At 37.6% G+C, this 115,343-nt stretch carries 115 protein-coding genes, 1 tRNA gene and 1 other RNA gene (2 of these 117 cut by a window edge); 98 read left to right on the forward strand and 19 right to left on the reverse strand.

Features of this window, described 5'->3' with window-relative positions:
• The 4 genes from BM012_RS11255 to hpf form a co-directional block, all read left to right on the forward strand.
• Positions 1–89 carry the 3' end of a flagellar hook-associated protein 2 gene (locus BM012_RS11255; protein WP_235606168.1) on the forward strand. The gene continues 1,399 nt to the left of window position 1, outside the view, so only the last 89 of its 1,488 coding nucleotides appear in the window; its start codon lies beyond the left edge, outside the window; the stop codon is at positions 87–89.
• 7 nt (positions 90–96) lie between these two features.
• Positions 97–492, forward strand: coding sequence for a flagellar export chaperone FliS (gene fliS / locus BM012_RS11260; RefSeq protein WP_061804926.1), 396 nt, complete (start codon positions 97–99; stop codon positions 490–492).
• Positions 489–833, forward strand: a complete 345-nt coding sequence (locus tag BM012_RS11265) for a flagellar protein FliT (protein ID WP_061804726.1) — start codon at positions 489–491, stop codon at positions 831–833. Before fliS ends, BM012_RS11265 begins: the two co-directional genes overlap by 4 nt.
• 199 nt (positions 834–1,032) lie before the next feature.
• Entirely contained in the window at positions 1,033–1,596 is a 564-nt protein-coding gene (gene hpf, locus BM012_RS11270) for a ribosome hibernation-promoting factor, HPF/YfiA family (protein ID WP_061804725.1), read from the forward strand.
• A 43-nt stretch (positions 1,597–1,639) separates the two neighbouring features.
• Here hpf and BM012_RS11275 read toward each other — a convergent pair whose 3' ends face one another.
• Positions 1,640–2,509, reverse strand: coding sequence for a LysR family transcriptional regulator (locus BM012_RS11275; protein ID WP_061804724.1), 870 nt, complete (start codon positions 2,507–2,509; stop codon positions 1,640–1,642).
• Between the two features lie 168 nt (positions 2,510–2,677).
• Here BM012_RS11275 and BM012_RS11280 point away from each other — a divergent pair, with 168 nt between their 5' ends.
• The gene (locus BM012_RS11280) at positions 2,678–3,811 is read left to right on the forward strand and encodes an AbrB family transcriptional regulator (RefSeq protein ID WP_061804723.1); all 1,134 of its coding nucleotides are present in this window, start codon (positions 2,678–2,680) and stop codon (positions 3,809–3,811) included.
• 31 nt (positions 3,812–3,842) lie between these two features.
• On the opposite strand, the gene BM012_RS11285 is transcribed toward BM012_RS11280, so the two are convergent.
• The gene (locus BM012_RS11285; RefSeq protein ID WP_061804722.1) at positions 3,843–4,061 is read right to left on the reverse strand and encodes a hypothetical protein; all 219 of its coding nucleotides are present in this window, start codon (positions 4,059–4,061) and stop codon (positions 3,843–3,845) included.
• Positions 4,062–4,305: 244 nt separating this feature from the next.
• On the opposite strand from BM012_RS11285, the gene BM012_RS11290 reads away from it, so the two are divergent.
• The 10 genes from BM012_RS11290 to BM012_RS11335 all read left to right on the forward strand — a co-directional run bounded on the left by BM012_RS11290 (position 4,306) and on the right by BM012_RS11335 (position 16,095).
• Positions 4,306–4,872 carry a chromate transporter gene (locus BM012_RS11290; protein WP_061804721.1) on the forward strand — a complete coding sequence of 189 codons (567 nt, stop codon included), beginning with the start codon at positions 4,306–4,308 and terminating at the stop codon, positions 4,870–4,872.
• Positions 4,869–5,399, forward strand: a complete 531-nt coding sequence (locus BM012_RS11295) for a chromate transporter (protein ID WP_061804720.1) — start codon at positions 4,869–4,871, stop codon at positions 5,397–5,399. The genes BM012_RS11290 and BM012_RS11295 overlap by 4 nt, the downstream gene beginning before the upstream one ends.
• A gap of 198 nt (positions 5,400–5,597) precedes the next feature.
• Complete coding sequence (gene secA, locus BM012_RS11300) at positions 5,598–8,114, forward strand: preprotein translocase subunit SecA (protein ID WP_061804719.1); 2,517 nt, start codon at positions 5,598–5,600, stop codon at positions 8,112–8,114.
• A 76-nt stretch (positions 8,115–8,190) separates the two neighbouring features.
• Positions 8,191–9,292, forward strand: a protein-coding gene (gene prfB / locus BM012_RS11305; protein WP_111924038.1) for a peptide chain release factor 2 whose coding sequence is annotated in 2 segments (ribosomal slippage) — positions 8,191–8,262 and positions 8,264–9,292 — 1,101 coding nt in all. Because the reading frame shifts where the segments join, the coding sequence is not laid out codon by codon here.
• A gap of 271 nt (positions 9,293–9,563) precedes the next feature.
• Entirely contained in the window at positions 9,564–9,893 is a 330-nt protein-coding gene (gene cccB, locus BM012_RS11310) for a cytochrome c551 (RefSeq protein WP_061804717.1), read from the forward strand.
• Between the two features lie 307 nt (positions 9,894–10,200).
• Positions 10,201–10,887: a cell division ATP-binding protein FtsE gene (ftsE, locus tag BM012_RS11315; RefSeq protein ID WP_061804716.1), complete on the forward strand. Its 687-nt coding sequence runs from the start codon at positions 10,201–10,203 to the stop codon at positions 10,885–10,887.
• Positions 10,877–11,776: a permease-like cell division protein FtsX gene (gene ftsX, locus BM012_RS11320; RefSeq protein ID WP_061804715.1), complete on the forward strand. Its 900-nt coding sequence runs from the start codon at positions 10,877–10,879 to the stop codon at positions 11,774–11,776. Before ftsE ends, ftsX begins: the two co-directional genes overlap by 11 nt.
• 136 nt (positions 11,777–11,912) lie before the next feature.
• Positions 11,913–13,163: a murein hydrolase activator EnvC family protein gene (locus BM012_RS11325; RefSeq protein ID WP_061804714.1), complete on the forward strand. Its 1,251-nt coding sequence runs from the start codon at positions 11,913–11,915 to the stop codon at positions 13,161–13,163.
• A gap of 188 nt (positions 13,164–13,351) precedes the next feature.
• Positions 13,352–14,770 (forward strand): S41 family peptidase, encoded by a 1,419-nt coding sequence (locus BM012_RS11330; RefSeq protein WP_061804925.1) that lies wholly within the window; start codon positions 13,352–13,354, stop codon positions 14,768–14,770.
• A 149-nt stretch (positions 14,771–14,919) separates the two neighbouring features.
• Positions 14,920–16,095, forward strand: a complete 1,176-nt coding sequence (locus tag BM012_RS11335; protein WP_061804713.1) for a PDZ domain-containing protein — start codon at positions 14,920–14,922, stop codon at positions 16,093–16,095.
• Positions 16,096–16,127: 32 nt separating this feature from the next.
• Here BM012_RS11335 and BM012_RS11340 read toward each other — a convergent pair whose 3' ends face one another.
• Complete coding sequence (locus BM012_RS11340) at positions 16,128–17,006, reverse strand: TetR/AcrR family transcriptional regulator (RefSeq protein WP_061804712.1); 879 nt, start codon at positions 17,004–17,006, stop codon at positions 16,128–16,130.
• A 257-nt stretch (positions 17,007–17,263) separates the two neighbouring features.
• Here BM012_RS11340 and BM012_RS11345 point away from each other — a divergent pair, with 257 nt between their 5' ends.
• The 3 genes from BM012_RS11345 (at position 17,264) to BM012_RS11355 (ending at position 22,165) form a co-directional block, all read left to right on the forward strand.
• A complete protein-coding gene (locus BM012_RS11345; RefSeq protein WP_061804711.1) occupies positions 17,264–20,338 on the forward strand; it encodes an efflux RND transporter permease subunit in 3,075 nt (1,024 codons plus the stop codon).
• Positions 20,339–20,489: 151 nt separating this feature from the next.
• On the forward strand, positions 20,490–21,788 hold the full coding sequence (locus BM012_RS11350; protein WP_061804710.1) for an MFS transporter: 1,299 nt from the start codon (positions 20,490–20,492) through the stop codon (positions 21,786–21,788).
• A gap of 56 nt (positions 21,789–21,844) precedes the next feature.
• Positions 21,845–22,165 carry a four-helix bundle copper-binding protein gene (locus BM012_RS11355; RefSeq protein WP_061804709.1) on the forward strand — a complete coding sequence of 107 codons (321 nt, stop codon included), beginning with the start codon at positions 21,845–21,847 and terminating at the stop codon, positions 22,163–22,165.
• Positions 22,166–22,199: 34 nt separating this feature from the next.
• Here BM012_RS11355 and BM012_RS11360 read toward each other — a convergent pair whose 3' ends face one another.
• Positions 22,200–22,385: a PspC domain-containing protein gene (locus BM012_RS11360; protein WP_019394906.1), complete on the reverse strand. Its 186-nt coding sequence runs from the start codon at positions 22,383–22,385 to the stop codon at positions 22,200–22,202.
• Positions 22,386–22,611: 226 nt separating this feature from the next.
• On the opposite strand from BM012_RS11360, the gene BM012_RS11365 reads away from it, so the two are divergent.
• The 30 genes from BM012_RS11365 (at position 22,612) to BM012_RS11510 (ending at position 52,021) form a co-directional block, all read left to right on the forward strand.
• On the forward strand, positions 22,612–24,210 hold the full coding sequence (locus BM012_RS11365; protein ID WP_061804708.1) for a sensor histidine kinase: 1,599 nt from the start codon (positions 22,612–22,614) through the stop codon (positions 24,208–24,210).
• 14 nt (positions 24,211–24,224) lie between these two features.
• Positions 24,225–24,911 carry a response regulator gene (locus BM012_RS11370; RefSeq protein WP_061804707.1) on the forward strand — a complete coding sequence of 229 codons (687 nt, stop codon included), beginning with the start codon at positions 24,225–24,227 and terminating at the stop codon, positions 24,909–24,911.
• A 13-nt stretch (positions 24,912–24,924) separates the two neighbouring features.
• The gene (locus BM012_RS11375) at positions 24,925–25,890 is read left to right on the forward strand and encodes a tripartite tricarboxylate transporter substrate binding protein (protein WP_061804706.1); all 966 of its coding nucleotides are present in this window, start codon (positions 24,925–24,927) and stop codon (positions 25,888–25,890) included.
• Positions 25,891–26,089: 199 nt separating this feature from the next.
• Entirely contained in the window at positions 26,090–28,069 is a 1,980-nt protein-coding gene (gene uvrB, locus BM012_RS11380) for an excinuclease ABC subunit UvrB (protein WP_061804705.1), read from the forward strand.
• A gap of 7 nt (positions 28,070–28,076) precedes the next feature.
• Entirely contained in the window at positions 28,077–30,953 is a 2,877-nt protein-coding gene (gene uvrA / locus BM012_RS11385; protein WP_061804704.1) for an excinuclease ABC subunit UvrA, read from the forward strand.
• A gap of 128 nt (positions 30,954–31,081) precedes the next feature.
• Entirely contained in the window at positions 31,082–31,396 is a 315-nt protein-coding gene (locus BM012_RS11390) for a magnetosome magnetite crystal formation protein family (protein ID WP_061804703.1), read from the forward strand.
• A 15-nt stretch (positions 31,397–31,411) separates the two neighbouring features.
• Positions 31,412–32,506 (forward strand): DUF4097 family beta strand repeat-containing protein, encoded by a 1,095-nt coding sequence (locus BM012_RS11395; protein ID WP_061804702.1) that lies wholly within the window; start codon positions 31,412–31,414, stop codon positions 32,504–32,506.
• A gap of 3 nt (positions 32,507–32,509) precedes the next feature.
• Positions 32,510–32,701: a PspC domain-containing protein gene (locus BM012_RS11400; RefSeq protein ID WP_061804701.1), complete on the forward strand. Its 192-nt coding sequence runs from the start codon at positions 32,510–32,512 to the stop codon at positions 32,699–32,701.
• A 3-nt stretch (positions 32,702–32,704) separates the two neighbouring features.
• The gene (locus tag BM012_RS11405) at positions 32,705–33,064 is read left to right on the forward strand and encodes a phage holin family protein (RefSeq protein ID WP_061804700.1); all 360 of its coding nucleotides are present in this window, start codon (positions 32,705–32,707) and stop codon (positions 33,062–33,064) included.
• 155 nt (positions 33,065–33,219) lie between these two features.
• Entirely contained in the window at positions 33,220–34,167 is a 948-nt protein-coding gene (gene hprK / locus BM012_RS11410) for an HPr(Ser) kinase/phosphatase (RefSeq protein ID WP_061804699.1), read from the forward strand.
• Between the two features lie 32 nt (positions 34,168–34,199).
• Positions 34,200–35,009 carry a prolipoprotein diacylglyceryl transferase gene (gene lgt / locus BM012_RS11415; protein WP_061804698.1) on the forward strand — a complete coding sequence of 270 codons (810 nt, stop codon included), beginning with the start codon at positions 34,200–34,202 and terminating at the stop codon, positions 35,007–35,009.
• A gap of 34 nt (positions 35,010–35,043) precedes the next feature.
• Positions 35,044–35,991 carry a nucleoside recognition domain-containing protein gene (locus tag BM012_RS11420; RefSeq protein WP_061804697.1) on the forward strand — a complete coding sequence of 316 codons (948 nt, stop codon included), beginning with the start codon at positions 35,044–35,046 and terminating at the stop codon, positions 35,989–35,991.
• Positions 35,981–36,622 (forward strand): pyrophosphatase PpaX, encoded by a 642-nt coding sequence (ppaX, locus tag BM012_RS11425; protein ID WP_061804696.1) that lies wholly within the window; start codon positions 35,981–35,983, stop codon positions 36,620–36,622. Before BM012_RS11420 ends, ppaX begins: the two co-directional genes overlap by 11 nt.
• A gap of 53 nt (positions 36,623–36,675) precedes the next feature.
• Positions 36,676–37,146, forward strand: a complete 471-nt coding sequence (locus tag BM012_RS11430; protein ID WP_113714263.1) for an acyltransferase — start codon at positions 36,676–36,678, stop codon at positions 37,144–37,146.
• Between the two features lie 150 nt (positions 37,147–37,296).
• Positions 37,297–38,646, forward strand: a complete 1,350-nt coding sequence (locus BM012_RS11435) for an L-cystine transporter (protein WP_206765079.1) — start codon at positions 37,297–37,299, stop codon at positions 38,644–38,646.
• A gap of 230 nt (positions 38,647–38,876) precedes the next feature.
• Entirely contained in the window at positions 38,877–40,055 is a 1,179-nt protein-coding gene (locus BM012_RS11440; protein ID WP_061804693.1) for an ATP phosphoribosyltransferase regulatory subunit, read from the forward strand.
• Positions 40,052–40,681, forward strand: a complete 630-nt coding sequence (gene hisG / locus BM012_RS11445; RefSeq protein WP_061804692.1) for an ATP phosphoribosyltransferase — start codon at positions 40,052–40,054, stop codon at positions 40,679–40,681. The genes BM012_RS11440 and hisG overlap by 4 nt, the downstream gene beginning before the upstream one ends.
• A 6-nt stretch (positions 40,682–40,687) precedes the next feature.
• Complete coding sequence (gene hisD, locus BM012_RS11450) at positions 40,688–41,968, forward strand: histidinol dehydrogenase (RefSeq protein ID WP_061804691.1); 1,281 nt, start codon at positions 40,688–40,690, stop codon at positions 41,966–41,968.
• A complete protein-coding gene (gene hisB, locus BM012_RS11455; protein WP_061804690.1) occupies positions 41,922–42,554 on the forward strand; it encodes an imidazoleglycerol-phosphate dehydratase HisB in 633 nt (210 codons plus the stop codon). The genes hisD and hisB overlap by 47 nt, the downstream gene beginning before the upstream one ends.
• A 1-nt stretch (position 42,555) precedes the next feature.
• Positions 42,556–43,197 (forward strand): imidazole glycerol phosphate synthase subunit HisH, encoded by a 642-nt coding sequence (gene hisH / locus BM012_RS11460; RefSeq protein WP_061804689.1) that lies wholly within the window; start codon positions 42,556–42,558, stop codon positions 43,195–43,197.
• Positions 43,190–43,924 carry a 1-(5-phosphoribosyl)-5-[(5-phosphoribosylamino)methylideneamino]imidazole-4-carboxamide isomerase gene (hisA, locus tag BM012_RS11465; RefSeq protein ID WP_061804688.1) on the forward strand — a complete coding sequence of 245 codons (735 nt, stop codon included), beginning with the start codon at positions 43,190–43,192 and terminating at the stop codon, positions 43,922–43,924. The genes hisH and hisA overlap by 8 nt, the downstream gene beginning before the upstream one ends.
• On the forward strand, positions 43,921–44,679 hold the full coding sequence (gene hisF / locus BM012_RS11470) for an imidazole glycerol phosphate synthase subunit HisF (RefSeq protein ID WP_061804687.1): 759 nt from the start codon (positions 43,921–43,923) through the stop codon (positions 44,677–44,679). Before hisA ends, hisF begins: the two co-directional genes overlap by 4 nt.
• A complete protein-coding gene (gene hisIE, locus BM012_RS11475) occupies positions 44,676–45,302 on the forward strand; it encodes a bifunctional phosphoribosyl-AMP cyclohydrolase/phosphoribosyl-ATP diphosphatase HisIE (RefSeq protein WP_061804686.1) in 627 nt (208 codons plus the stop codon). The genes hisF and hisIE overlap by 4 nt, the downstream gene beginning before the upstream one ends.
• A 268-nt stretch (positions 45,303–45,570) precedes the next feature.
• Positions 45,571–47,043, forward strand: coding sequence for a tetratricopeptide repeat protein (locus BM012_RS11480; protein WP_064505010.1), 1,473 nt, complete (start codon positions 45,571–45,573; stop codon positions 47,041–47,043).
• 47 nt (positions 47,044–47,090) lie between these two features.
• The gene (trxB, locus tag BM012_RS11485; RefSeq protein ID WP_111924062.1) at positions 47,091–48,104 is read left to right on the forward strand and encodes a thioredoxin-disulfide reductase; all 1,014 of its coding nucleotides are present in this window, start codon (positions 47,091–47,093) and stop codon (positions 48,102–48,104) included.
• A gap of 287 nt (positions 48,105–48,391) precedes the next feature.
• Positions 48,392–48,850 carry an NUDIX domain-containing protein gene (locus tag BM012_RS11490; protein WP_019394932.1) on the forward strand — a complete coding sequence of 153 codons (459 nt, stop codon included), beginning with the start codon at positions 48,392–48,394 and terminating at the stop codon, positions 48,848–48,850.
• 46 nt (positions 48,851–48,896) lie between these two features.
• A complete protein-coding gene (gene rapZ / locus BM012_RS11495) occupies positions 48,897–49,784 on the forward strand; it encodes an RNase adapter RapZ (RefSeq protein WP_061804683.1) in 888 nt (295 codons plus the stop codon).
• On the forward strand, positions 49,785–50,744 hold the full coding sequence (locus BM012_RS11500; RefSeq protein ID WP_019394934.1) for a gluconeogenesis factor YvcK family protein: 960 nt from the start codon (positions 49,785–49,787) through the stop codon (positions 50,742–50,744). It abuts the gene before it with no gap.
• A gap of 44 nt (positions 50,745–50,788) precedes the next feature.
• On the forward strand, positions 50,789–51,745 hold the full coding sequence (gene whiA, locus BM012_RS11505) for a DNA-binding protein WhiA (RefSeq protein ID WP_061804682.1): 957 nt from the start codon (positions 50,789–50,791) through the stop codon (positions 51,743–51,745).
• 18 nt (positions 51,746–51,763) lie between these two features.
• Complete coding sequence (locus BM012_RS11510; RefSeq protein ID WP_061804681.1) at positions 51,764–52,021, forward strand: HPr family phosphocarrier protein; 258 nt, start codon at positions 51,764–51,766, stop codon at positions 52,019–52,021.
• A gap of 54 nt (positions 52,022–52,075) precedes the next feature.
• Here the strand turns inward: BM012_RS11510 and clpP are convergent, their stop codons facing one another.
• Positions 52,076–52,669 carry an ATP-dependent Clp endopeptidase proteolytic subunit ClpP gene (gene clpP / locus BM012_RS11515; RefSeq protein WP_019394937.1) on the reverse strand — a complete coding sequence of 198 codons (594 nt, stop codon included), beginning with the start codon at positions 52,667–52,669 and terminating at the stop codon, positions 52,076–52,078.
• A 382-nt stretch (positions 52,670–53,051) separates the two neighbouring features.
• On the opposite strand from clpP, the gene BM012_RS11520 reads away from it, so the two are divergent.
• The 17 genes from BM012_RS11520 to BM012_RS11600 all read left to right on the forward strand — a co-directional run bounded on the left by BM012_RS11520 (position 53,052) and on the right by BM012_RS11600 (position 69,630).
• Positions 53,052–53,123, forward strand: a tRNA-Arg gene (locus BM012_RS11520).
• Between the two features lie 146 nt (positions 53,124–53,269).
• Positions 53,270–54,154 (forward strand): midas domain-containing protein, encoded by an 885-nt coding sequence (locus tag BM012_RS11525; RefSeq protein WP_061804680.1) that lies wholly within the window; start codon positions 53,270–53,272, stop codon positions 54,152–54,154.
• Between the two features lie 143 nt (positions 54,155–54,297).
• Positions 54,298–55,587: an RNA polymerase factor sigma-54 gene (rpoN, locus tag BM012_RS11530; RefSeq protein WP_061804679.1), complete on the forward strand. Its 1,290-nt coding sequence runs from the start codon at positions 54,298–54,300 to the stop codon at positions 55,585–55,587.
• A 10-nt stretch (positions 55,588–55,597) separates the two neighbouring features.
• A complete protein-coding gene (locus BM012_RS11535; protein ID WP_061804678.1) occupies positions 55,598–55,831 on the forward strand; it encodes a glutaredoxin family protein in 234 nt (77 codons plus the stop codon).
• 208 nt (positions 55,832–56,039) lie between these two features.
• On the forward strand, positions 56,040–57,071 hold the full coding sequence (locus tag BM012_RS11540; protein WP_061804677.1) for a sugar-binding transcriptional regulator: 1,032 nt from the start codon (positions 56,040–56,042) through the stop codon (positions 57,069–57,071).
• Positions 57,072–57,121: 50 nt separating this feature from the next.
• The gene (gene gap / locus BM012_RS11545; RefSeq protein WP_061804676.1) at positions 57,122–58,129 is read left to right on the forward strand and encodes a type I glyceraldehyde-3-phosphate dehydrogenase; all 1,008 of its coding nucleotides are present in this window, start codon (positions 57,122–57,124) and stop codon (positions 58,127–58,129) included.
• A gap of 188 nt (positions 58,130–58,317) precedes the next feature.
• Entirely contained in the window at positions 58,318–59,502 is a 1,185-nt protein-coding gene (locus tag BM012_RS11550; protein ID WP_061804675.1) for a phosphoglycerate kinase, read from the forward strand.
• Between the two features lie 73 nt (positions 59,503–59,575).
• On the forward strand, positions 59,576–60,328 hold the full coding sequence (tpiA, locus tag BM012_RS11555) for a triose-phosphate isomerase (RefSeq protein WP_019394944.1): 753 nt from the start codon (positions 59,576–59,578) through the stop codon (positions 60,326–60,328).
• 2 nt (positions 60,329–60,330) lie between these two features.
• On the forward strand, positions 60,331–61,863 hold the full coding sequence (gene gpmI, locus BM012_RS11560) for a 2,3-bisphosphoglycerate-independent phosphoglycerate mutase (RefSeq protein ID WP_061804674.1): 1,533 nt from the start codon (positions 60,331–60,333) through the stop codon (positions 61,861–61,863).
• A gap of 16 nt (positions 61,864–61,879) precedes the next feature.
• Positions 61,880–63,172 carry a phosphopyruvate hydratase gene (eno, locus tag BM012_RS11565; RefSeq protein ID WP_019394946.1) on the forward strand — a complete coding sequence of 431 codons (1,293 nt, stop codon included), beginning with the start codon at positions 61,880–61,882 and terminating at the stop codon, positions 63,170–63,172.
• Between the two features lie 169 nt (positions 63,173–63,341).
• Complete coding sequence (gene secG / locus BM012_RS11570) at positions 63,342–63,578, forward strand: preprotein translocase subunit SecG (protein WP_019394947.1); 237 nt, start codon at positions 63,342–63,344, stop codon at positions 63,576–63,578.
• A gap of 141 nt (positions 63,579–63,719) precedes the next feature.
• Complete coding sequence (locus BM012_RS11575; protein WP_061804673.1) at positions 63,720–64,460, forward strand: alpha/beta hydrolase; 741 nt, start codon at positions 63,720–63,722, stop codon at positions 64,458–64,460.
• Positions 64,461–64,489: 29 nt separating this feature from the next.
• Positions 64,490–66,826 carry a ribonuclease R gene (gene rnr / locus BM012_RS11580; protein ID WP_061804672.1) on the forward strand — a complete coding sequence of 779 codons (2,337 nt, stop codon included), beginning with the start codon at positions 64,490–64,492 and terminating at the stop codon, positions 66,824–66,826.
• Positions 66,827–66,933: 107 nt separating this feature from the next.
• Positions 66,934–67,401, forward strand: coding sequence for an SsrA-binding protein SmpB (gene smpB / locus BM012_RS11585; protein WP_061804671.1), 468 nt, complete (start codon positions 66,934–66,936; stop codon positions 67,399–67,401).
• 124 nt (positions 67,402–67,525) lie between these two features.
• Positions 67,526–67,882: a transfer-messenger RNA gene (ssrA, locus tag BM012_RS11590) on the forward strand.
• Positions 67,883–68,027: 145 nt separating this feature from the next.
• Complete coding sequence (locus BM012_RS11595; RefSeq protein WP_061804670.1) at positions 68,028–68,219, forward strand: DUF4177 domain-containing protein; 192 nt, start codon at positions 68,028–68,030, stop codon at positions 68,217–68,219.
• Positions 68,220–68,631: 412 nt separating this feature from the next.
• The gene (locus BM012_RS11600) at positions 68,632–69,630 is read left to right on the forward strand and encodes an inorganic phosphate transporter (RefSeq protein WP_061804669.1); all 999 of its coding nucleotides are present in this window, start codon (positions 68,632–68,634) and stop codon (positions 69,628–69,630) included.
• A gap of 75 nt (positions 69,631–69,705) precedes the next feature.
• Here the strand turns inward: BM012_RS11600 and BM012_RS11605 are convergent, their stop codons facing one another.
• Entirely contained in the window at positions 69,706–71,274 is a 1,569-nt protein-coding gene (locus BM012_RS11605) for a catalase (protein ID WP_061804924.1), read from the reverse strand.
• A gap of 279 nt (positions 71,275–71,553) precedes the next feature.
• A complete protein-coding gene (locus BM012_RS11610; RefSeq protein WP_061804668.1) occupies positions 71,554–71,883 on the reverse strand; it encodes a helix-turn-helix domain-containing protein in 330 nt (109 codons plus the stop codon).
• 190 nt (positions 71,884–72,073) lie between these two features.
• Here BM012_RS11610 and BM012_RS11615 point away from each other — a divergent pair, with 190 nt between their 5' ends.
• The 11 genes from BM012_RS11615 to BM012_RS11665 all read left to right on the forward strand — a co-directional run bounded on the left by BM012_RS11615 (position 72,074) and on the right by BM012_RS11665 (position 83,293).
• The gene (locus BM012_RS11615; protein ID WP_061804667.1) at positions 72,074–73,060 is read left to right on the forward strand and encodes a type I asparaginase; all 987 of its coding nucleotides are present in this window, start codon (positions 72,074–72,076) and stop codon (positions 73,058–73,060) included.
• Positions 73,061–73,099: 39 nt separating this feature from the next.
• Entirely contained in the window at positions 73,100–74,527 is a 1,428-nt protein-coding gene (aspA, locus tag BM012_RS11620; protein ID WP_061804666.1) for an aspartate ammonia-lyase, read from the forward strand.
• Positions 74,528–74,671: 144 nt separating this feature from the next.
• The gene (nhaC, locus tag BM012_RS11625; RefSeq protein WP_061804665.1) at positions 74,672–76,105 is read left to right on the forward strand and encodes a Na+/H+ antiporter NhaC; all 1,434 of its coding nucleotides are present in this window, start codon (positions 74,672–74,674) and stop codon (positions 76,103–76,105) included.
• Positions 76,095–77,420: an NAD-dependent malic enzyme gene (locus BM012_RS11630; protein ID WP_061804664.1), complete on the forward strand. Its 1,326-nt coding sequence runs from the start codon at positions 76,095–76,097 to the stop codon at positions 77,418–77,420. The genes nhaC and BM012_RS11630 overlap by 11 nt, the downstream gene beginning before the upstream one ends.
• 126 nt (positions 77,421–77,546) lie before the next feature.
• Positions 77,547–77,891: an ArsR/SmtB family transcription factor gene (locus tag BM012_RS11635; protein WP_061804663.1), complete on the forward strand. Its 345-nt coding sequence runs from the start codon at positions 77,547–77,549 to the stop codon at positions 77,889–77,891.
• 15 nt (positions 77,892–77,906) lie between these two features.
• Positions 77,907–79,205, forward strand: a complete 1,299-nt coding sequence (locus BM012_RS11640; RefSeq protein ID WP_061804662.1) for an arsenical efflux pump membrane protein ArsB — start codon at positions 77,907–77,909, stop codon at positions 79,203–79,205.
• A gap of 15 nt (positions 79,206–79,220) precedes the next feature.
• Positions 79,221–79,640 carry an arsenate reductase (thioredoxin) gene (gene arsC, locus BM012_RS11645; protein WP_061804661.1) on the forward strand — a complete coding sequence of 140 codons (420 nt, stop codon included), beginning with the start codon at positions 79,221–79,223 and terminating at the stop codon, positions 79,638–79,640.
• Between the two features lie 131 nt (positions 79,641–79,771).
• A complete protein-coding gene (locus tag BM012_RS11650; RefSeq protein WP_061804660.1) occupies positions 79,772–80,386 on the forward strand; it encodes a PH domain-containing protein in 615 nt (204 codons plus the stop codon).
• A gap of 115 nt (positions 80,387–80,501) precedes the next feature.
• The gene (locus BM012_RS11655) at positions 80,502–81,554 is read left to right on the forward strand and encodes a response regulator transcription factor (RefSeq protein ID WP_061804659.1); all 1,053 of its coding nucleotides are present in this window, start codon (positions 80,502–80,504) and stop codon (positions 81,552–81,554) included.
• Positions 81,555–81,743: 189 nt separating this feature from the next.
• Entirely contained in the window at positions 81,744–82,589 is an 846-nt protein-coding gene (locus BM012_RS11660) for an ABC transporter ATP-binding protein (RefSeq protein ID WP_061804658.1), read from the forward strand.
• Entirely contained in the window at positions 82,589–83,293 is a 705-nt protein-coding gene (locus tag BM012_RS11665) for an ABC transporter permease (protein WP_061804657.1), read from the forward strand. The genes BM012_RS11660 and BM012_RS11665 overlap by 1 nt, the downstream gene beginning before the upstream one ends.
• A gap of 43 nt (positions 83,294–83,336) precedes the next feature.
• Here BM012_RS11665 and BM012_RS11670 read toward each other — a convergent pair whose 3' ends face one another.
• The 3 genes from BM012_RS11670 to BM012_RS11680 form a co-directional block, all read right to left on the reverse strand.
• Complete coding sequence (locus BM012_RS11670) at positions 83,337–84,269, reverse strand: aldo/keto reductase (protein ID WP_061804656.1); 933 nt, start codon at positions 84,267–84,269, stop codon at positions 83,337–83,339.
• A 36-nt stretch (positions 84,270–84,305) separates the two neighbouring features.
• Entirely contained in the window at positions 84,306–85,100 is a 795-nt protein-coding gene (locus BM012_RS11675) for an SDR family oxidoreductase (RefSeq protein WP_061804655.1), read from the reverse strand.
• An 85-nt stretch (positions 85,101–85,185) separates the two neighbouring features.
• Positions 85,186–86,694 carry a UDP-N-acetylmuramoyl-L-alanyl-D-glutamate--2,6-diaminopimelate ligase gene (locus BM012_RS11680; protein WP_061804654.1) on the reverse strand — a complete coding sequence of 503 codons (1,509 nt, stop codon included), beginning with the start codon at positions 86,692–86,694 and terminating at the stop codon, positions 85,186–85,188.
• Positions 86,695–86,871: 177 nt separating this feature from the next.
• On the opposite strand from BM012_RS11680, the gene BM012_RS11685 reads away from it, so the two are divergent.
• From BM012_RS11685 to BM012_RS11695, 3 genes are all read left to right on the forward strand, one after another.
• Complete coding sequence (locus BM012_RS11685) at positions 86,872–87,909, forward strand: Delta(5) desaturase DesA (protein ID WP_113714230.1); 1,038 nt, start codon at positions 86,872–86,874, stop codon at positions 87,907–87,909.
• A 94-nt stretch (positions 87,910–88,003) separates the two neighbouring features.
• The gene (locus BM012_RS11690) at positions 88,004–89,152 is read left to right on the forward strand and encodes a sensor histidine kinase (RefSeq protein WP_061804652.1); all 1,149 of its coding nucleotides are present in this window, start codon (positions 88,004–88,006) and stop codon (positions 89,150–89,152) included.
• Positions 89,149–89,748, forward strand: a complete 600-nt coding sequence (locus BM012_RS11695; protein ID WP_061804651.1) for a response regulator transcription factor — start codon at positions 89,149–89,151, stop codon at positions 89,746–89,748. Before BM012_RS11690 ends, BM012_RS11695 begins: the two co-directional genes overlap by 4 nt.
• Before the next feature lie 34 nt (positions 89,749–89,782).
• Here the strand turns inward: BM012_RS11695 and BM012_RS11700 are convergent, their stop codons facing one another.
• From BM012_RS11700 to BM012_RS11715, 4 genes are all read right to left on the reverse strand, one after another.
• Positions 89,783–90,256 (reverse strand): hypothetical protein, encoded by a 474-nt coding sequence (locus BM012_RS11700; protein ID WP_061804650.1) that lies wholly within the window; start codon positions 90,254–90,256, stop codon positions 89,783–89,785.
• Between the two features lie 73 nt (positions 90,257–90,329).
• Positions 90,330–91,064, reverse strand: coding sequence for an ABC transporter permease (locus BM012_RS11705; RefSeq protein WP_061804649.1), 735 nt, complete (start codon positions 91,062–91,064; stop codon positions 90,330–90,332).
• Positions 91,064–91,771, reverse strand: coding sequence for an ABC transporter permease (locus tag BM012_RS11710; RefSeq protein WP_061804648.1), 708 nt, complete (start codon positions 91,769–91,771; stop codon positions 91,064–91,066). Before BM012_RS11710 ends, BM012_RS11705 begins: the two co-directional genes overlap by 1 nt.
• Positions 91,737–92,675, reverse strand: a complete 939-nt coding sequence (locus tag BM012_RS11715; RefSeq protein ID WP_061804647.1) for an ABC transporter ATP-binding protein — start codon at positions 92,673–92,675, stop codon at positions 91,737–91,739. Before BM012_RS11715 ends, BM012_RS11710 begins: the two co-directional genes overlap by 35 nt.
• Before the next feature lie 149 nt (positions 92,676–92,824).
• Between BM012_RS11715 and BM012_RS11720 the strand changes: the two genes are divergently transcribed.
• Both BM012_RS11720 and BM012_RS11725 read left to right on the forward strand, forming a co-directional pair.
• Positions 92,825–93,496: a response regulator transcription factor gene (locus tag BM012_RS11720; RefSeq protein WP_061804646.1), complete on the forward strand. Its 672-nt coding sequence runs from the start codon at positions 92,825–92,827 to the stop codon at positions 93,494–93,496.
• Positions 93,493–94,851 (forward strand): HAMP domain-containing sensor histidine kinase, encoded by a 1,359-nt coding sequence (locus BM012_RS11725; RefSeq protein WP_061804645.1) that lies wholly within the window; start codon positions 93,493–93,495, stop codon positions 94,849–94,851. The genes BM012_RS11720 and BM012_RS11725 overlap by 4 nt, the downstream gene beginning before the upstream one ends.
• Before the next feature lie 54 nt (positions 94,852–94,905).
• On the opposite strand, the gene BM012_RS11730 is transcribed toward BM012_RS11725, so the two are convergent.
• Positions 94,906–96,105, reverse strand: a complete 1,200-nt coding sequence (locus BM012_RS11730) for an MFS transporter (RefSeq protein WP_061804644.1) — start codon at positions 96,103–96,105, stop codon at positions 94,906–94,908.
• Between the two features lie 200 nt (positions 96,106–96,305).
• Here BM012_RS11730 and BM012_RS11735 point away from each other — a divergent pair, with 200 nt between their 5' ends.
• The 11 genes from BM012_RS11735 to BM012_RS11785 all read left to right on the forward strand — a co-directional run bounded on the left by BM012_RS11735 (position 96,306) and on the right by BM012_RS11785 (position 106,397).
• Positions 96,306–96,638 carry a DUF485 domain-containing protein gene (locus BM012_RS11735; protein ID WP_082802592.1) on the forward strand — a complete coding sequence of 111 codons (333 nt, stop codon included), beginning with the start codon at positions 96,306–96,308 and terminating at the stop codon, positions 96,636–96,638.
• Between the two features lie 15 nt (positions 96,639–96,653).
• Entirely contained in the window at positions 96,654–98,186 is a 1,533-nt protein-coding gene (locus BM012_RS11740) for a solute symporter family protein (RefSeq protein WP_061804643.1), read from the forward strand.
• Between the two features lie 170 nt (positions 98,187–98,356).
• Complete coding sequence (gene dcuS, locus BM012_RS11745) at positions 98,357–99,958, forward strand: DcuS/MalK family sensor histidine kinase (protein WP_061804642.1); 1,602 nt, start codon at positions 98,357–98,359, stop codon at positions 99,956–99,958.
• On the forward strand, positions 99,955–100,662 hold the full coding sequence (locus tag BM012_RS11750) for a response regulator (protein ID WP_061804641.1): 708 nt from the start codon (positions 99,955–99,957) through the stop codon (positions 100,660–100,662). Before dcuS ends, BM012_RS11750 begins: the two co-directional genes overlap by 4 nt.
• Before the next feature lie 199 nt (positions 100,663–100,861).
• The gene (locus BM012_RS11755) at positions 100,862–101,257 is read left to right on the forward strand and encodes a LiaF transmembrane domain-containing protein (protein ID WP_061804640.1); all 396 of its coding nucleotides are present in this window, start codon (positions 100,862–100,864) and stop codon (positions 101,255–101,257) included.
• Positions 101,258–101,284: 27 nt separating this feature from the next.
• Entirely contained in the window at positions 101,285–101,941 is a 657-nt protein-coding gene (locus BM012_RS11760) for a PspA/IM30 family protein (RefSeq protein ID WP_061804639.1), read from the forward strand.
• A 76-nt stretch (positions 101,942–102,017) separates the two neighbouring features.
• Positions 102,018–102,881 carry a LiaG family protein gene (liaG, locus tag BM012_RS11765; protein WP_061804638.1) on the forward strand — a complete coding sequence of 288 codons (864 nt, stop codon included), beginning with the start codon at positions 102,018–102,020 and terminating at the stop codon, positions 102,879–102,881.
• Positions 102,882–102,901: 20 nt separating this feature from the next.
• Entirely contained in the window at positions 102,902–103,678 is a 777-nt protein-coding gene (gene liaF, locus BM012_RS11770) for a cell wall-active antibiotics response protein LiaF (RefSeq protein WP_061804637.1), read from the forward strand.
• Complete coding sequence (locus BM012_RS11775) at positions 103,675–104,727, forward strand: sensor histidine kinase (protein ID WP_061804636.1); 1,053 nt, start codon at positions 103,675–103,677, stop codon at positions 104,725–104,727. The genes liaF and BM012_RS11775 overlap by 4 nt, the downstream gene beginning before the upstream one ends.
• Positions 104,727–105,359 carry a response regulator gene (locus BM012_RS11780; protein WP_061804635.1) on the forward strand — a complete coding sequence of 211 codons (633 nt, stop codon included), beginning with the start codon at positions 104,727–104,729 and terminating at the stop codon, positions 105,357–105,359. Before BM012_RS11775 ends, BM012_RS11780 begins: the two co-directional genes overlap by 1 nt.
• Positions 105,360–105,422: 63 nt before the next feature.
• Positions 105,423–106,397, forward strand: coding sequence for a LacI family DNA-binding transcriptional regulator (locus BM012_RS11785; RefSeq protein WP_061804634.1), 975 nt, complete (start codon positions 105,423–105,425; stop codon positions 106,395–106,397).
• A 29-nt stretch (positions 106,398–106,426) separates the two neighbouring features.
• On the opposite strand, the gene BM012_RS11790 is transcribed toward BM012_RS11785, so the two are convergent.
• On the reverse strand, positions 106,427–107,392 hold the full coding sequence (locus tag BM012_RS11790) for an ABC transporter substrate-binding protein (protein ID WP_061804633.1): 966 nt from the start codon (positions 107,390–107,392) through the stop codon (positions 106,427–106,429).
• A gap of 182 nt (positions 107,393–107,574) precedes the next feature.
• Between BM012_RS11790 and BM012_RS11795 the strand changes: the two genes are divergently transcribed.
• The 4 genes from BM012_RS11795 to BM012_RS11810 all read left to right on the forward strand — a co-directional run bounded on the left by BM012_RS11795 (position 107,575) and on the right by BM012_RS11810 (position 110,830).
• On the forward strand, positions 107,575–108,579 hold the full coding sequence (locus tag BM012_RS11795) for a FecCD family ABC transporter permease (protein ID WP_061804632.1): 1,005 nt from the start codon (positions 107,575–107,577) through the stop codon (positions 108,577–108,579).
• Entirely contained in the window at positions 108,576–109,631 is a 1,056-nt protein-coding gene (locus BM012_RS11800) for a FecCD family ABC transporter permease (RefSeq protein WP_061804631.1), read from the forward strand. The genes BM012_RS11795 and BM012_RS11800 overlap by 4 nt, the downstream gene beginning before the upstream one ends.
• Before the next feature lie 67 nt (positions 109,632–109,698).
• On the forward strand, positions 109,699–110,529 hold the full coding sequence (locus BM012_RS11805) for an ABC transporter ATP-binding protein (protein WP_061804630.1): 831 nt from the start codon (positions 109,699–109,701) through the stop codon (positions 110,527–110,529).
• A 46-nt stretch (positions 110,530–110,575) separates the two neighbouring features.
• Positions 110,576–110,830, forward strand: a complete 255-nt coding sequence (locus BM012_RS11810) for a DUF2573 family protein (protein WP_019394995.1) — start codon at positions 110,576–110,578, stop codon at positions 110,828–110,830.
• 22 nt (positions 110,831–110,852) lie between these two features.
• Here the strand turns inward: BM012_RS11810 and BM012_RS11815 are convergent, their stop codons facing one another.
• Positions 110,853–111,173 carry a spore coat protein gene (locus BM012_RS11815; protein ID WP_061804629.1) on the reverse strand — a complete coding sequence of 107 codons (321 nt, stop codon included), beginning with the start codon at positions 111,171–111,173 and terminating at the stop codon, positions 110,853–110,855.
• A gap of 14 nt (positions 111,174–111,187) precedes the next feature.
• Positions 111,188–111,460: a hypothetical protein gene (locus BM012_RS11820; RefSeq protein ID WP_061804628.1), complete on the reverse strand. Its 273-nt coding sequence runs from the start codon at positions 111,458–111,460 to the stop codon at positions 111,188–111,190.
• Between the two features lie 314 nt (positions 111,461–111,774).
• On the opposite strand from BM012_RS11820, the gene BM012_RS11825 reads away from it, so the two are divergent.
• Positions 111,775–112,692: a proline dehydrogenase family protein gene (locus tag BM012_RS11825; protein WP_061804627.1), complete on the forward strand. Its 918-nt coding sequence runs from the start codon at positions 111,775–111,777 to the stop codon at positions 112,690–112,692.
• A 38-nt stretch (positions 112,693–112,730) separates the two neighbouring features.
• Here BM012_RS11825 and BM012_RS11830 read toward each other — a convergent pair whose 3' ends face one another.
• Positions 112,731–112,877, reverse strand: a complete 147-nt coding sequence (locus BM012_RS11830) for a YuzL family protein (protein ID WP_019394999.1) — start codon at positions 112,875–112,877, stop codon at positions 112,731–112,733.
• Positions 112,878–113,045: 168 nt separating this feature from the next.
• On the opposite strand from BM012_RS11830, the gene BM012_RS11835 reads away from it, so the two are divergent.
• Positions 113,046–115,343, forward strand: the 5' portion of a protein-coding gene (locus tag BM012_RS11835; RefSeq protein WP_061804626.1) for a 3-hydroxyacyl-CoA dehydrogenase/enoyl-CoA hydratase family protein. Its footprint extends 60 nt past the window's final position; only the first 2,298 of its 2,358 coding nucleotides appear in the window; its start codon is at positions 113,046–113,048; its stop codon lies off the right edge, out of view.

Consider the following 115,343-nt stretch of genomic DNA (forward strand, 5'->3'; position numbering starts at 1 on the left):
GTTATTGGAGTCAGTTTACAGCGATGGAGCAAGCTATCCAAAAAGCAAACTCTCAGTCTTCTTATTTATCACAATACTTCATGCAGTAAAGGAGAAATAACTATGAACAATGCTTATCAAGCTTATCAGCAAGGCTCTGTTAATACAGCAACTCCTGGAGAGTTGACACTTATGCTTTATAATGGTTGCTTAAAGTTTATTCGTAGAGCAAAGACGGCAATTGAAAATGGAGAAGTAGAGGAAAAAAACAAAAACTTAATTAAAGCTCAAAATATTATTACAGAACTGAGGGTTACGTTGCGAACAGGAAGTGAATTATCAGATCAGATGAGAGCGATGTATGATTATATGAATCAACGTCTAATGAAGGCCAATATTGAAAGCAATGTAAACATTTTAGAAGAAGTTGAATCTTATGTTGTGGAATTTAGAGATACATGGAAAGAAGTTATTCAAAAGACAAAATTATTAAAAGGATATGATCATGAATGAATGCTGTAAAAGAAGCATATAAGTTAACACTAAAGCTGCAGCAAGAACTTTCACAAAAAGGACATGATCGTGATAAGCATATTCAGAATATTGAACAGCTGTTAAACGATAGAGATATCGCTATAAAACTTATTAAACCGCCATTTTCAGCGGAAGAGAAGGAGCTTGGAAGAGAGATGGTTAAGCTCAATGACTCTATTGATGAAAAACTGCGTGAGATTCGCTTTAATATTTCAAAGGATATTAAAGCATTGAAAAATCGGGAACGTGGACAGAATCGTTATGTTAATCCATACGGCATAGAAAGCCATGATGGTACATTTTATGATAAGAGAAAATGAAGGGGTTTCTTTAAGGCCCGCTTCATTTTCTTTATGAATTTTTTGTGTCTCCCGTCCTTTTCTTTTGCAAAGGGAGAAGAGGTATGATAATCTATATAACAAGAAAACAAAATTTTCAAACTATTTTGTAGGTTTAAGAAACAATTTGTCGGGAAAAGAAGTAGTAGAGGCATACCTTGGATCAAAAGGAGGAATTCCCATGATTTACAACATTAGAGGGGAAAACATTGAAGTCACTCCAGCACTACGAGAATATGTGGAAAAGAAAATTAGCAAACTTGAGCGCTATTTTGAAGAAGTGCCAAATTCCGAAGCTAATGTGAACTTAAAAGTTTACAGCGATGGCCAAAGAATAGAGGTTACTATTCCGCTTCATTCTCTTGTCTTAAGAGCCGAGGAAACAAACGATGATATGTATGCAGCTATCGATCTTGTTGTAAGCAAGCTTGAGCGTCAAATTCGCAAGCATAAAACAAGAGTGAATCGAAAATCACGTGAGAAGGGCGGAGCAAAATATGCTTTCGCTGAAATGGAAGGCACAACTTCCACAACGATTCTCGAAGAACAAGAAGATGATGATGAATTCGAAGTTGTCCGCACAAAGAGTTTTGATCTTAAACCAATGGATAGTGAAGAAGCCATTTTGCAAATGAATATGCTAGGACATAGTTTCTTCGTTTATACGAATGCTGAAACAGATGCGACAAATGTAGTTTATCGAAGAAAAGATGGAAGATATGGATTAATTGAGCCGCAAGCTTAAAATAAGAAAGGACATAGCCTACTAGGCTATGTCCTTTTTAAATTTATGAAGCTTTAAATGTCATTTTTTCTACAAAATTCACGAAAGCTTTAACCATATTAAGTTGCATAGACTCCTCATGATAAAACATCCACGTGTTTCTTAAAATAAGTTCTCCTTGTTTATTTTGAAGAGGTATTTTATGAATTATTGGAGCATCATTCAGCGTCATTGTAGGCAAAATTGCGTAACCAAGGCCATTTATAATCATTTTCTTTGCAGTGTCTGCCTTATCAACTTCAATACTTACATTAGGAGGCTGAGGATAATTTTCAACCCACCAGTTTTCGACAAGGGTTCTTAGTAATGGGTCTGCTCTGTAATCAATCCGAGGCATCCTTGGTAAATTCTCCAACTCTATTTTCTCTTTTGATGCAATACATACTTCTTCTTGAAATAACAGGTGTTTTCTATCATTCCAGCTATAGTCCCCTTTAACAAATCCAACATGTACGCTGCCATTATGAACAAGATGTGTAATAGAACTGCTTTGATCTGTTGTTACTTTAAATTCAATTTTAGGATATTGATCTTTGAACATTTTGAGTAAGTCAGGAAGCAAATACTGTGCAAAAAGGTTTGAAACCCCAAGCTTAAGTGTTCCTGTGAAGTCATCTTCCATATTAAGAACATTTTCTTTTATGCTTTGAATTCGTAACAGCATATCTTCACTACAATGAGCCAAATACTCGCCTTGTGGCGTGAATTGGACGCCGCGTCTTCCTCTTATAACAACTTGAACTCCAAATTCTTTTTCGATTTGCTGTAGGCGATTTGTCAGTGCAGGCTGTGAGATGTACAAACTCTTAGCTGCTTTGGTAATATTTTGTTGGATGTAAAGCGTACGTAAAATAAGCCAATCTCTTTCATCCATATCATCACCTCAATATAAGTCATAGATATTAGTTATGGTTAAATATAAAAATATAATATTTTATTTATATCTCTTATTATACTATAGTTTGATATAACATCTCTTATTAAATGTACGGTACTCTTGGAGGTTATAAGGGATAGTGATGTGTAGAAAGAAGGAGTAGCTATGAGAAATGAGAGATTCTTTTATAGCATAGTATTTATTCTAATAAGTGGAGTAGGGGGACTGCTCCTTTCATTAACAGGTCTTTCTATCGGTTGGATGCTTGGTACACTCATTTTAGCAGCTGTACTTTCTCTTTTTCGACCGAAATTTTTGAAATTACAAGAAGGGAAAGGGATTGCTCCATACTGGCTTAGAATTGGCCAATGTATTTTAGCTATTGAGCTTGGTCAAAAAATCAACTTATCTATCATTGAAATTTTCACCGAGAATTGGTTCACTATTATTGTTGTTCTTGTTTTATCCATCTTCTTTGCTCTTCTTTCTGGATTTATATTATGGAAATGTAGTAGCACAGATATGTTAACAAGCTTTTTTGGGACGGCACCTGGTGGATTGAGTGCAATGCCTGGGATTGCGGAAGAAGTTGGAGCAAATACTGGCGTTGTAAGCATCATTCAAACAATGCGGGTTTTTCTTGTTGTCTTGACTATACCAATGATTGTTTCCTCTTGGTTTTCTTCTTATTCAGAGCCTGTTTCACATTTAACCGAAACAGCTTCAGCAGGAGGAAGTTTTACACTTCCACATATCATTTGGTCTTTAGTTCTTGTTTTAGCAGCGTGGGGAGGATACTATATCGGTAAAATTCTTAGATTTCCGGCTCCATGGCTCGTTGGGGGAATGGTAACGGTAGCTCTTGTTCAAGCTCTTTCCTCTATGTATGCGGGCTATGACCTTGTTGCTTATTGGCCGCATAGCATGATGATTTTGTCTCAACTCGCTATAGCAGGAAGTATTGGCTCTCGTTTTCATAAAAGAATGTTCCGAGGATTAAAAAGAACGATATTTGTTGCTTTTGTAAGCACTATTGGACTGATTGTAGCCATGCTTGTTTGTGCATTTTTTGTTTCTGAACTAACAGGTATTTCCCTTGTGACGGCTGCACTCGCTTTTGCTCCAGGAGGAATTGCAGAAATGGCTACAACATCTGTTGTACTCCATGCTGATTCTACCCTTGTTGTAGCTGTTCAAGTGCTTCGCATCATTATTGTTTGTATTATGCTTCCGCCTATCTTTAGACTTCTAAACCATTGGGATGTAAGAAAAGCAAAAAGTTCACATGCATCAGCCTAAAAAGCTAGGATTTCCCTAGCTTTTTTTGTTCTTAAAACCAAAATAGTCCGATAAGTGCGATGGCTCCTAATACAAGCCCGCCGATTTGTCCAACTAATGGAGATGAGGCACGAGGAGTATTTGCAGGTACGGAAGTTTGGAGAGTTTGAATTTCTTCATAAAGTGTTTGTGTAACATTTTCTAGTTCTTTTACTTTTCCTCTAAGTTCTTCTATTTCTGATTGAACATCCTCTTCTTTTTTTAATTTCATCTTGCATCCCTTCTTCCTGACAAATTGTTCTTTATTTTTATATACGAGAGCATAGAGGGAAAGTTCCTTCTTATTTTGTAAAAGTATTATAAAAAGAAGGGGAAAATAAAAAGAGTTTGAGAAAGTTGATAGGATAGTGTATGTTCAAAGCGTTTCTTACTTTATAAAATGAAACAAGCAGCCTTCTAAGTTCGTTAATAAGCTGTGATAAATATAAGGTTTTAGCCAGAAAGGAGAGAGAATTATGAAGCAGCGAGATATTTTCATAGCTTTCTTTCGTTCAAGCATTTTAGGATATGGTGGTGGACCATCATCAATTCCCCTTGTCCATGATGAAGTAGTAAAAAGATATAAATGGATGTCTGACGAAGAATTCTCAGATGTATTAGCACTTGGAAATGCGCTTCCAGGGCCAATCAATACAAAGATGGCAGGATATATAGGATATCGAATTGGTGGCGTATTTGGGATGATTAACGCAGTAATTGCTACTTCAGTTCCAACTGTTATTTTAATGATACTTTTTCTTAATCTTTTATATGCTTATAAAGACCAGCCGTGGGTAAAAGGATTATCAAATGCGGTGCTTCCTGTTGTAGGAGTTATGATGTTAACTTTAACATGGAGCTTTTGGAAAAAATCAAAAGAATCGCTTGGTTTATTAAGCGGTGGTTTTCTTATTATTGCAAGTTTTATTGCAACAGAACTTCTTCATATTCATCCGGCTATCGTTATTGTAATCCTACTAATAGCTGCTTTTACTAAGAAAGGTGGTAAAAAAGAAGGTGAAGAGAAGGAGCGTTCAAGATGATTTATGTTAAGCTTTTTTTAGCTTTTTTTATTCCAGGTATTCTTGGTTATGGTGGTGGTCCTGCATCAATTCCTCTCATCCAAAATGAAGTTGTTGATCGCTATAAATGGGTTACGAATCAAGAGTTTAGTGAAGCACTAGCATTTGGAAATGCGCTTCCAGGACCGATTGCCACTAAAATAGCAGGATATATTGGCTATGAAGTTGGAGGAGTTTTGGGATCTATTGTTGGTCTTTTTGCAACAGTTGCACCTTCCTTATTGCTTATGCTTATTCTTTTAAAGATTTTAATGAAATATAAGGAATCACCAAAAGTGAAACGTTTAACAAGTTATGTACGTCCTACAATTGCGGTTCTTCTTGGAGTGATGGCATACGACTTTTTCTTTTCTTCATATGAAGCAAATGGTTCATTTCAAACAATAGGCCTTGCAATTGTAAGTTTTTTGCTTTTAGAAAAATTTAAAGTAAGTGCTCCTTATGTGATTATATTAGCTTTAGCGTATGGAGCTGTCTTTTTACGTTAATACAGAGTAAAAACAATCTATTTGCGGTTCATTGGCACTTTTCAATAGTGAATGTTACAATTTGAGGTAGAATCGTTTATAATAATGAAGAAGTATGGGGCTTGTTTTCCTAGGATGGAAAGGACAAGCACGATTTTATAATAGAAGAAATAAAACTTTTAACAATCGATTATATTTTAATATAGAGGAGCGTTTTACATGCTTGGACTGTTTAAAAAAGTATTTGATGGAAGTGGGCGCCAAGTTAGTAAGTTAGAAAAAGTAGCGAATCAAGTAGAGCAGCTTGCAGACGAGATGGCTGCCTTAAGTGATGAAAAATTGCGAGCTAAAACAGCTGAATTCAGAACACGCTACAGCAAGGGAGAAACGCTTGATGATTTGCTTGTAGAAGCATTTGCTGTTGTTCGTGAAGCAGCTAAGCGTGTACTTGGTCTTTACCCTTATAAAGTACAAATTATGGGGGCAATCTCACTTCATGAGGGAAACATTTCCGAAATGAAGACAGGGGAAGGTAAAACATTAACAGCAACAATGCCTGTTTACCTTAACTCCCTTTCTGGAAAGGGTGTTCATGTTGTAACGGTCAATGAATACTTAGCAAGTCGTGATGCTGAGGAAATGGGTGAACTTTATCGATTTCTAGACTTAACCGTTGGTTTAAACGTAAATAGTCTTTCTCGTGAAGAGAAAATTGAAGCATACAATGCGGATATCACCTATAGTACAAATAATGAGCTTGGATTTGACTACTTGCGTGATAACATGGTGCTTTATCGCAATCAACGAGTACAGCGTCCGCTTAACTATGCCATTATTGATGAAGTTGATTCCATTCTTGTTGATGAAGCACGTACACCGCTTATCATCTCAGGGACGGCTCAAAAATCAACTTCTCTTTATGTACAAACAAACGCTTTTGTGCGTACGTTGGAACAAGAAAGAGATTATACGTATGATGTGAAAACAAAAGGAGTGCAGCTCACAGAAGAAGGAATGAGCAAAGCTGAGCGTGCTTTCCATATTGAAAACTTATTTGATATTCAACACGTAACATTAAATCACCATATTAATCAAGCATTAAAAGCCCATGTTGCGATGCAAAATGATGTGGATTATGTTGTAGATGACGGTAAAATTGTGATTGTTGACCAATTTACTGGACGTCTTATGAAAGGGCGCCGCTTCAGTGATGGCCTTCACCAAGCAATTGAAGCAAAAGAAGGCGTTGAAATTCAAAATGAAAGCATGACACTTGCAACGATTACGTTCCAAAACTATTTCCGTATGTATGAAAAACTTTCAGGTATGACAGGTACAGCGAAAACAGAGGAAGAAGAATTCCGCAATATTTATAACATGCAAGTAGTTGTGATTCCAACGAACAAACCGGTTGCTCGTGATGACCGTGCTGATTTGATTTATAAATCAATTGAAGGAAAATTCCGTGCTGTTGCAGATGATATTGCAGAGCGTTATAAAAAGAAACAGCCAGTTCTAGTCGGAACAGTTGCCATCGAAACATCTGAGCATTTAAGTCAGCTTCTAAAGAAACGAAATGTACCACATAGCGTCTTAAATGCAAAGCAGCATGAACGCGAAGCAGATATTATTAAACATGCTGGTGAACAGGGTGCTGTGACAATTGCAACAAACATGGCTGGACGTGGTACAGATATTAAACTTGGTGAAGGTGTACGAGAACTTGGTGGCCTTGCAGTAATTGGAACAGAGCGTCACGAGTCACGTCGGATTGATAACCAGCTGCGTGGTCGTTCTGGACGTCAAGGTGATCCAGGGGTAACTCAATTTTATCTTTCAATGGAAGATGAACTTATGCGTCGTTTCGGTTCTGAAGGAATGCGTAGTATGATGGATCGTCTTGGAATGGATGACTCACAGCCAATTCAAAGTAAAATGGTTACTCGAGCAGTTGAATCAGCTCAAAAACGAGTAGAAGGAAATAACTTTGACTCTCGTAAACAGCTTCTTCAATATGATGATGTTCTTCGTCAGCAACGTGAAGTTATTTATAAACAAAGAAACGAAGTGTTAGACTCTGAAAGTTTACGTGATATTGTAGAAGGTATGATTCGTTCTACAATCGAACGAGTTGTGACAACACATACGCCAAAAGCAGAGCTTGAAGAAGATTGGGACTTAAAAGCAATTGTTGATTATATGAACAGCAATGTTTTATCAGAAGGTCAGCTTGATGTGAAAGAACTGAAAATGAAAGACCCAGAAGAGATGATTGACCTTATCTTTGAAAAAGTAAAAATGCTTTACAATGAAAAAGAAGCACAGTTAGCCGAAGATCAAATGCGTGAGTTCGAGAAAGTTATCGTTCTTCGTGCAGTAGATTCTAAATGGATGGATCATATTGATGCGATGGATCAGCTTCGTCAAGGTATTCATCTACGTGCATATGGTCAGAATGATCCGCTTCGTGAGTATCAAATGGAAGGTTTCTCAATGTTTGAAAGCATGATTGCTGCAATTGAAGAAGATGTAACAAAATACATCATGAAAGCAGAAATCCGTAACAATCTTGAACGTCAAGAAGTAGCTCAAGGTCAAAGTGCTGTTCATCCAAAAGAGGAATCTGATGGGAAAGATGTAAAGAAAAAGCCCAAAACAAACGTTGTTGATATTGGCCGTAATGCACCTTGCCCGTGCGGAAGCGGTAAAAAGTATAAGCAATGTTGTGGAAGATAAAATAAACAAAACAGTGCTTGGTGGCTTTGTCACCAAGCACTCTTATGTAACAATATAAATGATGAGGTGTAGAATAATGGAATTAGTAGAAATGAAACAAGAGTTAGATAAAACAGCCAATCGCTTGGCGGACTTTAGGGGGTCTCTTTGACCTTGATCAAAAGGAAGCACGCATTGCTGAGCTAGATGAAATCATGGCAGACCCAAACTTTTGGAATGATCAGCAAAGTGCCCAAACGGTCATCAATGAAGCAAATTCATTAAAAGAGACAGTCACAACTTTTAATAACTTAAATGAATCATATGAAAATTTACAAGTATCTTATGAACTGTTAAAAGAAGAGTTTGATGAAGATTTAGCAGGCGAAGTAGAACCAGAATTGAAAGAGTTAACAGAGTCTCTAAACAAGTTTGAACTGCAGCTTCTTTTAAATGGACCTTACGACAAAAACAATGCTATCTTAGAACTTCATCCAGGTGCAGGAGGAACAGAGTCACAAGACTGGGGCTCAATGCTTCTTCGCATGTATACACGCTGGGCAGAAGCTAAAGGATTTAAAGTAGAAACACTAGACTATCTTCCAGGTGATGAAGCTGGGATTAAAAGCGTAACACTTTCAATTAAAGGTCATAACGCATATGGTTACTTAAGAGCAGAAAAAGGCGTACATCGTTTAGTGCGTATTTCACCTTTCGACTCATCAGGTCGTCGCCATACCTCATTTGTATCATGCGAAATTATGCCGGAACTTAGTGATGATATTGAAATCGATATTCGTACTGAAGATTTAAAAGTGGATACGTATCGAGCAAGTGGAGCTGGTGGTCAGCACGTTAATACAACAGATTCGGCTATCCGGATTACTCATATTCCAACAAATATTGTTGTTACATGTCAAACGGAGCGTTCTCAAATTAAAAACCGCGAGCGTGCTATGAAAATGCTGAAATCAAAACTCTTGCAGCGTAAGATTGAAGAACAGCAAGCAGAGTTAGATGAAATTCGCGGAGAGCAAAAAGACATTGGATGGGGAAGTCAAATTCGCTCATATGTGTTCCATCCATATTCAATGGTAAAAGATCATCGTACAAATACGGAAATTGGAAATGTCCAAGGCGTCATGGATGGAGATCTTGATCCGTTTATTGATTCATATCTTCGTTCGCTTATGAATTAAAGATGAAAATGCCCGCTTTCTTTTTGAAGAATGCGGGCATTTTGTATAGAAACGTAAAGGAAAGGTGAAATATTACATAGGAATAACAACCCTGTAACAAAACGATCTTGTTTAAAAGGCTGAAGAAAGAACCATTTTATCTTCGAGTTTATTTTTGCTATTATGTGGAGAAGAAACAAGTTTCTGCATAAATCGTCATAAATATATGATTTAATAGCAAACAGAACGAGTATAATAGTAGAGAATATATAAAGGCAAAGAGGTGAAGACAGTGAAAAAAGCAGCGTGGGCACTTATCATTGGAGCAACTCTTATTATGAGCGGATGTGGGAACAGTGAAGAGAAATCTTCTTCAAAGGAAGAGAAGATTAACGTTGATGAAGCAGGAGAAGCAGGAAAACTTTATAAGCAAAGTTGTCTTGGTTGCCATGGCGATAATCTTCAAGGAAACAATGGCCCGAACTTACAGCAGGTAGGGAAGAAATATTCCAAAGAGGAACTTAGTGAGATTATTGTGAATGGTAGAGGAGCAATGCCAAAAGGGCTTCTTGAGAAAGAAGAGGCAGATAAAGTAGCCGAATGGCTTTCGACAATGAAATAAATATTCTTTCCACACTATCTGATGTGAATTCAGATAGTTTTTTTATGTCGAAAAACGAGAAATGAATTAGGTCTAAAGAATTGGTTTAATTACTATTTTTTACATAGTTTTATCGTACCTTTGACATATTTGAAAAGAAAATGTAATATTTTTGAGTCTTATCAGATGAATTTTTGGTGTTATAATGAGGGGGCACGTGTCTAGAGCGAATTTATGTTGAAATCCCTTGTATTTTGACAAAACTCCTCATATTTTGTAGATTTACATAGGCTTTCGACAAAATACGGAATGCAGGTGGTATAAATATATGATCGAAATGAAGGATGTATATAAAACATACCCTAATGGTGTTAAAGCTATTGATGGGTTAACAGTTAAGGTTAATAAAGGTGAATTTGTATATGTTGTTGGCCCAAGTGGTGCAGGAAAATCTACTTTTATTAAGATGATGTATAGGGAAGAAAAAGCATCATCAGGATACATTATGGTGAATGGACAGAACGTAGGAGAGCTAAAAAATAGAGAAGTCCCTGTTTTTAGACGTAATATTGGCGTTGTGTTCCAAGACTTTAAGCTTCTTCCAAAGCTAACAGCATTTGAAAATGTAGCATTTGCGTTAGAAGTAATTGAAGCAGAGAAAGATGTTATTAAGCAACGTGTAAAAGAAGTACTTGAATTAGTAGGAATCCAAGGTCGCGAAGATGCTCTTCCAGCTGAGCTATCAGGGGGAGAACAACAGCGACTTTCAATTGCGCGTGCAATTATAAACAATCCAAAAGTCTTAATTGCGGATGAACCGACGGGAAATCTTGACCCTGAGACATCTTGGGGGATTATGGACGTTCTTGAGAAAATTAATAAGAGCGGAACAACCATTGTCATGGCTACACATAATAGAGACATTGTAAACACTATGAAAAAACGAGTAATTGCAGTTGAAGATGGTAAGATTATTCGTGATGAAGTGCGGGGGGATTACGGTTATGAAGGGTAGGACACTTTCCCGTCATTTTCGTGAAGGATTCCGCAACATTGGGCGAAACGGGTGGATGACATTTGCATCTGTAAGTGCTGTAACGGTTACGTTACTGCTTGTTGGTGTGTTTTTAGTTGTAATGTTAAACCTTAACCATTTTGCGAAATCAGTCGAAAACGATGTGGAGATTAACGCATATATCGAACGTACAGCAACAGCAGATAATATTAAAGACCTAGAAAAACAGCTTAATAATGTGCCGAAGGTTGGTACTGTCGAATTTTCTTCTAAGGAAGAAGAGTTGAGAAAGCTTATTGATGGATTAGGAGAAGAAGGTAAGGTTTTCGAACCTTTTGAACAGCAAAATCCATTAAATGCCGCCTATATTATTAAGCCTAACTCGCCTAAAGATGTAGAAGCTGTTGCAAAAAAAGTTGAAAAATTAGATTACATTGAGAAAGTAGAATATGGACAAGAATACGTTGATAAATTGTTCGACGTTGTGAGCGTAGCACGTAACATTGGAATTGTCCTTATTGTTGGGCTTGTGTTTACAGCAATGTTCCTTATCTCAAATACAATCAAAATTACAATTATCGCTCGAAGATCTGAAATAGAGATTATGAGACTTGTAGGAGCTACCAACTCATTTATTCGATGGCCATTCTTCTTAGAAGGATTGTTCCTTGGTGTACTTGGTTCTATTATCCCAATTGCTATCGTTGTAAGCACGTATGCTTTACTGTTTGACTCAGTACAGCCAGATTTAGCAAAAACGTATAAAACGTTTGAATTGCTACCAGTGTTCCCATTCACATTACAACTTTCACTTCTGCTTGTCTTAATTGGGGCTTGTATTGGGGTTTGGGGAAGTATGATTTCAATGCGTAAGTTTCTTAAAAAATAGTTTTTCTCGTCCAAAGGGGCTTTTTCCTACGTCTCTTTGGATTTTTTTTAGAACAAAAGGGAAATAGACTGCTCGTAGAACTTGTTCCCTGTCCTACATAGATTAAATGTTTAGGAGAATAGAGGAGGAAACGGAAGTGAAGAAAAAAGTACTATCATGGTCAACTGCTGCAATGCTTAGTGTATTCTTTATAGGGTTCTCTTTTCAACAAGGGACTGCAAAAGCCGAGAGTCTAGAAGAACGAATGGATACAGTTAAAGAAAAGCGTTCAGATGTCTCTAAGTCTCTTAATGAAAGCAAGAAAGAGATTGAGAGCTTAGAAGTAGAGCAGAAGAAGATTGATGAAGAAATTAAACAATTGGATGAAGCAGTAACAAAAACAAGCGAGAAAATTCGCAATAAAAATGATGAAATTGACGAAACGCGTCAGCAGATTGAAAATCTGAAAAAAGATATTAAGAAGCTGGATAAGCGTATTGAGAAGCGAAATGAGATTTTAAAAGAACGTGCTCGTGCGATGCAAACGAGCGGAGGTTCTGTTGATTATATCGAAGTGTTACTAGGATCACAAGATTTTAGTGATCTATTAAATCGTGTAAATGCAGTAAGCACGATTTCAAGTGCTGACCGTGATATTTTAGAAGCACATGAAGAAGATAAAAAAGTTAAAAAAGAAAAAGAAGATAAAGTGAAAGAAGATTTAAGCTCTTTAGAAACGAGTTTAAAAGAATTAGAGACATTGAAAGCAGATCAAGAAAAGCAAGCAGCCGAGAAAGATGCGTTTATGGCAAAACTTAAAGAAAGTCAACAAACAGCAGAAGATAAATCTTCAAAATTAGAAAATGAAGATGAGCTTCTTTCAGAGCAAGAAAAAGCAATTGAAGAACAGATGAAAAAGCAAAAAGAAGAGGTCGAGAAGCAAGCATCTTCAGCACAACCAGTAAAGTCTACGTCAACAAGTGGCGGAGAGGCACCTCCTGTAGCAAGCGGAACATTTACAAGACCAGCTGCAGGTCCTGTAACGTCTGAGTTCGGGTTAAGAAGCTTAGGAGATCATAAAGGAATTGATATTGGAAAACGAGGTGCAAGCGTGCCGATTGTTGCAGCAGCTGATGGACAAGTTTTCCGCTCTTACTATTCTTCTACCTATGGGAATGCTATATTCATTACTCATAATGTAAACGGAAAAGTATATACAACGGTTTATGCTCATATGGAATCTCGTAACGTTAGTGGAAATGAAACGGTGAAAAAAGGACAAGTTATCGGCTATATGGGGAATACGGGACGATCTTATGGAGCTCATCTGCATTTTGAAATGCATGAAGGACCGTGGAATTTAGAGAAAACAAATGCTGTTGATCCACGTAAATATATTAATTTCTAAGAAGAAGTATAAAGCTTATTTTATTTTCATATACTTTTTAAAAGACATCACACGAATTGACGGTGTGATGTCTTTTCTTACATATGAAAAGGTACATAGTTTCCATAAAATATGGCATACTAAAAGAAGATGTATGTTTTGAGGAGGAATAAATTTTGAAAAACAATCGCATATTCATTGTCTTTCTAATGATTTTGTGTTTGATAGCAGGAGGAGCTGGTACTTATGCAGGCCTTCAGTTTTTCAATAATGGAAACAGTAGCTTATCAGTAGCTAGCATATCAGATAGTGGACAAGAATCAGCTTCAACAAAAGCAGAATTTGAAAAGATTGAGAAAGTGTATAACACGCTTTCTGAGAAGTATTATAAGGACGTTGATGAAGACAAGCTGCTTGAAGGGGCTATCGACGGTATGGTGAAGTCTCTTGATGATCCATATTCTACTTATATGGATAAAAAAACGGCAGAGCAGTTTACACAATCACTTGATTCGTCTTTCCAAGGAATTGGGGCAGAAGTGAGTATGGTAAACGACAAAGTGACGATTGTTTCTCCATTTAAAGGTTCACCAGCTGAAAAGGCTGGGATTAAAGCAAACGATCAGATTTTGCAAATTAACGGAAAAAGTGTTGAGGGGCTTGATCTTTCACAAGCTGTTTTGAAAATTCGGGGCAAAAAAGGTTCAACAGTCAATATTCAAGTGCAGCGCCCAGGCGTGAAAGAGCCGCTAACATTCAAAGTAGTTCGTGACGATATTCCAATTGAAACAGTATATTCTTCATTGAAAGAAGAAAATGGGAAGAAAATTGGATATTTGGAAATTACCTCATTCTCTGAAAATACAGCAGATGAATTTAATAGTAATCTAAAGAAACTTGAGAAAAAAGGAATTGAGGGGCTTGTAATTGATGTAAGAGGTAACCCTGGTGGTTACTTAGAAAGCGTCGAAAAGATTCTAGATGGACTTGTTACAAAAGATAAGCCATACGTTCAAATTGAACAACGTAATGGAGAAAAAGAAGGAGTCTACTCCAAAAATGGAGAGAAAAAGGATTATCCAATCTCCATACTTATTGATAGAGGAAGTGCTTCTGCTTCTGAAATTTTAGCAGGGGCATTAAAAGAAGCTGGAGGATATCCCCTTGTTGGTGAGAAGTCCTTTGGTAAAGGAACCGTTCAACAGGCATTGCCGCTTGAAGATGGAAGTAACTTAAAGATGACAACACACAAATGGCTAACACCAGATGGTAACTGGATTCATGAAAAAGGAATTCAGCCAACAATTAAAGTAGAGCAACCAGAGTATTATTATGCAAATCCAATTCAAATTGAAGAAACGTTAAAAAAGGATTCTAACGGTACTCAAGTGAAGAATACGCAAGTGATGTTGAAAGGACTTGGATTTGATCCAGGTCGTGAAGATGGTTACTTTAGTGAACAAACAGAGAAAGCAGTCAAAGAATTTCAAGGGAAAAATGATGTAAAACAAACAGGTGAAGTTGACGAAAACACAGCTTCTCTCATTCAAACAAGACTTCTTGAAAAGATTGATTCTCATCAGAGTGACAAACAGCTTCAAGCTGCGTTAAAAGAAGTAGCTGAATAAGAAAACCCCTCTGTTTTATAAAACAGGGGGGTTTTTTTATTTTGTCACATAAAAAACGGCTCTTGCTATGTCAGGAGAGTGGATTTTTGCTAAAATAAAAGAAAGTGTGCTAGTTAGCTGAAAAAGAGAAAGAAAAGGGGGGAAAGAACGTGGAAATACTTCAAGAGATTTTGCTTGGGCTTTGTCGTCTGTTTCTTCATCCACTTACATATATTGCGATTTTAGTAACATATTTTATCGGGTTAGTTCGTGTGAAAAGAGAACGGAAGCATTTTCGTATTCGGGTTTTTGATTTTATTTATGAACTGCGTTTCTTATTTTGGCCAGGGCTTGCAATAGGGTTGCTTCTTTCTATTATTACAATAGCAGTCGGTGTAGTCGTTCCTATTGGGATGATTGTGCTTATCGGAGTGCTAATATTTATACTGAGCGGACCGTGGACGTTTAGATGGCTTACTCCTTCGTATATTATTGGACTAGCTGTTATCGTTTCTTTATTTTTACCAAGAGAAGCTGGAAGTGATACGTTTACAAGATGGATGAGTGAAGCGGGAGAGACAAATCTTTCTTCTCTTGCTATCTTGCTTGCCCTTCTTGTGATTGCAGAAGGTTATCTGATTTGGAAATATGGAAGTCGGGCAACGTCGCCTGAAATTTTTAAAAGCAAACGAGGTCTTCCAGTTGGGTCTCATATATCCCAGCGTCTTTGGCTTGTGCCTTTATTTTTGCTTATCCCTAGTGAAGGATTTAGTGCCCCATTTTCTTGGTGGCCGCTTCTTAACATTAACGGACAGGAATTCTACTTTTTCTTTGTTCCATTTAGCATTGGATTCTTCCAACGAATGAAAGCAATGCATCCAAAGCAATCAGTAGAGTTTACCGGAAAGCGAGTACTAGGTCTAGGGATTGTGACAGCCGTCCTTGCTATTCCTGCTAGCTTCTTTCCAGTCTTCACTGTTTTCATTGCTCTTGTTGCTATCGTTGGCCGAGAATGGATTAGCATTTCTCAGCGCTTGGAAGATGCACGTCTTCCGTTCTTTTTTACACAGCGGAAAAATGGAAGCATTGTTCTTGGTGTGCTACCAAAATCACCTGCAGAAGCAATGGGAATTAAAGTTGGCGAGGTTATTGTAAGGGTGAATGGAGAAGACATTGCAGGAGAACAAGACTTCTATCAAGCGTTGCAAAAAAACCGAGCGCTATGTAAATTAGAAGTGCTTGATCTCAATAATGAAATCCGCATTGTTCAGCGAGCTTTGTATGATGGAGAGCATCATGAGCTAGGCATCCTGTTTGTTGAAGACCACGAAACATCTGTAGGATAAATAAAAGACCAATCAATTATGATTGGTCTTTTTTACATTAAAAGCTCAATATCAAGTTCTCTCGCAAGTTTCTCACAGTAAGGGCGAAGGGCATCATAATCTGTGAAGTTTGCAAGCATTCCTTTGAAGATAACTCCTTTGATTTCATCATTTTTAGCTTCTTCAGTAAGGTAGTTCACAATCTCTAGTAGATGACTCTTAGTTTTAGGAGAGGCATCTAGTGCTTTGATTTCATGTTCAATTGCTGACAAAAGTGGAAAGATTCGTTCCTTTTTTCGAGCGCGGATACGATCAAAAACTTGATGAAGAGTATCTTCCTCAATTAGTGGTTCGATGTTTTTTTCAATCATAGCTTGAACAATGTCATCAATTCTATCGAATATAAAGGTAGATAACCGATCTGAGTCTATTGAAAAATCTTCAATGAAAATTAAGCGATAGTAGGAGCTTTGGATACCTTCTAGCAAGTAATAAATATCATAAACAAGAAGATGGATGCTCTCACCATAAATCTCATATAAAAGGCTCTCCACCCAGTGAAAGAGGCGTGTTTTAAAAGAGTAAATACGGTCTTTCATACCCTCACCAAACATCATCAATTGATCGAATTGACCTATAATTAGTTGTTTATTTTGATGGACAAATTCATATTGAAATTTAATTTGACTAATAAGCTTGTCCTTAGGGGAGAGATCTTCTGATTCAAGAGATTCTAAAGACTGTTCTAACTGGTTTATATAGTAGTCAATAAGAGAAGTAACAAGTTCTTCTTTTGATTGAAAATATAAATAAAAAGCACCTTTAGAAATTCCACTCTTCTCTGCAATTTCCTGGACGGAAGTTGAATGAAATCCTTTTTCCGCAAAAAGCATGCTTGCTTCTTGAATAATTTTTAGTTTTTTTTCGTTCATGTATACAACTCCCTGTTTTGACCGAAGAGTCAATGGCCAAGCAATTTTCCTTCCTATTATATTACGTTACGTTAATAATGATGTAAAGGGGACAACAGCTTATTCTTGATAAGTAAAGTTTATGAATTAAGAAAGAGTTAAGGGGATTATAATTGACTCATAGGTCAGTAAATTATATACTTTTGAAGGAATGACCACTTAGTCATTAGAGAGAGAATAATTTGTATAATGAAAAAGGGAAGGAATGAGCGCTTTAAATGAAGCACATTATTAACTTTTCGTTAAAAAATAAGTTTGCTTTATGGATTTTAACCATTCTTGTAACAATTGCAGGCTTATATGCAGGCACAAGTATGAAGCTTGAGACAATACCAAGTGTTACAAATCCTGTGTTGTCTATCACAACTACATACCCAGGAGCCTCACCAGAAGAAGTCTCAAAGAAAGTAACAGATCCTGTTGAGCAAGCAGTATCAAATTTATCTGGGGTTGATACAGTAAGCTCTTCTTCAAGGGAAAACATGTCTATCATTCAAGTTCAATATGCATTTGATAAAGATATGGACAAAGCTCTTGATGAGGCAAAGGAAGCTGTTAACAACCTTGATCTTGGCGAGAATATTGAAGAGCCATCAATTGCTCAACAAAGTATTGATGATTTTCCAATTTTAAGTTTAAGTATTTCAGATGATAAGAAATCAGTAGAAGAGTTAACAACATTAACAGAAGAAGAGATTGTTCCTGTACTCGAAGGAGTTGAAGGAGTATCCTCTATTGAAACTGCTGGAGAGCAAAAGCAAGAAGTTCAGTTTACTTACAAAGAAGATAAACTAAAGGAATATGGTTTAGATAAAGAAACTGTCGAAAACCTTATTAAAGGAGCAAAAGTCTCTTACCCATTAGGCACTTTCAATATGGAAGAGAAAGAAAAAACAATTGTACTAGATGGAAATATTGAAACTGTTGAGGATTTAAAGAACCTTGAGATTCCAATTACTCCATCTCAATCAGCTCCTTCAGGTGAAATGACTGCTGGGTCAGTTTCCTCAGGAATTCCAACAGTTAAGTTAAGCGATATCGCAGATATTAAAGTAGCTGAAATTACCGAATCACTATCTAAAACAAACGGTGAGCGTTCTATTGGTGTGCAAGTTGTAAAAACGTCTGAAGGAAACACAGTTGACGTAACAAATGCCGTAATGGATGCTTTAAAAGATATTAAGGAAGATAACAGCGGTTTAAAGATTGCAACAACCCTTGATCAATCTGTTGAGATTAATAAGTCTGTTTCAACAATGATTGAGAAAGCATTATTTGGAGCCTTATTCGCGGTAATCATTATCTTGCTGTTTTTACGGGATATTCGTTCAACAATTATTTCCATTATCTCCATTCCGCTGTCACTCTTGATGGCTATGATTTTCTTAAAACAGATGGATATTTCACTTAACATCATGACGCTTGGGGCTATGACTGTTGCTATCGGGCGTGTTGTGGATGATTCTATCGTTGTTATTGAAAACATTTACAGACGAATGGCTCTAAAAGAAGAGAAGTTAAGAGGAAAAGATTTAATTCGTGAAGCAACAAAAGAGATGTTTAAGCCAATTCTTTCTTCCACAATTGTTACAATCGCCGTCTTTTTACCATTAGGCACTGTAACAGGACCTGTTGGAGAGCTATTTTTACCATTTGCTTTAACAATTGTATTCGCCCTTTTATCTTCACTGATTATTGCGATTACAATTGTTCCAATGCTTGCTCATTCTCTATTTAAAAAAGGAGTTAAAAGTAAAAACCATGAAGAGAATGCTGGACGCTTATCTTCATTCTATAAGAGCGTTCTGCAATGGTCTCTTAATCATAAATGGATTGTTTCAGGTCTTTCTATCATCATTCTCATTGCCAGCTTATTTTTAGCACCACTTGTTGGCACAAGCTTCTTGCCTGAGCAGGAAATTAAAACGGTTAACGTAACCTTTAATCCAAATCCAGGCGAGCTTAAAGAGGATGTGAAAGAAGAGGCAGCAGATGCTGAGAAATATTTCTTAGATAAAAAGAATGTTAAAACTGTTCAATACTCTATTGGAGGTGGAAACCCTTTTGATCCAGGTGCTCAAAATCAAGCACTTTTCTATGTGGAGTATAAAGAGGATACACCAAACTTCAGTGATGAAAAAGAGCAGATTGTTAAAGACTTAAATAAAGGGCAGTCAATTGGTGAGTGGAATTCCCTTGATATTTCAGGGATGGGAAATAACTCAATTGAACTTCGTGTGTTTGGAGATAACACCGAAGATTTACAAGCTGCCGCAGAAAAAGTCCAAAATATTATGGATGATCGCAAAGATTTAGATAAAGTAGAATCAAGTCTTTCGGAACAGAACGACCAATATACGCTTGTAGCTAACCAAGAAGAACTAGCGAAGCGCGGACTTAGCGCAGGTCAAATTGGAATGAAGCTTAGTCAGCTTGGGGAACGTCCAGTCTTAACGACCCTTAATAAGGATGGAAAAGATCTTAATGTTTATATTCAAACAGATAAACAAGACTATAGTTCGATAAATGAGCTTGAAGAAGAGACTATCACGTCTCCATTAGGTCAGGAAGTTCCACTAAGCGATGTTGTGGAAGTTGAAGAAGGCAAAGCGCCAGCAACCATTTCGAAGCTTGATGGAAAAATGTATGCAACAGTAAGCGGAGAGTTTAAAGGTCAGGATGTTGGAGCAGAGTCTACAGCTATCCAAAAAGAAGTTGATAAGTTAGATCTTCCGAAAAATGTAAGTGTTGAAATGGGGGGTGTTACTGAGCAAATTAACGATTCATTTACACAATTAGGGCTAGCTATGCTTGCTGCAATTGGAATTGTTTACTTTGTGCTCGTCTTAACATTTGGAGGAGGATTAGCGCCATTTGCTATTCTGTTCTCTCTACCTTTCACTATCATTGGTGGTCTGCTTGGTCTCTTTATTGCAGGAGAAACAATTAGCGTATCAGCGATGATTGGAATGCTCATGCTAATTGGAATTGTTGTAACAAATGCAATTGTGCTAATTGATCGAGTTATTGAGAAAGAGAAAGAAGGCATTATAACAAGAGAAGCCCTTTTAGAAGCAGCTTCAACCCGCCTTCGTCCAATTTTAATGACAGCTATTGCTACAATTGGAGCTCTTATTCCAATGGCATTTGGAATGGAAAGCAGTGGCCTTATTTCAAAAGGGTTAGCTGTTACAGTTATTGGAGGATTAACAAGTTCAACGCTTATTACTCTTCTAATCGTTCCAATTGTTTATGAAGCATTAATGAAATTAACGAGAAGAAGAAGAAAATAAAATATAGCATATTGAGAGCCTGTTCAAATTTTTTTGAACAGGCTTTTTATGTTACCCTCCTTTTTACACATGAGTGAATGCTTTCACAAGTATTTTAAAGAATCATGTGTTTCAAAAAAGAACATTCTAAGAAGAAGGAGGTGAACGTTAAATGGGAATCGATAAGATTAAACGACCTGGTCGTACGCGCTGGCTAATTTCTTCTCTTTTAAGCAGCTTAATTATTTTAAACTATTTTGATCGTGTAGCCATTTCTGTTGCAGCGCCAGCTATTCAAGAGTCGTTCCATCTAAGCGCTACAGAGATTGGGATTGTATTTTCTATTTATACGTATTCATACACAATGATGCAGCTTCCAGTTGGAAGCTTTCTTGATCGGTTCGGTGTCTCTTGGGTGACAAGGATTGGAATGGTACTTTGGAGTTTGCTAACCATTACGATGGCTTTCTTACAAGGAAAACTTTTATTGTATACAGTACGATTTCTAATCGGACTAACAGGAGCCTCTGCTTTTCCAGCTGCATCAAAAGCAACGGCAATGTGGTTTCCGCCAAGTGAGCGAAGCTTGGCTAATTCCTTTTTTGACTCTGCTGCTAAGTTCGCCAATGTACTTGGAGCTCCTTTTGTAGCTTTTATGATTACAAGGTTTGATTGGCGAATAACGTTTCTTACAATTGGAATTATTAACGTTCTATTTACCTTAATTTTTTGGTGGTACTATGAGCAGCCTAATCGCCATAAACGAATTTCTTCGGAAGAGCTTAATTATATTCAAAAGTACAATGCAATTACTGAAGATAAAATGCCCTATGGGACAAGAAAGGTATTAAGTAAGCTGTTTCGTCATCGGAAAGTATGGGGACTAATGATTGGCTTTACTGGATATGGCTATACGTTCAACTTGCTTTTAACATGGATGCCTACTTTTTTTAAAGAGGAGTTTAATTTAGATCTGATGTCTTCTGGACTTTATACAGCTATTCCATGGCTGATTTCAACCGTTTCAGGAATATTAGTAGGTGGATGGCTTGTGGATTACTTTGTGAAGAAAGGGTATGAACCAGCTAAAGTGTACCGTCGAATTATTTTGTGCGGGATGCTACTTGGTTTTGTTTTTCTAGGCTCTATTTTTACAAGTAGTGCAGTTGTTTCTATTGTGTGTATTTCAATTGGATTAGCAGGTATATCAGCTACAGCTCCTGTTGGCTGGTCCATTTCTGCTGAAATTGCTCCTCCAGGTACAACTGCGCTGTTGAGTTCAATTGTTAACCTTGCGAATAACTTATTTGGTGGTATTATAGCAGCAGCTCTAACAGGTTATCTTTTTGACCTAACGGGATCATTTGACTCCAGTTTCCTTGTAGCAGGTGCTGTGTTGCTTATTGGGCTTCTTTTCTATCTCTTTGTGCTTGGTGATATTAAGAAAATTAATCTGACAGAAGAGAGATAAACATGGATCTTAAAGACGTTGTAGAAAAAATCTTTATAGATTAGGGGGGGAATCAAATGACAAAGCAAGAATGCTTAAAAGCACTTAGGCAATGTTTAGCAGCTTGTAATACTTGTTATACAGAGGGTTTAAAAGAAAAGGATATCAATCATATGCGAGAATGTATTAAAACAGACCGCCAATGTGCAATGATTGTCTCTCTAACAATGAAAACAATTGAGCTTGAAGGTTCATTTGTCAAGGAAACATGCGAACTTTGTGCAATGGTTTGTGATCAATGTGCAAAAGAGGGTGAAAAACATGACCCTCCTCATTGTAAGGAATGTGCTCAAGCATGTAAGGTTTGTGGAGCAGCTTGCAGAGAAATGGTAGCCTAAAAAAAGCCCTCATTTTATATGAGGGCTTTTTTATTTACTGCTTTGGAAGAACAGCTCCTAAAACACCGTATACAAGTGCAACAGGTAGAAAAGCTGTGACAAAACATAGAATGACAACTAAAATTCGGATGAGTGAAGCACTAATACCGAACTTTTCTGATAGTCCTCCACAAACACCAAGCAATACTTTTCTTCTTTTGGATCGATATAATGAATTCAAGTTTTTTCTCCTTTCGCATATAGCTATGATTAGTGAAAAGGAACGGTTATTTATTCAGCTACTATATGTATACCCTTCTATTAACAATCGTAAAAGTTAAAAAGTGAACATTCCTCAACAAGTCATTAACTTTTCATTATTCTATAAATTCCAAACATTTAGTATTGAAAAATAGGTTTAATACGTCTAGATTAGAATATAAGTGGAAGTGAATGAGGAGTTAATAATGAAACAGAAATCGTTTGTATCGCTAAAAACTAAAATTCTAACTCTTATTATTGGGCTTATTTTAGGGATTGTTCTTCTTTTAACAACAATTTATATTTACAATGAAATTCAAGATGAACGCGATAAGGTTGAAAAGCTCTCATTGCAAGTAGTGAAAACGCTTTCTTTCTTACCTCCTATTCAACATGCATTCGAAAATTCACCTGAAGATGCAAAAATCATTCTTCAGCAGATGAGAGCTCAGGTTGGAGCAGATGCGCTGAGGATTACAAGTAAAGAAGGAAAGTCTTATTCATACCCTACAAGAGGTTCTACGATATCTAATGTTTATGAGCCTATAAATTATAAAGCACTAACTTTTGGAGGTTACTATTTAAAAGAAGGAAAAGGCGTTAATGGCCCGTCTTATATCGCAAAGGCACCGATTGTACAAGAAAATGAGGATAGTGAAAAAATCATTGGTGTTGTTACAGCAGAGTTTTCAAAGAAGTCTATATACAAAGAAATCTGGAACAAACTTCATGTTGTATTATTTTCTTCTCTAGTTGTTGTGCTATTGGGCATTTGGGGAGGTATCCTCTTAACAAAAAGCATTCGAAAAGACACATTAGGCTTAGAACCAGCTGAAATCTCTTCCTTATATAGAGAAAGGCAGGCTGTTATTCAATCAATTAAAGAAGGAATTGTGTCAATCGATAGAGAGGGCTATATTACAACATTTAATCAATCAGCAAAAGAGTTACTTGGACTTGAAGAAGCGAATTCAGGTCAGCTGCTAGAGCATATCTACCCTCAAATTGGGATGAAGGATGTGCTTATGACAGGAGAAAGTAAAAGTAATGAAGAGTGCTTAATAAATGATAAGCTTCTTATTGTAAATGTAACGCCAATTATGCGAAAAGAGAAAATCATCGGAGGAGTGGCCAGTTTTCGAGACAAAACAGAGCTTAAGAAACTAGTTGACAAGCTTTCTGAAGTGAAAAAGTACTCTGAAGATCTAAGAGCTCAAACCCATGAGTTTGCAAACAAACTTCACCTTCTCCTCGGATTGCTTCAATTAGGCTACTATGATGAAGCAATTGCTTTTATTGAGGAAGAATATGGGTTTCAAAAATCTCAAAATGATGCTCTTTTTCAAAAAATAGTGGATCACAAAGTCCAAGGTATGTTACTTGGGAAAATTGGTAAAGCATCTGAGAAAAAAATTCATTTTACAATTGATGAAAACAGTTCGTTGCATCAGATTCCAAAACATATTGAAACTTCTGAGCTGACGGTGATTATTGGAAACCTAATTGATAATGCTTTTGAAGCTGTTAGAAGCATGGATAGAGAAAAAAAGGTGAGCTTTTTTATCACTGACCTCGGACAGGACATTATTATTGAAGTAGAGGATAATGGAGAAGGAATATCTGATGAACAGATTTCAATTATTTTTCAATCAGCTTTCTCAACGAAAGGAAAAGATAGGGGATATGGATTAACAAACGTGAAGAGAGCTGTTGCTCACCTTCATGGAGAAATTGAAGTTCAAAGTGAGAAAGGAAAGAGGACTATTTTTACAGTCTATCTACCAAAAGAAATTAAAGGGGCATAAAAGGGGAGTCCAACATGTTACGAGTAGCAATTGCAGAAGACGATTTCCGAATCGCTGATATTCAAGAGAAATTTCTTTTAAAAATAGAAGAAACAGAGGTTGTAGGAAAAGCATTTAATGCAGAACAAACAATGGAGCTTTTGAGAGAGAATGAGGCTGATTTGCTTTTACTTGATATCTACCTTCCAGATCAAACAGGAATTGATCTTCTGCCTAGTTTAAAGCAGGAGTTTAGAGACTTAGATGTGATTTTGATCACAGCCGCAAGGGAAAAGGAGCTATTAGAAAGAGCTTTAAAAATAGGGGTTGAGAACTATTTAATCAAACCTGTAAGTGCTGAAAAATTTACAGAGGCAATTAAAAAATATAAAAAGAAGAAAGAAATGCTTCAATCTGCTGAAGAGATTGATCAAACGTTTGTAGAACTTTTCTTCCAAGGCATCCATGAAGCTTCAGCGGCTGAGAAGCAGCTTCCTTCTGGCATTGATCCATTGACGCTAGAGAAGATTACTAAAGTTATGAATCAATTTCATAAGGGGGCTTCAATTGAAGAAGTAAGCGAAGCGATGGGGGCTTCTCGTACAACAGCTCGGCGTTATTTAGAATATCTTGTATCCATTCAACGGTTAAGAGCAGAGTTAGAATACGGCATTGTGGGAAGACCGGAGCGAAAATACTACTTGATTGCGAGTGAAGAATGAGTGGAGGTATTAAATGAGAAAAATAATGCTGTTTATCAGTTTGTTTATACTCGTTTATATATCAGGCTGTGCCGAGAAAGAAAACGACAAAGAAGCCTTTCCAACGCGTGAGTTAGAAATTGTCATACCAGGCGCCTCTACGGGAGGATGGGGACAGACAGCTAAAGGGATGCAGTCCATTCTAACAAACGAAAGTATTACAGATCAATCTGTTGTGCTTACTTCTCTTTTAGGTGGAAATGGGGAGAAGGGCTGGAAGTATCTTCAATCACAAGATGGTCATTCTGTCGCAATGAATTCAAGTCTTCTTTTAACAAATAACCTTATTGGGCAAAGTGCTCTAACTTATCGTGATTTTACACCAATTGCAATGCTTTCCACAGAATGGGAAGTTATTGTTGTAAGCAAAAATAGTGGTATTAAAGAAGTGAAAGATATTATTAAAAAGTTGCAGAAAGATCCTGCATCATTAAAATTGGGTATTTCCCCTGGCATCGGAAATGACGATCATCTATCCTTTATTCAAGGCATCAATCAGTATGGAATCAATGGCGCAAAGCTTGATTTCAGCGTGTATGAAGATCGTTCGTCTCTTCTCTCAGCATTACTTAAGAGGGAGCTTGATGTAACAATTATGCCTCTCTCTGAAGCAAAGCCATATTATAGAGAAGGAAAAATAAAAATGCTTGCTATTTCATCTGAGAAACGGATTGAAAACTTTAAAGAGGTTCCAACATGGAAAGAACAAGGTCTTAATGTTGTTTTTTCACATTGGAGAGGAGTAATGGGACCAAAGGGTATGACAGATGAGCAGATAAAATATTGGGATGAGAAGATTAAAGAAATGGTAGAGACAGAGGAATGGCAACAAATTCTGAAAGATAACGAGTGGGAATCTTTCTATAAAAATCATGAAGAAACAAAAGTATTTTTGCAAGAAGAGGCCCTATTCTACAAAAAACTAGTAAATGGATTTTAATATTTGTATATTTTGAGGACGAAGGGAAACAGCTCCTTCGTTTTTTTGCATGTTTTAAAGGGAATAAGGGAAAAGTGTGTACTACAAACAGAAAAAAGTTCGGTAAAAAATTACAAGAAAATACGAACATATTTTTGGTTTTTCTTCATTTATTGTGATAAGATATTTCTATAATTTGTGTAAGAGCGGGGTGTTTAGTGTGGACAATCAGTTTGAACTTGTTTCTTCTTATCAACCTCAAGGGGATCAGCCTAAGGCTATTGATAAGCTTGTCCAAGGGATTAAAGAAGGTAAACAGCATCAAGTATTGCTTGGAGCAACAGGCACAGGCAAAACGTTCACTGTTTCAAATGTAATTAAAGAAATTAATAAGCCAACGCTTGTTATTGCTCATAACAAAACACTGGCTGGACAGCTCTACAGCGAGTTTAAGGAATTCTTCCCAAACAATGCTGTGGAGTATTTTGTTAGTTATTATGATTACTATCAACCAGAGGCATATGTTCCTCAAACAGATACATTTATTGAGAAAGATGCAAGTATTAATGATGAAATTGATAAGCTTCGTCACTCGGCAACGTCTTCTTTGTTTGAAAGAAATGACGTTATTATCATTGCCAGCGTCTCTTGTATCTATGGTCTAGGTTCACCTGAAGAGTATAAAGAGATGGTTCTATCACTAAGAGTAGGCATGGAACGAGAGCGAAATGAGCTTTTGCGCAATCTCGTGGATATTCAGTATGAACGAAATGATATTGATTTTAAACGCGGTACGTTTCGCGTTCGTGGTGATGTAGTTGAAATTTTCCCAGTTTCAAGGGATGAACATTGTATACGCGTTGAATTTTTTGGAGATGAAATTGATCGGATTCGAGAAGTGGATGCTTTGACAGGGGAAATTATTGGTGACCGTAACCATGTAGCCATTTATCCTGCTTCCCACTTCGTTACTCGTGAAGAAAAAATGCGTGTTGCTATTCAAAATATCGAAAAAGAGTTGGAAGATCGCCTTAAAGTATTAAAGGATAACGATAAGCTGCTAGAAGCACAGCGACTAGAACAACGCACACGCTACGATCTCGAAATGATGCGTGAAATGGGATTTTGTTCAGGGATTGAAAACTACTCTCGTCATTTAACGCTTCGCCCACCAGGATCAACTCCGTATACGCTTTTAGATTTCTTCCCAGATGACTTTTTAATGATTGTGGATGAGTCACATGTAACAATGCCACAAATTCGCGGCATGTATAACGGTGACCAAGCACGTAAACAGGTTCTTGTTGATCACGGGTTTCGGTTGCCTTCTGCTCTTGACAACCGTCCGCTTCGCTTTGAAGAATACGAGAAACATATTTCTCAAATGATTTATGTTTCAGCAACGCCAGGGCCTTATGAAATGGAAAAAGCACCAGAATTCATTGAGCAGATTATTAGACCGACAGGATTACTTGATCCAACAATTGATGTGCGTCCAATTAAAGGACAAATTGATGATCTTGTAGGCGAAATTCGTCAGCGTACTGAACGAAATGAGCGGGTACTTATAACAACGTTAACGAAAAAAATGTCGGAAGATTTAACAGACTACTTAAAAGAGCTTGGCATTAAGGTCAACTATCTTCATTCAGAAATAAAAACATTAGAACGTATTGAAACAATTCGTGAGCTTCGCATTGGCACATATGATGTGCTTGTTGGGATCAATTTATTAAGAGAAGGGCTAGATATTCCAGAAGTTTCTCTTGTAGCTATCCTTGATGCGGATAAAGAAGGGTTTTTACGTTCAGAACGTTCTCTTATCCAAACGATTGGTCGTGCTGCAAGGAACGAAAATGGTCATGTTATCATGTATGCTGACAAAATTACAAAATCAATGGACATTGCCATTAACGAGACAAAACGTCGTCGTGAAACGCAAATAGCTTACAACGAAGAACATGGTATAACGCCGCAGACGATTCAGAAAAAAGTACGTGATTCTATTCGAGCAACAATGGTTGCAGAGGATGAAGAACAGTATGAAAATCGTACAGACTTGAAGAAGATGACGAAACGAGAGCGTGCAGAAGTTATTGAGAACATGGAAAGAGAAATGAAAGAAGCTGCAAAAGCGCTCGATTTCGAACGTGCCGCACAGCTTCGTGATACTATTTTAGAGTTGAAAGCGGAGGGATGATTGTCTTATGGCAACAGATCGCATTGTTGTAAAAGGGGCTAGAGCCAATAATTTAAATAATCTTGATGTTACAATTCCTAGAGATAAACTCGTCGTCATGACGGGTTTATCTGGTTCGGGGAAATCTTCATTAGCTTTTGATACGATTTACGCGGAAGGACAGCGGCGCTACGTTGAGTCGTTATCAGCGTACGCTCGTCAGTTTTTAGGACAGATGGATAAGCCGGATGTGGATTCTATTGAAGGTCTTTCACCAGCAATTTCAATTGACCAAAAAACAACAAGCCGTAACCCGCGCTCAACAGTGGGGACAGTCACGGAGATTTATGATTATCTACGCTTACTGTTTGCGCGTGTTGGACGACCAACATGTCCAAATCACGGGATTGAAATTACCTCTCAAACAATCGAACAGATGGTTGACCGCATTTTAGAGTATCCAGAGCGCACGAAACTTCAGGTGCTCGCTCCTGTTGTTGATGGACGTAAAGGTATGCATGTAAAAGTGCTTGAAGGTATTAAAAAACAAGGATTCGTACGCGTTCGAATTGATGGGGAAATGTATGATCTTGGCGATGACATTGATCTTGAAAAAAATAAAAAACATACTATCCAAGTAGTTGTTGACCGTATTGTTGTAAAAGAAGGGGTAGAAACACGTTTAGCTGACTCTCTTGAAACGGCACTTCGTTTAGGAGAAGGAAAAGTCGTTATTGATGTTATCGGAGAAGAAGAGCTTCTTTTCAGTGAACATCACGCATGTCCGTATTGTGGTTTCTCAATCGGTGAACTTGAGCCAAGAATGTTTTCATTTAACAGCCCATTTGGAGCTTGTACAAGCTGTGATGGATTAGGGGTTCGTCTTGAAGTTGATTTAGATCTTGTGATTCCAAACTATGATTTATCGCTCAAAGAACATGCAATTGCACCTTGGGAGCCAACAAGTTCACAATATTATCCACAGCTTTTAAAAGCTGTTTGTGTGCATTATGGAATCGATATGGACATCCCTGTTCGTGATATTCCTAAGCATTTGTTAGACAAAGTGCTCTATGGGAGTGATAAAGAACGTATTCATTTTCGCTATGAAAATGATTTTGGACAAATTCGTGAAAACGATATTGAGTTCGAAGGGGTTATCCCAAACATTGAGCGTCGTTATCGTGAAACAAGCTCAGACTACATTCGCGAGCAGATGGAAAAATATATGGGAGAACAGCCTTGTCCAAAGTGTAAAGGCAACCGTCTTAAGAAAGAAACGCTTGCTGTTTTAATTGATGGTAAGCATATTGGGAAGGTAACAAGTTTTTCTGTACAAGAAGCATATGAGTTTTTTGCAACCCTTAGTCTTTCTGAAAAAGAGATGCAAATTGCTCAAATGATTTTAAGAGAAATTACAGAGCGTCTAGGGTTTTTAAACAACGTTGGTCTTGATTATTTAACATTGAACAGAGCTGCAGGAACGCTTTCAGGAGGCGAAGCACAGCGCATCCGTTTGGCAACTCAGATTGGTTCTCGTTTATCAGGCGTTTTATATATTTTAGATGAACCATCAATTGGACTTCACCAACGCGACAACGATCGTCTTATCGAAACAATGCAGAGCATGCGCGACTTAGGAAATACACTTATTGTTGTTGAACATGATGAAGATACAATGATGGCAGCTGATTATCTTATTGATATTGGTCCTGGAGCAGGGATTCATGGAGGAGAAGTTGTTTCAGCCGGAACGCCTGAAGAAGTAATGAATGACGAAAAATCTTTAACAGGTCAATATTTATCAGGAAAGAAATTCATCCCACTGCCGACAGAGCGAAGAGCTGTTGATAAGGGGCGAATGCTTGAAATTGTAGGAGCAAAAGAAAATAACTTAAAAAATGTGAAAGTAAAGCTTCCACTAGGTTTATTCCTTGCTGTAACAGGCGTATCAGGTTCAGGGAAGAGTACGCTTATCAACGAAGTGCTAAGAAAATCGCTGTCCCAAAAGTTGAATAATGCGAAACAGAAACCAGGGGAACATAAAGAAATTAAGGGAATTGATCACCTTGATAAAATTGTTGATATTGATCAATCACCTATTGGTAGGACACCTCGCTCAAATCCAGCAACATATACGGGTGTGTTTGATCATATTCGTGACTTATTTGCTCAAACAAATGAAGCGAAAACACGCGGGTATCAGAAAGGACGTTTTAGCTTTAATGTAAAGGGAGGACGTTGTGAAGCATGCCGAGGAGATGGAATTATCAAAATCGAAATGCACTTCCTTCCAGATGTGTATGTTCCATGCGAGGTTTGCCATGGGAAGCGATATAATCGTGAAACGCTTGAAGTAAAATATAAAGGAAAGAACATTGCAGATGTTTTAGAAATGACGGTTGAAGATGCAATTGAATTCTTTGAAAATATTCCTAAAATCAAGCGTAAGCTTCAAACAATTGAAGATGTTGGCCTAGGTTACATTACACTTGGTCAACCGGCTACGACTCTCTCAGGAGGCGAAGCACAGCGTGTGAAGCTTGCATCAGAACTTCATCGTCGTTCAACAGGCCGTACAATGTATATTTTAGATGAACCAACAACAGGTTTGCATGTTGATGATATTGCTCGTTTATTAAAAGTTCTTCAGCGATTAGTTGGCAATGGAGACACTGTGCTTGTTATTGAACATAACTTAGATGTTATTAAGACTGCTGATTATCTTATTGATCTTGGTCCTGATGGTGGGGATAAAGGTGGACAAATTGTAGCAACGGGAGTACCAGAAGAAGTCGCAAATGTTGAAGGATCTTATACAGGCCGTTATCTTGCGCCTATCCTTGATCGAGATCGTAAAAGAATGGAAGATCGTTTAAAAGGAGCAGAAACAGTTAAATCATAATATGAAAAGGGTAAGTCTACTAAAAAGTGGCTTATCCTTTTTTTATAGAGCTAATGAAAGTTTTTCGAATGTTGAAACTTAATTCAACATAAAAACGTAATACAGATAAAGGAGATGAAAAAACAAATATGGAGTCTAATAAAGTCTTGTCAGCCCTTTCTTATTTTAGTCTTTTCTTTGCTCCCTTTCTCTTACCAATTATCATCTACTTTGTTACCCAAGATAAAAGAGTTAAGGATGATGCAAAATGGGCATTGTTCTCTCATATATTACCAGTGTTATCAATGCCTTTATTCTTCCTTTACCTTATCCCATATTTCTCAGGTCACTATGGCTTATCAGCCGCATGGATTATTTTTGTTGCTATCCTGTGTCTTGTTCTCTCGTTTGGAGTTGCCATTTGGAATGTTGTTAAAGGGATTAAAGTCATCATTGATCGTTAATAAGGAGGAAATATAATGGAAAACCAACGTAAACAGCTTCTGAAAATGATTGAAGAAGGTCGAATTTCTGCTGAGGAAGCATTTAAATTACTTGAAGCAATGGAAAGAGAAGAAAAAGAAGCAAAACAAAAGGAAGAAAAAGCAGTAGAAGTTTCTCCTTTTGTAGACGAGAAAGCTTTTCAAAAGGAAGAGCCTCCTCGTGAACGTGATTTAAAGAAAAAAGTGTTTTCATTTTTAGATCAAACTGTAAAGAAGATTAAAGATACAGATTTAGATTTTAACTTTGGTACTTCTTACGATGTTAATCAAATTTTCCAACATAGTGATATGGAAGTTAGTAGCCTTGACCTTGATATTGCAAACGGAAATGTAACAATCGAACCTTGGTCACAAAATGAGGTGCGTATTGAATGTTCAGCAAAAGTTTATAAAGTAAATAGCCAAGAAGAAGCCAAGAAGCTTTTCTCTCAAGAAACAATATTTTCTACTGAAGAAGGCAAGATCCGTTTCAATGTTCAAAATAAAGGGATTAAAGTCAAAGCACACCTGTTCATTCCAAATGTAGAGTATAATGAAATCATATTGCGCACGTTTAACGGTCCTATCGTTGGGAAAGATTTAAAAATAGGAAATTTAAAAGCTAAAACGGCGAACGGCAGCTTATCATTTAAGAATATACGCGGGGAAAAAGGGGAGTTTGAGACAGTACACGGAGCTCTTTCACTACAAAATATTTCACTCAATAAGTGTGAAGGAGAGACAATCAATGGAGCTATTAATTTAAGGGGAGAAGCAAGACATGTTGATTTGCAGACGTTCAATGGAAGCATTGAACAGTATTTAATACAGCCTTCTCAATACGTGTTTCTAAAATCAACAGCAGGAAGCATTAAAACTTTCTTTGCACCTGGAGCTTTTATTGATGGAAGTATTCGCTCAAACTTTGGCAACCTTACATGTAACCTTCCAAATGTTCATATATTAGAAGAAAAGAATGAGAAAATTCAAAAGGTTTTAAAGTTCCGCTCTATTAATAGTGGGGAAAGTGTCACGAAAATAGTGGCTGAATCTAGAACAGGAGCTATTGGACTGTATGAAAGGGAAGTGTAGCAATTGAAGGCAAAGCTGTATCGTTCTGTAAAGGACCGTAAGTTAGGTGGAGTACTCGGTGGACTTGCTGACTATTTAAATATGGACAGCAGCCTTCTTCGTATTATTTTTATTGTTGCATTTATTGGCGGAGTAGGATCTATTGGGTGGATTTATCTAATATGGATTTTCATCGTTCCAAATGAAGGAGAATAACTTATGTGGAAAAGATGGGTTATTAGCATTGTTGTGAATGCATTAAGCCTCATGATTGTAGCAACTATTTTTGACGATTTTTATTTGAGTTCAGTTAGTGCAGCTGTAATTGCTGCTATTGTGCTCTCTATTATTAACATCATCATTAAGCCAATTCTTATTTTATTTACGTTACCAGCAACAATCTTAACATTAGGATTGTTCCTATTTGTCATCAATGCCATCACATTGATGATTACACAAGGAATTATTGGAGATGCCTTTATTATTGATGGGTTTAGTACAGCTTTGTTTGCGGCAATTATTATGGCACTATTAAATTTAATCGCTCAAAAAGCATTTATTGAGCCAATGCAACGTTAGAAGAGCAGGTGAAGGTACCTGCTCTTTTTTTAGTTTTTTTAAGAAATTTTTCTTCTAAAATCATTTAATGATACAATAAACAGGATAACAGCATTTGTAATTAGGAAGAGAAAATATCTTTACATCAAATACGAGAAAACAGGGAGGAACCACCCTTGGCAAAAGTGAGAACAAAAGACATAATAGAGAAATTTAATCTAGAACTAATCAGTGGCGAAGAAGGGGTGAACCGCCCGATTACAGTGAGTGATATTTCACGACCTGGCATTGAGATGACAGGCTATTTTACATATTATCCTGCAGAGCGTCTTCAGCTTCTTGGAAAAACAGAGCTTTCTTTTTTCAATCAACTTGATGCTGAGCAAAAGCAAATTAGAATGGAAAAGCTTTGTACAGATATTACTCCAGCTATTGTTGTATCAAGAGATATGGAAGTGCCACAAGAGCTTATTGAAGCGTCTGAGCGCGAGTCTGTGCCTGTTTTGCGCTCTGACATGAAAACAACACGCTTATCAAGTCGATTGACAAACTACTTAGAAAGTAAACTTGCTCCTACGACAGCGGTACACGGTGTATTAGTTGATATTTACGGTGTTGGTGTTTTAATCATCGGAAAAAGCGGAGTTGGGAAAAGTGAAACAGCACTTGAGCTTGTAAAACGAGGACATCGTTTAGTTGCTGATGACTGTGTTGAAATTCGTCAGGAAGACCAGGATACTTTAATTGGAAACGCTCCTGGGTTAATTGAACATCTTCTAGAGATTCGCGGACTAGGTATTATTAATGTTATGACACTCTTTGGAGCAGGTGCTGTGAGAAACTTTAAGCGCATCACTCTCGTTATTAACTTGGAGACATGGGATCAAACAAAGCATTATGATCGTCTTGGTCTTGAGGAAGAAAAAATGAAAATTATTGATACACAGATTACGAAACTAACAGTTCCTGTACGTCCAGGTCGAAACTTAGCCGTTATCATTGAGGTAGCTGCAATGAACTATCGTCTTAAGAAAATGGGTATTAACGCAGCTGAACAATTTTCGAATCGCCTAACAGGGGCAATTGAAGATACAACGCTTGAAGACCATGACGAAACATATTGAGAAAAGACTAAACCATAAAGGAAGTGAGAGAGATGGAAGACATTCAGCCACTTGATCGTGTGTTCCTCGAAATTGGTCCACTAACGGTTTATTGGTATGGGGTGATTATCGGGATTGGCGTAATCCTTGGTCTTTATTTAGCAACAAAAGAATGTGAGCGTCGAGGTATTCCGAAAGAAGTCTTTGTTGATCTAGTTCTATTTGCAGTACCGATTGCTATTATCTTTGCGCGTGTTTATTATGTAGCATTTAAATGGGACTATTATTCTGAGAACTTAGTTCAAATCCCGCAGATTTGGCATGGAGGGATCGCAATTCATGGAGGACTCATTGGAGCTGTATTAACAGCCGTTATCTATTCTAAAGTGAGAGGATACTCATTTTGGAAGCTCGCTGATATTGCAGCCCCAAGTATTTTACTAGGTCAGGCAATTGGTCGATGGGGAAATTTTATGAACCAAGAAGCACATGGAGGACCTGTTTCAAGAGCCTTCTTAGAAAACTTACATTTGCCAAAGTTCATTATAGATCAAATGTATATTAATGGGACTTATTATCACCCAACATTTTTATATGAGTCACTGTGGAGCATAGTTGGCGTCATTGTTTTAATCTTGTTAAGAAGAGTAAACTTACGTCGAGGAGAGCTTTTCTTTACATACGTTATTTGGTATTCAATTGGGCGCGTCTTTATTGAAGGTATGAGAACAGATAGTTTGATGCTGACAAGTTCACTTCGTATTGCTCAAGTTATTTCTATTGTATTAATTCTCCTTTCTATTGTTTTTATTATAGTTCGTCGCTGGAAAGGATGGAGCAAGAAGCACTATCTTGATCAGTAATGTTCAATAATTTAGGGGGAGGGGGATATACTTCATGAAAAAGTCACTTCAAAGGGGAATAATCTCAGGGTTAAAAACAACATGGACACTTGGGAAAATCATTTTTCCTGTTACGCTTATTGTTTATCTTCTTCGGTATACGCCAGTCATTGATCTTATTGCTTCGTGGCTAACACCTGTAATGAAAGTCATTGGACTTCCAGGGGATGCAGCTGTTCCACTTGTTTTAGGGAACTTACTTAATTTGTATGCTGGGATTGCAGGAATCTTAACGCTCGACTTGTCTGTAAAAGAAGTTTTTATTCTAGCTGTTATGCTGTCATTTAGTCATAACTTGCTTATTGAATCAACAGTAGCGTTGAAAGTGGGAGTTAGACTTTCCGTTATTTTGTCTGTTCGTATTGGGCTTGCTCTCTTGTCTGCTTTTATTATCAATCTTGTTTGGAAAGGTGGAGGAGAGCAGGCTCAGTACGGCTTTATTTCTCAAAAGGATGAAGTTGTATCAGGATGGGGAGCCATTATACTAAAAGGGATTGAAACAGCTGCTATGGGGATTTTACAGCTGGCCATCATTGTTATCCCTGTCATGATCGCACTTCAAATTTTAAAAGATTTAGGATGGTTAAGTAAGTTTTCAAATAAGATGGTTCCTTTTACAAAATTATTGGGCATGAATGGAAATACCTCTACAACGCTTGTAACGGGATTATTAATTGGTTTGGCGTATGGAGCAGGGGTAATGATTCAAGCAGTTCAAGAAGAAGGGGTATCTAAAAAAGATGCAACGCTTGCCTTTATTTTCTTAGTTGCTTGTCACGCAGTTGTAGAAGACACTCTTGTGTTTATTCCGCTTGGTATTCCTGTCCTTCCATTGCTGCTTATTCGCGTTATTACGGCCCTTCTTTTGACGATTGTTATCGCCAAAATTTGGAGCCGCCAAAAAGGATTATCTCAAAGAAAGGAAGTTACCTATGAACGTTAATACTCTTCTTTTTGACTTAGATGGAACATTAATTGATACAAATGAGTTAATCATTTCTTCTTTTTTACATACGCTTGAAACATATTATCCAAGCAAATATAAAAGGAAAGATGTGCTTTCATTTATGGGACCGCCTCTTTATGATTCATTTGCTCAATTAAATCCAGAAAATATAGAGGAAATGGTTGATTGTTATAGAGCATACAACCATGAACATCATGATCGCTTAGTGACAGAATTTCCAACTGTTTTTGAAACGGTAAAATGGTTAAAAGAGCAAGGTTACAAGCTTGGTATTGTAACAACAAAAATTCGTCAGACAGTTGAAATGGGATTGAAGCTAACAGGATTAGATCCTTTTTTCGATGTGGTCATTACGCTTGATGATGTTCAGCATGCTAAACCACATCGTGAACCAATTGATAAAGCATTAGCTAAGCTGAATGCTAAACCAGAGGAAGCAATGATGGTTGGAGATAATTCGCACGATATTCTGGCTGGTAAAAATGCTGGCACAAAGACGGTTGGGGTAGCTTGGAGTGCTAAAGGAAAAGCACATGTTGCTTCATATGAGCCAGACTACATTCTCGATGAGATGGGAGATTTAAAAGCCATACTTGGAGGAAAGTAACAGTGCGAAAATTAGAGCATTATAAAGTACATGATGAGAATGCATTGTGGAACATGTACAAAACAGTCTCATTTTGGAAAGTTGTCAAAAACTTTATTGTGATTCAACTTGCGCGCTATATACCATTTTTAAAAGTGAAAAATTGGCTTTATCGGACTTTTCTTCGCATGAACATTGGAGAAAAAACATCTTTTGCATTAATGGCAATGGTTGATGTCATGTTTCCTGAACGAATTTCCGTTGGTCGTAACTCTATTATTGGCTACAACACAACGATTTTGACTCATGAATATTTAATTAAAGAGTATCGGCTTGGGGATGTAGAAATTGGTAGCGAAGTAATGATTGGAGCAAATACAACGATTTTGCCTGGCGTAAAGATTGGTGATGGAGCCATTGTAGCAGCAGGAACTGTTGTACATCGGAACGTAGCCCCAGGAACATTTGTGGGTGGAAACCCAATGAACGTGATTTATTCAAAAGAAGAAATGGAAAATAGGGATAAAAATAAAGACCTTTCTTAATTCTATAAGAAAGGTCTTTTTAGGTATTAGTAATTCTTACTTTCCTTATTGGGATTGTTGTATTATAATGCTAGAGGGAATAACATATTTACTACATTAGGAGGTTTAACAGCTGTGGATACTTTGTATATCATCATTAATATTTTAATTATGGCAGTGTTCATCGGACTGCTTATCTATATGCAGAGAAAACATGTTTCGTTTTCAAAACGTGTTTTCACAGGTTTAGGTTTAGGGATTGTATACGGTCTTATTTTACAGTTTATTTATGGAGCAACATCAGACGTTGTTGTAACGTCATCTGATTGGTTTAATATTGTCGGAGACGGCTATGTTAAGTTTCTACAAATGCTTGTTGTCCCACTTGTATTCATTTCAATCGTTTCAGCTTTTACACGTTTGAAAATGACGAAGAATATCGGGAAAATTAGTGTCCTTATTATCGGTATCTTACTTGGAACAACGGCTATTTCATCAGCAATTGGTATTGGAGCAACAGCTCTATTTGATTTAGATGCAAATCAGATTGATAGTGGGTCTGTTGAGCAAAGTAGAGGTCTTGAGCTTGAAGATAAGCTTACAGGTGTCAAAGACTTAACATTACCACAACAAATTGTTGAACTACTACCAGCTAACCCATTCCTTGATTTCACAGGAGCTCGTCCAACTTCAACAATTGCGGTTGTTATTTTCGCTGCGTTCATTGGGATAGCTTTCTTAGGTGTAAAACGAAAGCAGCCTGAACAAGCAGAAATGTTTGAAAAGATTATTGAATCTATTCGTACAATTGTAATGCGTATTGTAACGCTTGTTATTCGTCTTACTCCATTTGGAGTATTAGCGATCATGACGAGAACAGCAGCAACAAGTGACTTAAAATCAATTGCAAATCTTGGTGTCTTTGTTATTGCATCATACGTTGCGTTAATTGTAATGTTCTTAGTTCACCTTATTCTTTTATCTGTGTTCGGCTTGAACCCAGTTACGTATGTGAAGAAAATCATTCCAGTTTTACTTTTTGCTTTCACATCACGTTCAAGCGCTGGAACATTGCCAATTAACATTGATACACAAACGAAGAAGCTTGGTGTCCCTGATGCAATTGCAAACTTTGCTGGGTCATTTGGCTTGTCTATTGGGCAAAACGGATGTGCAGGTATTTATCCTACAATGCTTGCTGTAATGATTGCACCAACAGTTGGCATTAATCCATTTTCGCCTTCATTTATTGCAACATTAATTGTTGTTGTTGCTATTAGCTCATTTGGAGTAGCTGGTGTCGGCGGTGGAGCAACGTTTGCTGCTTTAATCGTTCTTTCTACAATGAATCTTCCTGTAGCCCTTGCAGGTCTGCTTATTTCAGTTGAACCTCTTATTGATATGGGACGTACAGCATTGAACGTAAGCGGAAGTATGACAGCAGGAGTTGTCACAAGTAAAGCAACAAAAGAAATTGATACAACTATATATAACGATAGAAGTATTGAACTTGAACATTAAAAAAACCTTGGCTTCGGCCAAGGTTTTTTTTGTTCGTCAATTATGGAAATAATAAGTATTATAAAGATAAGATCAATAAACAGAAAATTTGATTATTTCATACATTATTTGAGCATGAACTGTTGACGAGGCGAAATGAAAGATGTAAACTACTAATAACTTTAATTCATTATTTCTCTAATTCGTTAGTGTGATAAAGTATTTTTATTATAAATCAAAGGATGGTTACGATGTCGAAGTTATTTATGTTTGAAAAGCCACTTGGAATGCGAGATACATTGCCGCAGCTTTATAATCGAAAAAAAGCAGTTCGTGATCAGCTTGCTGGGGAGATTAAAAATTGGGGATATCAATATATGGAAACTCCAACTTTAGAATATTACGAAACGGTCGGAAATGCTTCAGCTATTCTAGATCAGCAACTTTTTAAACTTCTTGATCGACAAGGACGGACACTTGTCTTAAGACCAGATATGACAACGCCAATTGCAAGGGTTGCTTCATCCAAATTAGCTAATGATATTCCACTTCGTCTTGCCTATGAAGCAAACGTATATCGAACACAGCAGGATGAAGGAGGAAGACCGTCAGAATTTGAACAGGTAGGGATTGAACTTATTGGGGACGGAACAATTACAAGTGATGCAGAAGTCATTTCTCTCATGATTAGTGCCCTTAAAAAAGCAGGATTACAATCATTTAAGGTTGCAATTGGTCATGTTGGCTACATTAATTCACTTTTCTTAGAAATTGTTGGAAACGAGGAACGAGCGAATATCCTGCGGCGTTATCTTTATGAAAAAAATTACGTTGGCTATCGTAATCATGTCCAAAACTTAGGGCTTTCTTCCATTGATCGAGATCGCTTATTGAAGCTTCTTGAACTACGCGGAGATGAAACAAAAATTGTAGACGCAATTGACCTTGCTGAAAGTGAAGAAGGGAAGAAGGCAGGAAGACAGCTTCGTGACCTTTGGAAGCTTCTTGAAGTATATGGTGTTACAAATGAAATTAAGATTGATTTTAATCTTGTAAGTCATATGAGTTATTACAGCAGCATTTTGTTTGAAGTTTATGCTGAAAACGTCGGATCTCAAATCGGAAATGGTGGAAGATATAATGAACTTTTGGAAAAGTTTAATCAAAACACACCTGCAACAGGATTTGGCATTCAGCTTAATCGTTTATTAGAAGCGTTGAATGCTCCTGAAGAAGAAGAAAAAATAGATTGTATCCTATATAGTACTGAAAGACTTGCTGAAGCTTTTGCTCTTGCGGAAGAGAAAAGAAAAGCTCAGGAAAAAGTAGTTATTCAGAACATTGCGGGAGTGAAGGACGTTGACTCTTTCACACAAAAATTTGATGACGTAACATATTTAATTGGAAAAGCACGAGGTGAGAATAAATGAGCATCCCTTTAACAATTGCTATGCCGAAAGGTCGTATCTTTGAAGAAGCAGCAGACTTGCTACGAACAGCTGGATTTGCTCTTCCAGCAGAATTTGATGACTCAAGAAAGCTTATTGTGGACGTAGAAGCTGAGAACATGCGCTTTATTTTGGCTAAGCCAATGGATGTAACAACATATGTAGAATATGGAGTTGCAGACCTTGGAATTGCGGGGAAAGATGTCATGCTTGAAGAAGAACGAGATGTTTATGAACTTCTAGACTTAAAGATTAGCAAATGTCATCTTGCTGTAGCTGGTTTGCCTAACGCTATTCGTGATGAAGTTGCTCCAAAGGTAGCAACAAAGTATCCGAACGTTGCTTCTTCATATTTTAGAGAGCAAGGAGAACAAGTGGAGATTATTCGCTTAAATGGATCAATTGAACTTGCTCCTATTGTAGGATTAGCCGATCGAATTGTTGATATTGTTTCAACAGGGCAAACATTAAAAGAGAACGGACTCGTAGAGCTAGAGCATATTGAAGATATTACATCTCGGTTAATCGTAAATCCTGTAAGCTACCGTTTAAAAGACGAGCGAATTGATGAAATTGTAACGAAATTAGCTTCAGTTTTAGAAGGGTGAGAAAAGATGGATATTCGGAAAGTAACGAGTGAGCTAAGTTTAAAACGGAAAATTGATAATGGTACAGGGGAACAGCGTGAAGCTGTTATTAGTATATTAGCAGACGTGGAGAAGCGTGGAGATCAAGCTCTTCGAGCTTATACAAAGAAGTTTGATGGAGCATTGTTGGAAGATTTCCGCGTCTCAGAAGAAGAGATTAAAAGGGCATATGAACAAATTGAGGAGAGCATAGTAAATATCATTACAGAAGCCGCGGAAAATATCCGTGATTACCACGAACGAATGAAAAGCCAATCTTGGATTGTAACAAAACCAGATGGGACAATGCTCGGTCAGCAGGTTACACCACTTGATGCTGTTGGTGTATATGTACCAGGTGGGACAGCGGCATATCCTTCATCAGTATTAATGAACGTTATTCCAGCTCAAGTTGCTGGAGTAGGACGAATTGTAATGACGTCTCCTCCAAACGAAAAAGGCGAACTTCCAGCTGGTGTTCTTGTTGCGGCGAACGAGCTTGGAGTTGATGAAATTTACAAAGTAGGAGGAGCACAAGCTGTCGGTGCTCTCGCTTATGGAACAGAGACAATTGCACCTGTTGATAAAATCGTAGGTCCTGGGAATATTTTTGTTGCACTTGCAAAGCGTGAAGTCTTTGGCCTTGTTGATATCGATGCTATTGCAGGTCCGAGTGAAATTGTCATCTTAGCAGACGAGTCAGCACATCCGGATGAAGTTGCAGCAGATCTTCTTTCCCAAGCAGAGCATGATCGTCTTGCTTCAAGTATTCTCGTTACGCATTCAGAAGAACTTGCCTATCGTGTACAGAAGGAAGTAGAGCAACAATTAAAAACACTGCCTAGAAGAGACATTGCTTTAGCTTCCATAGAAAATTATGGAGCCATTTATGTGACAGAGTCATTAGAAGAATCTGTAACTGTTGTTAATAAATTGGCTCCAGAGCACTTAGAAGTTGTCACAAAAGATCCTTATAATCTACTCGGTCAAATTCGACATGCAGGAGCAATCTTTTTGGGAAGATATAGTTCAGAACCTGTTGGAGATTATTTTGCAGGTCCAAACCATGTTTTGCCGACAAATGGAACAGCGGCGTTTTCTAGTCCGCTTTCTGTGGAGTCTTTTGTTAAGAAATCAAGCATTATTTCTTATAGTGAGAAGGCATTAATCGAAAATGCTAGTAAAATTGCTGCATTTGCCCGCTTAGAAGGATTAGAAGCACATGCACGTGCTGTTGAATCAAGGTTTAAATCGAAGGGAGAAAATTAAAGTGAGAGAAGCTTCAATTGAACGTAAAACAAATGAAACAGATATTGCTCTAAGTATGAACATTGATGGAGAAGGAAAGTCTTCGATCAAAACAGGCGTGCCGTTTCTGGAACATATGCTTGATTTGTTTACAAAACACGGGCAGTTTGACCTTGATATTAAAGCAAATGGAGATACGGAAATTGATGACCACCATACAACAGAAGACATTGGAATTTGTCTTGGTTCGGTTTTTAAAGAAGCGTTAGGAGATAAAAAAGGAATTAAGCGCTATGGCCAAGCTATGGTGCCGATGGATGACGCACTTGCTCAAGTCGTGGTAGATCTGAGCAATCGTCCTCATTTTGAATTAAAAGGAGATATTCCAGCAAGCCAAGTTGGGACATTTGATACAGAACTTGTTGATGAGTTTCTGTGGAAGTTTGCGCTAGAGGCTCGTATGAATCTACACGTTATTATTCACTATGGTCGCAATACACATCACATTATTGAAGCTGTGTTTAAAGCGCTTGGCCGTGCATTAGATGAAGCAACAATGATTGATCCTCGTGTTAAAGGCGTTCCTTCCACGAAAGGAATGTTGTAGTATGATTGGCATTATTGATTATGGAATGGGAAATCTTTATAGCGTCAGCAAAGCACTTGAACGTTTGGATTATGACTATATTATTTCAAATGACCCCAAAGAGCTTAAGAAAACAAAAGGTTACATTCTACCAGGCGTAGGAGCATTTGGAGATGCTATGGAGGAGCTTAACCGTCAAAACCTTGCCTCTTTTATAAAAGAGGAAGCAGATAGAGGAAAACCTCTTCTTGGTATTTGTCTAGGGATGCAGCTTCTATTTGAACAAAGCGAAGAAAATGGAATATCGGATGGTCTTGGCCTTTTAAAAGGGCGCGTTATTAAATTTAAAGGCACTACAGCAGAGGGCGAGTCATATAAAGTTCCTCATATGGGGTGGAATAAGCTAACATTTAACCGAGATTCAGAGCTATTAACAAACGTGGAAGAAGAACATGTTTATTTTGTTCATTCTTATTATGTGGATACAGACGATAAAGAAGCGATTATTGCAACAGCTGATTATGATGTTAAAGTACCCGCTGTTGTTGGCAGGGACAACGTGTTTGGAACACAGTTTCATCCAGAAAAAAGCAGCGATATCGGGGTAAAGATGCTAAGGAATTTTGCAAACTATGTGGAGAAGCGAGGAGAAAGAAGTGAGTAATTTTACGATTTATCCAGCTATTGATATGCGTGGTGGAAAATGTGTCCGCCTTGTCCAAGGGGACTACAGTAAAGAAACGGTCTATGGAGATTCACCGCTTGATATGGCAAAAGTATTTGCAAACGATGGAGCCCAGTGGATTCATATGGTAGATCTTGATGGGGCTAAAAAAGGAGCTCGAGTGAACGATAGCCATGTTTTACTTGTTAAAAAGGAACTGAACGTGTCTGTTCAGATCGGCGGTGGGATTCGTACAGAGGAAGATGTAGCGTTTTATCTAGAGAATGGAATTGACCGCGTTATTTTAGGAAGTGCTGCTATCTCAAACCCTCAGTTTGTGAAGGATATGCTTCACAAATATGGAGAGAAAATTGCCATTGGAATTGATGCAAGGGACGGATATGTTGCAACAGAAGGATGGGTTGAAACTTCAACAATTAAAGCGACAGAGCTTGGTAAGAAGCTCGCAGCTGAAGGAGCTAAAACTTTTATTTTTACGGACATTGCCACAGATGGTATGCTGTCTGGTCCAAATGTGGAGGCAGTGAGGGAACTTGCTGAAGTTACAAAAGCAAATGTGATTGCTTCAGGTGGGGTTAGTTCTCTTGCTGATCTTAAAGATCTTTCCGTGTATGGAGAAAGCGGGATTGAAGGAGCTATTGTCGGCAAGGCTCTTTATACAGAGCAGTTTACCGTAAAAGAAGCACTTAAAGAGGTGGAGAAATGATTACAAAACGAATTATTCCTTGCCTTGATGTAAAAGATGGGCGTGTTGTAAAAGGCGTTCAATTTGTAGAACTTCGCGATGCGGGAGATCCTGTTGAGCTTGCAAAGTTTTATGATGAGGAAGGCGCAGATGAACTGGTTTTTTTAGATATCTCTGCTTCTCATGAAGGTCGTAAAACAATGGTTGATGTTGTAAGAGAAGTTGCCTCACAATTAGCGATTCCCTTTACTGTAGGGGGAGGGATTAATTCGCTTGAGGATATGAAAAGAATGCTTAGAGCAGGTGCTGACAAAGTATCGTTAAATACAGCTGCTTTATTAACTCCCTCGCTTATTACAGAAGGAGCCAACTTCTTTGGTTCCCAATGCATCGTCGTTGCCATTGATGCTAAGTGGGATGAAGGGCTAGGATCGTGGCGTGTATATACGCACGGAGGACGTAATGAGACTAAGTGGGATGTAGTTTCATGGGCGAAAGAAGCAGTGTTAGCAGGAGCAGGTGAAATTCTTTTAACAAGTATGGATTGTGATGGCGAGAAACAAGGATTTAATTTAGAACTGACAAAGGCTGTAAGTGAAGCTGTTTCTGTACCTGTGATTGCATCAGGTGGGGCTGGAAATGCAGAGCACTTCTATGCAGGGTTTGAAGAAGGAAAAGCAGACGCTGGTTTGGCAGCTTCTATTTTTCACTATAAAGAAACGTCAGTAAAGGAAATTAAAGCAGAGCTAAGACAACGAGGAGTGAACGTACGATGAACCTAGAAGATGTTGTATTCGATGAAAAAGGACTTATTCCAGCTATTGTCCAAGATGCGATAAGTAAAGAAGTCCTTACATTAGCTTATATGAACAAGGAATCACTGGAGAAATCTTTAGAGACAAAAGAAACTTGGTTCTATAGTCGATCAAGACAAGAGCTTTGGCACAAAGGAGAAACATCTGGCAATACTCAAAAAATTGTAGGGATGCGTTATGACTGTGACGGAGATGCTCTTGTTGTAGAAGTTGAAATTAATGGACCTGCTTGTCATACTGGAAAATATTCTTGTTTTAACAAGGAGCTTGTAGAGAAGAAATTCGCTTCATCTGATAACCGCTTTGCTATTGTTAATCAACTTGAACAAGTTATTGCAGCTCGTGAACAGGAACGTCCAGAAGGAGCTTATACAACGTATTTATTTGAAAAAGGCGTGGATAAAATTCTGAAAAAAGTCGGAGAAGAAGCTTCAGAAGTTATCATCGCTGCAAAGAACCGTGATCCTGAAGAATTAAAATGGGAAGCAGCTGACTTACTTTATCACTTGCTCGTTCTTCTTCGTGAACAGAAGCTCCCGCTTGATGAAGTGCTTAGCGTTTTAGAAGAAAGACACGGATCATAACAAAGAAAAGACGCTCACGTATAGTGAGCGTCTTTTTTTTCGCTCCCAGTAAAAAGTTAACGGTCGCCTCTACTCTCAAAGCTATTAAGTGTGATATACTACGAACGATATAAATAAAGTAATTCGGCATGAAAATATGGTTTCTTTTGTTGCCTGTCAAAGAGCTTTTTTATAAGCTTTTGATGAGCAGCATTTTTCAGCATGTTGAAGAAATAACTATACTACACAAAAAGTTCAGGTGAAATAAACAGTGGACATGGAGGACGGAATGGAGAAAAACACACGCTCAGAAGCGGCTAAAGTTATTCCGTTGGTTCAAACAAGCGAGTACTTTTTCGATAGAGGCATTAAAGCCTACAAAAGAGGAAACGTAAAGAAAGCAAAACGATATATAGAAAGAGTATTGCAACTTGAACCGGAAAATACGGTTGTGCTCTGTCAGCTAGCTGTAATTTTAACAGACTTAGGGGATTATCAGCAGTCAAACGAATTGCTACAATCTGCTTTGCAGAATGCAAATCAAGAATCAGTGTATGAATGCCATTATTTTATGGCGAATAATTATGCTTATCTTGGTTTTTTTCAAGAAGCAAAGAAACATGCACTTCAATATATAAATAATGAGAAAAATGGTCGATTCTCTCAAGCTGTTGAAGATTTATTAGAAATTTTATCAATTGAAATGGATGATATAGACGAAGAAGAGAATGAAAATGAAGATCGTCTTATTATGCAGCAAGAGAAAGCAAAACTATTGCTTGAAATGGCTCAATTTGAAGAAGCAAAAGAGCTTCTTCATGAGATCATTGAGGAACATCCAGAGTTTTGGGCTGCCTATAATAACTTAGCGCTTGCTCATTTTTATACAGACGAATATGAACAAGCTATGATTTATGTACGCAAAGTCCTTGAAAGCAATCCAGGAAATCTGCATGCTCTTTGTAATGAAGCAGTTTTCTACTATAAGACAGGAAAGCAAGACTTATTAGAGAAACAGCTTACAAAACTACGCGTTGTTTATCCTATCTCATTTGATCATCGATATAAATTAGGCGTAACATTTGCTGTTATTGGGGAATATAGCGGAGCCTATCGTTGGCTCTATAGCCTTTATAAAAAGGGAGCTGCACGAGATACAACATTTTTATATTGGTTGTCTTATTCTGCTTATTATATTGGACATGAAAACCTAGCAAAACAGGCGTGGGAAAAGCTGCTTGTATCTTCTCCTGAAAAAAAGGGAGAAGAACCATGGAACATTGCAGCCTCAAGGGATGGTATACAAGAGGTTCTTCACTATATAAAACAAGGTGAGGAAGAGCAGTTCTTTGGTCTTTATCTTTTAGCTCAAATGGAGAAGGAAGAAAGAAAAACACTTCTAACAAAAGAAACAGAACACTTTCTGTATTCCCCGTTTTTGAAAACTCTTTCTCAGGATATGCTAAAGAGTGAGGAACTTCCTCGCTGTTTGCAAATTGCTTTAACAATGAAAAAAAGCTTGCAAAGCGAAGAAGAAGAAAAAGGAATTGTATATTGGTATACTCTTTATAACAAAGCGCGATTTACTGAGATTGAAATGAAAAATATCTCTGCTTTTGCTGCCAGTGTTGTATATATGTTTTATCAAAGTTTAAAAAGGCCAGTCCCTCAGAAAAAAATTGCACAAGAGTATGGAATATCTCTTACAACAATGTCAAAATATATAAAGAAAATCCGTTCGGTAAGCATTGTTTCTGTCTAGAGAAAGATTGTGAAATAAACTGTAATTTTTGAGCAAAAAGATAGACGATGTTTCTAATACCTTATACGATAAGAATAAGTAAATGCATAAGTGAAGAAGGAGTGGAAGAAATGTCAGAAGAAAAAATTTATGATGTCATTATTATTGGAGCAGGTCCTGCAGGCATGACTGCTGCTGTATATACATCTCGTGCTAATCTTTCAACTTTAATGATTGAACGTGGGGTACCTGGTGGTCAAATGGCAAATACAGAAGATGTTGAAAACTACCCAGGATATGAAAACATTTTAGGTCCAGACCTTTCAAATAAAATGTTCGAACATGCTAAAAAGTTTGGAGCAGAATATGCTTATGGCGACATCAAAGAAGTTATTGATGGAAAAGAGTACAAAACTGTTGTAGCTGGAAGCAAAGAATACAAAGCCCGTGCAATCATTATTGGCACAGGGGCAGAGTATAAGAAAATTGGCGTTCCTGGCGAAAAAGAGCTTAGCGGACGCGGCGTTTCTTATTGCGCAGTTTGTGATGGAGCATTCTTTAAAAATAAAGAACTTATCGTTGTTGGTGGAGGAGACTCTGCTGTTGAGGAAGGCGTATACTTAACACGTTTTGCTTCTAAAGTGACGATCATTCACCGCCGTGAGGAGTTACGTGCTCAAAAGATTCTTCAAAAACGCGCATTTGACAACGAAAAAGTAGACTTTATTTGGAACCATACTGTAAAAGAAATTCATGAAGGTGAAGGGAAAGTAGGCAAAGTTACGCTTATTAATACCGTGACAGGTGAGGAATCTGAAAAAGACACTGATGGTGTCTTCATCTACATCGGCATGGTTCCTTTATCTAAACCATTTGAGAGCTTAGGTATTACAAATGAAGAAGGCTATATCGAAACAAACGAACGTATGGAAACGAAAGTACCGGGAATTTTTGCTGCCGGAGACGTACGTGAAAAGTCACTTCGCCAAATTGTAACAGCAACAGGTGATGGAAGTATTGCTGCTCAAAGCATCCAACATTATGTAGAAGAGTTACAAGAAGAGCTACAATCTGCTAAATAATAGGCGAAAAAGACAAAAAGGGGAGTTTAACAGAACCGTAATTGCCTTTTAATTGTGCTGTAACACCTATGTTACATTGGTTCGTTATAGTATAGATAAGTAATTGACCCCCTTTTATAAATACGTTACGTTGAGCACAGCGAGTTCAAGCTGTGCTCTTTTTTTGTGAATTTAGAGGCCAAATTGAAGTTGTTAAACATTTGTGAATGATGCCGATATATTGTTGTCTATTGCTCCTTCATTGTATAATAAGAAAAACAATAGTCATAAACAGCAGAGGTGAAAAAATGCAGCGTGTAACAAACTGTGTCTTATTAAAAGATGATAAAATTCTTCTTCTCCAAAAACCGCGCCGCAACTGGTGGGTTGCTCCTGGAGGGAAGATGGAACAGGGGGAATCTGTAAAGGATTCTGTTGTTCGTGAATTTAGAGAAGAAACAGGGGTTTATTTAAAAAATCCAACAGTAAAAGGGATTTTTACATTTGTTATTAAAGAGGGAAATGAAGTTGTGTCAGAATGGATGATGTTTACCTTTTTAGCAACTGAATTTGATGGAACAAATGTCCTTGAATCTGAGGAAGGAAAGCTGTCTTGGCATAAGCTTGATGTTGTTAATGAGCTTCCAATGGCTCCTGGAGACCATCATATTATTGACTATGTTGCAAAAGGATCTGGCATGATCTACGGAAATTTCACATATACAAAAGACTTTGAGCTTCTTTCTTATCGAATCGATCCTTCATAGTCTGCAATAAATAGTAGGGATAATCTTACTAGGTAGGGGGAGAAACATGAGCATTAATTCTTCACAAGAAGTTCAGTTAGTAATTATTACAGGAATGTCTGGTGCGGGGAAAACAGTTGTTGTGCAAAGCTTTGAAGATTTAGGGTTCTTTTGTGTTGACAACCTTCCGCCAACGCTTATTCCTAAGTTCTTGGAACTTATGAAGGAGTCTAACGGAAAAATGAATAAAGTAGCTGTTGTCATGGACTTAAGAGGGCGCGAGTTCTTTGATAGTTTATTTCAGGCACTTGATCACCTTGATGAAACATCTTGGATTACGCCTCAAATTTTATTCTTAGATGCAAAAGATAATGTTCTTGTTCAGCGCTATAAGGAGACAAGACGTTCTCATCCTCTTGCCAAAACAGGCATGCCTCTTGATGGTATTCAGCTTGAACGAGAGCTATTGGATGACCTAAAGGGAAGAGCTCAGATCATTTTAGATACATCGGACTTGAAGCCACGCGAGCTTCGAGAAAAAGTAATAACGCAGTTTTCAACAAATAATTCTCAAGTATTTAGTGTGAATTTTGTTTCATTTGGTTTCAAATATGGTCTTCCTATTGATGCTGACTTAGTTTTTGATGTTCGTTTTTTACCCAACCCACATTATATTGATTCGCTTCGTCCTAAAACAGGACTTCAAGAAGAAGTGTCTTCTTATGTACTAAAATGGAATGATACTCAAAAGTTTCTTGAAAAGCTCATCGACCTTTTAAAGCTTATGCTTCCACAGTATAAACGCGAAGGGAAAAGTCAGCTTATTGTTGCAATCGGATGTACAGGAGGCCAGCATCGTTCTGTTACTTTAGCTGAGTATCTTGCCAAAATTTTTGAAGGAGATTTCAAAACAAATCCACTGCATCGAGATATTGAGAGGAGAAAACAGAAGTAAATGACTACAGCACATCCAAAGGTTGTTGTAATTGGAGGTGGAACAGGGCTACCTGTTTTACTAAGAGGGTTGAAATATTATCCAATTGACATTACAGCAATCGTTACTGTCGCAGATGATGGAGGAAGTTCAGGCAGGCTGCGGGAAGAGCTAGGTATTCCCGCGCCTGGTGATATTCGCAATGTTCTTGTAGCGCTTTCACGCGTAGAACCTCTTGTAGAAGACCTTTTTCAACATCGATTTTCAAGTGGGGACCAGTTAACAGGTCATGCGCTAGGTAACCTGATTCTAGCAGCAATGACATCTATAACTGGGAATTTTGTGCACGCCATCCAAGAAATGAGTAAAGTGCTTAATGTGAGTGGAAATGTGCTTCCTTCAGCTAATAAGAGCGTTATGCTGCATGCAAAGATGGAAGATGGTACTGTTGTCTCAGGAGAATCTATGATTCCCCAAGCAGAGAAAACGATTGATCGTGTTTTCTTAACCCCAGAAACAATAGAGCCTGTTGAAGAAACTATCGAAGCTATTCGAGAAGCAGATATTGTTGTATTAGGTCCAGGGAGCTTATTTACAAGCATTATTCCTAATTTACTTGTTCCACAGATTGCTGAAGAGCTTTGTAAATCAGCCGCTAAAAAAATCTATGTTTGCAATGTAATGACACAGCTTGGAGAAACGCATGATTATAAAGCTAGTGATCATGTATTAGCGATGTATAAACACGTTCCAAGTCCTTTTTTAAATACAATTATTGTTCATAATGGAGAAATTCCTAAAGAAATTCAGACTAAATATAAAGAAGAAAAAGCTATTCCCGTTGATTATGATCGAAGAACGTTGGAAAAACTAGGTCTACATGTTATTGCAGACGATTTTATTCAATATGATGGAGACGTTATTCGACATAATACAAGAAAAGTAGCACAAACCATTTTCTCGCTACTTCATCAAGAATAACGGGGAAATATGCTCTTTGAAAATAGAAAAGAGGGGGTGAGAGCATGTCATTTGCTTCAGTTACTAAAAAAGAGCTAACAAATATTGAAGTAAAAGAATGTTGTGCAAAAGCACAGTTATCTGCACTGATTCGAATGAATGGCTCCATGTCATTTGCAAATCGCAAAGTTGTTGTAGATATTCAAACTGAAAATGCAGCCATTGCAAGAAGAATTTATGTTTTATTGAAACAAAGTTATGACATTGCAGTAGAATTGCTTGTTCGGAAAAAAATGCGATTGAAAAAGAACAATGTTTATATTGTACGAATGAAAGAGAAAGCCCGCTTCATTCTTCAAGATTTGCATATTATTGAAGAAGGATTTACATTTGTCCGGACCATCTCACAAGAGTTAGTAAAGAAAAAGTGCTGCAAACGAGCATATTTAAGAGGCGCATTTTTAGCAGGAGGTTCTGTTAACAATCCAGAAACTTCTTCCTATCATTTAGAGATTGCATCTCTTTATAAGGAACACAATGATTCTCTTTGTGAGCTTATGAACGTTTTTGACTTAAATAGTAAAACATTAGAGCGAAAAAAAGGATTTATTACGTATTTGAAAGAAGCTGAGAAGATTACTGAGTTTTTGAATATAATTGGAGCTCATAATGCACTGCTTCGATTTGAGGATGTTCGAATTGTCCGAGACATGCGTAACTCTGTTAATAGGCTTGTAAATTGTGAAACAGCCAATTTGAACAAAACAATTGGAGCGGCTCTTCGACAAGTAGAGAACATTCGTTACATTGAAGAGACAGTTGGGCTTGATGTTTTGCCAGAAAAACTGAAAGAAATTGCCCAGCTACGAGTGGCTTACCAAGATGTAACGCTAAAAGAGTTAGGGGAAATGGTTTCAGGTTCAAAAATCAGTAAATCTGGCATTAATCATCGATTGCGTAAAATTGATGAAATTGCCAACAGGTTACGATTAGGAGAGTCGTTAGAAGAGGTGCAAACTTAAAAGGGGAGAGATGAAGATATGGTGGAAAGAGAAATTGATATACGTTTGAAAACGGGCTTACAAGCAAGACCTGCAGCACTTTTTGTTCAGGAAGCAAATCGATTTAAATCCGATGTTTTTCTTGAGAAAGAGGGAAGAAAGATTAATGCTAAAAGTATTATGGGATTAATGAGTTTGGCACTAAATTCAGGGGCTGTTGTTAATCTTATTGCTTCTGGAGATGACGAAGAAGAAGCAGTTGAAGCTTTAGCAAACTTTGTTCAAAACAAAGAGTAGCCTTTCTATATATAAAAAACCTGTTTTCCTAAAAAGGAAAACAGGTTTTTTATATTACTTAGCTGATGGATCTTTTGTTAACACTTTATCAATTAATCCATATTCCATTGCACGATCAGCAGTCATAAAGTTATCACGGTCTGTGTCACGCTCAATAACTTCAAGTGGTTGACCAGTGCGATCAGCTAAAATGTGGTTTAGTTTGTCACGCAAGAAAAGAATACGTTTAGCAGCAATTTCAATTTCTGTTGCTTGTCCTTGAGCTCCACCTAGTGGTTGGTGAATCATAACTTCACTGTTTGGAAGAGCGAAACGTTTACCCTTTTCACCTGCAGCAAGTAAGAATGCTCCCATAGAAGCAGCCATGCCAATGCAGATTGTTGATACTTTTGGTTGAATAAACTGCATTGTATCGTAAATAGCCATACCTGCTGTAATTGATCCACCAGGACTGTTAATATAAAGAGAGATATCTTTTTCAGGATCTTCTGCTGTTAAGAAAAGCAGCTGTGATACGATAGAGTTTGCTACATTATCATCGATAGCACTACCAAGCATAATGATACGGTCTTTTAAAAGACGAGAGTAGATATCGTATGCGCGCTCACCACGGTTCGTTTGTTCAATAACTGTAGGAATTAGATTCATGAAAATTCCTCCTCTTAATCTAAATTTTAATATGTATCTTACTTAATATCATACAGCTAAGGTCAATAAAGGTCAAACAAAAACAATCGAGTTATTTCGACCTTGCTTATAAAGTAAAACTAACACTTACATTTTTACCCGAAACTTCTACGTCTAAACCTCAAAGAAATTAGTCATTCCGTTTTTAAGCGACTGATTTTATACCCCTCTACGTTTATTTCTACAAAAAAATACTGACACCTTTTTATAATTTTTTTGCAAGTCTCATTTTATCCTCTTAATCTTAACAAACATTTTATCCAAAAACTAAACGATAGAAAGAGGTTCAATTCAGAATTACTTGAAATCATCTTCATATTTTCATATAATAGAGAATGCACATGCCCTCGTAGTGTAGTGGATAGCACGAGAGATTCCGGTTCTCTTAGGGTAGGTTCGAATCCTATCGAGGGTGTCAAAAAAGACAAGTTGGTTGCCAACTTGTCTTTTTTTATTGGGTAAAATGTAGAAAATTGTCTTTTTTTAGATGGGCCAAGCTTGTCAATTGAGAGAATTTGCTTTAAAACTATATATGAAAGGAAAAACAAAGGAGGAATAAAATTGAAAATGCTACATAAGTTGCTTCCGATTGTATTTGCCTTAATGCTCGTGTTAGCAGGCTGTGGAACATCAAGCAACTCATCAAGCTCAGATGAAAACACAACAGACGAAAATCAAAGCACAGAAACAGCAAAGCAAAATGATGAAAGTGCTCAAGATGACGCAACAAAAGAAGAGAATAAGCAACAAACAAGCAATGAAGAGAGCACAAACAATGAAGAAAGTGCTAAGCAAGAAGTAAACGATGATTCGCAGGCAGAGTCAACGGTTTCGGATAAAGAAGAAGCTTCAACAGAAGATGAAAATGCAGAAGAAGAAAGCAAAGGTTCTGTAGAGAAAGAGAATACAGAAGAAACAGCTAAACAAACTCAAGATGAAAAACAAGCTCAGGAAGTTCAGGATGAAAATCCGGCTGAAGAAGAGAGTAATGGAACACAAAAGACTCTTACTTATGAAAATAATGGCCAATCTGTAAGCGAGAAAGCAACATTAACATCTAGCGATAATCAAGGATATAATGTTTATCTTTTAGATGGGTTTACTTTCTCAGCAGAAGAACCTAGAAAAGATGTTATTACAAGTAAGCAAAATTCAGATTCATTTATGCGTATTGAAATGTTAGATGAGAATGCTGATATGGCAGCAGAAGAGGAAAATGTGAAGGCACTAGCTCAGGCTGTTAACCCTGATAATTTCAAAAAAGACGAAAATATCGGGTTAGCAAATGCTGTTTCATATACAGCTGTACTTGGGGAAGATGAAACAAGATTTATTCTTGTTAAAGGAAACACACCAATGAAGCTATCAATCTTTACGAAAAAAGACGGAAACCCTGCAATAGCACCATATTTAGCAATGGCTAAAACAATTGCAGCAGCAAAATAAGTAGGTAAGAATCCTTCGCGATGTTAAGCGGGGGATTCTTTTTTAAAATAGGAGTATTTTGTTGAAAACATAAAGAAAAATTCCTGAAAAGGATTTTGATTTTTCAGACTTTATAGTAATATAGAAAAAGGGAGGGGAAAACAATGGAGCCTTCTTTATGGCAACAACAAACGCTAAAACTTCATATGTCAACAGAATTGTCGCAGGCAATTTCACTTCTTCAGTTTTCAACAGCTGATCTTTTTGAGTTTCTGCAGGAGAAAGCGTTGCAGAATCCCCTTATTCAAATTAATGATTTTCATGGAGCGTTTTCTAAAAGAAAGCACTATTCTTCAAGCTCTGAGCAATTGCCTGTTAAAGAACGCAAAGGCACGTTAGAAGATTATTTGATAGCTCAAATGCGTGACATGAAAATCACAGGAGAAGAAGCTAGGATTCTACAACACCTTATTTATAGCTTAAATAGCAATGGGTATCTGCAGGAAAATACTGATGAACTAGCTAGTTTGCTTGCTGTTGACGTTGAAAAAGTAGAGGAAATGGTGAGAGTACTACAGCAGTTCGAACCAATAGGGGTAGGGGCACACAGTTTAGCACAATGTTTATGGATTCAGCTTGACTATGTTGGTGAAGGAACAGAAGAGGATTATATCATCCTTACCGAGTATTTTGATCAATTTGCTTTTAAGAAATGGAAAGCTATTGAAAAAGAGACTAGTATTAACCTTTGTGCCATTCAGGAATTGCAAAAAAAAGTGTTGAAGCTAAGCCCGAGACCAGGTGCTGCGTATGAACGAGTGAGTGATGCATATGTTACACCTGATTTTATTGTTAAGCAAAAGGCGAGTGGGAAACTTATAGTACTGCGAAACAATGATTATAACTATGATATCCAAATGGATAAAATGTATAAAAGAGGCGCAGCTTCGTCTACTAATAAGGAAGTTCAAGCTTATTTAAAGGATCATTACAAAGAATTTAGCTGGCTTAGTAAAGGAATTGAAACAAGAAGAGAAACATTAGGTAAAATTATGGAGAGTTTATTAGTATTACAAAAATCATTTTTCTTAGATGGACCAACAAATATGAAACCGCTAACATTAAGAGAACTTGCAGATTTTATTGATGTGCATGAATCAACAGTAAGCAGAGCGGTAAAAAATAAATATGTGCAAACACCTTTTGGAACCTATCCAATGCAATATTTTTTCACTACAAGCATCGCAAAAGGGCTTGAAGAAACTTCTTCGACCTCTGTAAAGACTGCTATTAAGCATATTGTACAGAATGAGGATAAAAGTAAACCTTTGTCAGATAAGAAGATTGTTTCACAATTAAAAGAACAATACGATGTTTCCATTTCACGTCGTACAGTTGCAAAGTATCGTGAACAGCTTAATATTTTGGCCTCCTCATTACGGAAAACGTATTAGAGGTGAAAAAATGAAAATTATTCTATATTCGAAAAAAGGATGTCACTTATGTGATATGGCAAAAGATCTTTTGACGGTTTTTCAGAAAAAATTCAAGTATGACTTTGAAGAAAAAGACATATACGAAGAAGACTTTTTAGTTGAAGAATATGGATTAATGATTCCAGTAGTAGAAATTAATGGAGATGTTGTGGCATATGGTAAAGTAACAAAAGATGACCTCATGCCCTTTTTCTCTAGATAGAAAGAAGAGTTTTGAAATTTTTTTAAGTAGCATATTCAACGATGGAACCGCTTACTATAAAATATACGATTTTCTTTTGTTGAATAAGCTCAATACTCCTGATAAAATGAATTTTGTAGCAGGGGTGATTTTTTTTAGCCAATGCGGGACATAATATGTCTACGTGGGACATAAAATGACCATGTGATTGGCTGTAAGGGGAAGGTTCATGTATTCGATTATTCAATTACAGAAAAAATTAATACCAGATCTTCTACCTTTGCTTGAAAGACGTTACCAAATTTTGTTGTACATACGTTTAATGCAACCAATTGGTCGCCGTAACTTAGCTGTAAGCCTTAACATTACAGAGCGAGTATTGCGGGGAGAAGTGACCTTTTTAAAAGAACAAAATTTGATTCATGTTCAAGCAACAGGCATGACGCTTACGCATGAAGGGGAAACGTTACTCACGCAATTAGAAGATAGTATGAAAGAAGTTTCAGGTGCTTCCTTATTGGAAAAAACAATTAAAGAAGCCTTTTCTTTATCAGAAGTAATTGTCGTTTCTGGCGATAGTGATCTCTCCCCATGGGTGAAAAAAGAAATGGGAAGAGCAAGCGTTGCTTGTTTGAAAAAATACCTTGCACCCGAAGAAAACATTGTCGCTGTTACAGGGGGGACAACTCTTGCTTCCGTAGCAGAGATGATGACGCCTCATGTAAAAAACCATAAAATCACTTTCGTTCCTGCACGAGGGGGGCTTGGTGAAAATGTAAAAAACCAAGCAAATACGATTTGTGCCAAGATGGCGGAACGTTCTTCTCAAGATTACCGTCTCTTGCATGTTCCAGATCAGCTTAGTGATGATACGTATCGCTCGATGATTGAAGAGCCTTTAATTCAAAACATGCTTCACCTTATTCGATCATCTAACATTATTCTCCATGGTATTGGAGAAGCGATGACAATGGCAAAAAGACGCCAAACATCAGAAAGTGATTTAAATAAGATCAAAAATGGACATGCTGTTGGAGAAGCTTTCGGGTACTATTTTGACCAAAACGGAAAAATTGTACACAAAGTAAAAACAATAGGCATACAGCTTGACGATTTGAACCACAATAAATATGTTATTGCAGTCGCAGGAGGTTCAACGAAGGCAAAAGCGATTAAGGCTTTTCTTAATCAAGCGCGCAATTCTATCCTTATAACGGATGAAGGCGCAGCAAAAGAGTTAGCGAGAGATCTAATATTTTAGATTTCTTCATATAAATTTAAATTTCACCATTCTTAAGGAGGATTTTACTCATGGCAGTAAAAGTTGGTATTAATGGTTTTGGTCGTATCGGCCGTAACGTATTCCGTGCAGCTCTAAATAATCCAGAGGTTGAAGTTGTTGCTGTTAACGATTTAACAGACGCTAACATGTTAGCTCATCTTCTTCAATATGACTCTGTACATGGTAAATTAGATCAAGAAGTAAAAGTAAATGGCAGCAACCTAGTTGTTGGCGACCAAGAAATCAAAGTATTATCTGAGCGTGACCCAGCGAAATTAACTTGGGGTGACCTTGGTGTTGATATCGTTGTTGAATCTACTGGATTCTTCACAAAACGTGCAGATGCTGCTAAACACTTAGAAGCAGGCGCTAAAAAAGTTATTATCTCTGCTCCAGCTTCTGAAGAAGACATCACAATCGTTATGGGTGTTAACGAAGATAAATATGATGCAGGAAGCCACCATGTAATTTCTAACGCTTCTTGTACTACTAACTGCTTAGCACCATTCGCTAAAGTACTTAACGAAAAGTTCGGTATCAAACGCGGTATGATGACAACAGTTCACTCTTACACTAACGACCAACAAATCTTAGACTTACCACATAAAGATTACCGTCGTGCTCGTGCAGCTGCTGAAAACATCATCCCAACAACTACTGGTGCTGCAAAAGCTGTATCATTAGTATTACCTGAATTAAAAGGTAAATTAAACGGTGGAGCAATGCGTGTTCCAACTCCAAACGTTTCTTTAGTTGACCTTGTAGCTGAGCTTGACAAAGACGTAACAGTTGAAGAAGTAAACGCAGCATTCAAAGAAGCAGCTGAAGGAGATCTTAAAGGTATCCTTGGTTACAGCGAAGAGCCACTAGTATCTGGTGACTACAACGGTAACGTAAACTCTTCTACAATCGATGCTCTTTCTACAATGGTTATGGAAGACAGCATGGTTAAAGTTATCTCTTGGTATGATAATGAAAGTGGTTACTCTAACCGCGTAGTAGATCTTGCTGCTTACATCGCAAAACAAGGTCTATAAGTTATAAATCACCTCAAACTACAAATTTCGAACAATTTGTAGTTGGCTTACATGCTTTATAACAACTATAATGTAAATGTGAAACAGGGGGAGCGGGGATTTGTCCCCCGTTTTCCCTGTTTTTGTTTTCTTCGTTCGTTTTACAATGAGAGCACCCAAAAACTCATCATGCAAAGGAGGTCTTTACGGTGAACAAAAAAACTGTTAAAGATATCGATCTTAAAGGAAAACGCGTTTTTTGTCGTGTAGATTTCAACGTCCCAATGAAAGACGAAAAAGTTACAGACGAAACACGTATCAAAGCAGCTTTACCAACAATTAACTACTTAATTGAACAAGGTGCTAAAGTTATTCTTGCAAGCCATCTTGGTCGTCCAAAAGGAGAAGTTGTTGAAGAACTTCGTTTAACACCAGTTGTTGAACGCCTTCAAGATCTATTAGGCAAGCCTGTTGCAAAAGCAGACGAAGCTTATGGAGAAAACGTAAAGCAAATGATCAGTAACATGAACGAAGGAGATGTTCTTGTTCTTGAGAACGTTCGTTTCTATGCTGGAGAAGAGAAGAATGATTCAGAGCTTGCAAAAGCATTCTCTGAGCTTGCAGACGTATATGTAAACGATGCATTTGGCGCTGCCCACCGTGCACATGCATCAACAGCAGGAATTGCTGAGCATATTCCAGCGGTTGCAGGTTTCTTAATGGAGAAAGAACTTGAAGTACTTGGTAAAGCTCTTTCAAATCCAGAGCGTCCGTTCACTGCTATCATTGGCGGAGCAAAAGTTAAAGACAAAATTGGTGTAATTGACCATCTTCTTGATAAAGTAGATAACTTAATCATCGGTGGAGGTCTTTCTTACACATTCATCAAAGCATTAGGCCATGATGTTGGTAAGTCTCTTCTAGAAGAAGATAAAATTGATTTAGCAAAAACATTCATGGACAAAGCAAAAGAAAAAGGCGTAAACTTCTACGTGCCTGTTGACGTTATTGTAGCAGATGATTTCTCAAATGATGCTAACACACAAGTTGTTGACATCGATAGCATTCCAAGCGATTGGGAAGGCCTAGATGCTGGTCCAAAAACGCGTGAAATCTATGCAGATGTTATTAAAAACTCTAAGCTTGTCATTTGGAACGGACCACTAGGCGTATTTGAGCTTGATACATTTGCAAACGGAACAAAAGCTGTAGCAGAAGCGCTAGCAGAAGCGACTGATACATACTCTGTAATCGGTGGTGGAGACTCTGCAGCAGCTGCTGAGAAATTTGGTTTAGCAGATAAAATGAGCCATATTTCAACAGGTGGCGGAGCTTCGCTTGAATTTATGGAAGGTAAAGAACTTCCAGGCGTTGTAGCACTTAACGACAAGTAAAATCAACGTTTACACAGCACTTATAAAGAAACACTTCACGTTTAGTGAAACAATAAAAGAGGACGGTGTAACGATGAGAAAACCGATTATCGCTGGTAACTGGAAAATGAATAAAACTCTTTCAGAAGCAGTAAGCTTCGTGGAAGAAGTAAAAAATAGTGTTCCTGCAGCAAGCGAGGTAGATGCAGTAGTTTGTTCACCTGCACTATTCCTAGACAAGCTTGTTGAAGCAACAAAAGGAACAGACCTTAAAGTTGGCGCTCAAAATATGCACTTTGAAGAAAACGGAGCATACACAGGTGAAGTAAGCCCAGTAGCTCTTGCAGATCTTGGCGTTGATTACGTAATCCTAGGTCACTCTGAGCGTCGTGAAATGTTTGCTGAAACAGACGAAACAGTAAACAAAAAGACGCTTGCAGCATTCAAGCATAACTTAACACCAATCGTTTGTTGTGGTGAAACACTTGAAGAGCGCGAAAGTGATAAAACGAAAGAAGTTGTAGAAACACAAGTAAAAGCAGCTCTTAAAGGTTTATCAGAAGAGCAAGCAAAACAAGTTGTTATTGCTTATGAACCAATCTGGGCAATCGGAACAGGCAAATCTTCAACAGCAGAAGATGCTAACGAAGTTTGTGCAGCAATCCGTAAAGTTGTAGAAAATGTTTTCTCAACAGACGTTGCAGAAGCTGTTCGCATTCAATATGGCGGCAGTGTAAAACCAGCTAATATTAAAGAATACATGGCACAATCTGACATCGACGGTGCTTTAGTTGGTGGAGCTAGCCTTGAAGCTCAGTCTTTCTTACAGCTAGTGGAGGCGAAGTAACAATGGCTAAAAAACCAGTAGCATTAATCATCCTAGACGGGTTTGCTTTGCGTAATGAAGAGTACGGAAATGCCGTTGCTCAAGCAAAAAAACCTAACTTCGATCGTTATTGGAACGAGCATGCTCACGCAACGCTAACAGCGAGTGGTGAAGCAGTAGGACTACCAGAGGGCCAAATGGGGAACTCTGAAGTAGGGCACTTAAATATCGGAGCTGGACGAATTGTTTATCAAAGTTTAACACGTGTAAACTTGGCAATTCGTGAAGGTGAGTTTGAGGAAAACGCAACGATTGTAGGCGCAATTGCGCATGCAAAAGAAAACAATAAAAAGCTTCACGCTTTTGGTTTGCTTTCTGATGGCGGTGTTCATAGTCATATTGAGCACTTATACGCTATTTTACGTTTAGCGAAGAAACAAGGCCTTGACGAAGTTTACATTCACGGATTCCTTGATGGTCGTGATGTAGGTCCACAAACAGCTCGTAAGTATATTAAAGCTCTTCAAGAACAAATTAAAGAGGTTGGTATCGGTAAGATTGCTACTATTTCTGGTCGATACTATTCAATGGACCGCGACAAGCGTTGGGATCGTGTTGAAAAAGCTTACCGTGCTATGGCTTATGGTGAAGGCCCAGCATACACAGACCCACTTGAAGTAGTTGAAGACTCTTACAAAAACGATATCTATGACGAGTTCGTTTTACCGTCTGTTATCGTTGATGAAGATGGTGCACCTGTTGGAAAAGTCGAAGACGAAGATGCAGTTATCTTCTATAACTTCCGTCCTGACCGTGCAATCCAAATCTCAAACACGTTTGCAAATGAAGATTTCCGTTCATTTGAACGTGGAGAGAACCATCCGAAAAACTTACACTTTGTTTGCTTAACTCGTTTCAGTGAAACAGTTAACGGATTTGTGGCGTTTAAGCCTGTAAACTTAGACAACACACTTGGTGAAGTTCTTGCACAAAATAACTTAAATCAGCTTCGCATTGCCGAAACTGAAAAATATCCGCACGTGACGTTCTTTATGAGCGGTGGACGTGAAGCGGAATTCCCTGGTGAAAAACGTATTCTAATTGATTCACCAAAAGTAGCTACGTATGACTTGAAACCTGAAATGTCTGTTTATGAAGTAACGGACGCGTTACTAGCAGAAATTGAAGGGGACAAGCAAGACGCTATTATCTTAAATTTTGCTAACCCAGATATGGTAGGTCACTCTGGGAAACTTGAGCCAACCATCAAAGCAATCGAAGCTGTTGATGAGTGCTTAGGCAAAGTTGTTGACGCTATTCTTGCAAAAGGTGGAGATGCCATTATTACTGCTGATCACGGTAATTCTGACATTATTATCACTGAAGAAGGAACTCCGCATACAGCACATACGACAAACCCGGTACCGGTTATCGTAACACGCGATGGTGTAGAGTTACGTGAAGACGGAATTTTAGCTGACTTAGCTCCAACAATGCTTACATTGTTAGATGTAGAACAACCAAAAGAAATGACAGGAAAAACTTTAATCAAATAAGAGAGGAGACATTTATATGTCTATTATTGTTGATGTTTATGCTCGTGAAGTACTAGATTCTCGTGGGAATCCAACAGTTGAAGTAGAAGTTTACACAGAAACAGGTGCTATGGGACGCGCTCTAGTTCCAAGTGGTGCATCTACTGGTGAATATGAAGCAGTAGAATTACGCGACGGTGACAAAGAACGTTACCTTGGTAAAGGTGTTCTTAAAGCAGTAGAAAACGTAAATGAAATCATCGCTCCAGCAATCATTGGTTATGACGTATTTGACCAAGTTGCAATCGATAAATCTATGATTGAGCTTGATGGTACAGATAACAAAGGTAAACTAGGTGCAAACGCAATCCTTGGTGTATCTATGGCTGTTGCTCGTGCAGCTGCAGACTTCTACGATATGCCACTTTACCAATACCTTGGTGGAGTAAACGGAAAAACTCTTCCAGTTCCAATGATGAACATCGTAAACGGTGGAGAGCATGCGGATAACAACGTTGATATTCAAGAATTCATGGTTATGCCTGTAGGTGCTGAAAACTTCAAAGAAGCTCTTCGCATGGGCGCTGAAATTTTCCATAACTTAAAATCAGTTCTTAAAGGAAAAGGTTACAACACAGCTGTAGGTGACGAAGGTGGTTTCGCACCAAACTTAAGCTCTAACGAAGAAGCATTACAAACAATCATCGAAGCGATCGAAAAAGCTGGCTACAAACCAGGCGAACAAGTTATGTTAGCAATGGACGTAGCATCTTCTGAGCTTTACAACAAAGAAGACGGCAAATACCATCTTTCTGGCGAAGGCGTTGTGAAGTCTTCTGAAGAAATGGTAAGCTGGTATGAAGAATTAGCTTCTAAATACCCAATCATCTCAATCGAAGATGGTCTTGACGAAAATGACTGGGAAGGTCATAAATTACTAACTGAGCGTATTGGTAACAAAGTTCAATTAGTAGGAGACGACCTATTCGTAACAAATACAAACAAACTTGCTCAAGGTATTGAACAAGGTGTTGGAAACTCAATCCTTATCAAAGTTAACCAAATCGGTACGTTAACAGAAACATTTGACGCAATCGAAATGGCTAAACGCGCTGGTTACACAGCTGTTATCTCTCACCGCAGTGGTGAAACTGAAGATAGCACAATTGCTGACATTGCTGTTGCATTAAACGCAGGTCAAATCAAAACTGGTGCTCCATCTCGTACAGACCGTGTTGCAAAATACAACCAGTTACTTCGCATCGAAGACCAACTTGGTGAAGTTGCGAAATATGATGGAATTAAATCATTCTACAACCTTAAAAAATAAGGTGAATGAATAGAAAGCTCCGCTCATTGCTTGAGCGGAGCTTTTTTATAGTTATAAGCACTTTTGTTAACGTATTGTTAACATATTTTCTCTGTCCTTGTAACCCTATTGTTTTTATGATAAATTTAAAATATTGGAAACGTGTGTTTAACCGGGAGGTGTTTTATAAATGCTTCATACAGTTCTTATGACATTACTCATTATCGTAGCTATCGCGCTAATTATTGTTGTACTTCTTCAGTCAAGTAAAAGTACTGGACTTTCAGGTGCAATTTCAGGAGGAGCAGAGCAACTTTTTGGGAAACAGAAAGCCCGTGGTATTGATGCTGTTCTACACCGTATTACAGTTGTTCTTTCTGTTTTATTCTTTGTTCTTACACTTTTAGTGTCATACGGTAAGTTTTAAATGGGCGAGCTTATTATAAGCTGGCCTTTTTTGTTTAAATAAACGCTTGTTTAGATTATGATTAAGAAAGACCATATAAGGGAATTTTTAAATAGACAGGCAGAAAATCACTATCGCAAAAAGAAGGAGAGCAGATACATAATGAAGATTACGTTACCAAAACCATTTACATTTGAAGGTGGAGATAAAGCAGTTCTCTTACTGCATGGATTTACAGGTAATTCAGCAGATGTTCGGATGCTTGGTCGTTACTTAGAAAAACGTGGGTATACGTGCCATGCTCCTCAATATAAAGGACACGGTGTGCCTCCTGAAGAACTAGTTCATACAGGTCCTGATGATTGGTGGAAAGACGTGATGGAAGGGTATAACTTCCTAAAGGAAAAAGGCTTTGATGATATTGCAGTAGCAGGTCTTTCACTTGGCGGCGTATTTTCGCTGAAATTAGGTTACACTGTACCTGTAAAGGGTATAGTGCCCATGTGTGCTCCAATGTATATTAAAAGTGAAGAAGTCATGTACAATGGTGTTCTAGAATATGCTCGTGAATTTAAGAAACGCCAAGGGAAAACAGAAGAAGAAATTAAGAATGAAATGCAGGAATTTAAGAAGGCACCAATGGAAACCCTAAAAGCATTACAAGAATTGATTTCAGATGTTCGTCATAATGTGGATATGGTATATGCTCCAACCTTCGTTGCACAAGCGCGTCATGATCATATGATTAATACGGACAGTGCCAATATTATTTATAACGAAGTAGAATCAACAAAGAAAGATATTAAATGGTATGAAGAGTCAGGCCACGTAATCACATTAGATAAAGAACGTGATGTACTTCATGAAGATGTATATAACTTCTTGGAGTCATTAGACTGGTAGATCAAATATTGAAAACAAGGAGGTTGACAATGGATCAAAATATTCAAACCCATATTGATCGTCTTCTTGCCTATATGCGAGAAGAAAGCTATAAACCATTAACAACGAAAGAGCTTGAAGAAGTATTCGGCATTGAAGATTCATCTGAATTCAAAACATTTGTCCGTGCTCTTGTAGAAATGGAAGAGAAAGGACTTATCATTCGTTCAAGAACAAACCGCTACGGTTTACCTGAGCGAATGAATTTAGTAAGAGGTAAATTAATCGGTCATGCAAAAGGTTTTGCCTTTGTTCGTCCTGAAGATACCACAATTGAACAAGATGTGTTTATTCCACCAGGCGATTCAGGGAACGCTCTGCATGGTGATACAGTTCTTGTTCGTATTACCGTTGAAAAATCAGGAGCAAGACGTGAAGGAACAGTTATGAAGGTTCTTGAGCGAGGTGTCCAAGAAATTGTTGGTACATATGAACAGAGCAAAGGATTCGGTTTTGTAGTACCAGATGACAAAAAGTTTAAGAGTGATATTTTCATTCCAAAAAATGCTCAAAATGGAGCAATTGACGGCCATAAAGTTATCGTAAAGCTAACAAGCTATCCTGATAACCGCATGAATGCAGAAGGGGAAGTTAAAGAAATTCTTGGTCACAAAAACGACCCTGGAGTTGATATTCTTTCCATTATTCATAAATACGGCATTGTTGTTGAATTCCCTGATGAGGTTATTGACCAAGCAAACGATGTTCCAGATACAATTGCTGAAAGTGATTTAAAAGATCGTCGTGACCTTCGTAACGAAACAATTGTGACAATTGACGGCGCAGATGCTAAGGACTTAGATGATGCGGTTACCGTTACAGAACTTGAAAACGGAAACTATAAGTTAGGGGTTCATATCGCAGACGTTAGTCACTATGTTACAGAAGGGTCGCCAATTGATGTGGAAGCAACTGATCGCGGGACAAGTGTTTATTTAGTAGACCGCGTAATTCCAATGATTCCACACCGCCTTTCAAACGGAATTTGTTCATTAAATCCGAAAGTTGATCGTCTTACGCTTTCATGTGAAATGGAAGTAAACGCAAAGGGAGAAGTTGTAAAGCATGAAATTTTCCAAAGTGTGATTAAGACAACGGAACGAATGACTTATTCAGATGTGAACAAGATTCTTGTAGATAAAGATGAAGAACTTCGTGCTAAATATGAGCCACTCGTTCCGATGTTTGAAGATATGGAAAAACTGGCTGCTATCCTACGACAAAAACGAATGGACCGTGGGGCAATTGATTTTGACTTTAAAGAAGCAAAAGTTCTTGTAGATGAAGAAGGGCATCCAAGCGATGTTCGATTGTATGAGCGTTCAGTAGGAGAAAAACTGATTGAAGAGTTTATGCTTCTAGCAAACGAGACGGTGGCAGAGCACTTCCATTGGATGAATATCCCGTTTATGTACCGAGTTCATGAAGATCCAAAAGAAGATAAGCTTAACCGTTTCCTAGAGTTCATTACAAACTTTGGGTATGCCGTTAAAGGAACAGGAAATTCAATCCATCCACGCGCACTTCAAGAAGTGTTAGAGGCTGTACAAGGAAGCCCAGAAGAAATGGTTATTTCAACTGTAATGCTTCGTTCTATGCAACAAGCACGCTACTCTCATGAGAGTCTAGGCCATTTCGGGCTTTCAACAGAGTTTTATACACACTTTACGTCACCAATCCGTCGTTATCCAGACTTGATTGTTCATCGTCTTATTCGAACGTATTTAGTTCAAAATCAAGTAGATAGTGCAACACAAGAGAAGTGGCAAGAGCGTCTGCCAGAGATTGCGAAACATACATCAGATCGTGAGCGTCGTGCAGTTGATGCAGAGCGTGAAACAGATGACCTCAAGAAAGCAGAATTCATGGCAGACAAGGTTGGAGAAGAATTCGAAGGAATTATTAGCTCAGTAACCAAATTTGGTATCTTTGTTGAGCTTTCTAACACAATTGAAGGGCTTGTTCATGTAAGTGACTTGTCTGATGATTACTATCATTATGATGAGCGTAACTTTGCTATGATCGGAGAGCGAACAGGAAATGTGCTTCGCATTGGCGATGAAGTGAAGGTCCAAGTTGCTAGTGTAAACAAAGACGAGCGCTCAATTGACTTTGTAATTGTTGGCATGAAAGGCAGCAAAAAGCGTGCCCGCATGGATCGTCCGAAAGTCATTAAAAATGATAATAAGCGCACAAGACCAACTGCAAAAGGTAAGAAAAAAGAAGAATGGTCAACAAATCCGTCTTCTGACAAAAAGAAGAGAAAGCGCAAAGCTTTCTATGAAGGAGCACCAGGATTAAAGAAAAAGAGACGTAAGCGTAAATAACAGAGGGGCTGCCTGTGGCAGCCTCTCATAAGTTGAGAGCAGATCATAAAATCTGTTACAATAGATAATACGCTAGATGTTCGTTGTTTGAAGGGAGAACGTGTTTTATGCCAAAAGGAGAAGGAAAACTCATTGCCCAAAATAAAAAAGCTCGTCATGATTTTGCTGTTGAAGAAACATATGAAGCGGGCCTTGTATTAAAAGGAACAGAAATTAAGGCTATTCGTGGTGGTCGCGTTAACTTAAAAGACTCGTTCGCACGCGTGCAAAATGGAGAAGTGTTTCTTCATAACATGCACATCAGTCCGTATGAGCAAGGAAATCGCCACAACCATGAGCCATTGCGCACACGAAAGCTTCTTTTACACCGTAAACAAATTAATAAATTAGTTGGCGATACGAAGCAAGAAGGTTATTCTCTTGTTCCATTAAAACTTTATTTGAAAAATGGATACGCAAAAGTTTTAATTGGGCTTGCAAGGGGTAAAAAGAAGTATGACAAGCGTGAAGACTTAAAACGTAAAGAAGCTAAACGTGATGTTGAGCGTGCGTTTCGTGAACGTCAAAAAATGTAGAGTCCTAAAAGTTTACATTTGACTTCAAGAACGTATGTGCTATAATAATAAATGTAACACAGCCAGTAACTAGCGACAGCTAAGCTTAAACTTATAGTTGTCCCGTTTCGATAACCTTTTATATGGGGACGTTACGGATTCGACAGGGATGGTTTGAGCTTGAGTTGCGAGCCGGGGGGATCGTCCTCGTTACCAACGTCGAGTTAATTATAACTGGCAAACAAAACAATTTCGCTTTAGCAGCATAATGCTAGAGGCCCTTTCCTTCCATCGCCCATGTGGAAGTGCATAGGGTTCACTATGAAGTGGGCTACGCTTAAGGCCACCGTCTGAGGTCTTAAGAAGAGATTAATCAGACTAGCTCCTCGGACGCCTGTCGGTAGGCATAAGAGAGAGCGAATTGCGAATATGCCGACTACGCTCGTAGATGCTTAAGTATCAATATCTTTGGACGTGGGTTCGACTCCCACCGTCTCCACCAAATACATATTTTGGTGGTTTTTTATTATAAAAAAGTAAAGCATAGGCTCTTAACCAGAGCCTATGCTTTTTTAATGCTTATAAAATGTAAAATATATCTATAAATGGTATAATAGTTATAAAAATAGGGAGAGTAGGAAAACTTAATGTATGAATATAAGTTTGTACAAGTAGAGTTAAAACATGGATTGTTAAAAAGTACATCAAAAGAAGATTACCGAGAAATTATTCAACAGCATGCAGAAGAAAGATGGCGTTTTGTTCAAATCTTTGCCCCTGGAACAGGAACTGTAGGAAGTGCAGACAATTTTGAATTAATTTTTGAAAAAACAAAATAAGGTCAAGAAAGGGAAGAGTTTTTGTAAGAAGGCTCTTCTTTTTTATGATTTGAGATAAAAAATAAATAAGTAAATATAGTAAGCAAAAAATTGTAAAAGTAAAATAGGATAGTAGGTTTAATAATGTTAAAATAAGTAGTAGGGTTTGTTGAGCTTATACTTAACTTTGTTAATATCTTTGTAATAAAGGTATTTAAGGGTTTTATATGTCTGCTGAAATCATTTTAAGGTTGGAACATCATTAGAGTGGCACACGATGAATGTTCAATAAAGTTATAGACATAAGTGTAAGTTGTTCTTTCCGTATTGAAGAAAGAAAATGTTCCAGATTGAATTGCTGCCGACAGAAGAGGAAAGATATAGATATCAACCTCAACAAACAACAATAAAAAAGTAAGGAGGTAGATTTGCTATCGAACATCTACCTTTATTCCTAATTCTTATTATTATATTAGGGTTAGTATTTGATTTTATTAATGGATTTCATGATACGGCTAATACCATTGCTACGTCCGTGACAACAAGAGCTTTATCACCTCGGACAGCAATCTTAATTGCTGCCTGTGCCAACTTTGGTGGAGCCCTATTATTTTCAGGCGTTGCTGAAACGATTACAAAAGACATTGTTAATCCATTTTCATTGGAAAACGGATCAGCCGTTATTTTAGGAGCGCTAATTTCCGCTATTTTTTGGAATCTAATCACATGGTATTTTGGCATCCCAAGTAGTTCGTCACATGCTCTTGTTGGTTCTATTTCAGGTGCAGCTATTGCAGCTGGCGGTGTTCATATTTTGAACTACAAAGGTTTTTTTGGAATTGTACAAGGGTTAATTATTTCGCCCATTATTGCCATTATTATTGGATTCCTGATTATGAAAGTTTTTCAACGTACACTTAAAAATTTGCCTCTGTATAAAACAAATAAAAGAATGCGATCACTGCAAATGGTAACGGCAGGGCTGCAGTCGTTTTCACATGGAACAAATGATGCGCAAAAGACAATGGGCATTATGACAATGGCACTGATTACATCAGGTTATCAAAGCTCAACAGCAGTACCTTTTTGGATTAAAATCTTAGTTGCAGCTGCAATGGCTCTTGGAACGTCTGTTGGAGGATGGAAGATTATTAAGACCGTTGGTGGGAAAATTACGAAGCTGACACCAGCAAGTGGAGCAGCAGCTGATATATCATCCGCACTTATTATCTTCGGATTTACAGCATTAAAACTTCCTGTAAGTACAACCCACGTTATCTCCTCTTCTATCATGGGAGTTGGGTCTGCTCAGCAGTTTAAATCGGTAAAGTGGGGCACAGCAAAACGTATTGTGCTGACGTGGGTAATTACATTGCCATTGACAGCACTATTAGGGGCGCTTGTCTTTAAAGTATTGTCTATCATGATGTGAAGCTATCTGCGTATATATAAATGTAGATAGTCAATAAGAAAGTAAAAAACGTGAGCTGTAAAAGCTCACGTTTTTTTAATAGGAGTCTGTATCATGTCCCATGTCTTTTGCTTTATCAACTGTTTCTTTTGTTTCCGTTGCGCCTAGTGGACCATGATGATCGGTATTTCCGCGCTTTTTCAATCCTTCTGCGACACGGCGGCCGTAATCTTCATCTGCTTTTGTAAAATACTCAATCATTTTTTCTTGAATAATAGGCTTACAAGGAGCTAAACCATCGACAAGGTTACGAATTAAATCATCCCGTTCAACCTCATCAAATGCACGGTATGTTTCACCAGCTTGTTTGAAGTCATTTGTTCTATCAATTCGTTCATGAACAAGGTTTCCTTCAACATATGGCGTATATTCTTTACCGTGACGAGGAGCTTCTTTTAAACCTCCTAATGATGAGGGTTCATAGTTAACATGTGGATTTTGGTCAGTCCCTTTATCAACATAATACATCATCTGCCCGCCACGTTGGTTTGTTGCTACATGCTTCTTTGGTGCATTAATCGGCAATTGTAAATAGTTTGGCCCAACACGATAACGCTGTGTATCTGAATAAGAGAAGGTTCGCCCTTGTAGCATTTTATCGTCAGAGAAGTCAAGACCGTCTACTAAAACACCTGTTCCAAATGCAGCTTGTTCAACTTCAGCAAAATAGTCTTCAGGGTTTTTATTTAAAACCATTTTTCCCACAGGCAGCCACGGAATTTGATCTTTTGGCCAAATCTTTGTATCATCAAGCGGATCGAAATCAAGCTCAGGGTGGTCATCATCACTTAAGATTTGGACAAAAAGTTCCCATTCTGGGTAGTCACCATTTTCAATTGCTTCATATAAATCCTGTGTTGCATGGTTAAAGTTCTTTGCCTGGATTTCTTCTGCTTCTTGCTGTGTTAAATTTTTAATTCCTTGCTTTGGTTCCCAATGATATTTAACAAGAACAGCTTTTCCTTCTTTGTTTACCCATTTGTATGTATTAACGCCAGAGCCTTGCATTTGGCGATAGTTTGCTGGAATTCCCCACGGAGAATAAACAAACGTTACCATATGCGTTGCTTCAGGTGAATTGCTACAGAAATCAAAAAAGCGTTCGCTGTCTTGTATATTTGTGACAGGATCTGGTTTAAAAGCGTGAATCATATCTGGAAATTTAATGGCATCACGAATGAAGAAAATTTTTAAGTTGTTTCCAACTAGATCCCAGTTTCCGTCTTCTGTATAAAACTTAACCGCAAAACCTCGTGGGTCCCGTAGCGTTTCCGGAGAGTGACCGCCGTGAATAACAGACGAAAAGCGTACAAAGACAGGCGTTTGTTTACCAGCACCTTCAAACACTTTAGCACGCGTATATTTAGAAACAGGTTCATCTCCAACTTTTCCGTACGTTTCAAAATATCCATGTGCACCTGCACCACGAGCATGAACAACACGCTCTGGAATCCGTTCGCGATCAAAATGTGAAATTTTCTCGATGAAATGGTAGTTCTCTAGTGTTGCAGGTCCTCTATTTCCGACTGTTCGGATGTTTTGGTTATCTTTAACAGGGTGGCCCTGACGAGTTGTGAGTGTATCTTCATGTTCGCCTTCTGCCATACGCTTATCTAGGGCATCACCTTCACCATTTACAGCCGTTCCATTTTCTGTTGGTTTCTTCTTATCTTCCACCTTAATCCCTCCTTGGAAAAATAATCAATCATACATATAAGGTATTCCCCAAAGAGGTGGGGATTTATGCATGAAATATGATTTATTGTAAAGAAGGAAATTAAAGGGGAGCACTATATCTATAAAAACAAAGAAAGGGATGTTCCATAAAAGGAACATCCCTTTCTTTAAAAGAGTGATACTAAATTACTCATAGTAAAGGATACATTATCTCTTTTCCTCAATGGCTCTCTTAGCCCGAACAAAAGCCACAACCCCTATGGCTTCTTCTTTTGTCAGCGTTTTACCGTCAACAGCTAATTTATTTGGTTCTGTGACTTCAAGAGAGATTTGTTCATGGTGAGGTGTGCGCCCGAGTAGATCATCACACGTTGTTTCAAAAAGATCAGCTAATAAAGCAAGCGCTTCAAACGAAGGGCGTCTATAGCCAGATTCATAGCCAGCATATGTACTTTTTGCGATGCCAAGGCGGTCTGCTGTGTATTGAAGAGACCACTTTTTCTTTTTTCGTAATTCTGTTAAACGATCTAAGTTCATCTCTTTTCCGCTCCTTTTTCTTATAAAGTATTATATCATAAAGGATATTCAAGGTGTACGCGAATTGAATAATATTACCTTGCTAATTCTGAAATCCTTGTCTATAATTGAGTTAAAAGTATGCAGAAAGCGAATGCTTTTTGTGAATCATCTTAAAATTAAGTCATTTACAGGTGAAGAGGTGTGGGGAATGAAAAAGCTATTATTATTAACAACAGGGGGAACCATTGCTTCAGTTGAAGGAGAAAATGGACTTTCACCAGCTGTAAAAGCAGACGAACTGTTGAGTTATGTATCAGAGCTTGATAATGATTACACGATGGAAACAAAATCACTTATGAATCTTGATAGTACAAACATGCAGCCTGAAGATTGGGTGAAGATGGCGAACGCTGTGCAGGAACATTACGATGAATATGATGGATTTGTCATTACGCATGGAACAGACACAATGGCTTACACATCTGCAGCTCTTTCTTACATGCTTCAGCATGCAAGAAAGCCAATCGTTATTACAGGTTCACAAATTCCCATTACGTTTAAGAAAACGGATGCCAAGAAGAACATCACAGATGCTATTCGTTTTGCTTGTGAAGGCGTTGGAGGAGTTTATGTTGTCTTTGATGGACGCGTTATTCAAGGAACAAGAGCGATTAAGTTAAGAACGAAAAGCTATGATGCTTTTGAAAGTATTAATTATCCTTATATAGCGTTTATAAATGAAGATGGCATTGAATACAACAAAAAAATAAAGGAAGAACAGCATAAATTTACAGTTGATACGTCTCTTTGTACAGATGTTCTTTTGTTGAGATTGCATCCAGGACTAAAACCTGAAATGTTTGATGCTTTAAAAGGCCTTTACAAAGGTATTGTGATTGAAAGTTATGGAAGCGGTGGCATTCCATTTGAAGAACGCAATATTTTAGAAAAAATTAATGAGCTTGTTGAGAGTGGTGTAGTTGTTGTTATTACAACTCAATGTTTAGAAGAAGGCGAAGATATGAGCATCTATGAAGTTGGTAGACGCGTTAATCAAGATCTTATCATTCGTTCTCGAAATATGAATACAGAAGCTATTGTACCAAAACTTATGTGGGCATTAGGACAATCTCCTGACTTACATGAAGTTAAGCGTATTATGGAAACACCTGTTGCTGATGATGTTGTTTTATAAAAATTTTTAAGCTAATAGGGGAGAAAGAGGGTTTTACACATGGTAGAAATTCAAGAAAAACACCGCATAGAAAAAGACTTTCTTGGTGAAAAGAGAATTGAAAAAGATGCATATTACGGCATTCAAACGCTTCGTGCGTCAGAAAACTTTCCCATTACAGGATATCGAATTCATGAAGAAATGATTAAAGCATTAGCCGTTGTGAAAAAGTCTGCAGCTCTTGCGAACATGGATGTGAAACGTCTCTATGAAGGGCTTGGCAATGCTATTGTTCAAGCAGCAGATGAAATTCTAGAAGGTAAGTGGCATGATCAGTTTATTGTTGACCCTATTCAAGGTGGAGCAGGGACATCTATGAATATGAATGCTAATGAAGTAATCGGAAATAGAGCACTCGAAATTTTAGGTCACCATAAAGGAGAGTACAATCATTTAAGCCCGAACTCTCACGTGAATATGTCACAGTCAACAAATGATGTTTTTCCAACAGCGATTCATATTTCTACATTAAAAATGCTCCAAAAGCTCCTTGAAACGATGGAGTACATGCAAGGGGAATTCAAGAAAAAAGCGGTAGAGTTTGATTCTGTGATTAAAATGGGTCGAACACACCTTCAAGATGCTGTGCCAATTCGACTTGGGCAAGAGTTTGAAGCGTATAGCCGCGTTCTAGAGCGCGATATGAAGCGAATTAAGCAATCTCGTCAGCATCTTTACGAGGTGAATATGGGAGCAACAGCCGTTGGAACAGGATTAAACGCAAATCCAAAATACATTAAATCTGTGGTGAAACACTTAGCACGTATTAGTGATTTACCTCTTGTGACAGCAGATCATCTTGTTGATGCAACACAGAATACGGATGCTTATACAGAAGTATCAGCAGCTCTTAAAGTATGTATGATGAACATGTCTAAAATTGCGAATGATCTTCGTCTAATGGCTTCAGGTCCAAGAGCAGGTTTAAATGAGATTAGCCTTCCTGCCCGTCAACCTGGTTCATCAATCATGCCAGGCAAAGTAAATCCTGTTATGCCAGAACTTATCAACCAAATTGCGTTCCAAGTGATTGGAAACGACAATACCATCTGCTTAGCTTCTGAAGCAGGTCAGCTTGAATTAAATGTTATGGAGCCAGTACTTGTCTTTAATTTACTTCAATCCATTAGCATTATGAACAATGGATTCCGTTCATTTACAGATCATTGCTTGAAAGGAATTCAAGCAAACGAAGCTCGTATGACAGAGTATGTGGAAAAAAGCGTTGGTATTATTACAGCAGTAAACCCACATCTTGGCTATGAAGCAGCGGCACGTATTGCGAGAGAAGCCATTTTAACAGGTAAGTCTGTTCGAGAGCTTTGCTTGCAAAATGATGTATTAACAGAAGAAGAGCTCGATGTTATTTTAAACCCTTTTGAAATGACGAAACCAGGAATTGCTGGGGAAGAGCTTTTTGATAAATAATAAAAAGAACATTGTAATATTTAGTCTATACAGGACGTATGGACTAAATGTTGCAAGCTTGGGGATGAGGAAGTATAGTAATATACGTTACAACAGCTCTAAATGTAAGCGTTTTACTATCATTTTCAACTAGGGGGACTATGCATGAAGGAAGTAAGATTACCAACAATACCTGAAATTGTGATTATATTAGGAGCATTTCTTGCACTTGTGTTGTCATTTACGGTGTTTCTTGATTTACCGATTCAAATGGCATTATTCATATCATGGTTTCTCGTTATTATTCTAGGTGTTCGACTCGGTCATAAGTATCAAGATTTACAAAAATCAATTATGGATGGGATCTCAAATGGATTAGAAGCTGTCTTGATTCTTGTATCTGTAGGAGCTTTAATTGGTACATGGATTGCAGGCGGGGTTGTACCAACTCTTATTTATTACGGATTAGAATTCATCCATCCAAGTATCTTCTTATTAGCAACTCTTATCATTTGTTCTATTATGTCTGTTGCAACAGGAACATCATGGGGAACAGTTGGGACAGCAGGTATCGCAATGATTGCAATTGGAGAAGGCCTAGGGATGCCTCTTCCACTTGTAGCGGGAGCTGTATTGTCTGGTGCGTATTTTGGAGACAAACTATCACCACTATCTGATAGTACAGTACTTGCCTCATCTCTTTCAAAGGTAGATATTTTACGCCATGTGCGAGCAATGATGGTCTTGTCAATTCCCGCATATATTATTACAGCTATCTTATTTACGATTACTGGATTTGTATATGGTGGAAGAAACATTGATACAGAGAAAGTAGAGTTTTTAAAATCTTCATTACAAAAACATTTTGATATTGAGATTTGGATGCTTATTCCAGCTATTATTGTTGTTTTATTGTTAGCGTTAAAGAAACCATCAATGCCTGTTATTGTTATTGGTGCTCTATTAGGAGCTATTTGGGCATCTGTATTTCAAGGGATGGATTTTGCGGATGCAATTAATACAGCTTACAAAGGTTTTTCAATTGATACTGGTGTAGAGTTTATGGACGGTATCCTAAATCGCGGTGGTATTGTCGGTATGCTTGATACACTTGTTGTGATTATATTTGGTCTAGGATTTGGTGGACTCTTAGAAAAGCTAGGAGTATTAAAAGTTATTGTAGCAACTTTCGAAAAGAAACTGACATCTGCAGGAAACGTGACTTTGTCAACTTTAATTGTAGCATTTCTAGGAAATGTATTAGGTTGTGCAATGTATGTATCGTTAATCTTGACTCCAAAAATTATGGAGAAAAGTTACGATAAGCTGAAGCTAGATCGCCGAATCCTATCACGTAACACAGAAGTGGGTGGCACATTGACGTCTGGTATGGTTCCGTGGTCTGATAATGGTATATATATGGCAGGTATCCTTGGAGTTTCGACATTTTCATATTTACCATTTATGTGGCTTAGTTTTGTAGCATTAGCACTTGCACTCATTTATGGATATACAGGAAAATTCATTTGGTATATTGATGAAAATTCACCTTCAGATGAGACAGAGTATAAAGGGGAGAAAGCAGTAAATGATTACTAAACATATGATTCGTACACTTATGATTGAAACACCTACTGTTCCGGGAAATCTAGGAAAAGTTGCAACAGCTATCGGTCTTGTAGGGGCAGACATCGGTGAAGTTGAAACTGTAAAAGTTGGTCCAACTTATACGATGCGTAATATTACTGTACAAGTAGAAACAGAAGAACAGTTAAATGAAATTATTACAGCAATCGAAGGGTTAGAAAAGGGCATTAAGCTTCATACGGTTTCAGACGAAGTTCTTTCAGCTCATGAAGGCGGAAAGATTGCGATGAAGAGTAAGATGCCAATCAAGTCTCTAGCAGAACTGCGTCGTGTGTACACACCAGGTGTTGCTGATGTTTGTAGCCTTATTGAAAGAGAACCAGATAAAGCTGAAATCTATACAACAATTAATAACTCTGTAGCGATTGTAACAGACGGAACAGCCATTCTTGGGCTTGGAAATATCGGTCCTGTTGCAGGAATGCCTGTTATGGAAGGGAAGGCTGCTCTTTTTGACCAGCTAGCAGGAATTAGTGGTGTGCCCATTTTACTTGATACAACAGATCCGGAAGAAATTATTCGTACCGTGAAAAATATCGCACCTGGATTTGGTGGGATTCTTCTTGAAGATATTGGTTCACCACATTGCTTTGAAGTGGAAGACCGTTTAAAAGAAGAATTAAACATCCCTGTTATGCATGATGATCAACATGGTACAGCAGTTGTTACACTTGCAGCCGCTATTTCTGCTTGTAAGAGCGCAGGAATTGACTTGAAAGAAGCAAAAGTAGGACAAATTGGCCTTGGCGCTGCAGGAGTTGCGATTTGTCGTATGTTTATGGCATATGGGGTTCAAGCTGTTTATGGAACAGACAAATCAGAAATGGCAATGAATCGTTTAAAAGAATATGGTGGACAAACTTCATCAAACATTGAAGAGTTAATGGAAACGTGTGATATCATTATTGCAACAACAGGTGTTCCTGGACTTATAAAAAAAGAGTTTGTAAAAGAAGGACAAGTTATTCTAGCTTTATCAAATCCAAGACCAGAAATTGAGCCTGAAGTAGCATTAGAAGCCGGAGCTGCATATGCTGCAGACGGACGCTCTGTTAATAATGTTCTTGGTTTCCCAGGGATTTTTAGAGGAGCTCTTAATGCTAAAAGTAAAGAAGTGAACCACGAGATGCTTGTTGCTGCAGCAGAAGCAATTGCTTCTTGTACGAAACATGGAGATCTTGTACCAGATCCGCTTCAACCGGAAGTACATGAGAAAGTGGCAGAAGAAGTAGAACGTGTAGCACGCCGCGTTTATGTAGGTGTATAAATAAGCGAAAAAACGACGCAGAGTCTTTTCTGTGTCGTTTTTTTATTAAAAATCGGGTTGATTATATAAGCATATGGTTATATGATATTTTATATAAGCAAATACTTATATAAAGGAGGGAGAAGGATGGTAAATCAAGAGCTGAGCATTGAAGGTGCGGCAGCAGTTCTTAAAATTTTGGGCGATAAAACGCGCTTGTCTATAATGAAAGTTCTCGAAGGAGGGGAACGGTGCGTATGTGAGCTCGTTGAATTATATGACATAAGTCAGCCTGCTATAAGTCAACATTTAAAAAAAATGCGTGACATTGGACTTGTGAAAGAAAAAAGAAGAGGACAGTGGATGTTTTATAGTCTTAATAGTGAAAGTGCTGACTATGAGTGGATTTCTACTATTCTCAAACATTTTCCACATGAAGAAGAACGCTTAGATAAGCTTCAGAATAAAGGATTAAATATTTGCTGTGAATAGCAGGAGGAAACAACAATGATATCCGCAATTTTAGCATCTGTTATTTTTTTACTTACTTTAATTTTTGTAATATGGCAGCCACGAAATCTTTCAATCGGATGGTCTGCATGTGGGGGCGCTATTGTTGCTCTTCTTGCAGGCGTTGTGGACTTTGGCGATGTTATCGATGTAACGTCTATTGTTTGGAATGCCACGTTAACATTTGTCGCTATTATTCTCATCTCTCTTATCTTAGATGAAATTGGTTTTTTTGAATGGGCTGCTCTTCATATGGCAAAAGCGGCAAAAGGGAAAGGCGTGCGCATGTTTATTTATGTAGCGGTGTTAGGAGCGGTGGTTTCAGCTCTTTTTGCGAATGACGGGGGAGCTCTTATTCTTACGCCGATCGTTCTGGCAATGGTTCGGAATTTAAACTTCAGTGAAAAGATTGTTTTTCCGTTTATTATCGCAAGTGGTTTTATTGCAGACACAACATCTCTTCCGTTTGTTGTAAGCAATCTTGTTAATATTGTTTCAGCAGACTACTTTAACATTGGCTTTATTGAATATGCTTCTCGAATGATCATTCCAAACCTTTTTTCATTAGTAGCTAGCATTACTGTTTTATATTTATACTTTCGTAAAAGCATTCCAAAGTCATACGATCTCTCTGGATTAAAACGCCCTGAAGAAGCAATTAAAGATAAAAGAATGTTTAAAATTTCATGGTCTGTTTTAGCAGTTCTTCTAGTTGGATACTTTACAAGTGAATTCATCCATATTCCTGTCTCCATTATTGCAGGAATTGTGGCTCTTGTATTTTTAATGCTTGCAAGGAAAAGTCCATTTGTATCAACGAAAAAGGTTGTAAAAGGTGCACCGTGGGCAATCGTTTTTTTCTCAGTCGGAATGTATGTTGTTGTCTATGGGCTTCGTAATGCCGGATTAACTTCTATTCTTGCCAATGCTATTGAGTGGACAATGGACGGAGGCCTATTTGGAGCAACAATAGGAATGGGATTTATTGCAGCTATTCTTTCGTCTGTTATGAATAACTTGCCAACCGTTATGATTGATGCCATTGCTATCCATGAGACAAGTGCTACAGGAGTCGTGAAAGAAGCTCTTATTTATGCCAATGTGATTGGTTCTGACTTAGGACCAAAAATCACCCCTATTGGATCCCTAGCAACACTATTATGGCTTCATGTTCTAAGCTTAAAGGGTGTAAAGATTTCATGGGGGACGTACTTTAAGACCGGAATTGTCCTTACCATTCCTACCTTGTTCTTTACCCTATTAGGGTTATATCTTTGGTTACACATTATTTCATAAAAGGGGAAACAAAACATGTCGAAAAAAACAATCTATTTTTTATGTACAGGAAATTCTTGCCGAAGCCAAATGGCTGAAGGATGGGGAAAGAAGTATTTGGGAGAAAGTTGGAATGTTTATAGTGCGGGAATCGAAGCACATGGTCTGAACCCGAATGCTGTGAAAGCGATGAAAGAAGTTGATGTAGATATTTCAAACCAAACATCTGACATTATCGATAAAAGTATCTTAAATAGCGCTGATCTAGTTGTAACGCTTTGCGGAGATGCAGCTGATAAATGCCCAATGACTCCACCAAATGTAAAGCGTGAACATTGGGGGTTTGATGATCCAGCGAAAGCAGAAGGAACGGATGAAGAGAAATGGGCTTTCTTTCAACGTGTTCGTGATGAAATTGAAGAGAGAATCAAGAAGTTCTCCAAAGAAGGAAAATAGCGAAAAAGCCGCAAACTTGATTTGCGGCTTTTTTAATACAAAATTTATCAGAAATAAGTTTTCATTGAAGGGAAGACTTGTTAAAATTAGGGAGGGAATAACAATCTCTTCACGAGAAAGGATGCGAAAATATGTTTAAAAAGATGGCTTCAGATGCATTAGGATTATCAGATGTTGGGAAGATTATCAGCCCTGTTGACTATGATAAAACAGATGCAGACGACTATGTAATGCATGAAGATGATGAGAAAATCTATTTTTTAATTAAAACAAAAGCTGATGAATATTGCTTCACAAATTTAGCAATCATCCATGTTGATGGAGCAAATGCTGTTTCGTCAAAGAGAACATTGAAGCGCTATCCATATACCCAACATAAAATTGGCAATGTGGTGTTAGAAACCGCAGGTAAAATTGATATGGACGTTGAAATTAAATTCACGCTTGGAAATGAAAGATTTGATATTGATGTCCAAAAGAGTCAGATTGATCAATTAAAAGATTTATATAAAGCACTTCTTCGCATTTCTGAGATTACGTATGAAAATGATCTTTATATAAACATGGCTTCGCAAAGTTTAGATAAAGCAGTTCAAGTACTGCAAAATTCAAGAACAGATGATAATGACCTTTCCAAAACATACCATGATTTAACAGACTTTGGATTCAAATGGTTAACATCCGCTCGCGAACAATATCATTTAAAAGATTATGGCGAGATTTATGAGAAATATATTAATAACTGATTTCTTTCGTCGAAAAGAAGAATAGATCATAACAAGGTTCACTTTATTTTAAAGTGGACCTTGTTATGTAAAGAAAACACATTTCTAAACAGAGAGAAGAAGGTGTATATGAAACATGGCTATCTTAAGTATGAAAAATGTTGAGGAACGAAAGGGAAATGCCATTACGATTCCAAAAATGAGTCTGCATATTGATAAAGGGGAAATTGTTGCTATTCAATGCAATAGTGAAGTGGGAAAGAACCTATTAGGCATGCTTAGTGGAGAAATAGCAGTATTGAACGGAGAAATAACCCTTTTAGATGAGAAATACCCTTGCCCATTTCATAAGGTAGCTAACCAGATTGGAATCTTTTCATTAAATGAAGGAATGTACGAACGCTTAACAGTCAAAGAATACTTGCAGTTATTTAAACGACTGTATGATGTGGCAATAGACGTTGAAGAATATATACATAAAGCAGGCTTAACAGAGCTTAGGCAAAGTAAGATTGGTAAACTTTCTTATTCAGAGAAAAAAAGACTTCAGCTTGCTAAAACAATTTTACATAATCCGCAGTTCATCTTAATGGAGGAACCTGACCAAAATTTAGATATTGAGAGCAAGTTTATTATCCAACAGGTGATTAAAGAGCTTGCAGCACAAGGTACCTCTTTTCTTATTACAACAAGCAATTTTGAAAGTGCTGTGCTTCTTACAAACCATGTATACAAGCTAAATGAAGATGGAATGAAGAAGATTAAAGTTGTGGAGGAAATAGGAGAAATGGGTACAGCTTCTGATTCTGAAGTAAAGGAAGAAGAGAAAATAGTAGAAGAAATCCATCCAATTAACTTTGAGAAGATTCCAGCAAAAGTAGATGATAAAATTATTCTTTTTGATCCTACGGAAATTTCTTATGTTGAAAGCAATGAAGGAACAACATATCTTCATGTGAAGGAAGAAGCGTTTCCTTGTACATATAAGTTAAATGAACTGTTCAATCGTCTTCAACCATTTGGTTTTTTTAGATGTCATCGTTCGTATATTGTCAATTTACAAAAAGTACGAGAAGTTATTACATGGACAAGAAATAGCTATAGCCTTGTATTAGAAGATACCAAAAAAAGCTCGATTCCTCTTTCAAAAGGAAATTTAGCAGAACTAAAACAAATTCTTAGAATCTAATTTTTCTCCTCAACATGTAAGTTTTATCTTAAAAAGGTGTGGATTCATCTTCAAAATGACTCCTTTTAAGATGTTCTATACTCTTTTCACCCTTATTTTAATGCAGGTAAGCTCATCTCTCTCTAAACTTAAAGTAACAAATGCAACAAGCCACATTTTAAGTTGGTTTGATGAAAGGGAGCGAAATGGGTGGAAAACGTAATCGAAGTGAAAAACCTAGTAAAGTCTTTTGGAAATAAGATAGCTTTAAAAGACGTATCATTTAGTGTGAAAAAAGGAGAAACAATCGGATTTTTAGGGCCGAGTGGATCAGGCAAAACAACGACAATTAAAATCCTTACAGCACAGCTTCAACCAACAGGTGGAGATGTGAAAGTATTTGGTACATCTCTTAAGAAATTAAAAGATCCTCAGTATATGAAAAGAATTGGTGTATTAACAGATAACAGTGGTTTATATGATCGTCTCACGGTCTACGATAACTTAGCTCTTTATTGTGACCTGTATGAAATAGATAAACGTCGTATTCATGAAGTTCTTGTTGATGTTAATTTAGTAGAAGAAAAGAAAACGCGTATTCAAAAACTGTCAAAAGGGATGAAACAGCGCGTTACATTGGCAAGGGCTATTTTGCACAAGCCCCAATTATTGTTTCTTGACGAACCAACGTCAGCTCTAGATCCTGTAAATACTAAGCATATTCATAAAGGATTAAAAAGGTTGAATGCAGAAGGGACGACGATTTTTTTAACGACGCACGATATGCTTGAAGCGGAAGAGCTTTGTGACAGGGTTGCTTTTCTTCATAATGGAGAAGTTAGGCTTTTTGATGCTCCTGAAAAACTGCGCAGTCAACATAGTGACTCAACTGTTTCTCTGCTTTTAAAAGGACAGCGAAAGGTTGTTGTGGAAACAAATGAAGAAGGGGCAAAAGAAATTTATAACTATATGAAACAAGGCGAGCTATTAACAATTCATTCAAATGAGCCAACACTAGGAGACCTATTTGTGAAACTAACGGGGAGGGAACTGTAATGATTTTATCGTATAAACGCATTCAAGCTATTTTTATGAAAGATTGGAAGGACTTAATGCGAAACAGCTATGTTCTTGTTACATTGGCTCTTCCGCTTGTTTTTGCTATCATGTATAACAGAATGGGAGCTGGGGAAGTTGGGGCTTTATTTGCCATCAACTTTGCTTTTGTTATTGCTGGAGCATTTATTCAGTCGGCAATGGTTGCGGAAGAAAAAGAGAAAAATACGTTAAGAGGACTACTGCTTTCTCCTGCGAGTATAATAGAGGTTTTTATTGGAAAAAGTCTTTTATCAGCATTTGCTACCATATTAATTATTGCTGGTTGTATCCTTTTATCAAATTATGAGATTCCTTCTCTAGGCCTTTTTATTCTGCTTTCTCTTATTAACATTATTACGTTTATTGGAATAGGAACAATGCTTGGTTTGGTGTCAAAAACCGTTATGGAAACTTCTATCATTGGTATGCCTGTATTAATTATTTTTGGAATGGCATCAACAATAAAGACAGTGATAGAAAATGAAACGATCTTAAACATTATAGAATACTTGCCAAGTGAGCAATTTTCAGCTGCGTTGATTGAAATTAGCAAAGGGGCTGAACTAGGTGATATTACAAAAAATATAGCTGTATTAGGAGTATGGGCTATTGTTGCTGTTGTAGCTACTATTATCACATACAAAAAACGCCGCTTTGACTGAAAAAACCTGCTTAGAGCTCGTCCTCTAAGCAGGCTTTTGTTTATTAGCTGAAAATCTCATCAATTGCTTTAATTTCTTGTGGAGATAGTTCAACATCTAATGTTTGTAGGTTTGATTCAATTTGTGCTGGCTTTTTCGCACCAGGAATAACTAAGTCAATTGCATCGCGTGTTAAGTACCATGCAAGCACAATGTTTGCCATGTCTTGAGGCTTTTTATCAACGATTTCACGAAGCTTTTCCACTTTTGCAAGGCTTTCTTGGAACTTCTTGCCTTGGAATAAAGGCATGTCTGCACGTAAGTCATTAAACTTTGTGTTTTTGTCATATTTACCAGCTAAAAGTCCTGCTGCGAGTGGAAAGTATGGAACGAAAGAAATGCCGTTCTCTGCTGCATATGGAAGCAGTTCTTTTTCTGCATCACGTTGGAAAAGGTTGTACTCGCCTTGGTAAACATCAACGTAGCCATCTTTGTTTGCTTCTTTTAACTGTTCTAGAGAGAAGTTTGAAACACCAATAGAGCGGATTTTACCTTGGTCTTTTAGTTCTTTTAGTGCGCCAACAGCTTCATCTTTTGGTGTATCTTCGTCTGGAAAATGAATATAAAATAAGTCAATGTAGTCTGTTTGCAAGCGTTGTAAGCTATCTTCTACACATTGTTTTAAAAAGCTTGGTGAATTGTCCATAACCGTATCATCTCCAACAAACTTATGAGCGCCTTTTGTTGCGATGATAACGTCGCTGCGATTTCCTCTTTCTTGTAATACTTCGCCAATCAATTCTTCTGAACGTTTTGGACCATAAATGAAAGCTGTATCTAGCAGTGTAATTCCTTTGTCTAATGCTGTGCGAACGAGGTCTTTGCCGACTTCTTCATCAAGGTTTGGATAAAGGTTATGTCCTCCAACAGCATTAGCACCAAATCCAATTGGGTTTGCATATAAATCTGTTTTTCCAATTTGTACTTTTTTAGTCATTATATTCATCTCCTTTTCCATTTTATTATAATGCTTTTATAGCTTTTCGTTTAGCATTTTGCCTGGCCAAGTGTATGCCATATGACCGCCGTCTACGGTAATATATTCACCTGTCACATATGAGCTATCATCAGAAGCTAGGAAAAGAACAACGCCTGCAACTTCTTCAGGGGTGCCGAGTCTGCCCATTGGATCCACCCATTTATATGCTTCGCGAAATTTCTTTCCTGCTTTCGCTCCCATTAAGTCATCAAGAAGAGGAGTTTCAACTGTTCCTGGTGCAATTGCGTTAACGCGAATTCCATCTCTTGCATAGTCAATGGCCATTGCTCTTGTTAAGTTCGTAATACCGCCTTTCGCTGCATTATAACCTGAGCGGTCAAGGTCTGCTGCAAGGCCTGAGACAGAGGAGTTATTAATAATTGAACCGCCTTCTTCAAGCATAAGTGGAATAAGGTATTTACTAACAAGGAACGTACCTCGTAAGTCAACAGACATTAATTTATCCCACAATTCAACAGGATACTCATGAAGTCTTCCACCTTCTGTATCTGTTCCAGCATTATTGAATAAAATATCAATTGTTCCAAACTTTTCTTTCATCTCATCAGCAAACTTCATTACTTCATCTTGATTTGAGATATCTAGATAGTAAGCATATGCTTGTCCACCTTGCTCATTAATGTGATCCACAACCTCTTTTACCGCATCTTTTTTAATATCAGCACAAATAACGACTGCTCCTTCTTTGGAGAATCGTTCTGCTGTTGCCTTTCCAATACCAGAGCTCGCTCCAGTAATAATGGCTGTTTTAGATTGTAATCGACTCATAAACCAAAAACCTCCCTGAACGTTTCATTTCCTTCTATCAATAGGTGTACCCGCATGATTAGTTTATAAAACGTCAAAGGAGTTCTTATAGAAATGACTGTTGGTCATCTTCGTGAAAAGATTGGGGTGTTTCTTCACAATGAGTGCTTTTCTTTATTACGTATTGAACAGTTTCAATATCTGAAGAACAAGGAAGCGCATACGTGTTTTTATATTGTTCATTTCCTTTGCCTGTTACAAACACCCAGTCACCTTTAGCGCTTTTTTCAATAGCTTCTTTAATGGCAATTGTGCGGTCCTTTGTTATTCTTCCTTTCTTATTGCCAGCCTCTTTTTGAAGTTTTATTAGCTCAAGGAGCATATCTGAAGGAGAGACTGCTGTTAAATCGTCAAGCGTTAGCGTATATTCGTCTGAAAGTGAGCTTGATACTTGAACCATTTCTGCACGTTTTGATTGATCACGTCCATCCCGAAATCCAAAGACGTGGCGAATAGATTTTGCTTCACATGTTTTCGCTGCATTTAGACAATAAGAAAAAGAGTCTGCTGTATGGGCGTAGTCTACAACAATTGTTGCTCCGTGATAATCAAACATTTCAAAACGTCCTGGCACCCCTTTAAATGTTTTTAAGCTAGAGAGCAGTTTCTGGTTATCTAAACCAAGTTCAATCCCTGCAATATAAGCCATTGCAGCATTATAAATATTATGTTCACCAGGCATATTAAGATGAATATACAATTCCTCATGATGTTGATGAACAAGCAACGCTGAAGAGCATTGATTAGAAAGAACATGAAGAATCTTATAATCTGCATCATGAAGACGACTGAGAGAGAGAGAGTTTACTTTTTTTTGCTGTAGCATTGAAAAAAGCCTTTCGCCCCATTCAGTATCGATATTTATAATGGCTTTTCCATTTTCTTTAAGCTGTTGAAAAAGGCGTGCTTTTGTTAAAAAGTATTCTTCAAGACTACCATGATAATCAAGATGATCATGACTTAAGTTCGTAAACAAGCAAGCATCAAATGCAAGTCCTTCTACGCGGGCTTGTGCTAAGGCGTGTGATGAAACTTCCATAATCACGACATCATCATTGCTTTCAGAAAGAATACGGTTTAGTTCCAAACTATCTGGTGTTGTTGCTATTGAAGGGCGATTTTCCCCATTAATAATGTTCATAACAGAGCCGATCATTGTACAGCTTAACCCTTGTTCTTCAAAAAGGTGCTTTAATATAAATGTTGTTGTCGTTTTTCCATTTGTACCTGTTACACCAATCATCATATGTTTTTTGGAAGGGTTATGATAAAAATTCGAAGAAAGTTTAGCAAGTGATTCACGACTATTTCTAACACGAAAATAAGGAACGGGAAGGGGAGACTTTATCTCTTTTTCCCCAACAATAGCCACTGCTCCTCTCTTGATTGCATCCTCAATGTAATGATGACCATCAAACTGTCCGCCTGAGATGGCTACGAAAAGAGAGTTGTTTTGTACCTTCTTTGAATTAAAAGAAATAGAGTGAATCTCTAAATGAGGGATTTGAGGTTGATTTAAAAACTCTATGTCTTGTAAAACGTCCCTTATGTTCATGTTTGTACCTCCTTGCTATCTAAGTAGTAACGTTATTTTGTGAAGAAAGGGCGTTCTGTATACAAGAAATATAGGGAATATGACATTTGTCATACTCCGTATATGACATGTGCTACTACAAGCTCATTTTTTTCTTCTATATAATGAAAGACAACGATGAGGGAAGGAATTAAAAATATGAATAAACAAAAGCAATTAAGAAAAGATGTATCTCCTTATGAGAAAGCAGACACAAAGGCAAGTGTTAGACAACTAGTAAATACACTTGTTCCGTTTTTTGCTTTATGGTTTCTTGCTTATCAATCTTTAGAAATTTCTTATCTACTTACGCTTGCTTTCACTGTTATTGCGGCGGGGTTTCTTACACGAATTTTTATTATTTTCCATGACTGTTGTCACCATTCGTTCTTTAAAAATCGACGTTACAATAAAATTGTAGGAACTATAACAGGGATTATGACGCTTTTCCCTTACAATCAATGGGCACACAGCCACGCTATTCACCATGCTACAAGCGGAAATTTAGATAAACGCGGCGTTGGAGATATGTGGGTGCTTACAGTAAATGAATATAAGGAAGCTTCTTTTTGGACAAAAGTGGCGTACCGTTTATATCGAAACCCACTTATCATGTTTGGACTTGGACCAACATACGTGTTTCTTTTAACAAACCGCTTCAATAAAAAAGGAGCAAAGAAGAAAGAAAGATGGAACACGTATATTACAAACGTTGCGATTGCCCTTATTGTGACACTTTGTTGTGTTACACTAGGGTGGCAGAACTTTTTGCTAGTGCAAGGTCCAATTTTCTTGATCTCAGGAACAATTGGGGTTTGGCTCTTTTATGTGCAGCATCAGTTTGAGGATTCTTATTTTGAAGAAGATGAGCATTGGAACTATGTTCAAGCTGCTGTCGAAGGGAGCTCGTTTTATAAACTTCCGAAGCCTTTGCAATGGTTAACAGGAAATATTGGCTTTCACCATGTTCATCACTTAAGTCCACGAGTGCCGAACTATAAATTAGAAGAAGTGCATAACAAAACAGTTCCTCTTCAAAACGTCCCAACAATTACGTTAAAGACAAGTTTACAGTCCCTTAAGTTTCGACTGTGGGATGAGGAACAGAAAACATTTATTAGTTTTCATGAGCTGAAAAGACGTTCAGTAAAAGAGAAAAAAAGAAAGATTGTGGCTCAATCCAAAGTAGAGCTATAAGAAGGCTCGTTTAATACAGGTTTTCCACTGTGTTAAACGAGCCCCTTTTTTATGGGGTATAATAAAAGAATACTACGTTTAAAGAGGGGTATTAATGAAAAGACGATATAGAATATTCCAAAAGGTCACGGGTTTATCTCCGTATATTTGGAGTGTTTTTGCTATTTTACCTTTTTACTTTGTATTTCAATCTTCCTCTACTAATGAAGTGATAGCAGGGGTAGTGCTCAACATTTTGTTTTTTTTATTTTATCGTTTTGCTTTTATTTCAAAAGGGTGGCCTGTTTATTTGTGGGCATTTTTACTTATTAGCATTTCGATTGCACTAACAAGCATTTTCACCTATATTTATTTTGCTTTTTACTTTGCCTTTTTTCTAGCTTATTTTATTGGTCATGTTCAAAATAGGCTAATCTTTTTTACTCTTTATGCGGTTCATCTCATCAGTACATTTATATCTGTTAATTACAATACAATCATGACAGAAGAAGTGTACTTAAGACAGCTTCCGTTTATCTTTATTATTACATTAAGCGTTGTGGTGCTTCCATTTAGCATTTATAACAGAAGACAGCGTGATCGCCTTGAAGAAAAACTTGAAGATGCTAACAAACGAATTGCAGAACTGAGCAAACAAGAAGAGAGGCAGAGGATTGCAAGAGATCTTCACGATACGCTTGGACAAAAGCTTTCACTTATTGGACTAAAAAGTGATTTAGCACGAAAATTAATTCAAAAAGACCCAGAGCAAGCTAAAATAGAAATAAAAGATGTTCAGCAGACGGCAAGAACAGCTCTTAATGAAGTCCGGAAGATGGTGTCTCAAATGAGAGGGATTAAGCTGAAGGAAGAGCTTGTTTGCGTCGAACAAATTTTAACAGCTGCAGATATTGATCTTGTTGTAGAGGAGCGCCTTGATGTGAATACGATTTCTCCACTTCTTGAAAATATCTTAAGTATGTGTTTGAAAGAAGCGGTAACGAACGTTGTGAAACATAGCGGTGCATCACTTTGTATTATTGAGACATGGAAGACTATTGATGAGAGCGGCATTACAATCAGAGATAATGGAAAAGGCTTTGATACACATAAAAGGACTATAAAAGGAAACGGGCTTATCGGGATGGAAGAGCGATTAGAGTTTGTGAATGGACAGCTTGAAATGGATGTGGAGAGTGGAGCAACTATTAGAATTAAAGTGCCGAATATTGTAAAACAAGAAGAGAAGGGACGAGTGAGATGATTCGTATAGTCATTGCCGAAGATCAACGCATGCTTTTAGGAGCATTAGGTTCGCTTCTTAGTTTAGAAGATGATATGGAAATAGTCGGAAAAGCCTCAAACGGAGAAGAAGCTGTTTCCTTAGCTCACAAGCAGCAACCAGATGTTTGTATTATGGATATTGAAATGCCTATAAAAACAGGTCTTGAAGCAGCTGAAGAATTAAAAGAGTCAAACTGTAAAGTGATTATTTTAACTACCTTTGCACGTTCTGGCTATTTTCAGCGGGCATTAAAAGCAGGAGTAAGCGGCTATTTATTAAAAGATAGTCCAAGTGAAGAGCTCGCAAGTTCTATTCGCAGTATTATGAGTGGGCGCCGTATTTATGCTCCAGAGCTTATCGATGATGCATACGCAGAAGAAAATCCGCTTACAGAACGTGAAAAAGAAGTATTAAGTCTTATTGCAGACGGAAAGAATACAAGAGAAATCGCAGATGCTCTTTCTATTAAAAACGGAACAGTGCGAAACTATATTTCAACAATCTTAGATAAGCTTGAAGTGAAAAATAGAATTGAAGCCATTACGCGTTTTAAGGAAAAAGGCTGGTTTAAATAAAAGAGCGAGATGAATGTTCATCTCGCTTTTTTTATTATGCTTTTGGCTTAAATCCTTCTTCATCTAAATATTCCAATGCTTCATCGTATGTTAGAAATGATCCGTCAAGATTTAGTCCTGCGTATGTGTTCCACATATCGTGCTCATACATAAGAATAAGAGTATGACCGTCATCATCAATCCAATGTTCTACTTCTTCATCCCCAGCAATAGCTTGTTCCTCATGTGATGGTGGAGCAAGAGATGCAATGGCTTTCTCAACGATTGTACGAAGCTCTTCTTCAGTAAAATCGCGAATATTCACCATACCTCTTTCATCAATCTCGTATTCGTCAAGATATTCACCGTAAACAAACCCATTTCCGTTTGGGTGAAGATGATACACAACGTTCTTTTTATCTGTCACACTTTCTTCATAGTGGAAATTAACGCGCTTAAGCGAAACATTTTTACGCTGAAGCTGCGGGAAAGATTCAATAATAGCTAGTTTTTGTTCAAAAGTTAGCATGTGGCCTCCAAGAAAAGATATTTTTCGTTCGGTTCATTATATCATTAAGAACAGTAGAGACCAACAAGCGTTATTAGTAGGCTTTACGTTTGAAAGAGAAGAAGCCGCAAATAAAGAAGACGAGAAAGCTGCCGCCGATAACGAAAATGAGTGTTTCAGTGGAAATTGAAAGTGAATATATATTATTAGCATCTTCTGAAATCATCGCAAGGGCTGGCTGAACCCACGGATAAAAAGGACCGTACGTTTCTGAATTTACAATAAGTATATTTGGCACTGTGAAAATCACGTTCAAAGCAAGCGATGCGCCAAAGCTTGCCCAAAGAGAAGAAGCCCAAATTTGTAATGTTGCAAGTGGAACAGAAGCAATAAATCCACTTAGAACACCTTTAAGCATATAGTCCTCTGGTATGACAGATCCTCCGTTAATCGCTGAAGCGAGTAATATGCTTCCTAGGAAAAACAGCTGAATGAGAGCGCAAATCATAACGATGAAAAGGAGTTTGGCAAGAAACACATTTCCTTTTCGAACGGGCTGGACAAGCAGCTGTTTCCATCCGCCATTAAGATGTTCATGACGGCAAAGAAAAGCCGCAAATATCCCGATAAGAAGAGGAAAAAGTAAAATGGTGTGTGAGGCAGCTCCAGATTGATATAGGTGCATAAGTGTAATTTTTCCACTCTCTACTTTTAGGTCGTCGGGAAATGCCAAACCATCAGTAAGGATGATAAGAGGGCTAATAAGCAATAATAGCCAGATTTTTGTCCGTTTTAACTTCAATAATTCTGCTCTCATAAGAGGTATCATTAACTATTCACATCCTTTTTTGTGAAATGAACTGTGCTAAACCCTAACAAAATTAGACCAACAACAATGCCAAGGAAAACGTTAATAATTGGTTTATCCCACTGGTTACTTAAAGAAGGCCAGCTCCAAATAGTCCATCGTGGTAAAGCTCCTCCAAAAATAGAGCCAACAATTCCAATAGCAAGTGGAAGAGCTTGGTTATTAAGTACAACTGAAAGCCATAATTGTAGCGCTACAACTGGAAGTGCAGCTAAGAAAGGATAAAAGCATGTTTTGAATAATAGGGCAATCGAAATATCAGTTCCAAACCCTAAGCTGATCCCAAGAATAACAATGCCAATTGCGAGCAAAATGCAAGATGTTGTCAATAAAATAAAAGCCAGAGAGAACTTCCCCATAAAAATCTTCGTTTTTGAAAGAGGAAGTGACAATAAATGCTTCCACGATGTTGATTGATGTTCGAGAGATGAAATCAGTGAAGCAACAAGCGTAGCGCCGAGCATTAAAGCAAACACAGAGAGCATATTGGCTTCGCCGATTAACCCTTTCCATAAATCATCTTTATAGAGATCTGTTAAATAGTCATATCTCAGCCCAAAGTTTAAAGCTTCAAGAGCAATCACCCCAAAAGGTCCAAGAAAAGCTAATCCCCATATCCACTTCCGCTTAATTTTAAGAAATTCGGCTTTTAAAAGTGCTTTGTACATTTGTGCCTTCCTCCTTTATAAGATCAAGGAAAATATCTTCTAGCGATTTTTTATTTTCTTCCACCCGATAAATGCTAATGCCGTGACGAACAAGGAGACTAATAACTTTCGCAATGGCTTCATCCTCCGCTTCTACCATGATTTTTTCTTCCTCTCGATAAGCTTGGATTCCATATGAAACAATGTGCTTAAACGTTTCTTCAGGCGAACTTGTTGTAAATGAAACAGAGGCGGAAGCGAAACGACGCAGTTCTTCAATACGATCTTGGAAGATGAGTCGTCCTTTTGAAATGATTCCAACATATGTAGCCATTTGGTCAATCTCACTTAAAAGGTGACTTGAAACAATAATTGTAATACCCCGTTCTTTTGCAAGAGATTTAATGAGTGTACGAATTTCTAAAATTCCTTGTGGGTCAAGTCCATTTGTTGGCTCATCTAAAATAAGTAATTTAGGATCTCCAAGAAGTGCGATCGCAATCCCAAGTCGCTGTTTCATTCCTAATGAATATTCTTTAACTTTCTTTTTGGCTGCTTTTTCAAGCCCTACAATTTCTAATACTTCTTTAATTTTAGATTTTGGGGCTTTACGGAGAACACGGTAAACTTCCAAATTCTCAATAGCATTTAAATGTCCATAGTAGGATGGATTTTCAACAAGTGCACCAATTTCTTTTAATGCTTCAATGCGATTTTTGCGCAGATCTTTGCCAAAAACTGAAATAGAACCATGAGAAGGTTTGATTAACCCTAGGAGCATTCGAATTGTTGTTGTTTTTCCAGCTCCATTAGGTCCTAAAAATCCATAAACTGCTCCACGTGGAATTTGTAAATTAATGCGATTTACAACCGCGTCACTTTTATATTTTTTCGTTAAATCATTTGCCGTTAAAATATTTTCCATTTTCATCACCTCACAAATCATTGTAGACAGAGAAGGTTAATAATGGAGAAGGGTAAGGTTAAGTTTTGGTTAAATGTAGGAAAATAGTTTCCAATTTTCTTTTTTAGTTCTATCATAAGATTAGAAACTATTAGGTTGAGGGTGGTTTTATGAAAAACATCGTTTATATAGAAGATGATGAAACAATCGGGAAATGGTTGAAGGAAGAGCTTGAAGACAACGGATATCATGTGTCATGGTATCTTTCAGACGAGGGCAGTGAAGAAGGAATGAAAAATGCGGATTTAGTCATTTTAGATGTTATGTTACCAGGTCTTGATGGGTTTACGCTCGGTCAGCGCTTTAAAAACAACTACAATGATGTGCCAATCATTATGCTGACAGCAAGAACAGCTCTTGATGATAAAGTGCAAGGGCTAACGTTTGCAGATGATTATTTAACAAAACCTTTTCATCCAAAAGAGCTAATGGCCCGTATAGAAGTGCTGCTCAGGCGCTATAACCGTCAGGAAGAAGACTGTAGAACGGTTGGACATTTGGATGTGTATACAAAGCAACAGCGTATTATTCGTCGAAGTGATGGCGAAGAGATTATCCTGTCAGGAAAACAGCATCAGCTTTTCTTCTTTTTCACACGACATTTTAATCAAACACTAACAAAAGAACAGATATTTGAAAGCATATGGAAAGACCCATATATTGAAGGAGATAAAACGCTCACCGTTCACATTCGCCACCTCCGCGAAAAAGTAGAGGAAGACCCAAGCAAGCCAAAAGTGATTGAAACAATTCGCGGCATCGGGTATCGGATGAAGGCATGAGAAAGCTTAATTCGTTAACAGCACGGTATATTCTGATTGTTTTATTAGCAATTATTATGCTTCCAGTAGCAATGCTAGCTAGTGGAGTTCTTTATATTAGCCCATGGTATAAAAAGCAGGATGAGCCTTATTATCCAAGCTATGAAGTTGTTGATACGTGGCATAAGGAATCTAAAAAAATGATGCCTCATGACGTTCAAAGTGTAAAAAAAGCTTTTAGCAAAGTAGAAAAGAGCTATAAATCTACAGCAATGGTTTATGTGAATGGAAATGGAGAAACAGTGTTAAAGGAAGGAGCTCCTGTAAATCTCCCAACAGAGTGGAATGCAATGACAACCATGGATTTTATGAAAAGCAGCATTGATAGCGATCCTTTTACTGTTGTTTCCTATGTAGGTGGGAAGAAAGAAGCAGGGTTTGTTATTTTGCAAATGCCACGTTCTTATATTACGGCTATAAATCGGGATGAGAACCCACTATATGATTTCCTTACTTTTCTTCTCTCTATTATCATTATTGTTTTATTTCTACTGATTTCTTGGTTCTTCTTCCGCAGCATCCGAAGACGTCTTCTGCGCCTTCAAGATGCAATGGAAATGCCAAATGCTCGGAATGTTCCTCCTAAAATACAGATATCAAGAAAAGATGAAATTGGGGCTCTTGAGCAATCATTTAATAATATGCTTACGGCATTAGAAGAAAGTCAGCAAAATGAGCGTGAAGAAGAAAGTGCACGTCGCAAGCTTATTGCTGACCTTTCTCACGATTTGCGAACACCGCTCACCGCCCTAAAAGCGCAAATTTACTCTTTGAAGAAGGAAGTTCACTCTCAGAAAGGTGAAGAAACGATTGCTCTTGCTGATGAAAAAATTCATTATTTAGGAGAGCTCATTGAAAACCTCCTTTCTTATTCATTACTCACTTCAAACAAATATCCATATAAGCCGGAGAAAACGGATATAGTGAGGCTTGTTCGCACAACGGTTGCCTGCTGGTATGATCGCTTGGAAGAGGAAGGCTTTGAAGTGGATATAGAGATTCAAGGAGATGACATTAAAAGCAATATTGATGTGAACTGGTTCCAGCGTATGATTGATAATGTCATTCAAAATGTGATTCGCCATGCAAAAGATGGTCAGTTTATTGGGTTTTATATGGAAGGAAAAGGTGAAGAGTATAAAATATCAGTTGTGGATCATGGCCCAGGATTTACGAACACAAGTGGAAACAAACACGGTCGAGGGATTGGAATGTCGATTATTGCTCTTATGGCTGAAGCGATGAATATTAAATGGAAAGTAGACTCAAATGAAAATGGCACAACTTTTAAGTTTTATTATAAGAAGTCTTTATAATAAAACTGATTTAAGAGCAAAAGCTCATCTTCTAAGAAGATGAGCTTTTGCTTGTTAAGCAAGTTCTCTTTGTTTGGTTTCCCTTCCAAAAAAGGCCACAGCGACAACCCCAACGATAATAGATAGACAGAAGATGGTAAAAATCGTGGCAACAGAAGATCCGCTGCTCATTAAATAGCCAACAGCAAGTGGACCTAAAATCCCGCCAACTCTACCGAATGAAGCGGCCATTCCTGCACCTGTTCCACGAACTTCAGTTGGATATTGCTCAGGCGTATAAGCATAAAGAGCTCCCCACGCTCCGAGATTAAAAAATGAAAGAAACATACCTGATGCGAGTAAGAGCGGTAATGTTTCAGCTGTTCCGAATAAAAGGGCGCTCGCAGCAGTTCCGAGTAGAAACGTTACAAGTACAAACTTGCGTCCAGCTCGTTCAATGAGCCATGCAGCTGTAAAGTAACCTGGAAGCTGGGCAAGGGTCATAATAAGCACATATTCAAAGCTTTTAATAAGGCTAAAACCTTTCAACACCATGACGCTTGGCAGCCATAAAAACATACCGTAATAAGAGAACACAACTGTAAACCAAAGCACCCAAAGGACAATCGTTTGTTTGCGAACTTCTTTCGACCACACTTTTGCAATGTTTTGAGAAAATGAAGGTTTCTTCTCAAGTGCCAAATAGCGTGGTGAATCTGGTAACCCGATGCGTAGATATAACGCATAAAAAGCAGGAAGAGCTGTAATTAAAAGTGCAATTTGCCAGCCATACGTTGGAATAATAAAGTAGGAGATAAGAGCAGCAAGCAACCAGCCAAAAGCCCAGAAGCTTTCAAGCAACACAACTGTTTTCCCTCTTTTTTCTGGAGCAACGGTTTCGGAAACAAGCGTAGAAGCAACAGGAAGTTCCCCGCCAAGCCCCATACCGATAAAGAAGCGTAATAATAAAAACACAAACAATGTTGGAGCAAGTGCTGATAAGCCACTTCCGATTGAAAAAAGTAAGAGCGTTATAATAAAGACCGGTTTTCGGCCAATTCGATCAGCTAAAAGTCCAAAAATCAGGGCTCCAACAGCCATACCAATTGAATTAACGCTTCCAATCCAGCTCATCTCTTCAGGTGTTAATTTCCACTCAATTTGCAAAGCAGCAATAATAAAGGAAAGAATTCCGACGTCTAGGGCATCGAACATCCACCCAAGCCCAGCAACTCCAAGCAGTTTTCGCTCAGATAGGGATTTTTGTGCCTTCATATTCTTTTCATCTCCTGTATAGATTAATGTAGATACATATGCTGATTAATAGTTTACATATGTCTTTACACTTTGTCACTAAATAGTTCAAAAATAATAAAAAACAGAATTTACTAATTATTTAGAAAAATATATAATAGATATATCTCTGTGGAAGGAGGGAAATTTGGAGGAGGAATGAACAATAAGGGGGAGTTGTTGTGGAAGGGAAAGAAGTGAAGTTAGAGAGGGAAGAACAAGAATTAGATTACACGGAGCTTGTCCAATCTCCAACATTTCAACGGCTCATGTGTGAAAAACGTCGTTTTATTTTACCTTTTTCACTATTCTTTTTAGCTTTTTATTTCACGCTACCTGTTTTAACTGCCTATTTTACCTTCTTAAATGAGACGGCTTTTTGGTCTTTAACATGGGCATGGGTTTTTGCATTTGCGCAATTCATCATGACTTGGACACTCTGTATGATTTACACAAAGCGCTCTCAAAAGTTTGATGTGCTTGTAGAAGATCTAAAAAAAGAAGCTGGCCGTTAAAGGGGGAAGTTTAGGATGAACGTACTTGCTTTTTCACTATTTTTAGCAATTGTAGCTCTTACACTTATTATTACGTATTATGCCTCAAAACGAACAAAAACAACCAGTGATTTTTATACAGCAGACGGAAGTTTAACAGGGTGGCAAAATGGATTAGCTATTGCAGGAGATTATATGTCAGCAGCTTCGTTCTTGGGAATTGCTGGAATGATAGCGCTTTCGGGTTTTGATGGCTTCTTCTATAGTATTGGCTTTCTTGTTGCTTACCTTGTTGTTCTATACATTGTAGCAGAACCTCTAAGAAACCTTGGGAAATATACAATGGCAGATATGATTGCTGCTCGTTTTAACGAAAAAAAGGTACGTGGAGTTGCTGCTTTAAACACAATTACAATCTCTATCTTTTATATGATTGCTCAGCTTGTAGGAGCTGGCGGTTTAATTAAACTTCTCCTTGGAATTGATTACGTATATTCTGTTCTTATTGTAGGGGTCCTCATGACCATTTATGTGGTATTTGGCGGAATGACTGCTACAAGCTGGGTTCAAATTACAAAAGCTGTTTTACTTATGATTGGAACGTTTATTATTTCTATTATTGTGTTTTCAAAATTTGATTTTAGCATTGCTAAGATGTTCAGTGAGATGAAAAGTGCTACACCGCTCGGAGAAAGCTTTCTTCATCCAGGTAATAAATTTACAAACCCTCTTGATATGATTTCTCTTAACTTAGCTTTAGTACTTGGTACAGCAGGGCTTCCACATATTCTGATTCGCTTCTTTACTGTTAAGGATGCCATTACCGCTCGAAAATCAGTTGTTTACGCAACTTGGATTATTGGTATTTTCTATATTATGACGATTTTCTTAGGGTTTGGAGCTGCGGCATTTGTAGGATTTGATAATATTACAGCAGCAGATGCGGCTGGGAATATGGCTGCTCCACTGCTAGCTCAAGTATTAGGAGGAGACTTTTTATTTGCTTTCGTTTCTGCTGTAGCTTTTGCGACGATTCTAGCAGTTGTTGCAGGGCTTGTTCTTTCAGCAGCTTCCGCTTTTGCACATGATTTTTATAGTCATATTGTAAGAAAAGGAAAAGCAACAGAAGGTGAACAAATTGTTGCTGCACGCTGGGCGTCAATTGGAGTTGCTGTCCTTTCTATCATATTAGCCCTATTCGCTCAAAAGCTTAATGTGGCGTTTCTTGTAGCTCTTGCTTTTGCTGTCGCAGCAAGTGCTAACTTGCCTATTATTTTATTTACGATTTTTTGGAAGCGCTTCAATACAACAGGTGCTGTAACAGGTATGCTTGTTGGATTAATTAGTTCTCTTGTTCTCGTCATTGCAGGACCTAACGTTTGGTCTCCTGAGGTTGGGGGAGCTATTCTCGTAGGAGATCCACTCTTTTCATTAGCAAACCCTGGGATTGTGTCTATTCCACTGGGGTTCTTAGGTGCCTATCTTGGTACAATCTTCTCTAGTAAAAAAGCAGATCAGAAAAAATTTGATGAAATTCTGATTAAAGCAAACACAGGAATGAAAAACTAAGAAAGAAAGACTGCCTTGTTTGGCAGTCTTTTTTATATATTAAAACGATGCGCTTTCTTAACGGAGGAGAATAGAAATTCCTGCTAAACGTTTTCTTTTAAGATCAAAATAGTGATAGAATATAGTGTGATTAAAACAGCCCAATTGACAAGAGGCGGGGGTGAAGGTCGATGTTCAAGCATCGCCTGAAGTTAAGCTCTAGTATTATCATCTTTGTGTGTGTTGTTGTTATTTTGTCCTTATTTTTAACAGATACTTTAATTAGTCGAACCATTACGAAAACGATTCGAACAGATCAAGAAGAAAAAGCAATGAACGTAGCCCGAACTGTTGCGCTTTCTCCTGTTATTCGAGAAGGGCTCTTACATAAAGAAGAAAGCAAGGAGATTCAGGAGTATACAAAAGATATTCAAAAAGCTACAAAAGTGGAATTTGTCGTTGTTATTGATATGAAAGGCATTCGTAAATCACATCCAAATCCAAAAAACATTGGCAAGAAGTTTTCAGGAGGAGATGAAAAGGAAGTTTTAAAAGGGAAAGAAACCATCTCTATTTCAGAAGGAACACTTGGCATGTCTTCCCGCTCTTTCACACCTGTAAGGGATGAGAATGGAAAGCAAATTGGGGCTGTTGCGGTAGGCACTTCTCTGAATAAGATTGAACAAGCTTTGCAAAAAGCTCATGATAGCATTTTAGTCGGGTCTATTGTTGGTCTTATCATTGGAGTTCTTGGCGCCATTCTACTTGCTCGTTATATTAAAAAGACTCTTTTTGGGCTTGAACCATATGCAATTGCTAAAATATTGGAAGAGCGAAATACAATGCTTCAGTCTGCTCATGAAGGCATTATTGCCGTTGACCGAGATGGTAAGATTACGCTTGTTAACCGCTCTGCTCTGCGTCTTTTTCAAAGAGCAGGCTTATCAAATGAGCCAATTGGGAAGGCTGTAGACGAGTATCTGCCAGTATCAAAACTAAGCACCATTTTGAAGGAAAGACAGGTTCAGTTAGATGAAGAGATTAATATTAACGGGGTTTCAATGCTTGTGAACCGAGTTCCGCTTATTTTGGAAGATAAAGTTGTTGGAGCTATCTCAACACTTCGTGATAAGACAGAAGTGAATCAGCTAGCAGAGCAGTTAACAGGAGTACGACTTTATGCAGAAGCATTGAGAGCACAATCACATGAGTTTAAAAATAAACTTCACGTAATTTTAGGGATGACCCAAATGGGATATTATGATGAGCTGTCTGATTACATTAACCAGCTTGTAAATCATCAAAATCAAGAAGTTGGGCTTGTGATGAAACATATTAAGAGCCCTGCGCTTGCAGGGTTTATTATTGGAAAATTAAGCTATGCAAGAGAAGAAAGAACGAGCTTGCAGATTGATAGTGAAACACCTATCCCTGAACCTAAATCACCAGAAGTAACTCACGAGCTTATTACCATCATCGGAAACTTAATTGATAATGCAATTGATGCTGTAGCAAAAGGGGAAAGAAAAGAAGTTACGGTTAATTTACATTATAAAAACAATCGTCTAACGATTGAAGTAAATGATACAGGGGCTGGCATTTCAGAAGAAGTGCAGAAAAATTTATTTGTTAAAGGCTTCTCCACAAAAGGAGACAATAGAGGAATAGGACTTTATTTGGTAGAGAGAAGTGTAAGAGAGCTTGGTGGCTATATTGACGTAGAGTCAACGCCTAGCGAAGGAACAACGTTTGTTGTAGAACTATTTTATGAACCTAGAGGTGAAGAAGCGTGATTAGAGTCTTGATTGTTGAAGATGATCCAATGGTAGCTGAATTTAATAAACGCTACCTTGAAGAAATAGAAGGATTTGAGCTTGCTGGGGTAGCTTATTCTGTCGATGAGGCGCTCGGGAAATTGCAAGACACAGTTGTTGATTTGATACTTTTAGACGTTTTTATGCCTGAACGTACGGGCCTAGAGCTGTTGGATGAAATTCGTAACCAGCATAAGAAAATTGATGTTATCTTAATTACGGCAGCTTCTGAAGTGGACAAAGTCCAAACAGCATTGCGTTATGGAGCTGTAGATTATTTAATTAAACCATTTGAATTTGATCGTTTTAATCGTGCACTTGTATCATATCGGGAGAAACGAGCATTTTTTGACATGCAAACAAATGTTAAGCAAGAAGATTTGGATCAAAATATCCTAAATAGAACACAAAAAACAGTTTCGGAATCATTGCCAAAAGGATTAACTAAAAGCACTCTTAAAATTTTACTAGCAGCGATCGAAAATATGGACAAAGATCCATTTTCAACAGACGATGTTGCCGAAGATGTAGGAATTTCAAGAGTATCTGTTCGGAAATATTTACGCTTTTTAACAGACATTCATGTATTAGAGGAAAAGATGACATATGGTACAGTAGGAAGACCTGTTTATCTTTATCACTTTAATGAAAAGAATCGTTCACTTGTTAAGAACTATTTATAATAGTAGGCTAACGACGTTTAAACAAACGTTTGATTAGGCCCAAAAAGAGGGTTCTCCGCTAAGGGGAATCCTCTTTTTTTGGTGGACTGATATAAAAATAAGACTAGAGTCTTAGCACAAAATGCACCGCTAAGACGTTATGAGAACAATGAAAATTACCTATAGTAAAAGTAACGAAACGAAAGGAGGGGACAAAACATTGAATGTAAAAGCATTGCTTGGAATTGTCTTCGTACTTATTGGAGGAAGCATTTTGCTAGGGAACGGCTTTTTAGGAGGGATTCTATCATTCCTTGTAGCATGCGTCCTTTTATACTATGGATGGCTAACGGTAAATAAAGGGGATTCAAAAGGAAAAAAAGTATTAGGCATCATTGCTATTTTCTTTGGAATCATCTTAATTGCAAACGCAGTACCGTTTCTGGCGGGAGTCGCTTTCGCTGCTTTCTTTATCTATGTTGGCTGGAAGATGTTAACAAGCCAAAAAGAAGCTTCATCAGAAGAATATCATTACAGTAGCCCAGTTGTTTCAGACCCTGTAACCAAAAGTTCATTTGATACAGAATGGGAAGATTTTTTAAAAAAAGATAAATAATTTAAAACCCCTGAGGAGGAAATAAAGATGGTATTAAGAAGAATTAGAAATATGGTTGTTGCAACAGTAAACGATAACTTAGACAAGATGGAAAATCCGCTTGTGATGATTAATCAATATTTACGCGATATGGAAGAAGAGCTTTCAAAAGCAAGGCATGCTGTTGCTCAGCAAGAAGCTATTAAAGCAGATTTTGAACGTCGTTTAACATACTCTCAAAAAATGAAAAAGAAACGCTATGATCAAGCTCAGATTGCTGTTAATTCTGGTGAGGAAGATTTAGCCCGAAAAGCACTCATGGAGATGAAACAACATGAAGAAAAAGTGTTACAATACGAAGAGATATATGAGCAATCTGTAGCACAGCTTGTTGAATTAAAAGAACAATTAGGAAAATTAGAAGAAAGAATTCAAGCTTTAAGAGATAAGAGACATACGCTTGTTGCACGTGCAAACGTTGTAAAAGCAAAAGAACATATGAACGCATCTATTAATCGAATTGATTCAAATAGTTCATACAGAGAATTTCAGCGTCTTGAAGCACGTATTATGGACATGGAAACAAAAGCAAACGTATATACTGCCTACAACTTTGATGGGGAACAAACAGCATTTACAAAGCTTGAGCATGAGGAAGATGTAGAAAAAGAGCTCCAAAAATTGAAAGAAGTACAAAAGGCTTAACTATGAAAAGTAAACAAACCATCGGTGTTCTTTTCACACCGATGGGAATTTTACTTTAGGCTAAGGAGAAACGAATATGAAAAAATTAATAGGGCTTTTATTTGTTATTATAGGAATAACTGTGTTGTCTAGTGTTCTTATTGGTCAAAGTTCTTTTGCATTTGGAGACAAGAGAACAAAAAGTGAGACGTTTGCAGAAGATGAGATTCATAATATCAAGTTAAATATTAAAAGTGCTGATGTTAACTTTATTGCAAAAGACCGTCAAGATATTAAAGTTATCATAGAAGATAAGCGGGCATTTAAAAAGAGCATAAGCCTGAATCAAGTTGGAGATGTGTTAAATATTAAACAAAAAGGTGCTACGTTTAATATGTTTCAATCCACACAGGTTACAATAGAGGTACCAAGTAGCTATGAAAGAGATGTAAATGTTGCATCAAGCTCTGGTAATATTGTGATTAAGAATAATGGAGAGAAACCGCTGAAATTAGACCGTCTTACGGTTCAAGCTACATCAGGAGATACACAGTTTTTTGATGTAGATGCCAAACAGCTTCATATTGAAAAGTCTTCTGGAAATGTGAAGGGTGAAAATCTTAGTACAGAGACCACATTTGCTCATTTAACATCAGGAAATCTAACGCTTAACGGGTTTGAAGGAGAAATTGATGCAAAAGCAACATCAGGCGATATTTCCATCGTAATGGATGAGGTTAAAGGTAACGGAAATGTGAAAGCAACGTCAGGCGATATTAACGTCAAACTTCCCCATAAGAGCAATACGCACCTCAAAGCCCATGTTTCCTCAGGCGATATTAACGTAGATCAAAGATTTAAAGTGAAAACACAAATGGAAGAAGACTTAGAGGCTAAAGAAGGAAATGGAAAATATGCTTTCAACATCAAGGCTACAAGCGGTGATATTGATATTCAATAATGAGAAAAGGAGGGGAGGATGTGCGCCTGCCTAAAAACAAACTACTCGGACTTCTAATTGTTTTTACCGGAATTAGTATTTTACTCAACATTGTTCATTTAGCTGGTCTATTAGCAGGTCCTCTCTTTTTATTTATGGTTGGCGCCTTCTTATTACGATACAGCAATCGAATCATTGGCATAGGATTCTTAGGTCTTTCAGCAGTTGTTGCTTTTCAAAATATTTTCAGCATAAACCTAGCAGGCTTAGCAGTTGCAGCAGCTTTTATATATGTTGGCTATCGTCTTCTTTCAGGGAAGAAGATGTGGAAAACACGAGAAAAGCAGGAGAATCGTAAAAAGAAAGGTTTCTTTTCCAAGAAGGGCAAGGAACCTATTTCATTTCAAAAAGAGGAACAAGTATACAAAGAAGATATCCACGTGCGAGGAATCCCATACCAAAATTCGCTTCTTGGTGATTTTCGTTTGATTAATCATCAGTTTGATTTAAAAGATTTAAATCTCTCTCACCTTATTGGAGATGTGAAAATTGATTTATCTAAAGCAATTGTTCCAGTGGGTGAAAATGCCATCGTTATTAGCGGACTTATTGGAGATGTTGATATTTATGTACCGTATGATTTGGAAGTTTCGGTAACAACAACAAATCTGTTTGGGAAAACAAAAGTTTTTCACTATGAACAAAGCGGATTCAATCGACAAGCCTCTATTGCTACAAACGGATATGAAGGGGCTGATGCAAAAGTGAAGATTGCTATTACAACACTTATTGGGGATATTGATGTGAGGCATTTATGAAAAGGAAACGATTAAATATTCAGTGGCGCTTTATTAATATTTTCGTAGCCATGAACATTATTACTCTTCTTTTTGTTTTAACAATTGTAATGTCTTATTTCAAACTTAATCCCCTCGATTTTTTGAGCTTGAATTGGTTTAATATCCCCTTTATTTTCTTTCTTCTCTTTGCTGTGATCGGAATTGGAGTTGTAGCAGGCTATTCATATGGAAATCCTCTTAAAGAACGGCTGGAGGTCTTATTTGAATCTATTTTACGCTATGAAAAAGGAAACTTTTCTTATAGATTATCCAACCTTGGGGAAGATGAGGTTGGTTTAATTGGAGAACAGCTTAATCAGATGGCTAGTCAAATTGAAAAGCAAGTAGCTTCTCTTCAAAAACTTTCAGCAGAGAAAGTAGAGTGGCGTGATCAGCTAAGACGTTCAGCAGTTGTTGAAGAGCGTCAGCGTTTGGCACGAGAGCTTCATGACGCAGTAAGTCAGCAACTTTTTGCTATCTCAATGATGTCTTCTGCTGTAAAGGAAATGACGCAGCAGGACAGCAAGCATTTAAAACAACTTACGTTAATCGAGAAAATGGCAGGAGATGCTCAGAATGAAATGAGAGCCCTTTTATTACATTTGCGTCCAGCAACGCTTGAAAATAAATCGCTCAATGAAGGACTACAGGAACTTTTGCAAGAATTAAATAGCAAACAAACAATGGACATTCATTGGGATTTTGAAGATATTCTCCTTTCAAAAGGCATTGAAGATCACTTGTTTCGGATTGTACAAGAAGCTCTTTCAAACGTCTTTAGACATTCAAAGGCAAGCGCTGTAGTTGTGAAGCTTCATAAAGTACATAATGGAGTATATTTAAAGATTATTGATAATGGTGTAGGGTTTGTTCAGGGAGATACAAAAGCTTCTTCATACGGTTTGCAGTCTATTACAGAACGAGCCAGTGAGGTGGGAGGAGTAGCCGAGATTATATCGCTTCCTGATAAAGGAACACAAATAACCGTAAAAATACCGATTGTAGATGAGAGTAAGGAGAGAGAATAATGATTCGGGTACTGCTAGTAGACGACCATGAAATGGTTAGACTTGGAATGGCTGCTTATTTAGAAGCACAGCCTGATATTGAAGTTGTTGGGGAAGCATCAAACGGGGAGGAAGGAATTCAGCTTGCTTTAGAGCATAAACCAGACGTTATCTTAATGGATCTTGTGATGGAAGGAATGGATGGTGTTGAAGCAACAAAACGAATCTGTTCATCTATGGCAGATGCTAAAGTTATCGTTCTAACAAGCTTTATTGATGATGACAAAGTGTATCCTGTTATTGAAGCTGGGGCATTAAGCTATTTGCTTAAAACCTCGAAAGCTCATGAAATTGCTTCTGCGATTAGAGCTGCTGCTAAAGGTGAGTCGGTCCTTGAAGCAAAGGTAACAGGAAAAGTGCTATCAAGAATGCGAACGCCTTCACAGTCTTTTCCACACGATCTTTTAACAGCGCGCGAGCTGGAAATTCTTCGTCTTATTGCAGAAGGAAAAACAAACGGAGAGATTGCGGAAGCTCTCTTTATTGCTGTGAAGACAGTTAAAACTCATACAACAAATATATTTTCAAAACTAGAAGTAGAAGATCGGACACAAGCAGCCATTTATGCTCACCGAAACAAACTTGTGGACTAGTTGGATTTATGCATAAGAGTATTCTCCTATGCTTTTTTGCTTTATAAAAGAAGGAGGGAAGAGATGAGTAACATTCGTAAGATTGCAGAGCTTGCAAATGTCTCTATTACAACCGTTTCTAGAGTATTAAATAATCATCCATATGTGGCTGAAGAAAAGCGAAAAGCAGTATTAGACATCATCAAACAGTTAAATTATACCCCTAATATTAATGCGATTCATCTTGCAAAAGGCCACACAGGTATTGTTGGTGTTGTCATTCCTAATATGACTCTTCCTTATTTCAGCGGTGTTATAGATGGGATTTCAAATAAAGCGATGGAACATGATTATAAATTAATGATCTATCAAACAAAGTATGAAAGAGAAAAGGAAATTGAAGCCCTAGAAATGTTAAAGAAAAAGCAAGTTGATGGCCTTATTATTATTTCTCGGAAAGTAGAATGGAGTCTTATCGAATCTTATAGTGAGTACGGTCCTATCCTTATTTGTGAAGACCGAGAAAGTAAAAAAGTCTCTACAATCTCAATTAACCATTACGAAGGCTTTGCCATTGGAATGAACTATTTGAGGGAAAAGGGACACAAAAGAGTTGGTTGCTGTCTTAATCGTTTGGAAGGATCAAATAGTAAAAAAAGGATACAAGCTTACTATGACTTCGGAGAAAAATTTGAAATGAATGTTAGAGAACAGTGGATTTTTAAGGGATGTTTATTTATTGAAGACGGGAAAAGAGTGATAGAGCAATTAAAGAAGATGCCTGATCCTCCAACTGCTTTACTTGTTGCAAGTGATTATGTTGCAGCAGGGATCATGACGAGCTGTGATGAATACGGGGTAGAAGTTCCAACAGATTTAGCATTCATAGGTTTTGATAATCACCCATTAGCAGAAGCACTTCATATTACAACAATTGAACATCCGATTGTAGAGCTTGGTTCAAGAGCTCTTGCCAAAATTCATTCAGTTCTGCATGAAGTAGAATCTCCTTCTCAATCTCAACTTCCTTTAAAATTAATTGAACGGAGAACCGTATAAAAAGGAGGCTATTATTAGCCTCCTTTATGTTATTTCTTATTTAAAAAGTATTTTTCAATATCATCAAGCATTTTATCTGCTGCAATTACACCACCTGCAGTGTTCCAAACGGCATCATCAACTTTATAAACTTGCCCGTTTTTAGAAACGGAAAGGTTTTTGAACAGCTCTTTGTTCGTCCACTCTTTTTCTACTTCATTTCCTTTTTTATCGCCTGTATCATACGTGAAATAGAAGAGAACATCTCCATCCATTGCCGGAATGCGCTCGTCCGTTACACCCATCTCAGCAAAGTCTGCTTTATTTTGTTCTTCAGGACGCTTAAAACCTAGTTGATCTAAAATAATTCCTGCAAATGTATCTTTATGATAAATTCTTGTTTCACCGGCCATAAAGCGAACAAGCGAGACTTTTTTATTTGTTTCATCCCCAAGCTCCTCTTTTAGTCCAGCAACACGATTATCAAAATCACTTAATACTTTATTTCCTTCTTTTTCTTTATTAACTGTTTTTGCATACACCTTGAAGTTTTCCTTCCAATCTCCACGAAGTTCTTCAGTGAAAACAGTTGGAGCAATAGCATTTAACTTATCATATACTTTCTCTTGTCGTACTTTATTTCCAATGATTAAATCTGGTTTAAGAGACGCAATTGTTTCAAGACTTGGCTCCATTTCTGTTCCGACAACTTCAACGTCTTTCATGTCATCTTTAATATGGTTATACCATGGGTTGCCTGTCCATGATTGAACAGCACCAACAGGTTTAATACCAAGTGCAAGAAGGGCCTCTGTTCCTTCATTTGTTAACACAACAACCCGTTTCGGATTCTCTGGAACTTTAGATTCTCCCATTGCATGTTTAATTGTTATTGTTTCTTTTTCGCTGCTTTTTTCCTTTCCTGAACTTTCACTATTTCCGCATCCTGCTAATACAAATAGAAATGTTAGGATAGTAAAAAGAGCAAGAAAACGGTTTTTTGTACCCCTAAGCATATCTTCATCCCCCTCAATATATGAAAATCATTATCAATTAGATAATAGGAGAAAGAAAATAGAAAGTCAATAATAATTGAAAATGATTTTCAAAGTCATTGACAGTATTTTTATCATCTCATACACTAAAGAGAGAAAAAAACAGAAAATTTTATACTTAAGATAGAATAGGGGTCACCGTTATGAATCTGAGCACACCTCTTCAAAGAAGTCTTGGACTTTTTTTGCTCATTCTCTTGTTAATACTTTGTATGTGTCTAAGTGTTTTAATGGGTTATACAAATACAGGAATACATACTGTTATAAATGCCGTATCGCATTTTAATGGTTCCAATGAGCAAATTGTCGTAAGAACTGTGCGAATCCCACGAGCTTTGATTGCAACGGCAATAGGAAGTAGCTTAGCTATCTCTGGTTTGCTTTTGCAAGCTTTAACTAAAAATCCGCTCGCTTCACCAGATATTATTGGCTTTAATGCAGGAGCAAGTTTTTTCATTGTGATAGGACTTATGCTTTTTTCTATCAATTCGTTGCAAGGATTCACTTGGCTTGCTTTTTTAGGAGCTGCTTTTTCAGGCATTATCGTTTACTTGCTTGCTTCCGCTGGGCGAGATGGTCTTACACCAATGAAGCTTACATTAGCAGGAGCAGCGATTGCAGCAATGTTTGCTTCCTTAACACAAGGTTTACTTGTTTTGGATGAACAGGCTCTTGAACAGATGCTCTTCTGGTTGTCTGGTTCTGTACAAGGCCGTGATTTATCACTTTTACAAGCTGTTTTACCTTATCTTGTAGGAGCAACAGCTGTCTCCTTATTTTTAGGAGGAAAATTAAATACACTAGCAATGGGTGAAGAGGTAGCTCTTGGACTTGGTCAACGAACAGGAACTGTCAAACTAATAACAGCAGTTGTGACCATTCTGTTAGCAGGAGGAGCAGTTGCTGTAGCAGGACCAATTGGCTTTGTTGGCATTATTATTCCACAGCTTGCTCGTTTTGTGATTGGAAATGATTATCGCTGGCTCATTCCGTACAGCGGAGTCCTAGGAGCTGTGCTACTCCTTCTAGCAGATATTGGAGCACGATATGTAATTATGCCAGAAGAAGTGCCTGTGGGAATTATGACGGCTATTTTGGGAACTCCTTTTTTCATATACATTGCGCGTAGAAAAGGAGAGGTTTTATGAACAAATATACACCTTTTCGGATGCGTAATAGCTTTTCATTTTTGATAGATCGGAAATCATTAAGCATTAATATGGTCTTTTTTGTCTTATTGTTGGGGAGCGCGATTGTTGTAATAGGGCTTGGAGAGCAGTTTATTTCACCTCTAAAAGTTGTCGCTGTCTTGTTCGGGAATGGCGATCCTTTTTCAACACTTATTGTTAACTCCTTTCGTTTACCTCGAATCATTATTGCGATGCTTGTTGGCATTTGTTTAGCAATCGCAGGTGCAATTTTACAAGGAGTGGTAAAAAACCCTATTGCATCTCCTGATATCATTGGAATTACAGGAGGAGCTGCTGCTGCCGTTGTGCTATTTTTAAATCTTTTTAGTACAGATAGTGGGACACTAACTGTGAGTATCGATTGGCTTCCGCTTGCAGCATTTACTGGGGCCTGTATCGTTTCTATTCTTCTTTACCTTTTTGCATGGCAAGGTGGAGTTTCACCAGTTCGAATGGTTCTTGTAGGTATTGGGATGTGGGCTTTTACAAAAGCTGCAACAACGCTTCTTCTTATTATGGGACCGATCCATCAACAAAGTCAGGCAAATATTTGGATTACAGGATCAGTATATGGAGCTTCATGGGAAGGAGTTCGGATTCTTTTTCCTATTACGCTTATTTTATTTTTTGTTACAATAGTGATGATTAGAATGATTAACATTCAAGAGTTTGGAGAAGACGTAGCAACTTCAGTTGGAAACCGTGTTCAACTTTCCCGCTTTTTCCTACTGCTTGTAAGCACAGCATTAACAGGAAGCGCCGTTGCTTTTGGTGGAGGGATTAGTTTTGTCGGTTTATTAGCTCCACATATTGCAAGAAGACTTGTAGGATCATCATTTGGGGCGTTAATTCCACTAAGTGCTTTTATTGGAGCAATTTTAGTTTTAATTTCAGATACAATTGGAAGAGTTGTATTTCTTCCATTAGAGATACCAGCCGGAGTCTTTACGGCAGCTGTCGGAGCTCCTTATTTTATTTTTTTACTCTACAAACAGCGCAATGTAGGATAGGGAAACAGAAGTTTATGGAGTGTATAAGTGAGAAAAGAAAATTTCTGTTGAAGGAGCGTTAGCAGATATGAAGGCAATGGAAACAAAAGATTTAACATTAGGATATGGAGAAACGGTTATTATTGACGAACTGAACTTGGAAATCCCTAAAGGAGAGATAACCGTTTTTATTGGGGGAAACGGCTGTGGAAAATCAACGTTGCTTCGTTCAATGGCACGTTTGTTAAAACCACAGCAAGGCTCTGTTGTACTTGAGGGAGAAATGATGAGCAAAATTGCTACAAAAGAAGTGGCTAAAAAGCTTGCTATTTTACCACAGGGCCCTGTAGCTCCAGAAGGACTTACTGTATTACAACTTGTAAAGCAAGGACGTTATCCTTATCAAAACTGGTTGAAACAGTGGTCTGAAGAAGATGAGAGAAAAGTCCAGAATGCGCTTGAATCAACAGGGATGAGCGCTCTTGCAGATCGCCACGTTGATTCCCTTTCAGGCGGTCAACGTCAAAGAGCATGGATTGCTATGACGCTTGCTCAAGATACAGAAATTATTTTGCTTGACGAACCAACAACATATCTAGATATGACACACCAAATTGAAATTTTAGATTTGCTATTTGATTTAAATGAGAAAGAACAGCGTACGATTGTAATGGTACTTCATGATCTGAACCTTGCCTGTCGCTATGCTCACCATATTGTAGCTATTCGTGATAAAAAAGTATATGCACAAGGGCGTCCAGAAGATATTGTAAGCTGTGAACTTGTAAAGAACGTTTTTGAAATGAGCTGTCAAGTAACGGTTGATCCGCTCTTTGGAACACCTCTTTGTATTCCACATGGAAAAGGAAGATGTATTGTTCAGCAAGTAACGAAAAATCAAAATGCAGACGTTGGATAAGAAGCAAGCGGTAAAGGGAAACCTTTAAAAGCTTGGAGGGATGATAATGAAAGAAGAGTTCCAAGGTCAATTTTCAGCATTAATTGAAAAATATACAGAGCTTATGCTTGGAGATACGTCAGAAGAACTTCAAGAAAAAATCAAAATGTGGGCTCTGTATACCCATATCTCCAAAACGATGCCACCTCTTGCTAAACATTGGAACAGTCAGTATCCAGATGCAAAGAAAGAAATGATTGATCTTGTGCGTGAGATTAAAGAACTAAACGAGAGACATCGGGAAAATCAAAAAAAGGCTTGATACTTTAGTATCAAGCCTTTTTTTAATGAGTTGGAAATTGATTCATATATCCTTGGAATTGTTCATAGCTTTGCTGAAGTTTATTTGAGTCCTGAGCCTCAATACCATAAAAGCCCTTTTTAAACATAAGATTATAAATCTCACGCTGACAGTCTTGTGACTCGTTAAAGATTACTGAAATCTCTTGATATAGTTCATCATGACTAAATTCATTAAGAGCCGTGCAATATGAAGCTGTCATATATTTCTCGGTTGAAAGGATGTCTGTAATAAAATCAAGATCATTCATTGCAGATGTCTTGTTAATGGGTAATTCTGGGTTTTTGATTTTCTGATCAGCCATCGTTTAGTTCTCCTTTACTGTAAAATTTGCTGTGATTGTGTATTTTCAAGATGAGGTAAGATTCTCTCATAATGGCGCTGATGCATTTTACATACTTTTTCAATTTCTTGTGCAATCTCTGCATCTTGACATTGAGAAGCAAAGAAATGTGCTTTTTTCATTGCTACTAAGTTCCACGTTAGCATATCTGTAATATAAAGAGCGTCTTTTGTAGAAATGACTTTTGGTGGTTCCATAAACATTGGTTGTGATTGATTTGTACTTTGTTCATTCATTTCATTTTGCATAAAAATCCCTCCTTAAGGCAAAAAAATTCTCCTTTATTTTGGCTTCTTTAGGATGTTCCTATTCACCGGAATTTTCATATTATATAGCATAAATATATGTTTGAATAAAAAGAGAAAAATCCCTGAGTAAATGAGCCTACTTTTTGAAAAAATGTTTGTCTTTTTTTGGGGAAGGGTAAATTTCTAGTACGTTACCCTTTACATGTAGAAATATTTAAAGATATTCAATCTAGCTCTGATGGTCTACTGTTGTTTTAAAGGAATGAAATCATTTAAGTAGCATTAAATGTTATTTAATCAAGGGGGAGAAAGAAATGGAACAAGCAATGCGAGGTTTTTTTCTATATTTATCTAGGAATAAAGCGCTTACGAAAGTAGCTAAAAAGTATGGTTTACAATTTGGGGCTAAACGATTTGTAGCAGGGGATACAATTAATTTAGCAGTGGATGTTATTAGAGGGTTAAATAATAAAGGATTAGACGTTACGATTGATTATCTTGGTGAGTTTATTGAAAGCGAAGAAGAAGCAATGGAAATGACAAATCAGTGCATTGAAGCAATACAAGCAATCGGACGTGAAAGTATAGAGTCTCAACTTTCTCTTAAGCTCACATCACTTGGACTTGATTTGTCTTCAGATATAGCAATACAAAATATGAAGCGTATTTTAGATGAAGCAGAGACAAACGGTGTGTTTGTAACAATTGATATGGAAGATTATTCACGCTGTGAGAAAACGCTTAGAATCTTCAAAGAACTTAAAACAAAGTATGATAATATTGGAACCGTAATTCAAGCCTATTTGCGCCGGACAGAAAATGATATGAAAGAACTTGATGCATACGAGCCAAATTTGCGTCTTGTTAAAGGGGCATACAAGGAACCAAAAGAAGTAGTTTTCCCAAAAAAGCAGGATGTTGATGAGAATTTTAAGAAGATTATTGAAATGCACATGCTCAATGGACATTATACAGCTGTTGCAACACATGATGACAAGATTATCGAATACACAAAAAATCTAGTTCTAAAACATAACATCCCAAAGGAACAGTTTGAGTTTCAAATGCTGTATGGAATTCGAACTGAAAAGCAGGAAGAGCTTGTGAAAGATGGATACAGAATGAGGGTATATGTTCCATATGGGACAGATTGGTATGGCTATTTTATGAGAAGATTAGCAGAGCGTCCTGCAAACGTCGCTTTTGTTTTAAAAGGAATGAGCAAAAAGTAGAAAAAGACTTGCTACTATTTTAGCAAGTCTTTTTATCGTTAATGTCCTTGTGTATTTTCTTGCTTGTACTGTTGATTTTGTGATTTTTGTTTTCCCGTATTATCTCTTCCATGAGGACCTGCATTTCCTTTCACACTTGCAGCGCTTACGCCATTTCGAGACGGATTTTTTTGCAAACGTGCCATCGCATAACCACCTCCCTTTTTTAACATAACCTGAAAAAAGCAAAATAACCAAACGTTTAGTATTGAGAAAATTCTAAAAATAATATATATTAAAAGAAGGGTAAATAAGGCGTTTTTTAGCCATAAAATGAATGGTCATTCATTCAATAGGGTTTGGAGGGAATTTATATGGTAAAAACGATCCGAAAAGCAGCTGTCATTGGTTCAGGTGTAATGGGGTCAGGAATTGCTGCTTTACTTGCAAACGTAGGTATTCAAACACTCCTCTTAGACGTCGTACCAAACGAGCTCACGGAAGCTGAAAAGAAGAAAGGGTTATCTAAAGATGATGATGAAGTGCGAAACAGACTAGCGAAAACATCGTTAGAGCAGTCTTTAAAAAGAAAGCCAGCTCCTTTTACGTCAAAGAAAAATGTCGACTTTATAACGATTGGAAATACTGAAGACCATTGGAATGAATTAAAAACATGTGATTGGATTGTTGAAGTTGTCGTAGAGAATCTACAAGTAAAGAAACAAGTGCTTCAAAACATTGATAAAGTGAGAAAGAAAGGAAGCATTGTAAGTTCTAACACATCAGGAATTTCTGTTCATGACATGTCGGAGGAGTGCTCACAAGATTTTAAAGAGCATTTTCTAGGCACTCACTTTTTTAACCCACCTCGCTACCTCAAACTATTAGAAATTATTCCAACAAAAGAAACAAAACCAGCTATTGCTCAATATATGAAAGACTTTGGTGAAGAAGTACTAGGCAAGAAAGTAGTGTTTGCCAAAGACACGCCAAACTTTATTGCCAATAGAATTGGCACATATGGATTACTTGTAACAGTAAGAGAGATGAACAAAAGTCAGTTAAATGTTGGAGAAGTCGATTCTCTGACAGGTCCTCTTATTGGAAGACCAAAAAGCGCAACATTTCGAACGCTTGATGTTGTCGGGTTAGATACATTTGCACACGTTGCACACAATGTATTTCAGCATGTAGATGGAGAAGAAAGAGAGCTTTTTACCATTCCACCTTTTATGGAAGCGATGTTAGAAAAGGGCTTGTATGGAAGTAAAGCAGGAAAGGGTTTTTATAAAAAAGAAGGAAAAGAAATTCTTCAATTAAATACTGATACACTTCAATATGAACCACGTCAAAAGTTCCCGCTGACAGATAAAAGTAAAGGCAAGAAGAAAGATATGAAAGCGCTTTTATATTCATCCAACAGAGAAGATCAATTTCTATGGAACATCATTAGCCCTGTATTGCTTTACTCTGCCCATCTTGTGTCACAGATTGCTGACAATATTATCGACATTGATGAAGCAATGCGAGCCGGGTTCGGATGGAAGAAAGGTCCATTTGAGCTATGGGATGAGCTTGGTGTAGAAGAGACCGTCGCCAAAATGAAAAACGAAGAAAAAACGGTTCCAAGCTGGGTTGAAGAAATGCTTGAAAGTGGATTCACTACTTTCTATAAGCAAACACCTGAAGCTCTGCTCTATTTTAAAGAGAGTGAGTACGAAGTAAAAGAGAGAGAGGAAAAAAGGATTCATCTAGCGAGTCTTGAAAAAACAAACGTACTTCAGAAAAATAGCGGTGCTTCTTTACTCGATATGGGGGACGATGTGCTTTGTTTACAATTTACATCACCGAACAATGCAATTGGTCTTGATATTATCGACATGATCCACAAAGGTATTAATGAAGCAGAGCGAAATTATAAAGGGCTCGTTATTGGAAATCAAGGAAAAAACTTCTGTGTTGGCGCCAATCTTGCCATGATGCTAATGGAAGCGCAGGACGATAACTATGAAGAAATCGACTTTGTTATCTCCAAATTTCAAGGAGCAATGCAGCATATCAAATATAGCCTTGTACCTGTCGTAACTGCTCCATTTTCCATGACGCTTGGTGGAGGAGCGGAAGTTTGTTTGCCTTCTGCCCATATTCAAGCTGCAAGTGAAACATATATGGGGCTTGTAGAAGGCGGAGTTGGTCTTATTCCTGGTGGAGGAGGAAGTCAAAACCTTTATCAAAAAGTTCTTTCTCAAAATGGGAGCGGAACAGATCTTTTAAAAGTAGCTTCACACGTTTTCGAAACGATTGCGATGGCAAAAGTTTCGACTTCTGCTCGTGAAGCGGGGGAGCTTGGTTTTCTAAATCCGCAAGATAAAATCACGCAAAATGAAGAATTTCTACTCTATGATGCAAAGCAAGCAGTCATTCATCTTTCTTCCGATTATCGTGCGCCTTTACAGCAAAAGATTCCGATTGTTGGAGAGAGCGGTTATGCTACGCTTTTACTTGGAGCGCAAAGCATGAAATACTCTGGGTATATTTCTGATCATGATTTGAAAATTGCTAAAAAGCTCGCGTTTGTGATTGCTGGTGGGAGACTACCTTTTGGTACAAAAGTTGATGAACAATACTTATTAGATTTAGAACGTGAAGCTTTTTTAAGCCTGATTGGAGAG

The sequence above is a fragment of the Priestia endophytica DSM 13796 genome (assembly GCF_900115845.1).
Lineage (GTDB): Bacteria > Bacillota > Bacilli > Bacillales > Bacillaceae_H > Bacillus_I > Bacillus_I endophytica.

Excerpts from the sequence above, each read along its gene's own strand:
- nhaC (WP_061804665.1), top strand. The coding sequence starts at position 74,672 with ATGAAGGAAGTAAGATTACCAACAATACCTGAAATTGTGATTATATTA.
- BM012_RS11535 (WP_061804678.1), top strand. The coding sequence starts at position 55,598 with ATGAAAATTATTCTATATTCGAAAAAAGGATGTCACTTATGTGATATG.
- rapZ (WP_061804683.1), top strand. The coding sequence starts at position 48,897 with ATGAGCATTAATTCTTCACAAGAAGTTCAGTTAGTAATTATTACAGGA.
- BM012_RS11830 (WP_019394999.1), bottom strand. The coding sequence starts at position 112,877 with ATGGCACGTTTGCAAAAAAATCCGTCTCGAAATGGCGTAAGCGCTGCA.
- hisB (WP_061804690.1), top strand. The coding sequence starts at position 41,922 with ATGCACGTGCTGTTGAATCAAGGTTTAAATCGAAGGGAGAAAATTAAA.
- BM012_RS11700 (WP_061804650.1), bottom strand. The coding sequence starts at position 90,256 with ATGCTAACTTTTGAACAAAAACTAGCTATTATTGAATCTTTCCCGCAG.
- BM012_RS11825 (WP_061804627.1), top strand. The coding sequence starts at position 111,775 with ATGGAACAAGCAATGCGAGGTTTTTTTCTATATTTATCTAGGAATAAA.
- BM012_RS11420 (WP_061804697.1), top strand. The coding sequence starts at position 35,044 with ATGAAAAAGTCACTTCAAAGGGGAATAATCTCAGGGTTAAAAACAACA.
- ftsE (WP_061804716.1), top strand. The coding sequence starts at position 10,201 with ATGATCGAAATGAAGGATGTATATAAAACATACCCTAATGGTGTTAAA.
- BM012_RS11790 (WP_061804633.1), bottom strand. The coding sequence starts at position 107,392 with ATGCTTAGGGGTACAAAAAACCGTTTTCTTGCTCTTTTTACTATCCTA.
- BM012_RS11675 (WP_061804655.1), bottom strand. The coding sequence starts at position 85,100 with ATGAGTCGATTACAATCTAAAACAGCCATTATTACTGGAGCGAGCTCT.
- hisIE (WP_061804686.1), top strand. The coding sequence starts at position 44,676 with ATGAACCTAGAAGATGTTGTATTCGATGAAAAAGGACTTATTCCAGCT.
- hpf (WP_061804725.1), top strand. The coding sequence starts at position 1,033 with ATGATTTACAACATTAGAGGGGAAAACATTGAAGTCACTCCAGCACTA.
- uvrA (WP_061804704.1), top strand. The coding sequence starts at position 28,077 with ATGGCAACAGATCGCATTGTTGTAAAAGGGGCTAGAGCCAATAATTTA.
- ppaX (WP_061804696.1), top strand. The coding sequence starts at position 35,981 with ATGAACGTTAATACTCTTCTTTTTGACTTAGATGGAACATTAATTGAT.
- BM012_RS11500 (WP_019394934.1), top strand. The coding sequence starts at position 49,785 with ATGACTACAGCACATCCAAAGGTTGTTGTAATTGGAGGTGGAACAGGG.
- BM012_RS11820 (WP_061804628.1), bottom strand. The coding sequence starts at position 111,460 with ATGCAAAATGAAATGAATGAACAAAGTACAAATCAATCACAACCAATG.
- BM012_RS11655 (WP_061804659.1), top strand. The coding sequence starts at position 80,502 with ATGGCTATCTTAAGTATGAAAAATGTTGAGGAACGAAAGGGAAATGCC.
- BM012_RS11265 (WP_061804726.1), top strand. The coding sequence starts at position 489 with ATGAATGCTGTAAAAGAAGCATATAAGTTAACACTAAAGCTGCAGCAA.
- dcuS (WP_061804642.1), top strand. The coding sequence starts at position 98,357 with ATGTTCAAGCATCGCCTGAAGTTAAGCTCTAGTATTATCATCTTTGTG.
- BM012_RS11780 (WP_061804635.1), top strand. The coding sequence starts at position 104,727 with ATGATTCGGGTACTGCTAGTAGACGACCATGAAATGGTTAGACTTGGA.
- BM012_RS11705 (WP_061804649.1), bottom strand. The coding sequence starts at position 91,064 with ATGATACCTCTTATGAGAGCAGAATTATTGAAGTTAAAACGGACAAAA.
- BM012_RS11365 (WP_061804708.1), top strand. The coding sequence starts at position 22,612 with ATGAAACAGAAATCGTTTGTATCGCTAAAAACTAAAATTCTAACTCTT.
- BM012_RS11720 (WP_061804646.1), top strand. The coding sequence starts at position 92,825 with ATGAAAAACATCGTTTATATAGAAGATGATGAAACAATCGGGAAATGG.
- BM012_RS11680 (WP_061804654.1), bottom strand. The coding sequence starts at position 86,694 with ATGAACATAAGGGACGTTTTACAAGACATAGAGTTTTTAAATCAACCT.
- gpmI (WP_061804674.1), top strand. The coding sequence starts at position 60,331 with ATGGCTAAAAAACCAGTAGCATTAATCATCCTAGACGGGTTTGCTTTG.
- BM012_RS11440 (WP_061804693.1), top strand. The coding sequence starts at position 38,877 with ATGTCGAAGTTATTTATGTTTGAAAAGCCACTTGGAATGCGAGATACA.
- smpB (WP_061804671.1), top strand. The coding sequence starts at position 66,934 with ATGCCAAAAGGAGAAGGAAAACTCATTGCCCAAAATAAAAAAGCTCGT.
- BM012_RS11540 (WP_061804677.1), top strand. The coding sequence starts at position 56,040 with ATGTATTCGATTATTCAATTACAGAAAAAATTAATACCAGATCTTCTA.
- BM012_RS11350 (WP_061804710.1), top strand. The coding sequence starts at position 20,490 with ATGGGAATCGATAAGATTAAACGACCTGGTCGTACGCGCTGGCTAATT.
- BM012_RS11405 (WP_061804700.1), top strand. The coding sequence starts at position 32,705 with ATGTGGAAAAGATGGGTTATTAGCATTGTTGTGAATGCATTAAGCCTC.
- BM012_RS11595 (WP_061804670.1), top strand. The coding sequence starts at position 68,028 with ATGTATGAATATAAGTTTGTACAAGTAGAGTTAAAACATGGATTGTTA.
- BM012_RS11725 (WP_061804645.1), top strand. The coding sequence starts at position 93,493 with ATGAGAAAGCTTAATTCGTTAACAGCACGGTATATTCTGATTGTTTTA.
- BM012_RS11670 (WP_061804656.1), bottom strand. The coding sequence starts at position 84,269 with ATGACTAAAAAAGTACAAATTGGAAAAACAGATTTATATGCAAACCCA.
- rnr (WP_061804672.1), top strand. The coding sequence starts at position 64,490 with ATGGATCAAAATATTCAAACCCATATTGATCGTCTTCTTGCCTATATG.
- BM012_RS11695 (WP_061804651.1), top strand. The coding sequence starts at position 89,149 with ATGATTCGTATAGTCATTGCCGAAGATCAACGCATGCTTTTAGGAGCA.
- BM012_RS11685 (WP_113714230.1), top strand. The coding sequence starts at position 86,872 with ATGAATAAACAAAAGCAATTAAGAAAAGATGTATCTCCTTATGAGAAA.
- BM012_RS11330 (WP_061804925.1), top strand. The coding sequence starts at position 13,352 with ATGATTTTGTGTTTGATAGCAGGAGGAGCTGGTACTTATGCAGGCCTT.
- hisD (WP_061804691.1), top strand. The coding sequence starts at position 40,688 with ATGGATATTCGGAAAGTAACGAGTGAGCTAAGTTTAAAACGGAAAATT.
- BM012_RS11710 (WP_061804648.1), bottom strand. The coding sequence starts at position 91,771 with ATGTACAAAGCACTTTTAAAAGCCGAATTTCTTAAAATTAAGCGGAAG.
- BM012_RS11615 (WP_061804667.1), top strand. The coding sequence starts at position 72,074 with ATGAAAAAGCTATTATTATTAACAACAGGGGGAACCATTGCTTCAGTT.
- BM012_RS11635 (WP_061804663.1), top strand. The coding sequence starts at position 77,547 with ATGGTAAATCAAGAGCTGAGCATTGAAGGTGCGGCAGCAGTTCTTAAA.
- BM012_RS11795 (WP_061804632.1), top strand. The coding sequence starts at position 107,575 with ATGAATCTGAGCACACCTCTTCAAAGAAGTCTTGGACTTTTTTTGCTC.
- liaG (WP_061804638.1), top strand. The coding sequence starts at position 102,018 with ATGAAAAAATTAATAGGGCTTTTATTTGTTATTATAGGAATAACTGTG.
- BM012_RS11490 (WP_019394932.1), top strand. The coding sequence starts at position 48,392 with ATGCAGCGTGTAACAAACTGTGTCTTATTAAAAGATGATAAAATTCTT.
- secG (WP_019394947.1), top strand. The coding sequence starts at position 63,342 with ATGCTTCATACAGTTCTTATGACATTACTCATTATCGTAGCTATCGCG.
- BM012_RS11435 (WP_206765079.1), top strand. The coding sequence starts at position 37,297 with ATGGCAGTGTTCATCGGACTGCTTATCTATATGCAGAGAAAACATGTT.
- BM012_RS11285 (WP_061804722.1), bottom strand. The coding sequence starts at position 4,061 with ATGAAATTAAAAAAAGAAGAGGATGTTCAATCAGAAATAGAAGAACTT.
- BM012_RS11610 (WP_061804668.1), bottom strand. The coding sequence starts at position 71,883 with ATGAACTTAGATCGTTTAACAGAATTACGAAAAAAGAAAAAGTGGTCT.
- BM012_RS11630 (WP_061804664.1), top strand. The coding sequence starts at position 76,095 with ATGATTACTAAACATATGATTCGTACACTTATGATTGAAACACCTACT.
- BM012_RS11480 (WP_064505010.1), top strand. The coding sequence starts at position 45,571 with ATGGAGAAAAACACACGCTCAGAAGCGGCTAAAGTTATTCCGTTGGTT.
- BM012_RS11510 (WP_061804681.1), top strand. The coding sequence starts at position 51,764 with ATGGTGGAAAGAGAAATTGATATACGTTTGAAAACGGGCTTACAAGCA.
- BM012_RS11355 (WP_061804709.1), top strand. The coding sequence starts at position 21,845 with ATGACAAAGCAAGAATGCTTAAAAGCACTTAGGCAATGTTTAGCAGCT.
- BM012_RS11370 (WP_061804707.1), top strand. The coding sequence starts at position 24,225 with ATGTTACGAGTAGCAATTGCAGAAGACGATTTCCGAATCGCTGATATT.
- BM012_RS11275 (WP_061804724.1), bottom strand. The coding sequence starts at position 2,509 with ATGGATGAAAGAGATTGGCTTATTTTACGTACGCTTTACATCCAACAA.
- BM012_RS11730 (WP_061804644.1), bottom strand. The coding sequence starts at position 96,105 with ATGAAGGCACAAAAATCCCTATCTGAGCGAAAACTGCTTGGAGTTGCT.
- BM012_RS11295 (WP_061804720.1), top strand. The coding sequence starts at position 4,869 with ATGATTTATGTTAAGCTTTTTTTAGCTTTTTTTATTCCAGGTATTCTT.
- BM012_RS11575 (WP_061804673.1), top strand. The coding sequence starts at position 63,720 with ATGAAGATTACGTTACCAAAACCATTTACATTTGAAGGTGGAGATAAA.
- BM012_RS11715 (WP_061804647.1), bottom strand. The coding sequence starts at position 92,675 with ATGGAAAATATTTTAACGGCAAATGATTTAACGAAAAAATATAAAAGT.
- BM012_RS11740 (WP_061804643.1), top strand. The coding sequence starts at position 96,654 with ATGAACGTACTTGCTTTTTCACTATTTTTAGCAATTGTAGCTCTTACA.
- BM012_RS11785 (WP_061804634.1), top strand. The coding sequence starts at position 105,423 with ATGAGTAACATTCGTAAGATTGCAGAGCTTGCAAATGTCTCTATTACA.
- BM012_RS11640 (WP_061804662.1), top strand. The coding sequence starts at position 77,907 with ATGATATCCGCAATTTTAGCATCTGTTATTTTTTTACTTACTTTAATT.
- BM012_RS11345 (WP_061804711.1), top strand. The coding sequence starts at position 17,264 with ATGAAGCACATTATTAACTTTTCGTTAAAAAATAAGTTTGCTTTATGG.
- hisF (WP_061804687.1), top strand. The coding sequence starts at position 43,921 with ATGATTACAAAACGAATTATTCCTTGCCTTGATGTAAAAGATGGGCGT.
- BM012_RS11430 (WP_113714263.1), top strand. The coding sequence starts at position 36,676 with ATGTACAAAACAGTCTCATTTTGGAAAGTTGTCAAAAACTTTATTGTG.
- BM012_RS11690 (WP_061804652.1), top strand. The coding sequence starts at position 88,004 with ATGAAAAGACGATATAGAATATTCCAAAAGGTCACGGGTTTATCTCCG.
- BM012_RS11805 (WP_061804630.1), top strand. The coding sequence starts at position 109,699 with ATGAAGGCAATGGAAACAAAAGATTTAACATTAGGATATGGAGAAACG.
- arsC (WP_061804661.1), top strand. The coding sequence starts at position 79,221 with ATGTCGAAAAAAACAATCTATTTTTTATGTACAGGAAATTCTTGCCGA.
- BM012_RS11665 (WP_061804657.1), top strand. The coding sequence starts at position 82,589 with ATGATTTTATCGTATAAACGCATTCAAGCTATTTTTATGAAAGATTGG.
- BM012_RS11815 (WP_061804629.1), bottom strand. The coding sequence starts at position 111,173 with ATGGCTGATCAGAAAATCAAAAACCCAGAATTACCCATTAACAAGACA.
- BM012_RS11290 (WP_061804721.1), top strand. The coding sequence starts at position 4,306 with ATGAAGCAGCGAGATATTTTCATAGCTTTCTTTCGTTCAAGCATTTTA.
- BM012_RS11775 (WP_061804636.1), top strand. The coding sequence starts at position 103,675 with ATGAAAAGGAAACGATTAAATATTCAGTGGCGCTTTATTAATATTTTC.
- tpiA (WP_019394944.1), top strand. The coding sequence starts at position 59,576 with ATGAGAAAACCGATTATCGCTGGTAACTGGAAAATGAATAAAACTCTT.
- BM012_RS11605 (WP_061804924.1), bottom strand. The coding sequence starts at position 71,274 with ATGGCAGAAGGCGAACATGAAGATACACTCACAACTCGTCAGGGCCAC.
- lgt (WP_061804698.1), top strand. The coding sequence starts at position 34,200 with ATGGAAGACATTCAGCCACTTGATCGTGTGTTCCTCGAAATTGGTCCA.
- rpoN (WP_061804679.1), top strand. The coding sequence starts at position 54,298 with ATGGAGCCTTCTTTATGGCAACAACAAACGCTAAAACTTCATATGTCA.
- hisG (WP_061804692.1), top strand. The coding sequence starts at position 40,052 with ATGAGCATCCCTTTAACAATTGCTATGCCGAAAGGTCGTATCTTTGAA.
- BM012_RS11375 (WP_061804706.1), top strand. The coding sequence starts at position 24,925 with ATGAGAAAAATAATGCTGTTTATCAGTTTGTTTATACTCGTTTATATA.
- BM012_RS11800 (WP_061804631.1), top strand. The coding sequence starts at position 108,576 with ATGAACAAATATACACCTTTTCGGATGCGTAATAGCTTTTCATTTTTG.
- secA (WP_061804719.1), top strand. The coding sequence starts at position 5,598 with ATGCTTGGACTGTTTAAAAAAGTATTTGATGGAAGTGGGCGCCAAGTT.
- gap (WP_061804676.1), top strand. The coding sequence starts at position 57,122 with ATGGCAGTAAAAGTTGGTATTAATGGTTTTGGTCGTATCGGCCGTAAC.
- hisH (WP_061804689.1), top strand. The coding sequence starts at position 42,556 with ATGATTGGCATTATTGATTATGGAATGGGAAATCTTTATAGCGTCAGC.
- whiA (WP_061804682.1), top strand. The coding sequence starts at position 50,789 with ATGTCATTTGCTTCAGTTACTAAAAAAGAGCTAACAAATATTGAAGTA.
- BM012_RS11810 (WP_019394995.1), top strand. The coding sequence starts at position 110,576 with ATGAAAGAAGAGTTCCAAGGTCAATTTTCAGCATTAATTGAAAAATAT.
- aspA (WP_061804666.1), top strand. The coding sequence starts at position 73,100 with ATGGTAGAAATTCAAGAAAAACACCGCATAGAAAAAGACTTTCTTGGT.
- BM012_RS11340 (WP_061804712.1), bottom strand. The coding sequence starts at position 17,006 with ATGAACGAAAAAAAACTAAAAATTATTCAAGAAGCAAGCATGCTTTTT.
- clpP (WP_019394937.1), bottom strand. The coding sequence starts at position 52,669 with ATGAATCTAATTCCTACAGTTATTGAACAAACGAACCGTGGTGAGCGC.
- BM012_RS11760 (WP_061804639.1), top strand. The coding sequence starts at position 101,285 with ATGGTATTAAGAAGAATTAGAAATATGGTTGTTGCAACAGTAAACGAT.
- ftsX (WP_061804715.1), top strand. The coding sequence starts at position 10,877 with ATGAAGGGTAGGACACTTTCCCGTCATTTTCGTGAAGGATTCCGCAAC.
- BM012_RS11390 (WP_061804703.1), top strand. The coding sequence starts at position 31,082 with ATGGAGTCTAATAAAGTCTTGTCAGCCCTTTCTTATTTTAGTCTTTTC.
- BM012_RS11395 (WP_061804702.1), top strand. The coding sequence starts at position 31,412 with ATGGAAAACCAACGTAAACAGCTTCTGAAAATGATTGAAGAAGGTCGA.
- eno (WP_019394946.1), top strand. The coding sequence starts at position 61,880 with ATGTCTATTATTGTTGATGTTTATGCTCGTGAAGTACTAGATTCTCGT.
- trxB (WP_111924062.1), top strand. The coding sequence starts at position 47,091 with ATGTTTCTAATACCTTATACGATAAGAATAAGTAAATGCATAAGTGAA.
- BM012_RS11650 (WP_061804660.1), top strand. The coding sequence starts at position 79,772 with ATGTTTAAAAAGATGGCTTCAGATGCATTAGGATTATCAGATGTTGGG.
- BM012_RS11280 (WP_061804723.1), top strand. The coding sequence starts at position 2,678 with ATGAGAAATGAGAGATTCTTTTATAGCATAGTATTTATTCTAATAAGT.